This window comes from Streptomyces lucensis JCM 4490 (assembly GCF_014650035.1).
Lineage (GTDB): Bacteria > Actinomycetota > Actinomycetes > Streptomycetales > Streptomycetaceae > Streptomyces > Streptomyces lucensis.
Genome location: NZ_BMUE01000023.1, coordinates 1 through 87939, shown reverse-complemented (window position 1 = coordinate 87939; position 87939 = coordinate 1). Strand labels below are relative to the sequence as shown.

Sequence of the window (87939 nt, the reverse complement as noted above, 5' to 3'; positions counted from 1 at the left end):
CCCAGCACATCCTCCCAGATCCCGACCAGCTGCGCCTCGACTTCTGTGCGCGGGGGGACGAAGTCGGTGCCCAGGGCGAGTTCCGGGCGGTCCGCGGACATCAGGGCGACGCGGTCGAGCTTGCCGTTGAGGGTCAAGGGCAGTGCGTCGACCACCACGAACGCCGAGGGCACCATGTAGGCAGGCAGTACTTGGCGCAGCTCATCGTTCCACACCGCGACCGCAGACTCCGCTGCCGCCGCCTCGGCCACGATGTAGGCCACCAATTGCCTGTCGCCGTCCCGCTCCCGCACCAGGACCGCCACGTTCCGGGCTTGTGTCACCCTCCGGACCGCGGCCTCCACCTCGCCGAGTTCGATACGGAAACCGCGTATCTTGACCTGGCTGTCACGGCGCCCCAGGTATTCGATGACCGGGCCGTCCTCCGTCTCACGCAGGACGGCGAGGTCACCCGTGCGGTAGAGGCGGTCCCCAGGACGGTCGCTCCACGGGTGCGGAATGAAGCGCTCGGCGGTCAGACCGGGCTGCGCGAGGTAGCCCCGGGCCGTCCCCACACCGCCCACGTACAGCATGCCGGGAACGCCGTACGGAACAGGCTGGAGCCCCTCATCGAGTACGTACACCTCGGTGCCCGGGAAGGGTCGGCCGATGGGCGACCGGTGACTCTCGACCGTGGTGTGCGCCGAGTGCACGCAGTAGGTGCTGTCGATCGTGTCCTCGGCGAGCCCATAGGAGTTCACCACCACCGTCTCCGGGCCCGCCACCTCCTGGATCTCCGCGAGGGTACTGCCGTACACCGTGTCCGACCCGACGATCAGGAGACGCAGCCGCCCGAGCCCCTGCCGCTCCGCCCGTGCGTGGTCCACCAGGCCCTTCAGCACCAGCGGCACGAACTCCGCGCAGTCCACCCGCTCGCCGGCCAACAGACCGAGGAGCGCGTCCGGCCGCAGCAGCAGTTCACGCGGACACATCACGAGCTTGGCACCGGTGCACAGCGCCCGTACGACGTCGCCCACGAACACGTCGAACCCGAAGTTGGCCATCTGCAGTACCGACGTGGCCCGCTCGGACAGGCGGTATGCCGCTGCCCAGCCCTGGTAGCGGGCGTGCAGCGCGCCGTGGGAGACCATGACTCCCTTCGGCCGTCCGGTGGAGCCGGAGGTGTAGACGATGTAGGAGAGACCATCGGGCAGTACGGGCACGTCGGGGCTGCTCGTCGGCTCCCGGCCCGATTCCTCGTCGTCGGTGAGGACCACCGCGAAGGGCCCGTCGGGTACCTGCGCACGCAGACGGGTCTGACTGACCACCGCGGTCACCTGCGCATCGGTCAGGACGGCCGACAGATGCTGGGCCGGATTCTCCGGCTGCAGTGCCACATGTGCCCCGCCCGCCTTCCACACCGCGAGCACGCTGACCACCAGGTCGACGCCACGGTCCAAGAGGATGCCGACTCGCTTCTCGGGGCCGACGCCGTGCCGGCGCAACCGGTGGGCCAGCGCGTTGGCGCGCTCGTCGAGCTCTCGGTAGGTGAGACGGCTGCCGGTGTCGACGACGGCCTCGGCGTCGGGCTTCAGCCGCGCCTGCCGCTCGATCAGGTCCAGCACGGTGGACGCGCGGTCATTCCGGATGCCGGTCCCGGTGGTCACTGACGGCGCCACCGCGGAGCGCAGGAGTGCGTCGCGCGCGGCACCGCGCACGAGCGGAATCTCCAGGAGTCGGCTGTTCGTGTCGTCGACGAACTCGCGCAGCAGCAACGCGAAGAGGTGAGCGTCACGCCGTACGGCTTCCTCGTCGAACAGGTCCGAGTTGTACTTGAAGATGACCGTGGACTCATCGTTCGAGAACTGCAGGTGCACCTCCAGATCGGCCGGTGTGTAACGCCGGGGAGGAATCACCAGGGCCGTCCGCAGACCGGCCAGATACAGCGTCTCGGTCTGCTGGTCGAGGTTGAAGATGGTGCTGAAGAGCTGTGCCTTGCTTGCGTCGGTGCTGGTCGGCAGCTTCCCCAGGAGCGCGGAGAACGGATAGCCGGAGTGGTCGTAGGCTTCCAGCAGCGTCCTGTGGATCGTCGACACCATTTCGGCGACCCGGGTTCCCGGCCGGACGGAACTGCGGACGGGTACGAGGTTGCTGCAGTTCCCGACCATGCGGGCGGTGTCCGCCTCGTCGCGCTGTGCTACCGGCACTCCGATCACCAGGTCGTCCTGTCCGGTGAGTCTGTGCAGCAGCGCGGCGTAGGCGGTCAGCAGGAAGGTGAACGGCGTGCTGCCGCACTCCCGGGCGGCACGGGCGACTTCCAGCCGCAGGGCCGGGTCGAGGGCGACCGTCACATTGCCGCCGTTGTACGTGACCTTCGGCGGCCGTGGACGGTCGGTCGGCAGTTGCAGCGAGGGTACGCCGTCCGAGAACCGGTCCAGCCAGTAGGCTTCGGCGGCCTGCTGAGCCGGAGTGTCCGCGCGATCGATCTGCCGGGCGACGTACTCGCGGTACTGCGGGGGCCGCGGCAGCTTCGCTGCGGGGGTCTCGGCGGTGGAGGCGTTGTAGTAGTGGCCCAGCTCCTGAAGGATGATGTCGAAGGACCAGCCGTCGATCACGACGTGGTGAGCACCCAGGTACAGCTGATGGTGATCCGGGGCCAGACGCAGCACCGCGGTGCGGACCAGCGGACCGTTCGTCAGGTCGAAGGTGTCGCGTGCTCGGGCGTCCAGCCAGTGGGCGAGCGCGTGTTCCGGGTCCGCCCCGGTCGCGGGGTCGGTGAGGTCGACCAGCGGCAGCGCGTCGTCCGGCACGTTCCGTGTGGACTGGCCGGTCCCGTCGGCCGAGATGACCGTGCGCAGGGATTCGTGCCGCAGGAACACCTGGTGCATCGCTCCGCGCAGGGCGGACACGTCGAGTGCGCCCCGTAGATCGACGACGATGCTCTCGTTGTAGGAGCGGGACTGGTCGGAGCCCATCTGGTCCAGCAGCCACAGTTCCTGCTGCACCACACTGAGCGGAAGCGCACCCTCCGCGGGATCCTGGCCGGTGTCCGGCGCGGGCTGCGGGGGAAGCGGGCGCGATCCGGGGAAGAACCCGGCCGCCCGCATGCCGTCGGCGACGGTGAGCAGCGCCGTGACCACGGCGTCCACGTCTGCGGGCGTGTGCGCCGTCGAAAGGAAGCAGTTGCGTCCCTCCCAGACGTACACGCCCTGCTCCAGCAGACTGGTGAAGAACACCTCGATGGTGTCGGACCCCGGTGGCTCGTCGAGGAAGTCCAACCGGAACAGGGATCCGAAATGGATCACTCTGATGGGGATGCCGCCGGCCTCGAAGGCCCGGTTGACGCGCTGGGCGAGATCCGCGACCGTCCGGTTCAGCGTCTCCTGGAGCTGTGGACCCCGGCGGCGCATCTCACGCAGGACGGCTCGTCCGGCAGCGAGGGCCAGCGGATGCTTGCAGAACGTACCGGTGAAGAACGTCCGGATGGAGTCGGGGTAGGGGGAGTCGCCGAACAGCCAGGCGCCGCCGTCGATGGCATCGAGGTACCGTTTGCGGCCGGCGACCACTCCGATGGGAAGACCGCCACCGACGACCTTCCCGTAGGTGGCGATGTCCGCGTCGATCCCGAACAGGGCCTGTGCGCCGCCGGGGTGCATCCGGAAGCCGGTGATGACCTCGTCGAAGACGAGAGCCACCTCGGCGGCTCGGGTCAGTTCCCTGAGCTTGCGCAGGAAGGCGACGGGCTGCAGGTCCGGATGCCGACTCTGGACAGGTTCGACGACGACCGCCGCCAGTTCGTGCAGATGTTCCTCGACGACCCGCAGCGAGTCGTCCTCCCCGTAGGGCAGGACCAGTGCTTCCCGGCCCACTCCCTCGATCACCCCCGGTGCCAGGGGCATGGAGCCGCCCGACCGGTCGTTGCCGTTCTGCCGGGCGAGCACGGGATCGGCCGAGCCGTGGTAGGAGCCCGCGAACAGGACGATCTTGCTGCGGCCGGACACCGCCCGGGCCAGCCGGATCGCCGCCATCACCGCCTCGGATCCGGTGTTGCAGAACAGCACGCGCTCCTTGCCGGTCATCTCGGCGACGAGGGAGGCGAATTCGTTGGTGAGGTCGGAGTGCGGGCCCAGTTGCATGCCCGATGCGAGCTGCCGGCTGATGGACTCGTTGATGAACGGTTCGTTGTGGCCGAAGAAGTTGACACCGAAGCCCATGGTCAGGTCGATGAACTCGTTGCCGTCGACGTCCTGGAGGCGGGAGCCCTCGGAACGAGTGACGGAGAGAGGGTAGTGGGTCTCCCGCAGGAGGAGGTCGCCGCGGAGCGTGTGGCGGACGTCCGCGTTGACCACGCGGTCCTTCAGCGCGAGGTCCTTCGACTGCTTGGTCAGATCGCAGTAGCGCCGCACGAGGTCTTCGATGTACTGCCGCTGGCTCGGGGTCGGTTCGCCGGTCCTCGCACCGCCGCGGGTCGGCCGGAAGGGCACATAGGCACGGGGAGACGCCAGCGGGATGGCCGTGGACGGGGAGGAGACGTGCTGTGCTCCGTCCGGTGGCTGTGGGACCGGGGAGACCGGGGGAGGGGCCTGGGCGGTCGCCAGCCGGTCCGTCCGTAGCAATTCGTAGGCGCGGTCCATCACCTGTGCGTGCACTGCGAGGAAGCGGGAGACGTCGCTGCCCTCGTTGCCGTCCTGGGCCACTGCTTCGGCTGCCGCGGGCGCCGCAGGCAGCGCGGCCGCCGGCGCGGCCTGCGGAAGCGCCGCACCGCCTCGGGTCTCCCGCGCGGCCGGGGTGTCGAAGGCCCGCAGTACGCCGGGCTCGGCGTGCGCCCGTATGTGAGCCGCCAGGGCGCCCAGCGTGGGTATCTCCTCGAACAGCAGCCGGACGGGCAACTCGATCCGGAAGGTCGTGCGGACCTCCTGCAGCGTCTGCATGAGCACCATCGAGTCCGCACCGAGCTGGAGGAACGGCAGGTCGGGGTCGATGGGTCCGTCGACCGCCAGCAATCTGCCCACGAGTCCGGAGATCACCTCCAGGAGAGGATCGGCATGGGATGCCTCGGTCGGCGCGGTCTGCGCGGTAGGCGCGGTCACCTTCGTCTCCTGTGGGGTCATCGGGGACAGCCAGTGGTCCTGGTGCTGGAAGGGATAGGTGGGAACCGGGGCGCGGTCGTACGGGTGATCGGAGTCGAATCCCGACCAGTCCAGGGACCGCCCGGAGACGTGCAGACGGGCCGCGCTGCCGGCCAGCACCGTCCAGTCGTCCGCGTCGCGTCGCAGGGAGGGCAGCCACACGGCGCCCTCAACGTCCTTCCGGACCGAGTTGATGAGCACCGGGTGCGGACCGACCTCCACGAACGAGGTACAGCCGAGCGCGGCCAGCCGCCGCATGCCTTGCGCGTACCTGACCGTCTTCTCCAGATGCCGTTGCCAGTAGGCGGCGTCCGGGGGGTTCGACGCGTCCATTGGGCGGCCGTCCAGGTCGCTCAGCAGCGGTATGCGCGGCAGCGACCAGTCGAGGTCCGCGAGCTCCTTCGCCAGTTCCTCGCGGGCGGGCGCCATCATCGGAGAGTGGAAAGCATGGCGTGACCTCAGCCTGCGAGTGATCACACCGCGCCCGTTCATGGTCTCCTCGTAGGCGGTGACCGCGTCCTCCGGCCCGGACACCACGGTGTTCGCGGGGCCGTTCACAGCGGCGATCGACAGTGCGTGCCGATCCCCCAGAGGCTGGGCGACTGCGCGTGCCGAGCCCTCGTCCGTCAGAACGAGGACCATGGCGCCCCGCTGCGTCCGGGACTCGACTAGGCGGCCGCGCAGGGCTGCCAGCCGCAGGCCGTCGTCCCGGGAGAAGACGCCCGCCACGCAGGCAGCGGCGAGTTGACCCACGCTGTGCCCCAGCAGGTAGTCCGGTTCGACACCCCAGGACCGCCAGAGCTGGGCCATGGCGTACTCGAAGGCGAAGAGGGCGGGCTGGGTGTTGCCGGTGCGGTCGAGCGCGTCGTCGTCGCCGGAGAACAGGATCTTCTGCAGGGGCTGGTCGAGGAGCCCGTCGAGCACCTCGGCACAGCCGTCGATCTCCGCGCGGAAGCGGGGGCTCGTCTCGTACAGTCGCTGCCCCATACCGGGGTACTGCGCGCCCTGACCGGTGAACAGGAAGGCGAGGGCACCGGCCTCGCCGTTGGACGCCTGTCCGGTGATCACACGGTCATGCGGTTCTCCCCGCTGCAGCCGCTCCAGGCCCGCGATCGCCTCCTCGGCCGTGCCGGCGGACACCACGGCGCGGTGCTGCCAGTGGGAGCGCCGGGTGTTCGCGCTGTGGCACACGTCGGCGAACCGGGCACCGGCAGGGCCGGCGAGTGTGGTGGCGTACCGGCCCGCGAGTTCGCGCAGTGCGGTCGGCGACTTGGCGCTGAGCGCGAGCAGATGCAGGGGGCGTTCCCCTTCCGGCGCGGACTCCGCCGGCGCGGGGGGAGCCTCTTCCAGTACCAGGTGGGCGTTGGTGCCGGTGAATCCGAAGGAGCTGACACCCGCCGTCCGTCGGCCCGGCACGTCCCAGGGGCCGAGAGCGGTGCGGATCTCGATGCCGTCGTCCCAGCTGATGGCGGGGTTCAGGTGCCGCAGGTGCAGGTGCGGGGGAATCTTGCGGTGCTGCAGCATCAGCACCGTCTTGATCAGGCCCGCCATTCCGGCGGCTGCCTCCGTGTGCCCGATGTTGGTCTTGACGGAGCCCAGTACGACGGGCCGGGAGCGGGGCCTGCCGCGGCCGAGTACGGCCGCCAGGGCGGCGACTTCGACGGGGTCGCCGAGCAGGGTGCCGGTCCCGTGGGCCTCGACGTAGTCCACCTCGGCCGGTGCGACGCCCGCGTCACCGAGCGCCTCCCGCACCACGTCCTCCTGGGCGCGTTTGCTGGGCGCGGTCAGCCCGTTGCTCGCGCCGTCCTGGTTCAGCGCGGAGCCTCGGAGCACGGCGAGCACCCGATCGCCGTCCCGAAGGGCGGCCGGGAGCGACTTGAGCACCACGACACCGCAGCCCTCGGAGCGTCCGTAGCCGTCGGCCGCCGCGTCGAAAGCCTTGCACCGGCCGTCCGGGGCGAGCATGCCGGCCTTCTCGAAGATTCCGGTGGGCTGGGACGTGACCAGCACGTTGACGCCCCCGACTATGGCGAGGGTCGACTCTCCGGACCGCAGGGAGCGGACCGCCTGGTGCACGGCCACCAGCGAGGAGGAGCAGGCGGTGTCCACGGCGAGGCTCGGCCCCTTGAGATCGAGCAGATAGGACACCCGGCCCGCCGCGGCGCTCAGTGCCTGCCCCGTCCCGCTGTACTCGTCGAGCAGGTCGGGGTGGGCGACCTGGTAACGGCCGTAGTCGCTGTCACTGATCCCGATGAACACGCCGGTCCGGGTTCCCGCCAGGGAACCGGGCACGATGTCGGCGAGCTCTAGGGCTTCCCAGGCGGTCTCCAGCAGGATCCGATGCTGCGGGTCAATGTATGGTGCCTCGCGTGCCGAGATGTTGAAGAAGGAAGCGTCGAAGCCTGCCACGTCCGAGAGGAGCCCGTGCGGGAACCGGTCCCCGGTGAGGCGGCCCGTGGCGGCGGTCGTGCCCACCGCGTCGCGGCCTTCCGCGAGGAGGCGCCAAAATGCGTCGATTCCGTCGGCCCCCGGGAAGCGGCAGCTCATGCCGATGACCGCGATGGCGGCCGAGGGGCCGGGAGCCGGAGTGCCCGGTGCCTCTTCGGGCGCGGACGGCCCGGGTGCCCGCTCACCGGGCACGGACGGCCCGGATGTCCGTTCACCAGGCGGGGCGAGATGACGCGCGATTGCCCGTGGTGTGGGGAATTCCCACAGCAAGGTGGGCGACAGGTCCTGACCGGTGAGGTCTTGCAGCTCGCCGAGCAGGACCACTGCCTCGCGGGACGAGAGTCCCAGCTCGGCGAGGGCGGTCCCGGGGTCGATCGCCTCGGGCGGGACGCCCGTCGTCTCGGCGAGCCGCCCGACGATCCACCGCTCGATCTGCGCCGCGTCCTGCCGGCCGGGCCGGGCACGCGCGTCGTCCTCCGGGATTCGCGGGGGCCTGTGTTCGGGCATCACTCGTCTCCAATCCTGCAAGCGTCGAATGCGGTCGCGTGCTTCGCGCCGGGGACCTCAGAGGGCCGGCGTCCCCGGACGGGGCGATCCGGACGTCGTCGCCGGCACGGGCAGCAGGCGCCGGTCCACCTTGCCGCCGGGACTGAGCGGGAGGATGTCGAGGAACACGTAGGCACGTGGCAGGAGGTAGGCGGGCAGGACCTCGCCCAGGAAGTCGCGCAGCTCGGCCGGGGTCGGCCGGTGGTCCGCGGCCGGTACGAGGTACGCCGCGAGGTACTTGTCGCCCGGACGTTCCTCACGTGCGGCGACCACCGCCTCGGCGACCGCGGGATGAGTGAGGAGCTGGGCCTCTATCTCCCCCAGCTCGATGCGGTAGCCCCGGATCTTGACCTGGTCGTCGATCCTCCCGAGGAAGTCCAGATTGCCGTCCGGCAGGAACCGGGCGCGGTCCCCGGTCCGGTAGAAGCGTGCGCCGGGCCGGGCGCTGAAGGGGTCAGGGAGGAACTTGTCCGCGGTCAGGTCGGGCCGGCCGAGATATCCGCGCGCGACGCCCTCGCCACCGATGTACAGCTCACCCGCCACTCCCACGGGCACCGGTTGCAGGTCCTGGTTCAGGACGTACATGGTCATGTTCATGATTGGGCGGCCGATCGGTACCGCCCGCGAGAGGTCCTGATCGGGTGGAACCGTGTGCACCGAGCAGCCGACCACCGTCTCCGTGGGGCCGTACTCGTTGATGATCCGGGCCCCGGGAGCGGTCCGGCGCCACTCGGCGACGGTGCTCGCCTTGACCTCGTCCGCACCGACGACATAGGTCCGCACCGAGTCCAGTCTGGTGTCCTCACGCATGTGCGTGCGCAACACGTCCAGATGAGCCGGTGTGATCTTCAGCAGGCTGAGATCGGTCCGGCTGCGCAGCAGGTCCGCCAGTGCCTCCAGGCCGCGGTCCTTGGGCAGGAGCGTGACGTCCTTGCCGGCGATGAGAGGCAGGAAGAAGTTGGGTACGGAGAGGTCGAACGCGATGGACCCCACCATGACGGCACCGTGCGTCCCGTCGACGCCGTAGCCCTCCACCGCCCACAGCAGGTAATTGTTCAGGCTCCGGTGGCTGATCAGCACGCCCTTGGGGCGGCCGCTGGAGCCCGAGGTGAACATCGCGTACACCAGGTTGTCGCTGTTCATGGGCACTTCGGGGTTGTGCCGTGGCAGGTCGGCGACGAGGTGCCGGTCGCCGTCGAGCAGGAACACCTGCCTGCCGTCCGCGGGCAGAGCGGACCGAAGATGTTCCTGGGTGAGGATCACCGAGGCCCCTGTTTCGGCCAGGACGAAGGCCAGCCGCTCGGTGGGGTGATCGGGATCGACGGGGACGTAGGCGCCGCCCGCCTTGAGGATGCCGAACATGCCGACGAACATCTCGACACTGTGGTCGACACACAGACCCACGAACGACTCGGGACGGATTCCGAGGGAGCGCAGATGCCAGGCCAGCTGGTTGGCCCGCTCGTTGAGTTCCCGGTAGGTGACACGGCGATCACCCGCCACGACGGCGACGGCGTCCGGCGTGGCCAGCACCTGGCGTTCGAAGAGTTCGTGCAGGCACGCCGAGGTGGGAAAGTCCTGCGCCGTGCTGTTCCAGCCGGTGGTCTGCTGCTGGAACTCCTCTTCGCTCAACAGGCGCAGGCGGTCCACCCGTGATCCCGGGCGCGCCGCGCCGTCCGCGAGCAGGCACACGAGGTGACGCAGCATGCGCTCCGCCGTGCTCCGGTCGAACAACTCGGTGGCATAGACGAGTTCGAGCCGCAGACCGTCCCCGTCGTCCAGGGAACGCAGGGCGAGATCGGTCCGCATTCCGGTGGGGACCGCCGGCCGCGCCCCGACGAAGGGAGCCGGCAGACCGTCCCGGACGGCGGTGAGGTCGGTGTGGTCGCAGAAGACCTGGAAACCGGCGTTGCGCGAGGGATCCCGCGACCAGCCCAGTTCGGTGATCACTTCATGCAGCGCGACCGCGCTGTGCCGCGAGACCTCACTCGTCCCGCAGACCGTGGCCCGGACCAGATCGGCGAAGGGGGAAGAGCCGGGGACATCGACGGTCAGAGGCAGGGCACTGCCCAACACCCCCAGGAGTCGTCGGCGTTCGGGCTCCGGCCGGGCGGCCGGGACGACACCGACAGTGAACCTCGTATGTCCGCTGTAACGGTGAAGCAGCGCCGAGAAGCCGGACAGGACCACCTCGGCGATCGTCGCGTCCGTCGAGCTTGCGAGTTTGTGCAGCTCCTCCCTGAGCTGCGGGCCGAGGACCTGGGAGACAGCTGCACAGTGGTGCGACATCGCCGCCGGCCGCGCCCGGTCGGTGGGGATCTCCAGTACTACGGGAGCGTCGGTCAGGACGTCCCGCCAGTACGCGACATCCCGGGCCCGGGCCCGGTCGGTGCTCCACGCGGATTGGTCCGCGTACGCCGTGTCGAGCGGTGGCAACCGATGTGGCCGGCCCTGGACGGCGGCCGCGTAGAACTCGGCGAGGTCCCTCGCGATCACCGGAGTGGAGCGGCCGTCGGAGGCGGCCGAATCCGTGGTCACGACCAGCACATGCCGGTCTTGCGGCAGAAGTGCCAGGAGCGCGGAGAGCGGTGCGTCGCTCACGCGTGAGCGGGCCTCCACGATCGCCCGGCCGCACTGCTCTTCGGCGTCGAAGTCGCCGAGGAGCCGCAGGTCGAGGCGGTGCACAGGGACAGGCCCCATGCCGGCGGCCGATCCCCTGCCGTCCTCGGAGCCGGCGGATCTCCCGTGCGGACTGCCGTGGCGGCGAGCGAGTTCCCGCAGGCTCAGCTGCAGTGCGTCGTCGTCCAAGGCGCCGCGAAGAAACAGGAGATGACGGCTAGAGCCGGTGAACAGGCCCAGTACGGACGCGTGTTGCGCTTCCGGCGGTAACAGTACGCTCCCGGAGACGCCCGCCCGGGAGGCGGGGGCGCGGTTCCGCCGCGAGGCGTCCCCTGTCGTTCGCCCCCGGCCGCGCAGCCTGGCCAGAGGCGACCCGGCCTGCCCGTTGTCATCGGCGCGAGCCGCGCTCATCGATTCTCCTTCCCCGTCGGCGGAGTCGGGCGGTCCGGCATGGAGCCGGCCCGTCCCCTCCGCTCACTCCCTGGACTCGACCTCGTCCACGGCCATCGCCAGACTCTTCGGACGCACGTCGCGCCAATGCTTGTCGATGTATTCCAAACACTCCTGCCGGCTGTCGGATTCGAGGACCGTCGCCCACCCGCCCGGCACTCCTATGGGTGCGGGCCACAGAGAGAACTGTGCCTCGTCGTTCACGAGGACGAGAAAGCCGCCCTCTTCATTCTCGAAAGGGTTCGACATCACGTCTCCAACGGAATAGGACGGCATTGCCGAGCGGCCACCTTAACTCGCCGGCGGCGTGCACCCCGGCCGGTCGATCACGCACCCGGATGTCTCGCCGGCGAGACGCACAGGCGGCTACCTTTGTCTACGGCGCAGCAGAACACCCGGACCGGCGCTGGACTACATTGCGTCGAATGTGAGCGGCATCGACCGGCGCCAGGCGGAGGATGACCGGCGGCGGGTGTGCGCCCTCCCGGCGGCATGTCCCGCCTCCCAGAGAACTCCGAACTCCTCATCCCGGAGGAAAATCCCCCATGAGCAAGGGCACGGCTCCAAGGATTCACCGCAGCGGAGTTGGGACTTCCGGTCCCGATAATCGCCCGGGGTCTCCAAACCGTCCTTCGCGTATTTGGTGGCGTCCGGCCGATGCCGCCACCGGGGATACGGAATTCCGCCTCTCGCGTCATGCCGTGAAGAGCGGAGATTTCGCGGGACGGGCGCGATGACCCGATCCTGCGTGGTCGAGGCACTGGCCGGATGGGTCCCGCCCCTGCGCGTGACGAACGACCAGCTGCCCGAGTCGTGGGGGGTGACGGACTCCTGGGTCCGCTCCCGTACCGGTATCGGCAGTCGTCACCGCGCCGGACACGGCGTAGCCACTTCCGACCTCGCCCTCGCAGCCGCAGAGAGCGTTCTCAGAGGCAACGACTCGGTCGATGCCCTCCTGCTGACGACGTCCACCCCCGACCATCCGCTGCCGGCCACCGCTCCGTCGCTGGCCGCAAGGCTGGGGCTGGGCCCGATCCCGGCGTTCGACGTCTCCGCGGTGTGCAGCGGATTCGTGTACGCGTTGGCGACGGCGGCCGGGTGGGTGGCAGCCGGCCTGGCGGAGCGCGTCCTGCTGGTCGCGGCCGATGTCTACTCCACCATGCTCGACCCCACGGACCGTGCGGCGGGCATCGTGTTCGGCGACGGCGCGGGCGCTGTGCTGCTGCGCCGGGGCGAGGATGATGAGCCCGGCGCCCTGATCGGGTTCGACCTGGGCAGCGACGGGGGGCACGCCGACCTCATCATGGTGCCCGCCGGCGGCGCCCGGCACCGGGCCACCGGTCGGTCACCGGCCGACGGGGACCACTACTTCCGCATGCATGGCTCCGAGGTCTTCAAGCACGCCATCACGCGGATGGACGGTTCAGTGTCGACGCTGCTCGAATCGCTGGGCTGGAGTGTCGACGAGGTGGACCGCCTCGTCGGCCACCAGGCCAATGCCCGCATCCTGAAAGCGGTCTGTGAACGGCTGGGTCTGCCCGCCGACCGATGCGTCGGCAACCTGGCCGAAGTCGGCAACACCGGCGCCGCATCCATACCGCTGGCCCTCGCCCAGGCGCACGCCGACGGCCGGCTCCGGCCCGGTCAGCGGGTGGTCGTCGCCGCGTTCGGCGGCGGGCTGACATGGGGGTCCGCCGCACTCGTCTGGCCGGACCTGTCGCATACCCAGGTGATACCGCACCTGTGAGTGAACCAAGGACTATAGGAAGGCCGCCTCATGCCCACCAGCCCCGAAGCCGTCTACCGTCTCGTGCACGACACTCTGACCACCAAGTTCGAGCTGCCCGCGGCGGAGATCCGGCCGGACGCGACCATCGGCGAACTCGAACTCGACTCCCTTGCCCTGGCGGAACTGGCGGTCGTGCTGAGTGAGGAACTCGGCGTCGAGGTGACCGAGGAGGGTGTCACCCGGACCACCACACTCGACGAGTTCGCCGCGGGCGTCGCGCGTGCCACGGCCCCGGCCGGCGACGCGGCCGCGCTGGACGCCCAGTGAACACCGCGTCCGCCGTCGCCGTCACCGGCCTTGGGATGATCACACCGGGCGGTGACGGTGCCGCCGCCACCTGGGACCGGGTCTGCCGGGGCGAGCCGACCGCGGCCCCGGACCCCGCCCTGCGCGGGCAGCCGGTCGACTTCTCCTGCCGGCTGCCCGAAGGCACCGATCTGAACCGTGGCGCCCTTCCGCGCTCCGCCTGGCGGATGAGTCCGGTCGCCAAGGCCGCCGTGTCGGCGAGCCACGACGCGGTCCTGGACGCGGGCCACGAGCCGAAGTCGTGGGACGGCGAACGCGTGGGCATCGTGCTGGGCTGCGGGATCGGCGACGTCGGTCTCTGGCACGACCAGGCATCGCGCCTGAGCGAGAGGGGACCAGCCGCTGTCTCACCGCTGACACTGCCGATGGCCCTGGCCAACATGCCCGTCGGCGAGGTCGCACTGGCCCTCGGGATCCGCGGCCCCAGCCTCGCCACCAACACCGCCTGCGCCTCGGGGGCCAGTGCCCTGGCGGTGGCACGAGGTCTGCTGCTGTCGGACGCGTGCGACATCGTGCTGGCGGGGGGAACGGAGATGGCCATCGACCCGCTACCCGTCGCGGCGTTCCATCGGATGGGGGCGCTGTCGACCCGCTCTCACGACGTGTCCGGCGCGTCCTGCCCCTTCTCCCCCGAGCGGGACGGATTCGTCGCGTCCGAAGGCGCGGCGGTGCTCGTGCTGGAGCGAGCCGACGACGCCGCGAGCCGCGGGGCACGGTGCCGCGCGATACTCGCCGGTTGCGGAGCGACCACGGACGCCCATCATCCCACCGCCCCGCATCCCGAGGGGCGCGGAGCGGAACAGGCGCTGCGCCGGGCCATTTCCGATGCGGAGCTCGGGCCCGGGGACATCGATCACGTCAACGCCCATGCGACCTCCACCCCGGCCGGTGACGCGGCCGAAGCGGCCGTGATCAGCAGAGTGCTGCCGCACGGGCCCACCGTCACCGCGCCGAAGGGCGTACTGGGGCACACCTTCGGCGCGGCAGGAGCGATCGAGGCCGCACTCACGGTGCTCAGCATCGAGAGCGGGCTGGTGCCTCCCATCGCGAACCTCAAGGACCCGACCGCCGGTCTCGACCTCGATTGTGTGACGGGCGCCGCCCGTCCCCAGCAGATCCGTGCTGCGGTGAGCCATTCGTTCGGCTTCGGCGGCCACAACGTCGTGCTGGTGCTGACCTCGGCCACCGCCGGCTAGCCGAGGCCGGATCCTTCCTGCCGGAGTGACACGTCCTCTACGTCGGAGACAAATATGGGACAGAAACGCGGCCCGGGCCGACGGTATCGCCGCGGCCACGCTCGGCGGAGCGAGTGGCGGTGCCCACCCCGGGGCTGCCGCCGATCGCAGAAACCCGGCACGGGCGCGTGAGGGTGAGGTAAGGGACATGACTGTCATCCCGGTACTTCCCGCTGCGGGCATCGGTGTGGCCCGGGACACGATCTCCGGCCGGTTCTCCCTCCAAGCGGCACGGCACGGGGACCGCGCGGCCATGGTGGGTCAGGGGCAGCGCGTCACCTACCGCGAGCTGGACGAGGTCTCCAACACCTTGGCCCGGCAGTTGATCCGGTGCGGAGTGCGACCAGGGGATGTCGTTCCGGTCTGCCTGCCGCGGTCGGTCTCACTGGTGGTCTGTCTCCTCGCCGTCCTCAAGGCCGGTGCGGCGTACTCGGTGCTGCCGCCGGACTGGCCTCTCGCCCGGCGTCTTGAGATCGTCTGGCAGTCCGGAGCGGCCTTGCTGGTCGCCCCGTCCGAGGACGGATGGCGGACCCCTGTGTTCAGGCCACCGGCGTGGGAGGACACGACCGGTTCGCCCGAACTGCCGGAGGCACCGCGGATCACCGGCGAAGCCGCTGCCGCGCTGTTCTTCACCTCCGGCAGCACCGGGGCCCCCAAGGCCGTGGTGTCGCCGCACCGGGGGACGGTCCGGCTGCTGGACGATCCCCTGCTCGCCTCGTTCTCGCAGGGAGTGATGCCGCTCAACGCGGCCCTCGCCTGGGACGCGTTCAGTCTCGAGCTGTGGGGGGTGCTGCTCTCCGGCGGTACGTCGGTCCTCCCGGACAGCCCCTACCTCCTCCCCGGCGAACTCCGCGCGATGATCTCTTCGCACGGCGTGAACACCCTCTGGCTGACCTCCTCGCTGTTCAACATGTTCGTCGACGAGGACCCCCTGTGCTTCGAGGGACTGACCATGCTGCTCATCGGAGGCGAGCGGCTGTCCCCCTGGCACGTGCGCGACTTCCTCGACCGCCATCCCGGGATCCGCCTGGTGAACGGCTACGGCCCGGTGGAGAGCACCGTGTTCGCCACCGTCCACGACGTCGTCCCGGCCGACTGCGACCGCGAGGCGGGGGTGCCCCTCGGCCGACCGGTCGCCCGTACCGACGTGTACGTCATGGCCGACGGCACGCCGTGCGGGGCCGGACAGCGGGGTGAGATCTGCATCGGCGGCGACGGACTGGCCCACGGTTATCTGGCCCGGCCGGAGTTGACCGCGGAGAAGTTCGTCCCCCATCGCGTCGACGGCCGTGAGATCAGGCTGTACCGGACCGGGGACATCGGGCACTGGTCGGAGGACGGACTCCTGATGTTCGACGGGCGCCAGGGACGTCAGGTCAAGCTCCGTGGCAATCGCATCGAACTCCACGAGATCGAGGCCGCGTTCAGAGTGCTGGACGGGGTCACCGGGTGCGTGGCGGTGGCGATGCGGGACGATCAAGGGCTCGTCCGTTCCATCGCACTGTTCTTCACCGCTCGCGGCAGCGCGGTCTCGGAACGAGCACTGCGGCAACAGCTGTCCGAGCGGCTTCCCGGACACCTGGTTCCCGCCCACATCGAGCGCGTGACCCGCTTTCCCCTGACGGCCAGCGGCAAGGTCGATCAGACCGCCCTCGCCGAAGCTCTCGCCGCTCGACGTGCGCCGGCCGAACAGCCGTCCACAGCCACAGCTCTGCCGAGCACGGCAGAGCTGGTCGCGCAGGTGTTTGGCGAGGTCCTCGGCAGACCGGACGTGCCGAGCGACGTCTCCTTCTTCGCGCTCGGCGGCACCTCGCTCGACGCCGGCCGGGTCTGCGTCAGGCTGTCCCGGCATCTGCACCGGACCGTACCGGTCTCACTGCTGATCGCGAACCCCACCCTGGGGACCTTTACCCCGAGTGTGATGACCGCACTGTCCCGAACTGCGCCGACCAGCGGTGATCCGGCGCGACCCGACTCCGTGCCGGACCCGTCCGTCCCGGTCCACCTCACAGGCACGGCCGCGGGGTTCGTGATGGCCCGTGAGTTCGACCCCGACGATCTCGCCGCTCTGTGCCTCCTCGTATGGAAACTGGAGGGCCCGGTAGACGTCGCAGCCATGGAGCAGGCACTGCGCGACGTCGGCCGACGCCACCAGGCGCTCCACGCACGGTACTCGGCGGTGCCGCGTCCGGTGGCCCGGCCCGGCGCCGACGACGGCCTGCCCCCAAAAGCCCTGACCGTGCTCGCTTCCGACGGTCACGAGGCGGCCGACCGGGAGCTGCTGTACGACAGACTCGTCCAGCCGCTCGCCATCGAGCGCGGCGAAGTGTGGCGCGGGGCGCTCCTGCCCTCGCGGGGGCATGCGCTCCTGGGCCTGGCCGTGCACCATGTCGCGTTCGACGGCTGGTCACAGGGCATCCTCGCCGAGGATCTGTCGTACGCCTATGAAGCGCGGAGCCGAGGAGGAGCGCCGCGGTTCCCGGTTCCCGCGCCGTCGCTGGCGGAGGTCGCCCGGCAACGAAGACTGCGCCAGGCATCCGTCGACCTCGCCGCCCAACGCAGGTTCTGGGAGGAGACCCTGGCCGGGCTGCCGGCCCTGGACTTCGGCGGCCGGGGACGCAGCGGGCTCCCGGCTCGTGCCTCGCTCGAGCCCCTGCCTGACGTCGCCCTCACGGCCGAGGAACTCGAGGCGGTGGACGCGGTGGCTGCCAGGGCGGACACGACCCGCTTCGTGGTGCTGCTGGACGTCTACGCACAGGCGCTGCGAACGGCCCTGGGCCAGGCGGAGTTCGGCATCGGCGTTCCCGTAGCCCAACGGGACTTGGCGGCCGCCGACCACGCCGTCGGCTGTCTGATCAACGTCGTGTGTGTGCCCTTCGCCGACGAAGGCGGCCAGGTGGGTCCTGCTGACGGTGCCGACCGAGCCCACGGACGCCGGGCGTTGCTGAGATCCACCCACGCCGGGGTGATGGGCGCGTTCGCCGCTCAGGACATCCCGTTCCAGGAAGTCGTACGGGCCGTCGGCCCCGCGCGCTCCGGCCGTACCCCGCTCTTTCAGACGATGTTCGCTCTCCAGGACACCGGACAACGGCCTCTCAGCCTGCCCGGGTGCCGAGCCGAGCGGCTTCACGTACCCACTCCGCGCGCCATGAACGAGCTGGTCGTTGAGGCTTGGCCGCAGCCGGCCGGCGGCCTGCGGATCGTCTTCGACTTCCAGCCGGAGAGCGTTTCCGAAGCGACGGTGGACGCCGTCCGCGACGCCTACGAGAAGACCCTCGCCGTGCTCGTCCGGGAAGCCCCCGTCCGTTCTCCGCGCGTAACGTCGCAGGAGAGGTGACCCGCATGGGAGTCAAGTTCTGGGAAGACCCCTACCCCGTCTACCGGGCGCTCCACGACAAGTCCGACGTGCTGTGGGACGGCACCCTCGAAGTCTGGATCGTCACCGGGCGAGACGCTGCCAACGCCGTTCTCCGGTCGGCGAAGTTCTCCTCGGACTGGTCGCTGCTGCGCCCCGGGACCCCGGACCCCGAGGAGTTCCCGGCCCTGCACCACGCCCTGCGGGGCTGGTTCATGTTCATGGACCAGCCGCAGCACACCCGGCTGCGGCGGGTCATGCAGAGCTGGTTCGCACGCAGCCGCGTCGAGAGTCTGAGCGAGGACATCCGGATTCTGGTGAGCGACCGAATCGACCGTGTAAGGCACTTGGACCGCGTCGACCTGATGGCGGACTTCGCCGGCCCGCTCGCCAGCGGATTGCTCGCGCGCGTGCTGCGCATACCCGAGACGGTGGTGACCGAGGCAGCCACGCAGATGAAGGTCCTGGCCGGATACCTGGCCCAGCCGCACAAGCCCGAGCACGCCAGGAGAGCCGACGCGGCTCTGACCGCACTCACCCGGCTGTACCAGGACCTCGCCCCCCAGGTGCCGCCCGACAGCGCGCTGTCCTCACTTATCGGCGAGGACCCACATCACCCGAACGCCGAATACCTCAGCACGGCACAACTGCTCTCCTTCGCCGGTCAGGAGACCACGGCGGGGCTGATCGCGGTCGGGTTGCTGCACCTGATGCGCGACCGGTCGCTCTACCGAGAGGTCTGCGACCGCCGGGTGGCACTCGACCCGGTGGTCGAGGAACTGCTCCGGTTCGACACCCCGGTGCCACAGGTGCCTCGGATCGCCGTCGACGACATGGCCGTCGGGGGCCAGAGGATCCGCACCGGAGACCGTGTCATCGTTGTCCTCGCCGCGGCCAATCGGGACTGGGCCGCGTCCGATGACCCCGACCTCCTGGACGTCGCCCGCGAGCAGCGTCATGCCGCGTTCGGCGCGGGCGTGCACTACTGCCTCGGCGCACCGATCGCCAGAGCAGGGGCGGTCGGTGCCCTGCGCTCATGGACGGCCGCGTTCCCGCAGGCGCGGATCGTCCCGGGCAGTGTCGAATGGGCACGCGGCAGTGGATACCGGGGCCTGGAACGAGCCCTGGTCCGGCTTGAGTGATCCGACGCCTGTCCATCTCCCTCGTCGTGCCGGTCACCGGCCCGAGTCATGGATGCGAAGCCCTTCCCGAGCACCACTCGCACGGCCGATGCATGCACGTACGACCTAAGGATGATCATGGAGCATTCCGACCACCGGCGAACCCGGGCCATCGTCCTGCGCGAGTTCGACGAGCCACTGGAGGTCCGGCAGCTCGACGTTCCGGCCCCCGGCCCGGGCGAACTCGTCGTCCGCGTCGACTTCGGCGGTGTCTGCGGGACCGATGTGCACCTGCACAGCGGTCGGCTCGACATCCCCACACCCCTGGTGCTGGGCCATGAGGGTCTCGGGCGCGTGGTGGAGCTCGGTCCGGGAGTGACGGACGACGCCCACGGAGACAGCCTCGCGGTCGGCGACACCGTCATGTGGGCGTCGTCCATCTCCTGCGGCACCTGTGTTCCGTGCCGCATGCAGGGCGAACCGACTCTGTGCGAACGGCGTACGACGTACGGCGTCAACCTGGCGGTGGGTTCCGGGGGACCGGCGGGCTCGTGGTCGCACTACATGTCCCTCCGCTCCGGCACCAGCGTGGTGAAGGTCCCGGACGGTGTCGACCCCGTGGCCGCCATGTCCCTGGCCTGCGCCGGCCCGACGATGATCCACGCGCTCTACGGGCGTCGGCCGGTTCGACTCGGTGAGACCGTGGTCGTCCAGGGAAGCGGTCCCGTCGGACTCGCCGCGGCGGCCATGGCTCAACTGGCCGGCGCCGCCTCCGTGATCGTGGTGGGCGGACCCGCGGCACGACTCGAACTCGCCGCCGAACTCGGCATCGGCGACGTTCACCTCGACATGATCGCGGTCGACGATCCCGGCTCTGTCATCGAGAAGGTGCGCTCGAGCTCCGGGGGGCGGGGCGCCGACCTCGTGATCGAATGCACGGGCGCACCACGCGCCGTCCCGGAAGGCATCCAGATGGCCCGACGTGGCGGTGCCTACCTGAGCGTCGGCCAGTACACGGACCAGGGCGAGATCAGCATCAACCCCCATCAGATCGTGTACCGGCAACTTGCCGTCATCGGATCCTGGGGCTTCACCGGAGCCCACCTGGCCGCGTACGTGAGCCTGCTGCCCGCCCTCGTCGAGCGCTACGACCTCCGGCGCCTCGTGACCGAATTCCCCATGGAGCAGTGCGAACAGGCGCTGCGGTCGGTGGCCGGGGGAACGCTGGTGAAGGCCGTGCTCCGGCCATGACACGGAGGCCGCCTCGTGTGTCCACCGATCCGACGACCGAGAGGAGAACCATGCCGGCGTCCGCCGACTCCGCCGGTCGTGACCAGGAACCCGGGATCACGGAGACCGTGGTCCACCGGCCCGGGGCGGATTCGCCCTTCGCCGAGAGTCCGCGCGCCATCGAGTGCATCGCCGTGGACGGCGGGAAGCAAGGGGAGAGTCACTTGAGGAACCGAGCCGGGGCACAGCGCACGGGCGCGGGGCGGTGCCGGAATGCCTAGCCTCGCGGTGGCGGATGCCACGCTTGCCTACTCGGTGCACGGCACGGGCGATCCCATCGTCATGGTCATGGGTACCGGCGGACGGGCGCACACCTGGATGGCCCACCAGGTGCCTGCCTTCGTCGCTGCCGGACACCGGGTGGTCGTCTTCGACAACCGGGGGAGCGGGCCCGGCCCGGTCGCGCCGTTCACCCTGAGCAGCATGGTCGATGACACCGCAGCCCTGGTGGAAGCCCTGGACCTGGGACCGTGCCGGATCGTCGGGGCCTCGTTGGGGGCCATCATCGCGCAGGAACTGGCGCTGGGCCGCCCCGAACTGGTGCGCCAGGCCGTGTTCATGGCCACCCGTGGCCGGACCGACATGCTGCGCCGCGCCATGGTGACCGCCGAGATCGAGCAGAGCGAAGTGGGCACCCGACAGCCCGCTGGCCGGCTCGCCCTGCGCCGGGCCCTGTACAACCTGTCCCCGCACACCCTGCGGGATGACGCGCGTGCGGACACCTGGCTCACCCTCCTGGAGGCTCCGCCCGACACCGGCGCCGGATATCGCTGCCAGCTGGCCGCCACATTGGTGCCCGACCGGCTGCGGGAGTACGCGAAGATCCGCACACCCAGCATGGTGATCACCTTCGCGGACGACATCGTCACACCCCCGTTCCTCGGCGGGGAAGTGGCCGACGCCATCGACGGGTGTCGCTATGAGGAGATCCCCCTGTGCGGGCACTACGGGTACCTCGAACGCCCCGGTGACGTGAATCGCATCATTCTCGACTTCTTCGCCGCCGCATCGTGAGCCGTCGGCCGGCGCGCTCGCCGGGGGCGGGAGACGGCGTGGGAAGCAACCCGGAACGTTGGAAAGGCCAGGAGATGGCATATCCGCTTGAGTCAGTGATCGGGGCGTTTGAAAAGGTGGTGGGCGTGACCGGACTGGACGCGGACTCGGACTTCTTCGAGATCGGCGGCCACTCGCTGCTCGTCATGGAAGTCATCGCTCTGCTGCGCGACGAGAACGGGCTGACCGTGCCTGCGCGTCAGTTCCTCCAGGACGCCCGGGCCGGCTCGATCGCGGAGGCGTGCGTGCCGGCGGCGAGTGAGGCAGAACGGTGACCGCCCAGGAGAACCACATGGACGTACCCCACCGGGTGCTGGCGCAGGCCTCGGCCCATCCGGACGCTCCGGCCGTGGTGGAGGACGGCTCCGTCACCAGCTACCGGCAGCTGGTGGAGGCGGCTGCCGGGATCGCGGGCGCGTTGCAGCGCCGTGGAATCCGCCCCGGGGGTATGGTCGCGGTTCACCTGGATCCCGGGAGCAACGCGGTGGCGGCCCAGCTCGGGGTGTGGCTGAGCGGAGCCGTCTCGCTGATGCTGCCGCCCGGTATGCCGGAAGCCCGCATGGCGGCGATCGTCGAGGACGCGGCACCCGAGGCGGTCGTCCTGGACTCCGCCAGCAGCGGAGCGAAGGGCCTACGCGAGACTCCTTCGGCCATCGACCTCGCCGGCCTCACCGGCCCCGGCATGGTGCGGAGCGCCCCCGTGGTGCCCCGGCCCCCGGACGGGGAGGGAAGCGCCTACCTCATCTACACCTCGGGATCGACCGGGGTCCCCAAGGGAGTGCTCGTCGGGCACCGTTCCTTCGCCCGCCTCATCACATGGCACGGCAGGACCTACGACGTCACTCCGGCCGACCGTGCCTCTTCGGTCGCCGCGATGTCCTTCGACGCCTACCTCTGGGAAGTCTGGCCGTACCTGTGCCATGGGGCCTCCGTCCACTTCGCCCCGCCCGAGATCAGGCTGGCGCCGTGGGAACTGGGCGACTGGTACAAGGACGAGCGGATCAGCCTGTCCTTTCTGCCGACTCCGCTCGCCGAGGCGTACCTGCGTCACGGCACCCACTTCGACGCCCTGCGCTGCCTGCTCACCGGCGGCGACCGGCTGCGGCTCACCCAGGGACATCCGGTGCGGCGCTTCGTCAATCACTACGGTCTCAGCGAGACAACCGTCGTCGCCACCAGTCACGAGATCGCAGCACACGAACAGGGTGCCATCTCGATCGGGAGGCCGATCGATTCGGCTCGCGTGCTGATATCTGACGGACGGCGCGAGGTACCTCCGGGCGAGCCGGGTGAGTTGCTTCTGGGAGGGGACTGCCCGGCCCTTCGCTACTGGCGCGACCCGGTGGCGACCGAGCGCAGCTTCGTCGGCCTGGAAGGACGTGACGGCCGTTGGTACCGGTCCGGTGACCTGGTTCGCTTGGACGACGACGGAAACCTGGTTTTCCTGGGCCGGATCGACCGGCAGATCAAGGTGCGGGGGGTGCGCGTCGAACCCGGGGAGGTGGAAGGAGTGCTGGGACGTCACCCGCAGGTCGATGACGTGGTGGTCGACTGGGACGACGAGGAGGCCCGGCTCACCGCGTACGTCGTGGGCTCCGAGGACACCGAGGTCGCACAACTGGAGGCACTAGCCCGGCGGGCGCTCCCCGGTGAGATGGTTCCCCAGCGATTCCTCCTGGTGAACCGCCTGCCCCTGACGCCGCACGGAAAGGTGGACCGACGCGAGCTACGGAGGTCATCACCGCGATCCCGATGACCTCGGCGCTGCCGGTCAGGGTGCTTACCCCCCCGTGGCCCGGTCTGCTCGTCCTCGAAGTCCGCGATCTCTCGGCGCCGTTCGGGCAACGCAGGACGCACGGTGAGGAGCGCGAAGGCCCTCCGGTTCGTCACGCGAAGCAACAGTCGTCCGGCAGCTGCCACTGCCGGCGAACGCACGAGGGCCGCACTATGTCGGGGAGTACGGCAACGACCTCTGGTTCTTTCTCAAGGGCAACAGCAGGGTGCTGCGGATCAACCACACGAACCCCGACGATTACACCCTCTATCCGGGCTTCGACGTGCCGATCTTCGTCGCCCGGCATCCCGTGACCGGGCATTTCTACGCCACACAGGACCGGGAGAACCACCTGATGTGGATCGCCCCGGAGGGAGGCACCGTCCGGCAGATCCCTGTACCGGCCCGCCACGGCACCACACCGGTCGGCATGGTCGCGGGTGACAAGGCGGTGTGGGTGACACTGCTGGGAGACCGGCGCACCGGTACCGGCGTCTTCGGGCGGATCGACCACGACGATCAGGTCACCTGGTTCAGGCTCACCGGCGAGGGACTGCAAGCCAGTCTCCTCCACCTGGCTTTGGACCCGCCGCACCGACCGGACTGCGCCTGCTGCCCGGGCAGAGCGGCGCACCAGTGATTGTGGCTTCTGAGCTCGTCCCTCCTCTGTCCAAAAGCGGACGACGCCATTTTCGAGGTCGTCATACAGGCCGACCGCATCGTCAGCCAGAAGCGCTATCTCCTTCCGACCCAGAGATGCTTGGCGCACCGCCTGCTGAGGCTGCCCGGGAGCGTACTGGCGACCCAGATGCACACGTCATCGCTCGCCCGGCTGATCGTCGAGTAAGGATCCGTGACGCTCCCAACCTCCACGACGAAGATCTCCCCGACCTGGTCGGCGAGCTGTCCACCCGCAGCGACGACTTCCGCACCCGCTGGGGCGCCACAACGTCCGCCACCACGGCACCGGCACCAATCGCTTCCACCACCACGCCGCCGGCGACCTCATCCTCGCCTACGAGGGCCTGGAGATGGCCGCCGAACCCGGCCTCATCCTCACCATCTACGCAGCCGAACCCGGCTCACCCTCCGAAGAAGGACTGCGCCTGCTCGCCGCATGGGCCGCCACTCGGGAAGCCGACCCTGACACGAACGATCTGCGCCCAGATGACGGTGAGGTGATCGGGCGCCGGGCGGCGGCCGTCACACTCCCCGCCCGGCGCAGCAGAAGACCAGGCCCATGTCGCCTTTGCCGACATCGTCGATTCCGCGGTCGAAGTTGTAGCCGCGGCGCAAGATACGGGAGTCGTCCGTGGCGGCGGTGCGTGGGTTGGCGAGGCGGATATGGGCGTCGAGGGAGATCGGGTTGCCGTACGAATCCTTGGCGTAGTTGGGGACATCGGTCTCCTCGACGCCGTCGAGCGGGGCGCCGGTGTCCTCGCGGCGGCCGAACATCTTCTCCTGCTCGGTGAGGGAGACAGGTCCCAGAACTCGACGAGCATGCGGATGATCCGTATGACGTGGTAGCTGCCGCCCCTGTCCCAGGCGGGCTCGCCGGCGCCGCCCCCTTACCATATGAGGCGGTTGCTTTCTCGGGACGAGGCGACGTCGGGGCTGGCGATGCCGTCCTTGAAGCCGAGCAGGTTGCGCTGGGCGCCGGTGGAGCCCCGGCTGCCGCAGCCGGTGAGCACTACCTCCTTGCGTGACGTCTCCCTACCAATACCGGTCAGGAGTGGACGAAAGTCAACGCTTTGTCAGCCCGCTCAGTCAGGTTGAGCATCGGTTCGTTCGAAGCCTTCCGGCAGTGATCGAGTCATGCCGCTGTACCGGGATCGATGGGACGGTTGTGCAGTGCCGTCCCGGGCGGGGGTCTGACTCGTGGGATCTATGACCGAAGTGTCCAGTCACGGACCTGTCGGCTGCCGTTGCGGGATGCTGTCTGCCACCGAGCCACAGGGCGTGTCCCTATAGGGGCCTTGCCGAGTTTCAGGCGCCATCACGGTTCAGACCGCCCGGGCAGGCCGGTGCCACCACCCTAGCCAGCACGTCACGTGGGAGGCGAACCATCATGACGACCCGACAGCGCAGTACCTCCTCCACCAGCACGGATCCGCCCGTTCGGCGCGAGGTCGTCCTGGGCGTGGACACGCACGGCGAGGTGCATGTTGCCGCCGTGATCTCCCCGCTCGGGAAGATCCTGGGGGCGGAGTCCTTTCCCGCGACAACGGCTGGCTACCGACAGTTGCTCGTGTGGGCCCGCAAGCGGGGTACGGTGCGCCGGGCCGGTGTGGAGGGCACCGGCACCTTCGGCGCGGGCCTGTCCCGCTACCTGCTGGCCCAGCAGATTAACTCGGACCCGCTCGACGCTCAGGCCGCCGCGCGGGCCGTGCTCAGTGGCCGTGCCCGGGCCCGGGCCAAGTCCGGCGACGGTCCGGTGCACAGCGCCCGGATCTTCACTCGCCAAGGAATCCGCGGTCAAGGCCCGTACCCAGGCGATCAACCAGCTCAAAGACGTCCTGGTCATCGCCGATCCCGCCCTGCGGGAACGACTGTCCAGCCTGGGCAACCGCGAGCTGTTCCGCACCTGCGCACGCCTCGGGCCAGGCGACGGCGAGGACGGCGAGTGCACGGTGGCCCAGGCCACCCATATGACTCTGAGAATGCTCGCGGAGCGTATCGAACAGCTCACCGGGCAGATCGATGAGCTGAACCAACGCCTGACCCAGCTCGTCGAACACCATGCCCCACAGCTGCTCGTACCGGTGGGCATCGGCCCGGACAGCGCAGTCACCCTGCTGATCACCATGGGAGACAACCCCGAGCGGCTGAACACCGAAGCATCCTTTGCTGCCCCTTGCGGAGTCAGCCCAGTCGAGTATTCGTCGGGCCGGCGGAGCACGCGCCGGCTCAACTACTGCGGCGACCGCCGCCCTGCACCGCATCGTGTTCACCCGCCTGCGCCACGATCCGCGCACGCAGGCGTACTTCGAACGCCGCACCCAGGAAGGCAAGACCCGACGCGAGATCATCCGATGCCTCAAGCGATATGCCGCCCGAGAGGTCTTCAACCTGGTCAGGACGGTATCCAGCGTCCCCCTGTTATAGGGGCGTCCGTGAGACGTGAGAGGGTCTGGGGCGTGAGTGAGACACCCCCGAACACCCTGCAATACCGCTTTGACGGGCCAGAAGACGCCCGGTCCTGATCCTGGGTCCCTCACTGGGTACCACATGGCACATGTCGTAGAAACCGTCCACGGGCGTCCAGTTGGGCCAGGGCGAGCGTGTAAGTCCATGTCAGGGCCTTGTGACGCGACAGCGTCTGGGGGGTTGGTGACACGCCTGTGATCGCTCGTGACACCTGAGGACCTCCCGTCGGCTTGCTCCGGAGGGGGCCCTGCGTAGACGCGGACCTGATACGACCACGCCCCGCCGGCTTGCTGCGGCGGGGCGTGGTCGTGCAGTTGGTCATGACAGATTGGGGCTTGTACTGGAGGCTCCGTTGTACTCCGGCTCGTCGCTCTCGAGTACGCGGAGGAGCGAGGCGGTGACGACGCGGGCGGTGCGGCCTATTGGTAGCACGCGACATGGGAATTCTCCGCGGCGAACGAGGTCGTAGCTCTTCGATCTCGAGAAGCCGAACGCCTCGGCGGCGTCCTTGACGCTCGCCGTTCCACTCCACGTCGGGCCCCGCCGGACGAACTGCCTCAGACGGGTTCCGTCATCTCCTCCATGAGCTCGGGCAGTCTGCGCAGCCTGGATAGCGTCTGGTTGAGGAGGCGCACGGTTCTATCGGCCTGGTGTCGGCCGATGGGTTGGGCGACAGACGCCGCCCGGCTCTGGTCCGCGAGGTGGCCGAGGAGTTCGCCGACTTCGGCGGAGGCCGCGTGCAGGCCACGGATCCGTTCCTCGACCCGGGTCACCAGTGTCTCTAGGGTTAGCGGTTCCTCAGGGGAGGGCATGGAGCTATCGGCTTCGTCAGTCTCATCGGTGGCGGGCGCTTCGGACTGGGCCGAGACTGCAGGGGCGGGCGGCGCCGCGGTGGGTTGTACAGGGGCTGATGTCACGAGTGAGGGCGTTGGTGTCATGGGTGAGAGCGTGGGCAGTGTAGGCGAAGGCAGGGGGGTGGGCGCCGTCGCCGTGGTGAGCAATGGTGGTGCAGGATTTACTGTCTTGCGGGGCCGGGTACCGGTGTCCTTGGGGAATTCGCTGTCGAACCAGAGCGGTGTCATCTCCCGCCCCACCATCTCCTTGCCGGAGCTGCTGACGCGCCAGGGCCGCCGGTCTCCGTCGTCCATGGCTGCGGCCAGCGACTTCAGTACGCCGACTGCCATCATCCGGCTCTTTTCGTGCCGCAGGGCCTGCAGGCAGTTCATGACGGTCCTGCGAGATCGGCGAATCCGTTCCCCTGCGTCGCCGATCGCCTCCTGGCCGTCGAGTGAGCCTCGGTCGGCCTCGATGATGCCGAAGGAGGCCAGCCAGTGCGCCGCCCGATAGGACACAAGTTCGTCGAATGCGTCGTCATCGGTGTCCGCGGCGGCGAGCAGATCTGGCAGCCTGCGTCCGGAGAGGACGATTCCCTCCCGGGCCCGGGTCGAGAAGACCTGGCCCACGCGTGGGTTCCATGGTGCCGGGTAGCTCTCGGAAGTCAGTGCGGACCACGTGCGCGCCCGCTGGTTGATTTCCCCCGACTTGAGCTGAGATGGTGGGTTTTCGCTGAGTGCGCGCCGCAGTAGATGACGCTTGCGCGGATCCACCGGAAACAGTTCCTGCAACAACCTCATGGAGCGCAGGTCTCGCAGCTCGGAGACCGTCATGTCCGCCGACACGCCCGCGAGTTCACGGATCGGCGCGAGCCCGGAAAGGACCTCTGCCGTTTTTTCGTCCATAGCCTGTTGCGCCACGTACATCCCGAGAACGCTCCGCCCCAGCGCGCGCGAGCGGTCGAGGGCGTCGAACTCCAGCGGCGGGTGGACGTGATCGCGCCGGTTGTTCATCTGCACGATGCGGTAGAGCCGCTGCGGAGTGGGGGTGCCGATCACCAGATGCGCGTCCACCACGGCGATGGCCGCGGCACGTCGCGCCCGTGAGCCGTTTGTCGGATCCAGTTCGCCGTCGCCCGTCTCCGCGAACTCCCTGTTGAGTACGGCGGAGAATTCAGGGAGCCAGTCACGAGGGTCGCAGATGATCTCGTCCCCCTCTCGCTCCAGTTTCTCCGCCGGGACACCGGCCAGCACTTCACTGGATGTCAAACGGAAGATCGACTGCCGCTTCTGTGTGCGATTATTGCCTCGAACTGCCATCCACCCCCAGTAGGCGTCCGGGTAAAGAGGGTTGCCGTCAGAGTCTCTCTCCGGGTTGTCCTCGATCCTCACCTGCTGGGGAACGTACATCCCGGGGTCTTGTTGCCCGTTGAGGACGAGGTCTTCCTCAAGGTCGTAAGGGCGGACGCGGTCTCGCCTCTTCAGTTCGTCCGCCGCGTCCTCGGCGTTCATGATCAACATGCGCCGGTTGGCCACGACGCTTTCGAGTGCGGCGAAACACTTCTTGCGTCCATCGTCGTCGACACCCATCCATGGCCGGACCGAAGCCAAGGTCCTCTCGGTCTCCCGGCCGACCGTCGGATCCGCGACGGAGCGCCAGATTGAGCTGATCCGTTCGTTGTGTCCCCACTGCACACCGCCGACGCCATGCATCCGGACGACTGCGACGACCATGTCACCGGCGTCTGTGCGGATACGCCGAACCGCGCTCGCCTTGAGCGTGCGCACACCGTGGGCGTCGGGTTCACTCAGCGTGTCATCGGGATCAACGATGAAGGGGGCGACGTTTTTCAGTGCACCACGGGGCAGATTCACCCCCTCGGTCGCCAGCACGGCCCTGATCCATGCCTCTTGATCCTCCCGGGATACCGGAATCGGAAACGGTCCATCGACATTGACCTCGCTCATGCTCTACCTCACATCACTCGGAGTCCCGGAAACGTTCCATGGCCCACTGGGCGCAGCTGGCCGCCCACCGGTAAGTCGGGTTGCCTGTCACGAGCGCGACCAGCGAGAAGAACACCTGCAGGATTCGCAGTCGGTTCACAATTCGATCTCGGCGCGCCAACTTGACCTCAGCTTCGGCCAGTTCCCGCTCCTTTCGTCGAGTCTCCTCGGTGGATTCGTCGAGAGGACGGTCGGATTCCGGGGATGAAGGCATGGCTGACGCCCTTCGGGAGTCGCGGCCGTACGTCGACCCATCGGCCAACAGACGTCCCGCATTGGCACGTTAGGAACAGGAAGCATCCTGACATCAAGAAGCTGAGGAGCGACATGCTTATCCGGTAGATACTCGCTTCGAGTGAAGAGACGTACTTTTGTTCCTATTGAGGGGCGGCGGGCTCACGCTCTAATGGTGCGGTTAGTAAAAACAAGTTGCCGGTCGGCATGTCCCGCGCGGAGGTGCCGAACTCGCGAATGATGGGCTTCGAACAAATAAGCTGGATTGACGAATTGGCGAGTTGGTGCTAAGGATCCCGGTGTGCCAGCTGAGTCGCTTAGCGCAGGTGAATCTGATGGCGACGAGCATGACCAGTACGCCCCCTCCCCGAGTGCTCGTCGGCTCCGGCCGACGGGGGAAGTGGTTCTTGGTGTGGACCCGCATCGGGATGCGCATGCGGGCTGTGCTCTCCTTGGTGGGGTGAGTGATCGGCATCGAGGTGTTCCCGGCTACCGCGGCCGGATGTCCCGAACCTGGACTGGGCAAAAGGGTTGGGCCGCCGCGGGCCGGAGTGGAGGAGACCGGCCCCTTCGGAGTGGCCCCTGTCCCGGCCTGCGTGGAGCTCGCCAACGACAACAAGAACCGCGAAGACGGTGAAAATAGGTGCTGCAGGCCACTCGCATCACCCTGGTGCCTGCTCTGGGCCCAGCGAATCGAACGACTCACCGAACAGATTCAGGACCTGGAAGACTGCCTGGCAGAGACGTGATCCAGTGGAAAGGCGCGCGATCGACGAAGTGTCTGTGAACTCAGTCAATGATTGGCCTGATGGGGGCGGCTGAGCTACGGTGTCGGCATCCTGTGTCAGACCCGTCCGAAAGTCGCCGTCCTGCTCGGAGAACCACATGTCATCATCCAACGATGCGCCCGTCACTTTGGCGGGAATCGCGCGCATCGCGGGCGTTGGTCGAGCGGCTGTAAGTAACTGGCGACGGCGCCATGTCTCGTTCCCGATGCCGGTCGGCGGTACAGACACCAGCCCGCAGTTCTCCCTTTCGGAGATCGAACGGTGGCTGTACGCCCACGGGAAGATCGAGCGGATCGGGTTGCGCGAGCGGCTGTGGCCGCACTACGAGGCCCTGGGGGATCGTGCGGTGATGGGCACGGCGCTCGCCGAAGCCGGCCGCCGCCTGCTTGCCGCGACAGGCGTGGATCAGGCCGCACCCGAGCATTCCTTGCTTCCGGACGAGGCCGCTCGCGTGATGAACGAGACGGTCGACGTCGCACGATACGAAGGCGAGCGGGAGACATTCACCTTCCTGCTCACACGCTGGCTTGACGCCCATGTACGGCAGGTCGGCACCACCCCGGCCCCACTGGCCCGACTGATGGCAGACGTTGCTCTAGCCGTCAGAGCGGAGGAGGACCGGGGCGCGGATGGGCGGATCACCGTTCTCGACCCCGCCTGCGGTGTCGGCGGGTTGCTCCTGGCCGTCGGTGAGGGCATGGCGGAGCGAAGCGCCGACGCCGATCCCGGGACTACGGCGCTCATCGGTACCGAACTCGACTCGGTACTTGCCGCGCTGGCGGAAGTGCGGCTGGGCTTCGCCGACGCGGAGGGGGGAAGCGGCGTTGTGAGGATCAAGGCAGGTGACTCGCTCCGCGCGGACCCAAACGACGGTGTCCGGGCCGACATCGTCCTGTGCAACCCCCCGTTCAATGCGCGCGACTGGGGTCATGAGGAACTGGCTATTGACCCCCGCTGGGTCTACGGCCTGCCACCGAGGACCGAGCCCGAACTCGCCTGGATTGAGCACGCGCTGGCGCGACTGGCGCCAGGCGGCGTGGCTGTACTCCTGCTGCCGCCAGCGGTGGCCTCTCGGCGCGCAGGTAGGCGCATCCGTGGGGCGCTACTGCGGACGGGCGCTCTGCAGGGAGTCGTCGCACTTCCGGCCGGGGCTGCCCAACCACACAGCGTTTCACTCCAGTTGTGGATTCTCCGGATGCCCAAGTCCGAGGGCAGCGCTGCTTCCGGCGAACGCATGTTTCTGCTCGACGCAGCCACATCGCATGGGGCGACGAGAGGAGCTCAGGGCATCGATTGGCCGCAGTTGACCAGCCGCGTACTCGATGCGGTACGTGCTTATGACTGGTCTGGAGAAAGGAAGGCAGGAGCAGGGAAGCAATTGCCTGAGGGGAGTGTCACCGTTCCCGTGGTGGACCTGCTCAATGAACAGACAGATCTCACGCCGGCCCGCCACGTACCGGAGACGGCCGTAGAGGCCCAGGCCAAGCTCCATGAGTCCTGGGGGCGCCTGGGTGGCCTGCTCGACGAAGTGCGCGATCACTCCCAGTCTCTGGCGGCAATCGACCTGTCGGCGGGCAGTGAGGCGCTGTCCACGATCACGGTCTCGGACCTGCACCGTGCTCATGCTCTCAAGCTGCAACAGGGGCAGACGCTCCCCAGCGAACTACTGCACGGCGACGCGCTGCCAGATGGCGCAGTACCGGCCTTGAGCGTTCCCGACCTGGTCCTGGGAGGACAGCCGGGGGGCTGGCTCGCCCGGGCCGAGGCAGAGCGGGGCGCCAGAACGGGTTCGTTCACCGTGGCCGAGCCGGGGGATGTCGTCGTGGCGGGTGTCGAGAGGGCGTATCGCGTCTGGGTCCAAGAGGATACGCCCTTGGTGCTCGGACCCCAGCTTTACGCGCTGCGCCCGGACCCCGAAGTCCTCGACCCCTGGTTCCTCGCAGGCTGCCTGCGTGCGTCCGCGAACGCGCGGCAAGCGGGTTCCCACACTTCCAGCTCTGCCCGCATCGACGTACGCAAGCTACAGGTGCTCCAGCTCGCACTTGTTGAACAGCGACCGTATGCGGCGGCCTTCAGAGAACTCCTGGCACTTGAGGAGTCGCTCCGCTCGGTCGCATCGGTGGGCGAGGCTCTCGTGCGGAGCCTCGGGGACGGGCTCGCAGCGGGAAAGCTCCACTCTTTGCGTCCGTGAGCAAGCCGCCGATCGCTTGCGGTACACCCGCCGGACCTCCCTGTACGTGACTTGCCCGCCGAACATGGATGTTGGCCCACAGGCGCTGGGGAACGATCACTGATGAGCTTGGACCGGAAAGGATCTCCGAAGACGCGAGAAGTACGCCACCGCCCAGGCACACTCACCCAACGACCTGTCCGGCCAGCCAGAGCGCAACTTACTTATGCAAGATCGCCTAGATGCCGAAGCCCAGCTCCTCGAGCTCGATGCCGACCTCTCGGCATCGCTCAGCAAGCACTTGGGCGCGCGGGCCCGTGACGTGGGCCATCCGTTCGAGCACCATGGCCCGCGCCGCCGCGGCCGGAAGCAAGTCACCGAAGGGGATACGGCACTCCGCCGCACCCAGAGTGCCCTCCAGGTAGTCGGCCAGCTCATCCGGGCTCGCCTTGCCCTCAGCCCGCAGGGTCAGAGCCTCAAAGAGGGCGATCGCCTCCTTGCAGCGCCCGGCCACACGCATGCCGTTCGCGGCCACGCGCAAGGCCGTCCGGACGCCGGGGTCGAAGGCGCCCCAATCCCGGCGGGCGGCGGGCAGCAGCTCCAGCAGCTTGTCTACCGCACTCGCCGGCTCACCGGATTCGACCTCCGCTTCGGCCTCGGTAGTGACTTCCTGAAACATCCGGCGGCTGAGGAACCCGGAACCGCGTCGCCTCCTGCCGGAATTGGACTTAGCCATCGGTGTCGCGGGCGCGATCGGCAGGTCGTACTCGTCGGGCAAGCGCAACGGACGCGTCGGGTCCGGCTCTAGCCGAGGGGACGGGGCAGCGTCACCCGGACGCGGCGCGTACTTCCGCAGCACCTCTGCGACCATGCGGGCGTCCGTCGGCCGGTCCTCCGGCCCCTTCGCCAGCAACTTCAGTACCAGCCTCTCGAGCTCTGCCGGGATGTGCCCGACATGACAGGTCGGCGGGATCGGCGAGGCATGCACATGTTGGTCCTTCAGCCCGTCCCCGGAGAACGGCGGATGGCCGGTCAGCAGGTGGTAGAGGACGCAGCCCAGCGCATACAGGTCGGTCTTCGGGGTGATCTGGCGTTCCAGGATCTGCTCCGGGGCCTCGTACCCTCTGCTGCCGACGGTGGATCCGTGCTGGGTGTAGTCGGTGACGCCGGGCCAGAGCGGCTTGGCGATGCCGAAGTCGATGAGGACGACCACGCCGTTCTCATCGATGATCAAGTTGTACGGCTTGAGGTCGCGGTGCACCACCGGCAGGTCATGGGCGCAGGTCAGTGCCTCGGCGATCTGAACCCCGATGGCCGCGCTGACCTCGATGGTGGGGGTGTACTGCTCCAAAAATCGGTGCAGGGGCTTGCCAGCGACGTAGCGCATGACGAGGTAGGGCTCGGCGTGGTGAGTGCCCTGGTCATAGAGCTGGGGAATGCTCCTGTTATGCAGCCGTCCCAGAAGGGTGCCCTCGCGCCGGAACCGGCCACGCACGCGCCGAAGTTCGTCGTGCGCCTCGTCTTCGTCGAGCGCGTCCAGGAGCTCGTTCTGTGTGCGCAGGCATTTGACGGCCACGAGCCTGTCGTCCCGCAGGTCCCTCGCCAGCCAGACCACGGCCATGCCGCCGCTGCCCAGGTGCTTGAGCAGTTTGTACCGGCTGCCCAGCACCGCGTCCTTCTTCATGCCGCCCCTTGCCTGTGAAGCGTCCCGCCTCTGGTACGCAGAAGAGGCGCGACGGTGGCGAGTTCCCGGTTCCACCAGACCGTTGCGTGGCGGATGTGCCCAGTGTAAAGCGATCGAAGACTAAGTCGTGCATGGACTGAGTTCACAGCTGTTTTGTGTCATGCTGGATATGCCGGAACCTGGTGCGCCCACTCGGTGGTGCCGTATCGGGCTGTCCTGTCCGAACTGCTTGGAGGAGACCGTGAGCAGTGGGCCGCGCCCTGCCGGGACCAGCGGTGACATCAGGCTGGTACGCACGAACCTCGCTGCGGCGCGCCTCGACCCCCGGGACTGCCCCACGAAGCGGGCCAGCGACGCCAGGCCGATGCTGATTGCAGATCCCGGACCCCCTCAACTTGCCGAAAAATTACAAGACTTCACACTCAAGGTCTTCATGGATGCACTCGACCTGATTGAACACGAGCGCAAGGACCCGGAGTGGGTGATCGGGGAACTTCGGCGCACAAACGGGACCTTCGGGCTCTACCGGCGCAGTGAAGCGCACCCCTTGCTGATGTCCTGGTCAGCCGAGGCGGTCCGTCGCTATCTGGCGGCCAGAGCCGCAGACCAGCACGCCCGCGAGGCCGCCGACCTGCCGCTCACGGTTCCGGTCCGTGACACCTGGGTGGTCGGCACGGACCCGGGCCCGGTCGACTCCCGGGGCGCGGACACCTATGAAATGACCGCTTGGGGACGCCGCTACGCGGCCCTCGACGGCTCCACGAGAGAACTGTGGCTGCTCACCTTCGGCACCGCCAAGGATGACCGACCCGAAGCGGAGAAGGCCGTAGCCGCATACGTGGTGGCGCGAGGGCGCCCCGCGGTCGCAGGATGGCGCAAGCGGCACACCCCGGTCCCCTTCGGTGAACTTCCCCAGCACCGAGCCGCCCTGCCCGAGCGCGTCCGGGTCATCGAATTCGGTTGTGGAGACGGCAAGCGGAACGAGCTGCTCGACTGGAACAGACAAGAAGCGCGTCTGCACTTCACGGCGGCGGGGTGGCCTTCGTTACTCCAGGCCATCGACGGTAGCGGGACCAGCCCCGGCACCGGCTGCATCGACTGCAAGGCACTGGCCGGCTGCCAGGCCCTCCCGCGCAGCCCGGAGATTCTGAGCATTACGCCGCCGAAGCGCCGACGTCCCCGCCGCAGCGTCTCGGTCACTGATCTGCGCGCCTATCGGGACTGTCCGGCGAAGTATCACGCGACCCGGCAGCTCAAGCTGCGCTCCTCGACGCCCGAGAGCCCAGAAGTCCGGCGCGGCCGTGTGGTCGATGCCATTCTGAACCAGCGGCACGCCGGCACGCCCTACCGAAGCTGCGAGACCTTTCCCGGCCCGGCGGACCCGGCGTCCTGGGGTGCCGGCGGTCTGCACCTGACCGGTCAAGAGGCACTCGACGGTGCCGCCATGCTCGAACAGCATAACTTCTACTGCCCCTTGGACGGCCTCGCCGCAGAAGAAGAGGTGCGGGTGCAGTACCAGGCGGTCTGCTACGACGCCGGACTCGGCCTTGTGCTGATAGCCACCCCCGATCTGCTCCACACCCGCCGCGGGGGCTGGATCTGGCGGGAGACCAAGACCGCGAGCAGATATCTCTATGAGGGCGAGCCGCTGCTGAAGCTCTACCCTCAGCTGGCGCTCGGCGTCCTGATGCTGGCCGCCGGCGTCCTGGGCGGAGACACGGCGCGCTCCCGGGTGGAGCTCGAACTGCTGCACACCGACGACGTGACCTTTGAGGAACTCGACCCCTCACACCCGGGGACCGTCGATGAAGCGCGAGAGGTGATCGCGCAACTCGCCCAGCCCTGGTCCCGAGACCAGGACTATCCGACCGCTCCAGGTCGGCATTGCGACGGCTGCGAAGCCCTCGAATGGTGCCGCGCGGGCATCGAACACCTCGCTCCGACAAGGCAGGATTCCTGATGGCCACCGTCTTTGACGCCCACGCAGCCCAGTGGGGTGACTGGCTCGACTTCCCCGACGTGCGGCTCGTCCGCACGCTGGCCGGCGCCGTCATCCAGCTCGCCGACTTCGGCTCGCTCTCCTCCTTCAAACTGCCCTACCCGGCGGAAGCCCAGCGAGCGCTCGACCGGACCGTCCTGGCCTGCCTCCTCAGGGGCGTCGAGGAGATCCCGAAAAGCCTGCCGGAACTGCTCTTTTGGTGCCACAGCCGCCCCCTGGAGGACTGGCCCTTGGACCTGCCGCCGGATGCTTTCGGACCGGACGACTACCTGGTGGACCCCGAGGCACGGGTTCCCACCCAGCTGTGCCACGAGTGGTGGATCAGAGGTAAGGATGCCGGCGCCGCGCAATTCGACCGGGAGGTCGTTCACACGGCCATGCGCCTTTGCCGCAAGGCGTCATCACCCGAGTCCTACGTCGCCTTCCGCAGGCTCCTGGTCGAACGACCGGTACTCACCGGAGTGGAACGGTTCGAGACCGAGACCGACCTGTCCCTCGCCCCCGTACAAGAACTACTGGACCAGTGCTACGCCCCGGTCCCGGCCTCCTACGAATTCCAGGGCGGCTACGTCACCTGCGGTCGCTGCCTGACCTTGCTCACGCCGCTCGCCGACGGCGCGTGGTGGTGCGAGAGAGACCGGTGCCGACGCCGGGGCGCACCGCCGCACGGACGGACCCTGACCGGAGCCGAAGTGGCCGGACTGCTGCAACTCGTGCGACCGCTAAGGCAGTTCGTCACCGGACCGGGACGTGCCGAGGTCGAACTGGAAGCCCGACTGCGCACGCTGGGGCTCGAGGTCCAGCTCTGGCCCGGCTTCGACGCCTACGACTTGCGTGTGACCTTCCCCGACGGGCATATCTGGTCCATCGACGTCAAGGACTGGAAGCATCCCGGGCTGCTTGGCCGGTCCGCGAAACCCGTTCGCCCAGAGCCGCCCTACGACGAAGCGTGCTGGGTGGTTCCCCGCGAACAGGCCGAAGCCCACCGCGATTACCTCGGCACGTACCGCCGCAACCGTCCCGCCTCCGCCGCGGGCCTGTCCCTGCTCACTGACGACCGGCTCGTCGCCCTCGCGACAGCCCGCCTCCGCGGGGCCGACGGCCCCCACCTGACGGACTCCGCACCGACGAACGGATCCCCGAGTGCGTAACAGCAGCGAGTGGTACCAGAAATTGGCCAAAGCCCTGGAGCCTGTCTGGCCCCAAGAACACCAGGACGTAAACCCCTCGCTGCTCTGCCAGGTAGAACTTGGCCTCTACCTCATGGAGGGTCTCGACCCGTCCGGCGACGCCCACGGCGTCTACACCCTCCTGGGCGGCTACCCCTTTGCCGCGGCCGCGGGCATCGCCACCAGACCGGCACAGAGCGCCCGGCTGGATGTGGCACGCCACCTGTTGTGGAAGCTGCGTCGCCGCCGCATGTGGCACCAGTGCCTGGAGACGTACGTCCAGCTGCCCGAACGGCTCCGCGGCTACCGGCTGCCCGAGGGAGGAGGACCGGCGTGGCGCGTCGAACCCACCATCGCTGCGGACCGCTTCGACAGGTTCGAGCATGCGCTGTCCCGGCTTCCGGACTTCGACCAACGGCAACTGCCGCCTGCGCCGGCGGGCCAGTCCCGGTTCACCGAGCGGCACCGGCCCGCCTCCGTGACCATCCCCGAACAGCTGTGTTTCCCGCCGGCGACCGGCCACGACCTGAGCCGTGTCCCGCACGCCGCAGGCCGTCCCCTGGAGATCCCGCTGGCCGAACTCGCCGAGACCGCCCGCTGGATGGAGGAAACCGAGACGGCCCGCGGCTTCACCTCCAGCCATTGGGTGCGACGGCTCAAGGACCTGCAACTCGATACTCGGTCTGCCGACGGGCAGCGCTTTGAGAAGACCACAGTTCTCCGCATGGACCGCCTGCTCCATCTGGTCGGCATGGTGGGCGCGGGCAAGAGCACTCTGATGCACCTCATCGCCGTCTGGGGCGCACGCAAAGGGCTCCGCATCACTCTGGTCGTCGGTGACGTCGCCGAACAGCTCACCGTGGTCGGCCAGTTCCGCGACCTGGACCTGCAGGCCGCTCCCGTCATCGGCGGCACCACCCGCGACCAGCATGCATCCCGGCTGCACCGCCGCCTCGCCGCGCGCGGCCAAGCCTCCCTCCTCCAGCAGGATGATCCAGCCTTCGACGACCTGAGCTCGGTGTGCATCCTCGACGCACAGCGCGGATTGGAAGCAGCCGAACCCCTGCGCTACGTCGACGCCCCCTGCACGGAACTGCGCCCGGTCAAGAAGCCTGGTCCCACCGCTGTCGGGGAGATCCCGATGCCCGTGTACCGGCACGACCTGTCCGAGGCGCCCGCGGAAAGCGAGATGTCGCGGTCCGATCACGGCTGTCCGGTGTGGAGCGTCTGCCCTCGCCATGCCCCAGACCGGGAGCTGGTCGATGCCCTGATCTGGGTGGCCAACCCGGCCAGCCTCCTGCAGAGCGCTGTCCCCAACCATCTTAATGCCGAACGCCTCAGGCACCTTGAACTGGCCTGTCTGCGCAGCGACATCATCATCGTCGACGAGGCGGACCGCGTACAGATGCAGCTCGACACCGCCTTCGCCCCGTCCGCGACGCTGATCGTGCGCGGCCCGGATTCCTGGCTCGACCGCCTCGGCATCCACAAGATCGATGAACTGGCCCGGCAAGGCCGTCTGCCCCTCTCGGCACGCGATGTCGAACGCTGGTCGGCCTCCCTGGACCTGGTCCACGTCGCCGCCAACCGTCTCTACCGCCGACTGATCACCGACCACGACCTTCGCCGCTGGGCGGACATCGAGTACTTCAGCGCCTGGACGCTCCAGGAGAAGCTCGTCAACGAGTGGTACCCCCGTCCGCGCGTCACCGGTCTCCTCCCTAACGAGACCTCCTCCGACGCCGAGGTGTACGACTCCAACGACGAAGCCGACGGCGACGCACCCGTGCCGCGGACCCCGGACACCGAGCCCTGGGATATCCGGCGCAACGAAGTCACCAAGGCGTTCGACGCCTTCCGCGACGACCCGCTCGGCGATCGCGGCTCGCACAGCGACCTCACCGACGCCCTGGTCCGGAGTGCCGGAGCTCTCCTGCACCACCTCGACCAGACAGCGACCAGCCAACGTGTCCGATCCGTGCTCGACACCCTGCTCACCGGGTCCCCGCTGCTGGACGGTTCGCTGCGCCAGGAGCCGCCCGGCCCGGGGAAACCCGCCCGGGATCCCGTAGACACTTGGGGGAGTGAACCCTGGCTGGAACGAGAAGCCCGACGCCTTGAGTTCACCCTGGTACTGGCCGCCCTGCATCAGCGCCTGGAACGCGTCACCTTCCTGTGGCCGCAGGCCGAGGCGGCTCTGCATCTGGACACCGCCGACAACGAACTCTCCCGCAGACCGCCCCTCGACTATGCGCCGGTGGTGCCGGAAGCCCCGATGGGTAACGTCCTTGGATTCCAGTACCTGCCCGAAGATCCGGAGCGCGGCCCGGACGGCGACGAACACCGAAGCGGTACCCTGCGCTTCTTCCGCTGTGCCGGCGTCGGCCGCGAGCTCTTGCTTCACCTTCCCGAGCTGGGAGCCGACCCCGCAGCGGGCCGTCCGGGACCGCACGTCCTGCTCATGTCCGGCACCAGTTGGGCCGGGACATCGACCCGCGCACACGTCATGGCGCCGGTCCAAGCGATCCTCAAACCCCACCAGGCCGCCGTCGACTCCATCCGGAAAACCCTGTTCACCACGCTGTTCCTCTACGACGGCGAAGGAACCCCGCTTACCCTCTCCGGAGCCCGACTCGATACCCGTGACCGGGTCCTGGCCCAGATGGTCACCCAGCTCGGCAAGTCGGCCCCGGGCAGCACCTCGCTCCTCGACCAGGAACTACGGCAGATCGAGGACGGAGAACGCCGACGTGCCCTCCTCCTGGTCGGAAGCTACCAGGACGCCAGGATCGCCGCCGACCTCCTGGAACGCATGCCGCGCTGGCGCGGAAAGGTCCGCGTCCTCGCCTCCGACAAGGCAGAGCTCGACCACGCCGGCCCCGGAGACACTGCCACGGGAGACTTCACCGGCGCCTGCGCCGTACGCCGCGGCGACCTCGCCGCCTTCGCCAAGGACGAAGACGCCGAAGTCCTGGTCGCCCCCCTGATGGCAATCGAGCGCGGCCACAACATCCTCAACCAGAGCCACAAAGCCGCCTTCGGAACCGTCCTCTTCCTCGCCCGTCCCCACCCGCGCCCCGACGACCTCTCGCTGGCCGTCTTCGCCATCAACGACTGGGTCACCAGGTTCGTCCGGAACCAGCCGGATGCCGAGGCGGGAACCTTCGGCAAACTTGTGGCCGACGCAGCGGACATGGACACCGCCGGGCTCGCCTTCCGCCTCGCGGCTCGCAAGGAGTGGCGCCGCCTGCTGTCCCGACGCTACATCTACTCCCAGCTCAACGACGCGGAGAAGACCTCCTTCGCCTGGGATCAGCTGGTCACCATCTGGCAGGTCATCGGCCGCCTGGTGCGCGGCGGAGTGCCCGCGCGGGTGGTGTTCGTCGACGCGGCCTTCGCCCCCGCACTCGCCGAGGCCGGGGCCCCGCCCGCCGCGGCGACCCGCAGCGGACGCCGACGCAACGACCAGGGCCTGCTCATCAAGCTCCGCGATGTCCTCGCGCCCTACTTCGCTGACGAAACCACACCCGAATTGTTTGCCGACCCCGCCGACCCTGCCTTGGTCCGCACGCTCTACCACCCCCTCTACGACGCCCTGTGCGGCCTGAGCGCCCGAACTGATCGCTGAGCCACAGCAAGGAGACAGCAAAGACCATGGCTGCCAAGTACCGCGACACCAGCCGGGCCGCCTACCTTTTGAAGCCCAACACCGCGCCCTGGACCGCCCGTTACCGGGCACTACCCTTTGCGGAGCAGTGGCACGAGAGCGTTCTGGAGCTTTGCAACCTAGGCCGTCCCCCCGAGGCCGAGCCCTACCGCGCTGCGCCCGTCGCCAGCTTCAACGGAGTTCTGCAGAGCCTCGCACCCGATCTGGTAGTCCGCGGCCGTCCCCGCGACCCGCAGCAACTGGCCGAGGACTTCTGGCTCTACACCCCCTCCGACTCCCCCCACCCGCTTCCCGGCGACACCCTGGACCGGCTGAGCGGGGCCTGGCTTCAAGACCTCCGCCCCGATCCCGCACATCACCGGGCAGTCCTGGACACCCATACGGCGCTGCGCTCCTGTCCGCCGCAGTGGCAGGACGTCACTGTCGACCTCCTCGGCTGCCCCACGACCGACGGCGGGACCGCGGCTCCGCGCGATCGGCAATACCAACTCGCAACCGATGCCCTGGCCCGGCGCATCCTCGCCCTGGGACCCTATGAACACAGCGCCGGCAGCCTGCACTTCCGGGCCGTGCCGCGAGGCCCGCGCCAGCAGGGAGCGGAACTCCTCTCGCAGCCTCTCTCGCACGTGGTCAAGGGGCGCGAGTGGTGGTTCTCCATCGTGATCAACATTTCGCTACACACTGTCCCCTTCGACCCTCGACCCCGTCTCCACCTGCACACGGGAGTACGCCGCTGGGCAACTCGCCTCGACGCGAGGAAGCAACGCCTGCGGCTGCCGTATGGCCGCGATACCTCGGTCTACCTGTTGCCCGGCATCCCCTGGCTCCCCGGAGCACCCACCAGCGAGCGGTACGCCGTGGCCCGGCTGACCTGGGACCGCGGCACCGAGGGCTATGCCTGGAAGAACAACGGCCCTGCCCAGATCCTGGGCAGGCTGGCGCTCAACCGCCCCTTCCCCGACCCCGTCAGCCTGCTTGCCACACCCGAGGAGTGGATCGGCGACGGGGACGGCACCCGCGCCGCTGTAGTTCACAGCACACACATGGGTGCTCACGGCATCGGTGCCGGGCTTATGTCACACCAGCGTTCACAGATCGTTCAGTGGGCCGAACAGGCGCTGCCCGAGCAGCTACGCCGGGTCCCCTCCCTCAGCCGGGCGAGCGCCGGCAGCAGCGCCCCCGCTAATGCCCGGCCCAAGCCCAAGGCGGCGGAGAAGGAAGCGGAGGCGCAACGCGAAGCCCGCGCTCGCCGGACCGCACTCGCGGTGGCAGCCAGGATCAACCAGGGGCAGGACCCCGCCGAGGCGATCAAGGGGACGGGGGCCGGGTGCCTCGTCGAAGCCAGACTGCTGTGGCAGAGCCCATCGTTCCGGGATGCAGCCATTGAGGCCCTAGCCGACGTTCTCGGGCTGGACGGCGACGGAAGCCGCCCGGAGCCAGCCACTGCCGAGGACGCGTACGAGCGGGCCGTACCCGGAAGCCCCGTCACTCTCGAATGGAAAGCACCGGAACTCATCCTTCGTCTCCGCTGTCTGCGCACCACCGGGGGAATCACCGACACTCTGGGCATCGACCCCGCAGCGCGGCCCAGGGGCAAAGCCCTGGAGGCCGGTATCAACGCCCGGCGGAAGACTGCCGCCGCGTTCTTGGCCGACGACGGAGCTGACCCGCTTCACCCCAGCTTCGCCCTTGTGGAGATCGATCGCCGCCAGGACTTCGCCCACCGTCTGGATGACCCCAAGTACGCGCTCCGGCTGGGCTGCGCGGACGCGGGCGTCCTGACGCAATTCGCGGTCGTCCCCAAGAAGGCCAAGGGCTACAACAGCGAGAAGAACCTCTCCCACCGGGTCCATTCGGGCTGGGAGGACGCTCTGCGCCAGTACGGTGTCCGTGTCCTGCCCGAACACACGCTCGGCGAAGCAATCCCCAAGGACCTGCGCTACGTCGCCACGTACATGGTTAAGCGGCGCAAGGACGGCCCCACGCGACTGCCCCGCCACACCCCGGTGGCCGTCATGGTCACACCGCTGGCACCGGGCAGCGGCCTGGCGGCTGTCACTGGCTGGGACGAGCGGACGGGACGCTGGATTCCCTACCCCCAGTTCCTGCTCGGCCTGGTCAAGACAGCCGAAATCCCGGAGGTCAGCGAACCCACCGAGACCGAGATCGCGACGCCCACGGACACCGAAGCCGCCTTCGTACCGCAGCAGCGTTCGAAGTACCGTGTCTGGCAGCAGAACATGGATGAACAGCGCAGGGCGACCGCCCGATATCTCCAGAAGATGGTCCGCTCTCTTCGCGGCCGACCCACCGCCCTGCTGACCCATTCGCAGAACAGTCGGCTGCACTGGCCCTGGCTCCAGGACGGCCGAACCGAACGGGATCTGATCAAGACCGGCCACGCGCAGCCGGTGGGACTCGACCCCGATCTCCGGTTGATTCGCGTACGTACGGCAGCAGGGCGGGAGACCCCGCAATGGTGGGGCAACGCCTCTCCCGGCGAAGTCAACGGCCTGCCCCAGGGGCTGTGGGTGGAGGACGAAGACGCCGCACGCTCCTCCGGCCGGGTCTTCTACAGCACCACGCCTAAAGCGAGCACCTTCCGAGACTCCGCCGTCGAGGCCGACAAAATCGCGCCCCGGCCGCTGCGCCAGGGACCCAACAAGGGCAAACCCACCATCGATACACACATCCCGGCCTGGAACCCCGGGCTGGTGGAGATCACAGTCCTGGGCTGCCACGAGGATGCCGGCGACTCAGCCGAAGCACTCGCTCTGGCTGTGCACCAGCTGCGCCAAGCCCCCGACTACCTGGACGCACTCTCCCTCCCCCTGCCCCTGCACCTGGCCAGCCTCGCCCAGCACTACGTACTGCCGACGATCGCCGAGGCAGAGGCGGGTGAGGCTGAGGAATACCCCCTTGAGGAGCTGGCCACCGCCGAGGTGGCGGGCAACGTCAGTGGGCAGTGCGTAGCGGCGGCGCTGGGCGTGATCGAGGAAGGCGCGGACACCGAGCCGGCAGACTTGGACCCGGAATACGCAGAGGATCCCGGCCTCGCGCAAGCACCGGAGGACGAACAGCTCGCCTTGTTCCCCTGAGGGGTGAGGGGGCGCTGGCACCCCCAACCGGCTCTGCCGTAGTTCCGCGGGGCCGCATTCCATGAATGGCGATCATGCTTCCCTGCGCCCGTGATGGACGGCCGGTCTCCTCCGAGGAGGCACCGTCGGTATCGGCGGGCTCGATCTCCGGCTTGAAGGCGGGAAGCCGGGGATCGGGCGTCGGCAAGCGCCGTGATGCCGATGACTTCATGGGCAGCGGATCGGACGATATACCGCTCTTGCTGCGGCGGTGGCCTCCGCCTCGCAGGGCAGCGTCCTGGAGCGTTGCCTCCGGGACGGGGCCGGTGAAGGTGACATGCTCGGGGCTGTCGGCTGGACGGAGCAACTCCCGGCCATGTCGGTGAGTTGACGGGGTATCACCCGACCCTGATCCACGACCTGATGATCTTTGAAGGAGGACCCTGGCCTTCCGTCGGCACGAGGTCTGCAAGGAGGGGCAGATGCTCCGGCACCACACCGGCGATTTCCTCAGGTACCTGCTCCCACGGGACGCAGCACAGCGCCTCGACCAGCATGAGGCGCCCCTGCGGGCAGGGGCCGAGGGACTGGGCGATCGCTGCGAGCGCCTTGCCGCGGTGATCGGGCATGGTGAGGGCGTCGGCCAGGGCACGGGCCGCCGCGCGGGCGCCCACCCGGCTGAGCGCCTTGACGACGGCCGGCGTGGCCGCCTCGCGCAGGACAGGGGTGCTGATCTCCTCCAGCAGCGCGGCGGCACGGGCGACGTCCCCCGCGGCTGCGGCGCCCGCTGCGAGGTAGCCGAGGGCGTGCTCGTCTCCTTGACAGTCGGTGATCCGCTCTGCTGCGGCCAGATCACCGGCGTCCACGAGTTTTTTCACGACACCGGTGAGGATCTCGTCGACCGCGCCATCCGGCAGACCGCCCTCCAGCCTGAGCACCGCGTCGATCTCGCCCGTCGCGAGGAGCGCACCGGCGGCGGCGTACGTGTCCCAGCGTCGGCGGGATGGGCTGTCGGCGGTGCCTGCCAGGCCCAGGAGCTCCTGAGCCAGGTCTGCCGCTCCGTCCGGTTTCCCGATGCGGCCGAATACCTCGGCCACTCGTCGCAGGCCCTCGGCGTGCTCGGCACGATCCGTCAGGGTCCGGCTCTCGTGGATTAGGCGGCGCAGGAGTTCGTCCGCCTCCGCGGGGCGACCTGTGTGGTGCAGGCCCTCGGCTACCTCCGCGAGGTTGAGAACGCGTGCGTAATCGGCGGATGCGTTAGCAGCCTGTTCGGCGCGGTGGATGAGGCGGGCCGCGTCGTCCCGGTGCCCCGACCGGTGAGCCGCGACGGCCAGCTTGATGAGGGTGTACACCCTGGGCACTCGGCCCCTCCGCGCCATGTTCGTCGCCCGCTTGACCACGGCGTGGGCGCGTTCCTCCTGGCCCGCCCGCAGCAGGAAGTCGGCGGTGTCGGCCGACAGCGTCACCCGCCAGTGGAGGTAGGGCACCTCGTCGGTGGCGTCGCGGGCTTGCTGGGCCAGGCGCAGCGTCCGCGCCGGGTCACGGGATCCTGCCGTCATCCTGCCGGCGGCGTTGAGGACGCGCGCCCGATAGATGGGTTCCGTGATCCGCTCGGCCAGCTTCAGGGCTCGGTCGAGGTCACCGGCTTCCGCGACCGCGATGCCGATCTCGACCAGGCCGTCCTCCGGATCGTTCAGGAAACGGCTGCCCAGGTCGATCGCCTGCTGGTGGTGCCCGGTCGCCTCCAGGCCCGCAGCAACGTGGGGGTAGACCAAGTCCACGCCGTCGGGGTCGTCGATGTCCGCCGCCAGCCGGGCCGACGCCATGGCGAACTTGGCGGCCTGCGCGGCGAGCCCCGGCGCCGTGGACATCCCCCGGGCGAACAGGGCGAGGTACTGCGCACGCCGGACCGCGTCACCGGAGTCGGCCGAACTGGCCACGACACGCTCCGCCAGCGCCAGCGCTCGGCGATCCTCGCCGAGCCGGGAGAGCGCGGCGGCCAGCGAGGCGCCCAGGGCACTGCGGGAGACGGTGTTGGGCACCGCCATGACCGCGTCGACGGCTTCCAGCGCCCAAGAAACCGCATCGGTGCCCCGTGCCCCGGCCTCCTCCTGGGCCGCCGCGGCGCTCCTCGCCGCCCCGGCCAGGGCCCCGACGCCGGCGACGAGAGCTTCCGCCCTGCACTCCGGGTCGCTTATGTGGCGGGCCGTTTGTAGGGCCTCGGCGGGCCGGCCGGAGCCCGCGAGGCCCTTGGCGATCGCCGCCAGGAAGCGGTCCCGATCTTTGGTGCTGTCCGCTCCGTCGAGCAGAGCGGCCGCCTGATCCGGGCGCGCGGTGGCCAAGGCGCCAGCGATGGCGCTCAGGGCGGCCACCCGGTCCCACGCGTCGCGCTGCGACTCGGCCAGATGAACGGCGCGCGCCGGGTGCCCGCACCGGGCCCACAGGGCGATCAGGTCGGAGGAGAGAGGCGCCGTCCGATCGTGCAGCCCGTCCCGCGCGGCGGCGAGCCGCAAGGCCACGGACACGTCCTGATCGCCGCGGCGCCCGCCGTCCGCCAGCACCAGATCGAACGCGGCCGACACCGCGCTGAGCGCCTCCAGGTCCGCCCCGGACGCCCGCCACAGCCGCTCCTGCCACCGGGTATCGCAGGCCAGCGCCACCAGCCTGGAAGTATCCCCCTGTTCGCGCAGCAATTGGGTGTAGCCGCGCAGCAGGTACTCGGGTGTCCCCTCCGGCCACCCCGCGCGCCGGTAGGAGTCCGCCCACCAGTGCAGACGGCTGCGGTGGGCCGCCAGCTCCTGGTCCGTGACCAGCTCAGCCGCGCCGCGCCGGATCTCCTCGTGCGCGAAGAGAAAGACGTGCGGACCGGCGGACGTCCACTGCCCGGAGCGCTGGCGGAAGCTACGGCCGTTCACCGCGGACAGCTCGCGCTCGACCAGCCGCGCCAGGCTACCGGTCAGCTCCGCGAAGTCAGGCGCGCTCAGCCCACCTCCGGCTGCGACGGTCAGAGCGACCAAGTCCCAGCCCAGCCCGCCGCCGTCTCGCAGTCGCAGCAAATCGTCCTCCGCGTCCCAGCGCGCCGTGCGGGCGTGCGGGGACGGCTCCAGCCGGTGGTCGATCCGCGTGGTCCGCAGGGGATGGTCCGCAGGCACATCCCCCGGTACCGGCGGATGCGGACGGCCAGCGACGACGATTCGCATGCCGTGCGTCGGAACGCGGGGCAATAGCGCCGCGATGCTGTGGCCGTCGGCACCGGCGATCACGCCGCGGTCCTCGTCCAACCCGTCTACCACGAGCACGAGCCGTCGGCCGCGCGCCGCGCACCCCTGTGCGGCGCGGTGCAGCGCGAGCAGCATCTGCTCGTTGCGCGTGGCGGGGCTACTCAGCGGCTCCTCCTCGCCCAGCAAGGCGTACACCTGCCGCTGGACGACCTCGCAGAACGCCGCGGCGTCGTTCTGCGCGGCCATGCGGGAGGTGATGAAGAACGACACGACATCGACGCCGGGTGGAGGATGCAGGACGAAGTGCGCCAGCAGGGCCGACTTTCCTGCCCACGCCGGGGCCACCCAGCGCCAGTAGCTGGCGCCGTGACGGTCTGCGGGCACATCGTGCGCGCAGAAGGCGGCGAGTTGGGCGAGTTCGCTCTCGCGCCCCTGGAAGTCGGCGGCCGCGAGTGCCTGTTCCACCTGCAGGAGATAGCCGGAGACGGCGGCGCGCCCCGCGAACACCTGCACGGAGCTGTCAATCATCACGCCGCTGTTGGCAAAGGCCCCGGCTCCCTCGGCGGAGGATCCGCCCGACTTGCGCACCGCGGCGCGGCTGCGGAAGAACATCGGATGCGCCGCTACTCCTGCCGCCGGTAACCGGTGTTTGCGCTGCCGCCGTCCGCCCGTGCGTCACCGGTCTCCCCGACGGAGACCGCACCGGCGGACGAGGAGGCGACGGCACCCGTGTTGGCGTCCCCGCCGCCGGTGGCCGTGGCACGCCCGGTCCTGCACACCTGTACGGACGTGCTCCCGGACGGGGCCAGCAGCGCGCAGACGCCGACCCCCAGGGCGGCCACGCCAACCACCGCCGAGACCACGCCGGCCACCTGGTTCGCTCGGTCCCAGCTCAGCACCGACAGCGCACCGGCGAAGACCGCGAGGACCAGCACCGTCGTGACCAGGACGGCGCGCCGGTCACCACCCCGCACAGGCACCCTCTCATCCACCCCCTCCCCCCCGTCGAGCGGCGGAACCGCACCGAGCCCGGTACGAGCCCCGCCGCATGCCGAGCCCCACCATACGGCCAGGCCCGCGTCGCCGTGGGGAAAGCCTTGAGGGAGAGCCATGGGGAAAGGGCGCCCCGGAACCACTAACACCGACCGGAGTGGGAATTGCTGGCTCCGCTGATAGCGTGGGCCGTCCCCGGGCGGCAGACAGCCAGGTCAACACTGACCGCTGCTGAACGTCGCCTCCAACAATCGGGCGTGAGTGGCTGGCGTACATCCGCCCTGTGAGCACGGCGGCCACCGCGGCGGCTACCTGATCGCTTGGCTGATCAGCTTGCCGATGTCGGTGCCGGTGTCACCTTTCTCTGCGGCCACTCTGAGCACGCTCGGGGAACAACAACAAGGGGATCTCCTCGCGGGGTGGGTGCAGGAGGACCCGGCGCGGTTCGGGACATGCGGAAGGCCACGACTCTGGGAGCTGGGGCATTCGGGGTGTGGATCAGGCGTCTTCCTCGTCCAGCGCCTTCAGCACTACAGGAGGAAGCGTCGGCCCGTGCGATACGGACACCGTGGTCATCATCGGCGGAGTGTTGGCCTTCCGCAGGGCGGCCATCTCATCCGGCCCACTCGCTTCGAAGTTGCACAGGTAGCAGCCGAAGCCGTTCGCGGAGTAGTGCGTGTTCGTGGCCGTCCGGCTGACCGGCTCGAACGTGAGGAGTCCCTGACCGCCGCAAGCCGGGCATGCGCCACCCAAGGTCTTCAGGACAACGATGCCGTCCTTCAGGTACTCCGTCGGCCGGACGAACCACTCCTCGTTGCGGGGCTGGGGCGCCTTCAGAGCGCCCTCCTTGGCCTCCGCCGGAAGGCCGACGAACCGGTCTTCGAAGGCGGGTCGAGCCTGGGTGATCCGGAGCTGGACGTCGCGGAAGACCTGGTCCTCCTGCTCGTTGACGGCGGCCTTGACCGCGTCCGTCCACCGTTCCCAGAAGGCGTCCAGCGGCTTGCCGAGATCACCAAGCAGTGCCGCGACCGTCCGCGCGAGGGGAGAGATCATCCCCTTGGCCAGGGTGCTGTCAGGAGCGGTGTGAGCTGCTCCGTTGCGCATCTCGATCAGCAGGTCGAGCTGGGGGTCCGGCTGCAGCATGTTGATCTTCCGGAGCCGCTTGATGGCCTCCATGGCCCCGACCGTGCGGATCTTCTCTTCGTCCACCTGGAGGTGCCCTCCGAGGTACAGCACCATGTCTGCCCTGTTGTTGCGGATCTCCGCAATGTAGACCGGGTTCTTCGAGACGAGGACCGCCTTGGCCAGCTTCTCGACGGCGACGCCGGCGTGGAGCGCGAACTCGTCGTGCTCTGGGCGGCCATGGTCGTCCATGGCTTTGTGAGCGGCCTCCTTGGCGCCGTGGAAGAGGCTCTCGGAAGAGAGCGAATCGTTCATGACCAGGACATTATTAGTCCAGTACTGGGGAGTGCTTCTTGGCGTCGGCGAGTTCCTTCTCGGTGGCGACGTGCTCGGTCCGGTCCTGTTCCTGGAGGACGAGGAATCCCACGGTCTGGCCCTGTGCGGTGATGGTGAAGTGGGGAGACGCTCTGCGGCGGCGATGAGACGGGGGCGCGAAGCCGGTCGCTCCCGCCGAACAGGAGTGTCCAGCGGGCTCAGCAGCGGTGATCAGCGCCTGGATGAGCCGGAGAGCACGTCCTTGGACGGGCCTGGTCAGGCCCAGCGGCTGCTGTTCGCTCTGCATGGCTCGGACCACGGTGTGCGGGCGGGTGAGCCGGGCGGGCACGGGGACGGGTTCGAGGACGGCAAGACGCCAGGCGGGGATGTCGACGAGCTTGATCTCGTACCCGCCACGGCACCAACCCCCGTACAGCTCCTTCGTCTCCGGAATCCTTCCGGACCTGCGGGCAGCGGCGATACGGGACGGCCAGTTTACGGAATCCGGCCCGCTTCCGTTCTTGACGATCCGGCCGCCCGCCTCCGCGAGCTCTTGCAGCAGCTGCTCCGTGAACGTCACGCGAGGCTGCGGGGGAGAGCTTTGCCTTCGCCCGGAGGCCGGAGTTTCCTGCGCGCGGTTAGACGGGGATTGCGGAGTGGCGGCCTGGGCCTTCCGCGAGCGTGAACCGCGGGGAGGGTACGTGCCGTGCGCCAGATAGTGCCGGCCGATGCTTGTCAGGGCGACACTCCACTGCCCGCCCTTCCGGGAGATCGTGACCAGGCTCCGGTTCTGCAGTGCCTGGCAAGTGGTCTTGTAGGAGCTGGTCTCCCAGACGCCGGCAGGGCACCCGGCTCCCACCCACTTCAGCACCGAGAGCTGCCGCTCATTGACCTGCCGTTCCAATGGCCCGCCTTCGAATCGAGGTTGACGTACGAGGACGGCACGGTGTCAGTTCCGATTGTCAGTGGCGGGTGATTCGAAACAATTCGCTCAAACGAGCGAAGGCTGACGTGGATTGTGTCTGCGCGGCGATGGCGCGTATCGCCGACCGGTGCGCGGCCGGGCCTTCGCCGAAGAAGCGATGAGCTGCCATTGCGCGGGCGAACTGGGTGTCGGTGCGGCGGCGATCTTCGCCGTTGCCGTCAGCTCGGCCGCCGTGAGCTGCTGGCGAGTCAGCCCGGTGGCTGCGGTCGCGGCTTTCAGCCACTGAGCTTCGCGCGCAAGCGTTCGTTCTCCTTCTCCAGGGTCTTAACGCGTCGTTCGAGGTCGGCTCGTGTCGGCTTCTTCGGGGGCGGTGGAGGTGGAGGTTCTGTTGCTTCCGGTGGCTCGCAACGCAGTCCGATGGGTTCGAAGGCCACGATTGTTTGTCGGTCTTCCCCGCACTCAGTGCATCGCCTGCCGTTAGCCCCGGCGGAGAGGGGGTCGGTGTACGTGTAGTGAGCCTCCGTCTCGATGATGTGGCCGCAGTACAACCGGACACGCCACCGCATGATTTCGTGGTCTGCCTTCTTGAAGGACTGCATCAGCTTCGCGACATTCTCGAACGCCTGGCGGCGACGCTCCGCCCTCGCCGGATCTGCCCGTCATTTGGCGTTGTCCTCCTCGACCTGACGCCGAACCGACTCGCTGATCTCCTCGCTCTGCTTCTGCCGGCGGCGGTCCCCGCGGGTGAGTTCATACTCCTCCAACGGAACGCCACTGCTCCGGTATTCGACTTCGCGCATGAAGGCCAGCGTAGAAGCGGCATACACGCGGCCATGGAGAAGAACGGTCTTGTCAACCAACTTGCGGATTCTGCCCACGAGTGACCGCAGGGGTGCGTACTGACCCAGGGCTGGCCTCCATAAAGTCGTGGTTGGTTGATCGGATTCGTGTAAGCGACTGGAGGCGGCGTCACACAGACTTTCCGGATCCTGTTGGTGGCATGGATGCCAGCCCGAAGGCGTCGGACTGGGGCAGCCAGCGCTACCGGCTGCCGGGCGCGTGGTTCGCGGCGAAGCGCACCACAGCTGAGTACCGCGACTCATGCCCCGGCCGCGCCATGCCTCGACGGGCTGGATGGCGGGGCGTGGGCGAGGGGCCGGGTGGGCCGACCACAGCGACTTCGATCGCCGGCCCCGGGGTGGCTTGCCTCGGGGACATCACCGGACCTCTGCCGGCCATCGCCGAGGCCCCGGCCCCTCGGAAACGGTACCGGCAAGATCGTCGGCTCCGCCGCCTACCTGGCCCCGGAGCGCGGGCTGGGCCATCCCGCCCAGCCTGCCTCCGACGTCTACTCCCTCGGCTGCGTGTTGTACGACCGCTCCGCTCGGAGCACCTGGCCAGGACGGAAGGGCTGCTATCGAGCGTTCCTAGGGACGCCGGCAGTTCCGTCGCCTCAACCGCGGTGGCGACCGGCAGGCCAACGCCGCGCTCCACCGCATCGTGTTCGCCCGCCTGCGGGTCGATCGCTCGAACGAGCGGGCTGACGTGGCTGGAGGCCGGTTGGGCCGAGAACCGTAGGTGGGTGCCTGTCCTACGGCGGGGTCTGACTCCTGAGATCTCTGACCGAGGTGTCCTGATCACACTGTGTCGACCGCCGGCCAGGGGACAGCGCACTGTTGGTCTCGGGCTGATGGACGTGTCTCGATAGGGGCTTGCCGGAAAGGCGCCATCACGATTCTGACCGTCCGTACGGCCCGCTACCGGCTACGCGATAAGCCGTCGGCCTGAAAGGGAACGAGCATGACCGGCACGTCCACCGCTTCGCGTCCTCGTCGGCGTCGGCCGGCGAGGGAGGTGGTCCTGGGAGTGGACACGCACCGGGATGCCCATGTGGCCGCCGTGATCTCCCTGGTGGGGGAAGTGATCGGCACCCAGGAGTTCCCGGCCAGCGCGGCTGGCTACCGCAACCTGCTGGGGTGGGCCAGGGCGTCGGGTACGGTGCGGCGGGCCGGAGTGGAAGGGACCGGTTCCTTCGGGGCGGCCCTGTCCCGCTACCTGCTGGCCCAGGGTGTGGACGTTTTCGATGTCAATCGGTTCGACCGGGCCGACCGCCGGCGGCGCGGCAAGTCGGACCCGCTCGATGCCGAGAACGCGGCTCGGGCGGTGCTCAGCGGGTGGGCGCGCGCCCAGGCCAAGACGGGCGACGGGCCAGTGGAGATCGCCCGCATGTACAAGCTGGCCAAGGACTCGGCGGTCAAGGCCCGCACCCAGGCGATCAACCAACTCAAGGCTGTCCTCATCCGTGCCGATCCGCAGCTGAGAGAGGAACTTGCCGGGCTGGGCAACGCAGAACTTTTCCGCACCTGCGCCGGGCTCGTCGACGACAGCCTGAACCACGAGATCGGCGGGGGAGCGGTGCTTCACGCTGCCCACGTCACCCTGGGACACCTGGCCCGGCGCATCAGGCAGCTCAGCGAAGAAGTCCGGGAGCTGGAAGGCCGCCTGACCCGGCTGGTGGAGCGCCACGCTCCGCAGCTGCTTGAGGTAGTGGGCATCGGTCCGGACACAGCCGTCACTCTGCTGATCACCATCGGGGACAACCCGGAACGCCTGGGCAGTGAGGCGTCTTTCGCGGCGCTGTGCGGGGTCAGCCCGGTCGAGCGTTCGTCGGGCAGTCGGCAGTACCGTCGCCTCAACCGCGGCGGCGACCGGCAAGCCAACGCGGCCCTGCACCGGATCGTGCAGACCCGCCTGCGCGTCGACCCGCGCACCCAGGAGTACTACGAGCGCCGCAGCAAGGAGGGCAAGACCCGGCGCGAGATAGTCCGAAGCCTCAAGCGCTACGCGGCCCGGGAGGTCTTCCACCTGGTCAGACCTGTGCAGCCGCAACCCACGTCATAGGGGCAGTCGTGAGACGTGAGAGGGTCTGGGGCGTGAGTGAGACACCACCGAACACCCTGCAATACCGCTTTGACGGGCCAGAAGACGCCCCGGTCCTGATCCTGGGTCCCTCACTGGGTACCACATGGCACATGTGGGACCGCCAGGTCCCCGAACTGCTGGGGCAGTGGCGGGTCTTCCGGTTCGACCTGCCGGGCCACGGGGGCGCCCCCGCCCACCCGGCCGGCTCGGTCGCCGAGCTGACCGCCCGGCTGCTGGCCACGCTGGACACGCTCGGCGTGCAGCGCTTCGGGTACGCCGGCTGCGCGCTCGGCGGCGCGATCGGCATCGAGCTGGCCCTGCGCCGCCCCGAACGGCTCACCTCGCTCGCGCTGGTCGCGGCCTCGCCCCGCTTCGGAACCGCCGACGAGTTCCGGCAGCGCGGTGTCATCGTCCGCACCAACGGCCTCGACCCGATCGCCCGGACCGCGCCCGAGCGCTGGTTCACCGGCGGGTTCTCCGCCGCCCAGCCCGCCATCACCGAGTGGGCGGTGCAGATGGTGCGCACCACCGACCCGGGCTGCTACATCGCCGCCTGTGAAGCCCTCGCCACCTTCGACGTGCGGCCCGAGCTGGGCCGGGTGGGCGTGCCGACGCTGGTGCTGGTCGGCAGCGACGACCAGGTCACCGGGCCCGCCGAGGCCCGCACCCTGGTGGCCGGCATCCCCGACGCCCGGCTCGCGGTCGTCCCGGGCGCCTCCCACCTGGTGCCGGTCGAGCAGCCCGCCGCCGTCACCGACCTGCTGGCGCACCACTTCTCCACCGCCTGGCAGCAGTCCTTCGACACGGGCCAGACGGCCCTGCCGGGCGGGGCCCCTGCGGTCCGGGCCCCCCAGGCCCCGCCGCAGGCCGTGCCGGTCGCGGAGATCGCCCCGGCCGCCGTGCCGGCGCAGCCCGCCGGCCCGCCCGACCGGTACGAGACCGGGCTGAAGACCCGCCGGGAGGTGCTGGGCGACGCGCACGTCGACCACGCGCTGGCGCAGGCCGGGGAGTTCTCCGGGGACTTCCAGGAGTTCGTCACCCGCTACGCTTGGGGCGAGATCTGGGACCGGCCGGGCCTGGACCGCCGTACCCGCAGCTGCGTCACGCTGACCGCGCTGGTCGCGGGCGGCCACCTGGAGGAGCTGGCCGCCCACACCCGGGCGGCCCTGCGCAACGGCCTCACCCCGGACGAGATCAAGGAGGTGCTGCTCCAGGCGGCCGTGTACTGCGGCGTGCCGGCGGCGAGCGGCGCGTTCCGGGTGGCCCAGCAGGTCATCCGCGAGGAGACCACGCCCGCCGGGTGACCACCGCGCGGCGTCCCGCGCGGCAGGATGGGGAGGCATGAAGCTCACGAAGAAGTCCCACGCCTGCGTCCGCCTGGAGAAGGACGGGCGGACGCTCGTCATCGATCCCGGCGGGTTCAGCGAGCAGGACGCGGCGGTCGGCGCGGACGCGATCCTCGTCACCCACGAGCATCCCGACCACTTCGACGAGGGCCGGCTGCGGGCCGCCCTGGAGACGGACCCGGCGGCCGAGATCTGGACGCTCAGGTCCGTCGCCGACCGGATCGCCGCGGCCTTCCCGGGCCGCGTGCACACCGTCGGCCACGGCGACACGTTCACCGCCGCCGGCTTCGACGTGCAGGTCCATGGCGAGCTGCACGCGGTCATCCACCCGGACATCCCCCGCGTCACCAACGTCGGCTACCTGATCGACGACGGCAGGGTGTTCCACCCCGGCGACGCCCTCACCGTCCCCGGCCGGCCGGTGCAGACGCTGATGCTGCCGGTCATGGCCCCCTGGAACAAGATCGCGGAGGTGATCGACTACGTCCGCGAGGTCAAGCCGCAGCGCGCCTACGACGTCCACGACGCCCTGCTCACCGACCTCGCCCGCCCGATCTACGACCGCCAGATCGGAGCGCTGGCCGGCGCGGAGCACCTGCGGCTGGCCCCCGGGGCGTCGGCGGGGGTCTGAGCGCGCTCGCCGGCGTTGTCACACCCGCCGGGTAGGTTGGGGGACATGCGCATCGCCACCTGGAACGTGAACTCGATCACCGCCCGCCTCCCGAGGCTGCTGGCCTGGCTGGAGAGCAGCGGCACCGACGTGCTCTGCCTCCAGGAGGCCAAGGTCGCCGAGGAGCAGTTCCCGTTCGAGCAGCTGCGCGAGCTGGGCTACGAGGCGGCGGTGCACGCCTCCGGCCGGTGGAACGGCGTGGCGGTGCTCTCCCGCGTCGGCATCGACGACGTGGTCAGGGGCCTGCCCGGCGACCCCGGCTACGACGGCGTGACCGAGCCGCGCGCCGTCGCCGCGACCTGCGGCCCGGTCCGCGTCTGGTCGGTGTACGTGCCCAACGGCCGAGAGGTAGGCCATCCGCACTACGCCTACAAGCTCCAGTGGTTCGAGGCACTGAAGGCCGCCGTGCACGGCGACGCGCAGGGCGGCCGCCCGTTCGCCGTGCTCGGCGACTACAACGTGGCGCCGACCGACGACGACGTCTTCGACGCGGCCGCCTTCGAGGGCTCCACCCACGTCACCCCGGCGGAGCGCGCCGCGCTGGCCGCGCTGCGCGAGAGCGGCCTGGACGACGTCGTGCCGCGCCCCCTCAAGTACGAGCACCCCTTCACGTACTGGGACTACCGCCAGCTGTGCTTCCCGAAGAACCGCGGCATGCGCATCGACCTGGTGTACGGCAACGAGCCGTTCGCCCGGGCCGTCAAGGACGCCTACGTCGACCGCGAGGAGCGCAAGGGCAAGGGCGCCTCCGACCACGCGCCCGTGGTGGTCGACCTCGACGTGTGATGCCACCCTGGGTCCATGAACATTCCGTTCCTGGGCCACCGGCACGGCAAGGACGGCCGCACGGCGCTGCCCGCCGACCCGGAGTCGGTCGCCGCGCTGCTGTCCGAGTGCGAGCTGCTGCGCTCGCAGGCGGCCCGGGCCGGCGTCCGCCTCGACGACACCCCGGCTTCCCTGGAGGCCCTGGACCAGATGGTCCCGGGCTGGCGGGACGACGCGGAGACGCTGCCCTGGCTGGGCAATGACGCCGGGCTCTACCTGGGCACGGTCGTGGTCCGTACCGTGCCCGGCGCGGCCTGGCGGATCCGCTCCGGCGGCGAGCCCGTCGTACGGCTCCCCTCGGGCCGCGAGGTCGAGGTGGTGCCGGCCGGGCGGGACTGGGCGGCGAGCGGTGTTCCCGAGCTCTCCCAGCTGTACGCGGAGATCACCGAGACCTGACCCCGGGACGAGCCTCGGCATCCTGCTGGCGTAAATACGGCTAATGCGCGGAAAGTGCGTGTCGCCCCTCGGCCCCTCGTCCGTCTGGATAGTTTGCGGCAACCACGACACAGCTGAGAGTGGGTAGGGCTGCGAATGGCCGTCGATCCGTTGATCGAACTGCGGGGCGTCAACAAGTACTACGGGGAGCTGCATGTCCTCAGGGACATCGACCTCACCGTCGGCAGGGGAGAGGTGGTCGTGGTCATCGGCCCGTCCGGGTCGGGCAAGTCGACGCTGTGCAGGACGATCAACCGGCTGGAGACCGTGGAGTCCGGCACCATCACGCTCGACGGCCGGCCGCTGCCCCAGGAGGGCAGGGCTCTCGCCCGGCTCCGCGCCGAGGTCGGCATGGTCTTCCAGTCCTTCAACCTCTTCGCGCACAAGACGGTCCTGCAGAACGTCTCCCTCGCCCAGGTCAAGGTCCGCGGGCGCGGCAAGGACGACGCCGACCGCCGCTCCCGGGAACTGCTGGACCGGGTGGGCCTGCTGGCGCACGCCGGCAAGTACCCGGCGCAGCTCTCCGGCGGCCAGCAGCAGCGCGTCGCCATCGCCCGCGCCCTCGCCATGGAGCCAAAGGCGATGCTCTTCGACGAGCCCACCTCCGCCCTCGACCCGGAGATGATCAACGAGGTGCTCGAGGTCATGCGCGGGCTCGCCCGGGAGGGGATGACCATGGTCGTCGTCACCCATGAGATGGGCTTCGCCCGGGCCTCCGCCAACCGGGTCGTCTTCATGGCCGACGGCCGCATCGTCGAGGACCGCGACCCGGAGGGGTTCTTCACCAACCCGGGCAGCGACCGCGCCAAGGACTTCCTCTCCAAGATCCTCAAGCACTGACCGGGGGAGTGCGCCCATGTCCCGTACCACCCGTGCGCCCCGCGCCGTCGGTGCCCCCCGTGCGCCCCGCGCCCTGTGCGCCCTGGCCGGACTGCTCGCGCTGCTGGCCGCGGCCTGCGGCAAGGAGGGCAGCCCGCCCCGCAAGGGCCCCGCGGCCGACAAGCTCCCGGACTACCAGGTGGCCCAGGGCTTCAGCCTGCCCGACTCGAGGACCTGGACCCGTGCGAGGAAGCGCGGCCACCTCGTCGTCGGCGCCAAGGAGGACCAGCCCTATCTCGGCGAGAAGGACCCCGCGACCGGCACCTACTCCGGCTTCGACATCGAGATCGCCAAGATGCTGTCCGCCTCCCTGGGCTTCCCGCCCGAGAGCGTCCGCTTCCGCACCATCGCCTCCGCCAACCGCGAGACCGCCCTGCAGAACGGCCAGGTCGACTACTACGTCGGCACCTACACCATCAACCCGGGCCGCAAGAAGCTCGTCGGCTTCGCCGGCCCCTACTACCTGGCCGGCCAGTCCCTGCTGGTCCGCAAGGACGAGAAGGACATCCACGGCCCCCGCGACCTCGCCGGCAAGCGCGTCTGCTCGGCAACCGGCTCGACGCCGTACCAGCGCATCAAGGCCGACTACCCGAAGGCCGTCCTGGTCGCCTACGACACCTACTCCATCTGCGTCGACAACCTACTCACCTACCAGGTCGACGCCGTCACCACCGACGACGCCATCCTCATCGGCTACGCGGCCAAGGCCCCCGGCGAACTCAAGGTCGTCGGCAGGCCCTTCTCCAAGGAGCCGTACGGCATCGGCGTCCCGCACGGCGACAACGCCCTGCGCTTCGCCCTCGACGACGCCCTGCGGGCCCGCGAGGCCAACGGCGACTGGAAGAAGGCCTACGACGCCACGCTCGGCCTGTCCGGCGTGCCCGCACCCCACCCGCCCGCCATCGACCGCTACCCGGCGAGCTGAGCGAGGACGGCATGTACGTACTGAAGGACAACTTCTCCACCTACGTCGAGGGCTTCCTCGGCACCCTCCAACTCACCTTCTACTCCTCCCTGCTGGCGCTCGCCCTCGGCTTCCTGATGGCGTCCTTCCGGGTCGCCCCGGTCGGCTCCCTGCGGGTGTTCGGGACGGTGTGGGTCACCGTGCTGCGCAACACCCCGCTCACCCTGCTGTTCTTCGCGGTGCTGCTCGGCCTGCCCCGGTTCGGGCTCGTGCTGCCCTTCCAGGTGTTCGCGGTCCTCGCCCTCGGCTGCTACACCTCGGCGTTCATCTGCGAGGCGCTGCGCTCCGGCATCAACACCGTGCCCAGGGGACAGGGCGAGGCGGCCCGCAGCCTCGGCATGAACTTCGGGCAGACACTGCACCTGGTCGTGCTGCCGCAGGCGTTCCGGTCCGTGATCCCGCCCGTCGGCTCCACGCTCATCGCGCTCGCCAAGAACTCCGCGATCGCCGGCGCCTTCAGCGTCACCGAACTGCTCGGCACCTACAAGACCATCAACGAGCTGGGCTACAACATCGTCTGGACCTTCGTCTGGATCGCCGTGGGCTACCTGATCATCACGCTCGCCATCAGCGCCCTGTTCAACGTGCTGGAGCGCAGGTACGGGGTCGCCCGATGACCGAGGCCACCGCGCTCTACGACCTCCCCGGCCCGCGCACCCGCAGGCGGCACGCCGTCTACGCAGTGCTGTCCACCGTCGTCATCCTCGCCCTTCTCGCCTGGATCTGCTACCTCCTGTTCGATACCGGGCAGTTCGCGTACACCAAGTGGATGCCCTTCGAGTACAAGGGCATCCAGCGACTGCTGCTGCGCGGGCTCGGCAACACCCTCAGGGCGTTCGCGCTCGCCGCCGTCCTCTCCCTGGCCCTCGGCGGGCTGCTGGCCGCCGGGCGGCTGTCGGACCACCGGCCGGTGCGCTGGGCGGCCACGCTCGTCGTGGAGTTCTTCCGCGCCATGCCCGTACTGGTGATGATCTTCTTCATCTTCGTGGCGCTGAAGGCGCAGCCGCTGACCGCGCTGGTCGCCGGACTCACCCTCTACAACGGCTCGGTGCTCGCCGAGGTCTTCCGCACCGGCGTCGACGCCGTCGAACGCGGCCAGCGGGAGGCCGCGTTCGCGCTGGGCATGCGCAAGACGCAGGTGATGGCGTACGTCCTCGTCCCGCAGGCCGTACGCGCCATGCTGCCCACCATCATCAGTCAGCTGGTGGTCGCGCTGAAGGACACCAGCCTCGGCTACCTCATCACCTACGAGGAGTTCCTCCACGCCGGGAAACTCATCGCGTCGAACCTCGACTACGATTTGCCGTTCATCCCCGTGGTGATGGTGATCTCGCCGATCTACATCGGGATGTGCATGCTGCTCTCGTGGTTCGCCCGCTGGGTGTCCCGCCGGGAGCAGCGCAGTCCCAAGACCGAGGCCGTGGCAGTCACCACGGCCGAGTACGGGACACTGCTGCCGGGTGGGGAGCCCCCCACGGCCCCGCGACCGTAGGGGGACGGCAGTTGACACGGGCCATGCTCGTCCGGCGGCAGCCGGAGATCACTGCTCGCGCAACGGGACGGACACGTACGACGGGTCGTCCGAGGGCGAGGAGAAGGTCAGCTGCGCGCCGGACGGGTTGTGCTCGGCGTACAGCGGGTCGACGGTGTCGACCACGAGCGCCAGGCGGTGGCCGGCGGGAACGTCGTAGGCCGTGGAGAACAGGTCCAGGTCGACGCCGAACGGCTCGCCCGGCGTCCGTCCGTGCCAGCTGTAGGGCGCGTGGGTGACCAGTCTGCCGATTCCGAGCGGGCCCACGTCGTACAGGTAGGCGACCAGGGTGCCGCTCTCGTCGGTCGGGGTCAGCGTGGTGTGCAGGCTCGCCGTGCCGCGCACGTGCTGGGCCGTGCCGTACCGCTCCGACTGCCACACCGCCGCCCAGCGGCGCGGCAGCAGCGGCATCGAGGCGATCGGCGGCAGCTGGGCGACCTGGTCCAGGATGCTGGACAGGAAGACGATGCCGCCGTCCGCGCCGGAGTCGACGTTCGCGTGGATGGTGGTGGAGCCCGCGAGCGCGACCTTCCGCCGGGTCGCGGCGACCGACTTCCAGTCCGGATAGCCCTCGTACCCCTCCGCGCTACGGGACTTCAGCCGGACCGGCTGCTCCTTGTCGACGCCGTTGTCGGCGCCCTTCAGGTAGTGGTCGAACCAGCGCTCGGTGTCCGTCCACACGTCGTTGGGCAGCCCGAACAGGCCGGTCAGCTCGGCGGTGGCGTGGTCGCCGGGGCGCAGCTGGAGCCGCTTGGGGCCGGTCAGCTTCTCGTAGAAGCCGGCGTACTGGTTCGCCGGGAAGACGGTGTCGCCCCAGGCGTTGGCCAGCATCACGGCGGCGCCGTTGCTGTTGAGCTGGTCGAGATAGGTGGCGACGGAGCGTTTCTTCCCCCAGTCGATCATCTCCTGTTCCTTGCTGAGGTTCGAGGAGTAGAGGTTGTCGAAGATGGCGCGCAGCTCGTCGCTCTCGCGGCCGGTGAGGGTCGCCGCGCCGTCCAGTACGGCTGCCGCCTGGAGGTGCTGGGTGCGGCCCGAGTAGATCGAGTCGATCAGGTCGGCCCATCCGCTGAGCGCGGCCACGGCCTTGATGCGCTTGTCGTGGGCCGCGGCGAGCAGGCTGATCCCGGCGCCGTACGACACGCCTGCCATGCCGATGTGCCGCGGGTCGGCGGGGGTGTGCTCGAGGGCCCAGTCGATGACCTTGGAGGCGTCCGCTGTGTCGGGCGGACCGGCCACTTCTATCCGGCCCCCGGACTGCCAGAAGCCGCGCACGTTGTAGGTGAGCACCACATAGCCGCGGTCGGCGAGCTTCCGGGCCTGCGCGAGGTACTCGGCCTGAGGCAGGGCCCAGCTCGTGGGCAGCACGATGAGCGGGTAGTCGTGCGAGCCGTCGGCGCCCGCGGGGGTGAGGACGTTCGCCTTCAGTACGGTGCCGCCGTCGCCCGTGATGTCCACGAAGCGGATCGACGGTGCGGCCTGTGCGGCCGGCGCGAGGCCGGCCACGGTGCCGGCGACGAGGGCCGCCGAGAGGGCCGCGGCGGCCGGGGTGCGCAGGGTGCTGCGACCATGTCCCATGGGGTCACTCCTTCACATGTGCGTGCAAAGTGACCCGACAGTAACCCTGAGCCCTTACCGCAAGTAACCCGTCGGTAAGTTACGTGCGGGTAAAGGTTGTTGAGAACAGGGACTGTTGAAGGCTAAGCGGCGGCGGTCTCCGGCAGGGGGGTGCGCGCCGCCCGGGTCACGTCCGCCACCAGCTCGACCACGTCGGGGCCGTACGCCTCGGAGTTGACCACCTTCAGCAGCAGGACGAAGGAGCCGTCGCCGTGCTTGCGGGCGAGCCGCTCGTGGTTGCGCGCGAGGTAGCGGGTGGCGGCCTGGTTGGTGATCGCGCGCTGGCCGCAGAACAGGAACACCGGGCGGCTGTCGGCCCGGCCGCCCGTGGTCAGCCGGGCCAGCAGCGCGTACTCGCTGCGGCCGCCGTCCACGCGGTAGTCCTCCCCGCCGATCCGGAAGGCCCCGGCCTGCGGACCCGTCTCCGCCTCGACGTCGACGTGCACGCCCGGCAGCAGGGAGGTCAGGTGCGCGGCCATCCGGCGGTTGGAGACGGGACCCCCCAGGCAGAACTCCGTGCGCTCGCCGATCCCCTGCTGGGCCGCGTCGTGCGCCACGACCCGCGCGTGCGCGTTGCAGTCCTTGATGAGCGCCGAGAGCTCCAGCAGGGCGAACACGTCGTGCCGCATCACCGACAGCTCCGGCCCGCCCGCGTTGCGGTTGACCACCAGCAGCGACTCCGCATGGTCCGGCAGCCCGAAGAACCGCTGCTGGCGCCGCAGTTTGCGCCGCCACAGGTAGGTGCGGGCGACCCAGCCCAGCGCGGCCGAGACGCCTGCCGCTATGACGCCCAGGACGATGTTGCGCACGTCGTCGTTCATGGCCGCGCATGCTAGCGGGCCCGGACGGCGGCCTGGCACCCCAGTTCGATGTGTGACGGTCGTGTGGCGGACGGCCGAGGCGTACTGTCGGTACTACGGCAATCTGGTTACGCTGCGCGGACTGTCCCGGCGGGAGGTTCGGATGGGTCGTCCAGGTACGCGGAGACTGGCGGTGCTGGCGGTGTCGGCCGCCGTGGTGTCGGTGGGGGCGGCGGCGCCACCCGCCGCGACAACGGGCGGGGCCGGCCCCAAGGTTCCCGTGGCCGTCGGCTACGGCGGCGCCGTGGCCAGTGTCGACGCGGACGCCTCCGCCGCCGGCATCGAGGTGCTCCGCCACGGCGGCAACGCGGTCGACGCGGCCGTCGCCACGGCCGCCGCGCTCGGCGTCACCGAGCCCTACTCCGCCGGCATCGGCGGTGGCGGCTACTTCGTGTACTACGACGCCCGGTCCCGTACGGTGCACACCATCGACGGCCGCGAGACCGCGCCGCTGTCCGCCGACGCCGACCTGTTCACGGAGAACGGCAAGCCGCTCGCCTTCGCCGACGCCGTCAGCAGCGGACTGGGCGTCGGCACCCCGGGCACACCCGCCACCTGGCAGAAGGCACTGGAGGAGTGGGGCAGCAGGAAACTCGGCGCGGTCCTCCGGCCCGCCGAGCGGATCGCCCGCGACGGCTTCACCGTGGACGACACCTTCCGCTCGCAGACCGCCTCCAACGAGACCCGGTTCCGCTACTTCCCGGACACCGCGAAGCTGTTCCTGCCGGGCGGGCGGCTCCCGGTCGTCGGCTCGACGTTCAGGAACCCCGAACTCGCACGCACCTACGAGGAGCTGGGCAGCAAGGGCATCGGCGCCGTCTACCGCGGCGACATCGGCGACGACATCGTCAAGACGGTCGAGCACCCGCCCGTGGACCCCGCCTCCGGCTGGAACGCCCGCCCCGGCAAGCTGGCCGAGAAGGACCTCGCGGTCTACCGCGCCAAGCTCCAGGCGCCCACCAGGGCCTCCTACCGCGGCCTGAACGTGTACTCCATCGCCCCCTCCTCCTCAGGCGGCACGACGGTCGGCGAGGCCCTCAACATCCTGGAGGGGACCGACCTCTCCAAGGCGAGCGAGGCGCAGTACCTGCACCACTTCATCGAGGCGAGCCGGATCGCGTTCGCCGACCGCGGGCGCTGGGTCGGCGACCCCGCCTTCGAGGACGTGCCGACGAAGCAGCTGCTGTCGCAGCGGTTCGCCGACTCGCGCGCCTGCCTGATCAAGGACGACACGGTGCTCACCAGCCCGGTCGCGCCCGGCGACCCGCGGCACCCCGCCGCCTGCGGCAAGGGCGCGGCGGCGGCTCCGACGACGTACGAGGGCGAGAACACCACCCACCTGACCGTGGCCGACAAGTGGGGCAACGTCGTCTCCTACACGCTCACCATCGAGCAGACCGGCGGCAGCGGCATCACCGTGCCCGGCCGGGGCTTCCTGCTCAACAACGAGCTGACCGACTTCTCCTTCGTCCCGGCCAACCCGGCCGTGCACGACCCGAACCTGCCGGGCCCGGGCAAGCGGCCGCGCTCGTCGATCTCGCCGACGATCGTCCTGGACCGGCACAACCGGCCCGTGGTGGCGCTCGGTTCGCCCGGCGGCGCGACCATCATCACCACGGTGCTGCAGACCCTCACCGGGTTCCTGGACCGGCGCCTTCCGCTGGTCGACGCGATCGCCGCACCCCGCGCCAGCCAGCGCAACGCGGCCCAGACCGAACTCGAACCCGCCCTGTACGACTCCGACCTGAGGAAACAGCTGGAAGCGCTCGGGCACGGCTTCAAGCAGAACCCGGAGATCGGCGCGGCGACCGGCGTGCAACGGCTGCCCGGCGGCAAGTGGCTGGCCGCCGCCGAGAAGGTCAGGCGCGGCGGCGGCTCGGCGATGGTGGTGGACCCGGCGCCGTAGGCACGCGCGAAGCCCCCCGGCGCATCCGTGCCGGGGGGCTTCGGCGCATCCGTGCCGGGGGACCGCCGCTCACAACTCGGGCGCGGGCGGAGGGCTTTCCTCCGTGCGGAAGTCCAGCCGCCCGTCCTTGACGTCCACGGTGACCCGGCCGCCCTCGGCGATCGCGCCGCCCAGCAGCAGCCGGGAGAGCTGGTTGTCCACCTCCCGCTGGATGGTGCGGCGCAGCGGCCGGGCGCCGTACTCCGGCTGGTAGCCGCGCTCGGCGAGCCAGTCCACGGCCGCGGTCGTGAACTCGACCCGGACGCCCTGCCCGTTCAGCATCCGCCGGGTGCCCTCCAGCAGCAGGTCCGTTATCCGCCGCAGCTGGTCGCTCGTCAGCTGCCGGAAGACCACGATCTCGTCGATGCGGTTGAGGAACTCCGGACGGAAGTGCTCGCGCAGCGGCCGCAGGATCCGCTCGCGGCGCGCCTCCTCGTCGGCGTCCGCGCCCCCCGGCCCGAACCCGATCCCGGCGCCGCGCCGGGTGATCGCCTCCGAGCCGAGATTGCTCGTCATGACGATGACCGTGTTCGTGAAGTCCACGGTCCGGCCCTGGGAGTCGGTCAGCCGGCCGTCGTCCAGCACCTGCAGCAGGATGTTGAACACGTCCGGGTGCGCCTTCTCCACCTCGTCCAGCAGGAGCAGCGAGTACGGGTGCCTGCGCACCACCTCGGTGAGCTGCCCGGCCTCCTCGTGGCCGACGTACCCGGGCGGGGCGCCCACCAGCCGGGACACGGTGTGCCGCTCCTGGTACTCGCTCATGTCCAGCCGGACCATGCGGTCCTCGCTGCCGAACAGGGCCTCGGCCAGCGCCCGGGCCAGCTCGGTCTTGCCGACGCCGGTCGGACCGAGGAAGAGGAAGCTGCCGATCGGACGGCGGGGGCTGGCGAGCCCCGCGCGGGAGCGCAGCACGGCCTCGGCGACCACGCCGACGGCCTCATCCTGGCCGACCACCCGCTGGTGCAGGTGCTCCTCCAGCCCGAGCAGCCGCTCCTTCTCCTCCTGGGTCAGCCGGCTGACCGGGATGCCGGTCTGCCGGGACACCACCTCGGCGATGGCCTCGGCCGTCACCTCCAGGTCCAGCCCCTCGTCGGCCTTCTCGTCGCCGCTCGCCTCGGTGATCCGCTGCCTCAGCTCGCCGATGCGGTCGCGCAGCTGCTTGGCCTGCTCGTAGTCCTCGTCCGCGACCGCCTGGTCCTTGTCCCGGGCCAGCTGTTCGGCCTCGCGCTCCATCGCGCGCACGTCCGTGCCCTTCGTACGGGCGCCGAGCCGGACCCGCGCGCCCGCCTGGTCGATCAGGTCGATCGCCTTGTCCGGCAGCCGCCGGTCGGTGAGGTACCGGTCCGACAGCTCCACGGCTGCGACCAGCGCCTCGTCGGAGTAGCGGACCTGGTGGTGCGCCTCGTACCGGTCGCGCAGACCGCGCAGGATCTCGATGGTGTCCTCGACGGTCGGCTCGGGCACCAGGACCGGCTGGAACCGGCGGGCCAGCGCCGCGTCCTTCTCGATCCGGCGGAACTCCTCCAGCGTGGTCGCGCCCACGATGTGCAGCTCGCCGCGGGCGAGGGCCGGCTTGAGGATGTTGCCGGCGTCCATCGCGCCGCCCTCGCCGCCGGAGCCCGCGCCCACCACGGTGTGCAGCTCGTCGATGAACACGATCAGCCGGTCGGAGTGGGCGCGGATCTCCTCCACGATGTTGTTCAGGCGCTCCTCGAAGTCGCCCCGGTAGCGGGTGCCGGCCACGACCCCGGTGAGGTCCAGCGCGACCACCCGGCGTCCGGCCAGCACGTCCGGCACGTCGTCGTCGGCGATCCGCTGCGCGAGGCCCTCCACGATGGCGGTCTTGCCGACGCCCGCGTCACCGATGAGCACGGGGTTGTTCTTGCCGCGCCGCGACAGCACCTCGATGGTCTGCTCGATCTCCGAGTCCCGGCCGATGACCGGGTCGATGCCGCCCTGCCGGGCCAGGTCGGTCAGATCGCGGCCGTACTTGTCCAGCGTGGGCGTGGAGGTGGGCCGCTGGCGCTCCGGCCGGGCCGGCGCGGTCTCGGCGGCCTCCGGCGGCAGGGCGCCCGCCGAGTAGCGGGCCGCGTGGAGGATGTGCCCGGCGGCCGAGTCCGGGTTCGCGGCCAGCGCGCTCAGCACGTGCTCCGGGCCGATGTACCCGGCGCCGCTCGACCGCGCCATGTCGTGCGCGTCCAGCAGGGCCCGCTTGACGGCGGGGGTCAGTGACAGCGACGTCGGCGGCGGCACCTCGCCCGGCGGATGCTGGACGGGGCCGGCCCGGTCGTCGATCTCCGTCGCGAGCGAGTCCGGGTCCGCTCCCGCCCGGCTCAGCAGACTGCGGGTGGGCTCTGTGGAGAGCGCCGCGCGCAGCAGGTGCTGGGTGTCCAGGTCCCTGCTGCCGTGCTCGGCGGCGTACTGGGCGGCCCCTCGGACCAGCTCCCGGGCCGGTTGGCTGAGCAGGCGGCCGATGTCGATGTGGCGGGGACGGCCGGGCCCGCCGACGGCTCCGGCGAAGAAGCGGGCCAGGAAATCACCGAAGGGGTCAGGAGGGTAGCCGTTGGTCATGGCGTTCCGTTCCTTCGCTGGCGACGTACGGAGCGGCCGGGTAACCCGGGGCGTGAGGCCCATGCCCACGATGACACGATCCGCCGGTGCGGGCATGTCCGCGGCGACGGATCGCCGGTGCGGGCATGTCCGCGGCGACGGTCAGCCCGTGCGGGCATGCCCGCCGACGCCGGGAGCCGTCAGGCCGGCTCCCGGGCCGTGAGGATCCGGGGACCGTCGTCCGTGATCGCCACCGTGTGCTCCACGTGGGCCGCCCGCGAGCCGTCGGAGGCGCGCAGGGTCCAGCCGTCGGGCGCCTCGTGGTAGGCGTCGGCGCCGCTCGCGATCAGCATGGGCTCGATGGCGATGACCATGCCGGGGCGCAGGGGGAGACCGCGACCGGGGCGGCCCTCGTTCGGGATGCCGGGGTCCTCGTGCATGCGGCGGCCGATCCCGTGGCCGCCGAAGCCCTGCGGGATGCCGTAGCCGGCCGTCCGGCACACCCGGCCGACCGCGTGCGCGATGTCGCCGACGCGGTTGCCGGCGACGGCCGCCCCGATGCCCGCCGCGAGCGCCCGCTCGGCCGTGCCGATCAGCCGGAGGTCCGCCGGGCGCGCGCGGCCCACCGTGAAGCTGATCGCCGAGTCGCCGGCCCAGCCGTCCAGTACGGCGCCGCAGTCGACGGAGACCAGGTCCGCGTCGCGCAGCCGGTATCCGGTCGGGATGCCGTGGACGATCGCGTCGTTGACCGAGGCGCAGATCACCGCCGGGAAGGGCGTCGCCGCGAAGGAGGGACGGTAGCCGAGGAACGGCGAGGACGCCCCTGCCTCGCGCAGCACCTCCCGCGCCACCTCGTCCAGCTCCAGCAGGGAGACGCCGACCCGTGCGGCCTCCCGGACGGCCGTCAGGGCCCGCCCGACGACCTGGCCCGCCGCGTGCATCGCGTCGATCGACGCGTCCGTCTTCAGTTCCACCATGCCAATTACTATACCGGTATTTGAATAGGGGGCGGCGGCGTGGGGCGGTATTAGAATGGGCGGCATGGTGCGCACCCCCCTCACCCCCGAAGAGCGCGAACGCGGCGAGCGGCTCGGGCTGTTGCTGCGCGAGGCGCGCGGCGGCCGGAGCATGGCCCAGGTCGCCGCCGAGGCGGGCGTCTCGGCGGAGACGCTCCGCAAGATCGAGACCGGGCGGGCGCCGACCCCGGCGTTCTTCACGGTGGCCGCGCTGGCCGCGGTGCTCGGCCTGTCCATGGACGAGCTGGCCGCGATGTGCGTGCCGGTGGCCGCCTGACCCGTGCTCGCGGTGGCCGCCCTCCCGTGCTGAGCCGCTCGCGCACTGCCGGAAAACTCTGCGTAGCAGGCCCGTAACACGACTGGTGTTGCCTACCGACCGGAATGCTGGCGGTCGGGCGGGAGCTGGGCGATGGCGGTGGATCAACTCCCCGCGGAGGTAAGGCTGTTCGCGGGCTACCTGGACGGCCTCGTGGCGCGTCTCGACCCGGGTGCGGGCTGGTGCGGGGTCTTCTGGCGACGCGACCCCGAGGGCATGCGGGCCTGCCTGGACGGGTACGAGGTGCCGCCGTGGGACGTCGTGGAAGCCCTGTTGCGGGACCTCGGGGCGGCGTACGGCCCCGCGGCGGCGGCCGCCGAGGGGGAACGGGCCCGCACGCTGCACGCCGCCGCCCTCGCCGCGCACGACGCCCGGCCCGGCGCCGGGGACGTCCTGGCCGACCGCCTCGACGTCATGCTCCGCGAACAGCGGTACGCCGCCGAACGCCGCGCCGGACTCGAGCACCGGCTGTCGGCACCGGCCTCCCCGGAGGAGGTGGAGTCCCTGCGCACCGACCTCGCCTGGGTCCAGGACGACCATGAACGCGCCACCGCCCGCTGCGCCGAACTACGGGCGCGGCTGGCCGGGTTGCGGCACGCAGCGACCCCCGAGCCTCGCGCCGCGCCGGCCGGCCGGCACCCGCGGGCAGCCCCGGCCCAGCAGACGGCCCCCGCCCGCGAGCCGGGCCGCCGGTACCGGGCCGGGCCCGTGGACGAGGTGTCGCATCCGCACGGGACGGACCCGGCCGGCCATGTTCTTCCCGGGAACGGGGTGAGCGGTGACCCGGGCGTCGCGCCGGACGGCGGGTTTCCGCGATCCGTCCCGGGCCGGCGGGCGGCTGCGGCCGGTGAGCCGGGTGGTGCCTACCGGGCCGGGCCCGTGGACGAGGTGTCGCATCCGCACGGGACGGACCCGGCCGGACAGGTTCCTTCCGGGCGCGGGGCGAGCCCGACCGTCCCGTCCGACCGCGTCGGCACCCCCGCCGGTCCAGCCGTCCCGGCCGCTGTCGCCGCACCCGGCGGTTCCGGCAGCCGAACATCCCCCGCGCCCACCGCGGAAGCGGCCCCCGCCCCCGCGAAACCCCGCAAGCGCCGTCGCGGAAGTGCCCGGTTCGCCGGGATGGCCGAGGACGGGGCCGCTCCCGTGGCCGTCCCGGAGGCGTCCGGGACCGTGGCGGCGGAGGAGGATGCCGGCGGGAGCCGTACGCCGCGCGGGGCGCGGTTCGCCGGAGCGGCGCCGGCGGCCGAGGCGGCGCCGGCCCCCGTCGCCGCGGACGCCGGCGCGGGCGCGGCCGTCGACGGGGCCGTGGCGCGGCTGGCGCGGCTGAGGGCCGAGGGGCGCAGCGGGGAGGCGCACGTGCTGCTGGTGGAGGCCACGGGATGGCCCGCCGCCCGCCTCCCGCTGCTCGCGGACGCCCTGCACCGGGCCGGGCTCGGCGCCGACTGGGCCACCCTGCTGTGGGAGGCCGCCGCACTGCCCGCCGAACGGCTGGTCGCCGCCGCCGACGCACTGGCCGCGGCCGGGCGGGACACCGACGGGCGGCAGATGCTGCGGCAGGGCGTGGCACGGCCCGCCGAGCAGATCGGCGCCGCGGTGCTGCGGCTGGACGGCGAGGGCCGCCGGCGCGAGGTGCGGGTCCTGCTGGACGCCTACGTGCGCGTCCGCGCCCCCGAGGAGGCCGCCCGGAGCGCGGCCGCCGACCCGGGGCGCCTCGTGCCCCTCCTGCTGGAGGCCGCGCACACCGTCTCCGACGAACGGCACTGGGATCTCGTGCACGCCCTGCGGGTCGCCGGGCACACCCCATGAACGGCGCGGCCGGCCCTCTCGGGGGCGCGGGGAACCGCGCGACGGGCACCACGACCCGCACCCGGCATCGGCCCCCACCACAGCCATCGGGCTCCCACCGCCCCCGGCATCGGGCTCCCACCGCCCCCGGCATCGGGCCCCCACCGCCCCCGGCATCGGGCTCCCACCGCCCCCGGCATCGGGCCCCCACTGCACCCGGCAGACGAAGCCGGCCGCCCTCCGCAGAGAGCCGCGCCGCCCCCGTCCGTCCCGTGCGCCACCGGCTACCGTTGCCCTCGTCCCGGTATGCCCCGGTCCACCCCGTCACCGGCCTCCCGGCTCACCCACAGGAGTGTGAAACATGATCGACTCCGCGGCTTGACGACGATGGTCTTGGCAAGGGCCCCGCGGAGGCTTACTTTCGTGCCTCTACGGCCTGCTCTACGGGCGTAGAGGCTCTGACGTCGCGTCGAAGGAGCACCTCATGGCCAACGTCGTCCGCGCCGCTCTGGTCCAGGCCACCTGGACCGGCGACACCGAGTCCATGGTGGCGAAGCACGAGGAGCACGCCCGCGAGGCGGCCCGCCGGGGCGCGAGGATCATCGGGTTCCAGGAAGTCTTCAACGCCCCCTACTTCTGCCAGGTCCAGGAGCCGGAGCACTACCGCTGGGCCGAACCGGTGCCCGACGGCCCGACCGTCAGCCGGATGCGGGCGCTAGCGCGCGAGACCGGCATGGTGATCGTCGTCCCCGTCTTCGAGGTCGAGCAGTCCGGCTTCTACTACAACACCGCCGCCGTCATCGACGCCGACGGCACCTGCCTCGGCAAGTACCGCAAGCACCACATCCCGCAGGTGAAGGGCTTCTGGGAGAAGTACTACTTCAAACCCGGCAACCTGGGCTGGCCCGTCTTCGACACCGCCGTCGGCAAGGTGGGCGTCTACATCTGCTACGACCGGCACTTCCCCGAGGGCTGGCGGCAACTGGGACTCAACGGAGCCCAGTTGGTCTACAACCCCTCCGCCACCCACCGTGGCCTGTCCGCCTACCTCTGGCAGCTGGAGCAGCCCGCCGCGGCCGTCGCCAACGAGTACTTCGTCGCCGCCATCAACCGGGTGGGACAGGAGGAGTACGGCGACAACGACTTCTACGGCACCAGCTACTTCGTCGACCCGCGCGGCCGGTTCGTCGGCGACGTCGCGAGCGACAGGACGGAGGAACTCCTCGTCCGCGACCTCGACTTCGACCTCGTCGAGGAAGTACGGCAGCAGTGGGCCTTCTACCGCGACCGCCGCCCCGACGCCTACGAAGGACTGGTGCAGCCGTGAACGACCTGTACGCCCGCCACCGCAACGTCCTGCCCGACTGGCTCGCCCTCTACTACGACGAGCCCCTGGAGATCAGCCACGGGGAAGGCCGGCACGTCTGGGACTCCGCCGGCAACAAGTACCTGGACTTCTTCGGCGGCATCCTGACGACGATGACCGCGCACGCCCTGCCCGAGGTGACCAAGGCGGTCGGCGAGCAGGCCGGCCGCATCATCCACTCCTCGACCCTCTACCTCAACCGGCCCATGGTCGAACTCGCCGAGCGCATCGCCAAGGTGAGCGGCATCCCGGACGCCCGCGTGTTCTTCACCACCTCCGGCACCGAGGCCAACGACACCGCCCTGCTGCTCGCCACCACCCACCGGCGCAGCAACACCGTCCTGGCCATGCGCAACAGCTACCACGGCCGGTCCTTCAGCACGGTCGGCGTCACCGGCAACCGCGGCTGGTCCCCGACCTCGCTGTCCCCGCTGCAGACCCTGTACGTCCACGGCGGCGTCCGCACCCGGGGCCCGTACGCCCACCTCGACGACCGCGCCTTCATCGACGCCTGCGTCGCCGACCTGAGGGACATCCTCGGCCACACCCGCCCGCCCGCCGCGCTGATCGCCGAACCCATCCAGGGCGTCGGCGGATTCACCTCCCCGCCCGACGGCCTCTACGCCGCCTTCCGCGACATCCTGACGGAGCACGGCGTCCTCTGGATCGCCGACGAGGTGCAGACCGGCTGGGGCCGCACCGGGGAGCACTTCTGGGGCTGGCAGGCGCACGCCCGCAGCGGCCCACCGGACCTCGTCACCTTCGCCAAGGGCATCGGCAACGGCATGTCGGTCGGCGGCGTCATCGCCCGCGCCGAGATCATGAACTGCCTGGACGCCAACAGCATCTCGACCTTCGGCGGCACCCAGATCACCATGGCCGCCGGTCTCGCCAACCTGGCCTACCTCCTCGAACACGACCTCCAGGGCAACGCCCGCCGGGTCGGCGGCCTGCTCATCGAGCGCCTGCGGGCCGTCGCCGCCCAACTGCCCGGCGTGCGTGAGGTGCGAGGACGCGGACTGATGATCGGCATCGAGCTGGTCCGTCCCGGCACGGACGAGGCCGACCCGCGGGCGGCCGCCGCCGTGCTGGAGGCGGCCCGCGAGGGCGGACTGCTCATCGGCAAGGGCGGCGGCCACAACACCAGCGCCCTGCGCATCGCCCCGCCGCTGTCGCTGACCGTCGCGGAGGCCGAGGAGGGCGCGGCGATCCTCGAACACGCGCTGAGGAGCACGTACTAGGGAGTGGGTTGACGGCGATGACCACCACCTCGGAGTCCCGGCACACCGGCTGGCAGCCGCCCGAACCCGCCCTCTCCGTCCGCCAGGTGCTCACCCTGGAACGGGTGCTCGCCGGAGAACCCGAGGTGGTGGCCGGGGCCGGGCAACTGGACCGGCCGGTGCGCTGGGTGCACGTCGCCGAGGCCGCCGACGTCGGTGTGATGCTCAGCGGAGGCGAGATGGTGCTCACCACCGGTGTGCTGCTCGCCGGGGACGAGGCCAAGCAGGCCGAGTACGTCCGCTCCCTGCACCGGGCCGAGGCCTCGGCCCTCGTGCTCGGCCTCGGGCGGGCCTTCCCCGCGCCGCCCGAGGTGATGCGCCGGGCCGCCGAGCGGTGCGGGCTGCCGATGGTCGTCCTGCACCGGCCCTTCCCCTTCGCCGAGCTCACGGAGGAGGTCCAGTGCAGGCTGGTGCGCCGGAAGTTCGCCGCCGTCAGCCTGTCGGAGGCCGTGCGCACCGCACTGACCGGACTGATCACGGCCGGTGCCCCGCTGCAGCGACTGCTCGACGAGGTCGCCCGGCACAGCGGCTGCCCGGTCGTCGTCACCAACCTCGCCCACCGCGTCCTCGCGACGGCGGGGGAGCGGTCCGCGGTCGACGACGTGCTGCGCGACTGGGAGCGCGTCGCCCGGCAGGCGGGCGGCGGCGCGGGCGACGGCTGGATCCGCGCCGAACTCGGCGGGCACGGGGAGCGGTGGGGCCGGCTGCTGCTGTGCGGGCACCGGGGCGATCCGGCCACCGGCCGCCTGCTCGCCGACCGGGCGGCCGAGGCGCTCGTGCTGCACCGCATGCTCGGCGGCGGCTCCGCCCGCACCTGGGAGGAACAGTCCGCGCAGAGCCTGCTGACCGACCTCGCCGAAGGCGCCGTACCCGCGCGGCAGCTGCTGCCGCGGGCGCGGGCGGCGGGGCTGCCGGTCAACCGGCGGACCTTCGTCCCGCTCGTGGTGCCGGACGCCGACCCGGCCCGGCTCGACCGCGTCCTGCGGGTGCTGGGGCTGCCCGGGCTGGTCGCCGAACTGGCCGGCCCGGTCACCGCCGTCCTGCTCAGCCTCGCCCGCGACCAGCACGCCGAGGCCCTCACCGCCCACTTCGCGGCCCGGCTGCGCACCGAGACCGGGGCGCCTGCCGCCGTGGTCGCCGCCGCCGATCCGCGCACCGACTGGGACGACGTGCCCGCCGGGCTGCGAGAGGCCCGGCACGTGGCCGACGCCGTCGCCGGCTCCTTCGCCCCCCTCGGCCCGCCGGCCGTCGTCCGCCTCCGGGACGTGCACCTGCGCGGGCTGGTCCGGCTGCTGCGCGACGACCCGCACGTGCAGTCCTTCGCCGAGCGCGAGCTGGACGGGCTGCTGGGGGAGGCCGAACCGGAGCTGCTGGACGTCCTGCGGACCTATCTCGCGACCGGTCGCAACAAGTCCCGCACCGCCCTGCTCCACCACGTCTCCCGGCCCGCCCTCTACCGGCGCCTGGAGGCCATACAGGTGCGCCTCGGCGTCGACCTGGACGACTTCGAACAGGCGGCCTCCGTGCACATCGCGCTCCTCGCGCACGACGCGCAACAGGGGTGAAACATGAGACGACCTGGGAAAACGGCGGTGAAACATGGGCCCACGCACTCGTGACACGGTGGCACGCCCGCGGCCCGCAGACGTGACACGCTGCCCGTCGAACGGCCCGTCCGGGCTTCCTACGCTCGCCGTACACCGAGCTACCGGAGGTCCCGATGAGCCGAGTGATCCGTGCCGCCCTCTTCCAGACCGCCTGGACCGGCGACAAGGAGTCGATGATCCAGGTCCACGAGCAGGCGGCCCGCGACGCGGCCGCGCAGGGCGCCCAGGTCCTGTGCTTCCAGGAGCTGTTCTACGGCCCCTACTTCTGCCAGGTGCAGGACAAGGCCTTCTACGAGTACGCCGAGCGCGTGCCGGACGGTCCCACCGTCCGGCGCTTCCAGGCCCTCGCCCGCGAACTGGGTATCGTCCTCGTCCTGCCCATGTACGAGGAGGAGCAGCCCGGCGTCCTGTACAACACGGCGGCCGTGATCGACGCGGACGGCTCCTACCTCGGCAAGTACCGCAAGACCCACATCCCCCAAGTGCAGGGCTTCTGGGAGAAGTTCTACTTCCGGCCCGGCAACAGCGGCTGGCCCGTCTTCGACACGGCCGCCGGCCGGATCGGCGTCTACATCTGCTACGACCGCCACTTCCCGGAGGGCTGGCGGGCGCTGGGCCTGGCCGGCGCCGAGATCGTCTTCAACCCCTCGGCCACCTCGCGCGGCCTGTCCCGCTACCTGTGGCAGCTGGAGCAGCCGGCGGCGGCCGTCGCCAACGAGTACTTCGTCGGGGCGATCAACCGGGTCGGCGTGGAGGACCTGGGCGACAACGACTTCTACGGCACCACCTACTTCGTGGACCCGGAGGCCCGGTTCGTCGGCGAGCCGGCGAGCGACAAGGAGACCGAACTCGTCGTCCGCGACCTCGACCTGGCGAGGCTGCGCGAGGTCCGCGACCGCTGGCAGTTCTACCGCGACCGGGCGCCGGGGGCGTACACGCCGCTGACCGCGCCCTGACAGCAGCGCCCACCCTGACAGGAGAGGGACCATGAGCAGCCGTACCGTCATCCGCGGTGGTCTCGTCATCACCGCGTCCGACGAGATCCACGCCGACGTCCTGATCGAGGACGGCCGCATCGCCGCCCTCGCCGCCTCCGGCACCCCGGCGGCCGAGGCCTTCACCGCCGGGCGCGTCATCGACGCCACCGGCAAGTACGTCATCCCGGGCGGTGTCGACGCCCACACCCACATGGAGCTGCCCTTCGGCGGCACCTTCGCCTCCGACACCTTCGAGACCGGCACCCGCGCCGCGGCCTGGGGCGGCACCACGACGATCGTCGACTTCGCGGTGCAGAGCGTCGGCCGCACCCTGCGCGAGGGCCTGGACGCCTGGCACGCCAAGGCCGAGGGCAACTGCGCGATCGACTACGGCTTCCACATGATCGTCTCCGACGTGAACCAGGAGACGCTGAAGGAGATGGACCTGCTGGTCGAGGAGGGCGTCACCTCCTTCAAGCAGTTCATGGCCTACCCGGGGGTGTTCTACTCCGACGACGGCCAGATCCTGCGCGCCATGCAGCGCTCCGCCGAGAACGGCGGCCTGATCATGATGCACGCCGAGAACGGCATCGCGATCGACGTCCTCGTCGAGCAGGCGCTGGCCCGGGGGGAGACGGACCCGCGGTACCACGGCGAGGTCCGCAAGGCCCTGCTGGAGGCCGAGGCCACCCACCGCGCGATCCGGCTCGCCCAGGTCGCCGGGGCCCCGCTGTACGTCGTCCACGTCTCGGCGACGGAGGCGGTGGCCGAGCTGGCGCGGGCCCGGGACGAGGGGCTCAACGTCTTCGGCGAGACCTGCCCGCAGTACCTGTTCCTGTCGACGGACAACCTCGCCGAGCCCGGTTTCGAGGGCGCCAAGTACGTGTGCAGCACGCCGCTCAGGCCGAAGGAGCACCAGGCCGCCCTGTGGAAGGGCCTGCGCACCAACGACCTCCAGGTGGTCTCCACCGACCACTGCCCCTTCTGCTTCACGGGCCAGAAGGAGCTGGGCCGCGGCGACTTCTCCAAGATCCCCAACGGCCTGCCGGGCGTGGAGAACCGCATGGACCTGCTCCACCAGGCCGTCGTCGACGGGCACATCTCGCGCCGCCGCTGGATCGAGATCGCCTGCGCCACGCCCGCCCGGATGTTCGGCCTGTACCCGCAGAAGGGCACGATCACCCCCGGCGCCGACGCCGACGTCGTCGTCTACGACCCGCACCCCGAGCAGGTCATGTCCGCCGCCACCCACCACATGAACGTCGACTACTCGGCCTACGAGGGCAGGCGCACCACCGGCCGGGTCGAGACCGTGCTCTCGCGCGGCGAAGTCGTCATCGACCAGCGGGAGTACACCGGACGCGCCGGTCACGGCGTCTTCACCCCCCGCTCCACCTGTCAGTACCTCAACTAGGAGCGGAGCCCATGGACTTCGGACTCGTCCTGCAGACAGATCCGCCGGCCTCCCGCGTCGTCAGCCTGATGAAGCGCGCCGAGCGCAACGGATTCACCCACGGCTGGACCTTCGACTCCGCCGTGCTGTGGCAGGAACCGTTCGTGATCTACAGCCAGATCCTGGCGAACACCACCAGGCTGAAGGTCGGCCCGATGGTCACCAACCCCGGCACGCGCACCTGGGAGGTCACCGCCTCCACCTTCGCCACCCTCAACGACATGTTCGGCAACCGCACGGTGTGCGGGATCGGCCGCGGCGACTCCGCGATGCGCGTCGCGGGCCGCAGACCCAACACCCTCGCCCGCATCAGCGAGGCCATGAAGGTCATCCGCGCCCTCGGCCGCGGCGAGGAGGCCGACCTCGGCGGCACGAAGATCAGGTTCCCCTGGGTCGGGCCGGGCGCCGAAGTGCCGGTGTGGATGGCGGCGTACGGCCCCAAGGCGCTGAAGATGACCGGCGAGGAGGCCGACGGGTTCATCCTCCAGCTCTCCGACCTGTACCTGACCGAGTACATGGTGAAGGCCGTCAAGGACGCGGCCACCGCCGCCGGCCGCGACCCGTCCGAGATCACCGTCTGCGTCGCCGCCCCCGCCTACGTCACCGCCGACGACTCGCCCGAGGCCCTCGCCCACGCCCGCGAGCAGTGCCGCTGGTTCGGCGGCATGGTCGGCAACCACGTCGCCGACCTGGTCTCCAGGTACGGCGAGCACTCCTCCCAGGTCCCCGGCGAACTCACCGAGTACATCAAGTCCCGGCAGGGCTACGACTACGCCCACCACGGGCGCAGCGGCAACCCCGACACCCGGTTCGTGCCCGACGAGATCGTCGACCGCTTCTGCGTGATCGGGCCGGCCGAGAAGCACGTCGAGAAGCTGACCGCGCTCCGCGCCCTGGGGGTCGACCAGTTCGCCGTGTACGACATGCACGACGCGCAGGAGGCCACGATCGACGCCTACGGCCGTCAGGTCATCCCCGCGGTCAACTCCTGACGCCGACCCGCGAGTCGCCCCGGCTCCGAGCCCCCACACCCCCTGGTCGCCCCTCCCCGCCGTCCCGGGGAGGGGCCCGGCGCCCGCACGGCCTTACCGGATCCACCTCTCCCCGATTGGCCAGCCCATGACCGAAACCGCTCCCACGGCCATACCGAATCCCGCCCAGGTCACCCTCCCCGACGGGCGCGTGGAACTCGCCCCCGGCACCGCGCCCGCCGGCGGACCCTACGCCAACGAGGACCTGCTCCCGGTCCCGGTGGCGAAGCGCACGTGGACGACGTACAACTTCTCGGCCCTGTGGGTCGGCATGGCCCACAACACCGCGTCCTGGACGCTGGCCTCGGGGCTGATCGCGGTGGGCATGGACTGGAAGCAGGCCGTGCTCACCATCGCCCTGGCCAACCTGATCGTGCTGGTGCCGATGCTGCTGACCGGTCACGCCGGACCGAAGTACGGCATCCCCTTCCCGGTCTTCGCCCGCGCCTCCTTCGGCGTGCGCGGCGCCAACCTGCCCGCCGTGGTGCGGGCGCTGGTGGCCTGTGGCTGGTTCGGCATCCAGACCTGGATCGGCGGCGAGGCCATCTACTTCCTCGCCGGCAAGCTGATCGGCGACAGCTGGGCGAACGCCGCGCACATCGGCGGCCACGCCTGGACCATGTGGCTGTCGTTCGCCGTCTTCTGGGCCGTCCAGGTCGCCATCATCCACCGGGGCATGGAGACCATCCGCCGCTTCGAGAACTGGGCGGCGCCCTTCGTGATCGTCGGCGCCCTCGTGATGCTGTGGTGGATGAGCGGCAAGGCCGGCGGCGTCGGCCCGCTCTTCGACCAGCCGTCGAGGCTCGGCTGGGGCGGCGACTTCTGGAAGCTGTTCTGGCCCTCCCTCATGGGCATGATCGGTTTCTGGTCCACGCTGTCGCTGAACATCCCCGACTTCACCCGCTACGGCAGGAGCCAGAGGGCGCAGACCTGGGGCCAGGCCCTCGGCCTGCCGACCACGATGACCCTGTTCGCCTTCCTCTCCGTGCTCGTCACCTCCGGCTCCCAGGCGGTGTACGGCGAGCCCGTCTGGGACCCGGTCCAGCTCGCCGCCAGGACGGACAACGTGGCCGGACTGCTCTACGCCCTGGTCACCGTGCTGGTGGCGACGCTGTCGGTCAACATCGCGGCCAACCTCGTCTCCCCGGCCTTCGACTTCTCCAACGTCGCGCCCAGAAAGGTGAGCTTCCGCACCGGCGCGCTGATCACCGCGGTCCTCGCCGTGCTGATCTGCCCGTGGAAGCTCTACTCCGACCCGCAGGGCTACATCTTCACCTGGCTCGGCCTGGTCGGCGGGCTGCTCGGCACGGTCGCGGGCATCCTGGTCGCCGACTACTGGTTCCTGCGCCGCACCCGCCTGGACCTCGCCGACCTGTACCGCGCGGGCGGCCGCTACTGGTACACGCACGGCTGGAACTGGCGGGCCGTCGTGGCCTTCCTGGCGGGCGGTGTCCTCGCGGTCGGCGGCGCCGGTCTCCGGCCCCTGACCGACGGCCGCCCCATTCCCGCGCTGTCCCCGCTCGCCGACTACGGCTGGGCGGTGGGCCTCGGCACCTCCCTGGTGCTGTACCTGGCCCTCACCCTGCCGGCCGCCCGGAGGAACGCCGCGGCCTGACGCGGGCCGGACGGGGCGGTCAGCCCGACTGCCCGCCCCCCAGCGCGCCGACCGCGGACTTCGCCGCCCTGATGGCCCCCTTGTTGATCTCGTCGGTGCCGGGAGCCTTCTTCGTCTCGAAGTCGCTGCCGTTGTAGGTGACGACGACCAGGGCGTTGGAGACCCGAGCCATGACCACGCCCTCGCGGGTCTCCTGCTTGTCCTCCGTGGTGAGGTTCACGACGGAGTAACCGGCGTCCCCGAGCCCGGGAACGGCGCCGCCACCGCTCTTCTCGGCGACCCGCTGGTCGTACTCCCGCTTCGCCTCCTCCGGCGAGCCGGCGATCTCGAAGGACACGTCGAGCCAGCGGTAGTCGTAGCCCTTCAGCGCGTTCCACGAGCAGGTGCGGCGCACCTTCGTGTCCGTCGACGGGATCTCCCTGCCCGCCGTCTTCGCCCCCGGCACCAGCACCTTGACGGTGGCCGCGGGCACGCTGCCGCACGGGGCGGGCGCGGAGGAGTAGTCCCTGGACACCGCGGTGGACGAGGGGGCGGGGGAGGCGGACTCAACGGGTGTCCTCGGCGCCGAGGCCGGCTGCCCGGCGGCGGGCGGCGCGGCCGGGCCCGACGTCAGCGCCCAGCCGGCGCAGGCGAGGACCGCGACCGGCGTCAGACGCGCGGTCAGGGCGAGCGGCAGAGGCAGAGAACGCACGGCGCACTTCTCGTGGGGAGGGTGCGGAGGGGGTCCGCATGGTGGACGGGGGACGCCAGTGTCACACGACTGCCGGTGGGGCGGAAGGGCCAACGCGCTGCGTACCCGGCCGGTCACGGCACCCCGCGCCCGACGTGCTGTTTCGTCCCTTATCGGCCCCGTGTCGCCGGTCTCCGTGGCCGGCCGGCCGCTCCGTCCCGGGCGCGGCGGGGGACCGACGGGGGCCCGCCCGCGGTGTTTCCAGGCGGCGATCACCTCCGTAGCATCACCGGCAGGACACACCCCGAGGCGAGGAGAAGGCAGTTGTTCACCACCCGGCCGACACTCCAGGGCACGTTGGGCATGGTCTCCTCCACCCACTGGCTGGCCTCGCAGTCGGCCATGGCGGTGCTGGAGGCCGGCGGCAACGCATTCGACGCCGCGGTGGCCGGGGCGTTCGTGCTGCACGTGGTCGAGCCGCACCTGAACGGGCCCGCCGGCGAGGTGCCGATCCTGCTCGCCCCGGCCGGCGGCGAGGTGCGCGTGCTGTGCGGGCAGGGCGTGGCCCCGGCCGGCGCCGGGGCCGCCCACTACCGCGGGCTCGGCCTGGACCTGGTCCCCGGCACCGGACCCCTCGCGGCCGCCGTGCCGGGCGCCTTCGACGCCTGGATGCTGCTCCTGCGCGACCACGGCACCAAGTCCCTCGACGACGTCCTGAAGTACGCCATCGGCTACGCCGAGCACGGGCACGCGCCCGTGGAGAAGGTCAACGCGACCGTTGAGACGGTGCGGGAGCTGTTCGAGACCGAGTGGACCTCCTCGGCGGAGGTCTACCTGCCCGGCGGCGAAGCGCCCCGGCCCGGCCGGCTGCTGCGCAACCCCACCCTCGCCGCCACCTGGAAGCGGCTGCTCGCCGAGACCGCCGCGGCCGGCGACCGGGAGGCCCGGATCGACGCCGCGCGCACGGTGTGGCGCTCCGGCTTCATCGCCGAGGCCCTGGTACGGCAGTCCCGCCGTCCCACCATGGACACCAGCGGCGAACGGCACACCGGCACCCTCACCGAGACCGACCTCGACGGCTGGTCGGCGAGTTTCGAGAGCCCGGTGACGTACGACTGGAACGGCTGGACCGTGTGCAAGGCGGGTCCCTGGAGCCAGGGGCCCGCCTTCCTGCAGCAGCTCGCCCTGCTCCCGCCCGAGCTGCCCGCCTACGGCTCCGCCGACTACGTCCACCTGCTGATCGAGGGCTGCAAACTCGCCATGGCCGACCGCGAGGCCTGGTACGGCGACGCCGCCGAGGTGCCGCTCGCGGAACTGCTGTCGGAGGACTACAACGCCGCGCGCCGGGCTCTCGTCGACGCGAAGGCCTCCTACGAGCTGCGCCCCGGCAGCCCCGGCGGACGCAGCCCGTACCTGCCCGCACAGGCGTACGCGCGCGTGGAGACCGGCGACGAGCCCGTCTTCAACCCCATGGGCGCCGGCGAACCGACGGTCGCCCCGGTCCCCGGCGAGCCGCACGTGGCCGTCGACGGCACCACCCGGGGTGACACCTGCCACCTCGACGTCGTCGACCGCTGGGGCAACATGATCTCGGCCACGCCCAGCGGCGGCTGGCTGCAGTCCAACCCCGTCGTCCCGGAGCTGGGCTTCCCGCTCGGCTCGCGTCTGCAGATGACCTGGCTGGAGGAGGGCCTGCCGAACACCCTCACCCCGGGCCGCCGCCCGCGCACCACCCTCACCCCGTCGCTGGCGCTGCGCGACGGGGTGCCGGTCCTGGCGTTCGGCACCCCCGGCGGCGACCAGCAGGACCAGTGGCAGGTGCACTTCTTCCTCGCCGCCGCACTGCGCGCCCCCGTCCGCGGCGGACTGGACCTGCAGGGCGCCATCGACGCCCCCAACTGGCACAACGACAGCTTCCCGAGCTCCTTCTACCCGCGCGGCCGGCGCCCCGGCAGCGTGACCGTGGAGTCCGGCATGGACGCCGGTGTGGTCGAGGAACTGCGGCGGCGCGGCCACGACGTCACCGTCGGGCCGGCCTGGTCCGAGGGCCGCCTGTGCGCGGTCGCCCGGGACCCGGAGACCGGCGTCCTGTCGGCGGCGGCGAACCCGCGCGGGATGCAGGGGTACGCGGTGGGCCGCTGACGGCCCCGACGGCCGCGTCGGCCCCGCTGTTCACGCCGATTCCACCCGGTGTGCACCGGCCGGGCGGGGATTGTCAGCGGGCCGTGCTCTCATGGAGGCATGATCGAAGAGACCGAAACCATCGAGGAGTTTCTCACCCGCCGCTCGGCCGACGTGGAGGAAGCGGTCCGCAAGGCGGCCGCGGCCGAGATCCTGCCCCGCTTCCGCCGCCTCGCCGACCACGAGGTTGACGAGAAGAGCGGCCCCCACGACCTGGTCACGGACGCCGACCGCCTCGCCGAGCTGCACCTCACCGAGGCACTCGGCGCCCTGCTGCCCGGCTCGGTGGTGGTCGGCGAGGAGGCGGTGCACGCCGACCCCGCGACGTACGACGCGCTCCAGGGCGACGCACCGGTCTGGATCGTCGACCCGGTCGACGGCACCCGCCAGTTCGTGCACGGCGACGACGGCTTCTGCACCCTGGTCGCGTTCGCCCACCGGGGCACCGTCCTCGCCTCCTGGACCTACGCGGCGGCACGCGACCAGTTCGCGACCGCGATCCGGGGCCGCGGCGCCTTCCTCGACGGCGAGCGGCTTTTCGCGGGTCCGCCCGCACCCGGCCGGGACCTCGTCGTCGCCACCTCCCACCCCGACTACATCACCGACGAGCAGATTCGCGTGCTCCGCACCCTGCGGACCGACGGCTTCGCACCGCGCGACTGCGGCTCCGCGGGTCTGGAGTACCTGGCCGTCGCCCGGGGCGAGTTGGACGCCGTCGCGTTCTCCTGGGAGGCCGCCTGGGACCACGCGGCCGGCCTGCTGCTGGTCGAGGAGGCGGGCGGCGCGCACCTCACCCTCACCGGCGAGCCGTTCCGGGTGACCGGCGGCAACGCGCTGCCCTTCACCGCCGCCCGCGACACCGCCACCGCCCGCCGCGTGGCCGGCGTGCTCCGCACCGCGGCCTGACGGCTCGGGCACGCACCCCGCGCGGAACCCGGCCCCGGGTCCCGGCGCCCCGCCCGGCCCCCGCGCCGGGCCGCCGGGCGGCCGAGGGGACCACCCGGGCCGGGGAGCCCCGGTCCACCGGCATATCCTGATCCCGAGTGGCCATCGGCTGACGAAGGGGTCCGAAGGTGCCGTCGATGCTCGATGCGGTCGTGGTGGGTGCGGGGCCGAACGGGCTGACCGCTGCCGTGGAGCTGGCACGGCGCGGCTTCTCCGTCGCCCTGTTCGAGGCGAAACCCACCGTCGGCGGCGGCGCCCGCACCGAGGAACTGACCCTCCCCGGCTTCCGTCACGACCCGTGCTCGGCCGCCCACCCGCTCGGCATCAACTCGCCCGCGTTCCGCGCCATGCCCCTCGACCGCTACGGCCTCGAATGGCTCCACGCCGACCTGCCCATGGCGCATCCCTTCCCCGACGGCACCGCGGCCGTGCTGTCCCGTTCGGTGGCCCAGACCGCGGCCTCCTTCGGGCCCCGCGACGCGGGCGCGTACCGCAGACTGGTCGAGCCGTTCCTCGCGCACTGGGACACCCTCGTACGCGACTTCATGTCCCTGCCGCTGACCGCGCTCCCGCGCGACCCCGTCACCCTCGCCCGCTTCGGCCTCGCCGGGCTGCCCCCGTCCACCTGGCTGATGCGGCGCTTCAAGGACGAGCGGGTCAAGGCCCTTTTCTCGGGCCTGGTCGCGCACGTGATCGCCCCCCTCGGCGGACCGGCCACCAGCGCCATCGGACTGGTCTTCGCCCTGGCCGCGCACGCCCGCGGCTGGCCGGTGCCGCGCGGCGGCTCCCAGGCCGTCTCCGACGCCCTCGCCGCGTACCTGACCGACCTCGGAGGCGCGGTGCACACCGACTACGAGGTCAAGCGCCTGGACGACCTGCCGCCCGCGCGCGCGTACGTCTTCGACACCTCGCCCACCGCGCTCGCCCGCATCGCCGGCCTCGGCCGGTACTGCGCGAACTACCGCTACGGCCCGAGCGTCTTCAAGATCGACTACGCGCTGGACGGGCCGGTGCCCTGGACCGCGCCCGAGGCCCGGACCGCCGGAACCGTCCAGATCGGCGCCGACCAGGCCGAGATCGGCACCGCCCTGCGCGCCGTCTCCCGCGAGGGCCGCGCCCCCGACAGACCCTTCCTGATCACCGTCCAGCCCAGCGTGGCCGACCCGACCCGCGCCCCCGAGGGCAAACACGTCTTCTGGGCCTACGGCCATGTGCCCAACGGCTGGTCCGGCGACCTCACCGACGCCCTGGAGCGCCAGCTGGAGCGCTTCGCCCCCGGCTTCCGCGACCGCGTCCTCGCCCGCGCCACCGCCGGCCCCGCCGAGATGGCCGCCCACAACGCCAACTACGTCGGCGGCGACATCGCCTGCGGCGCGGCCGGCGGACTCCAGCTGCTGCTGCGCCCCAGGCCGTCCCTGTTCCCGTACCACACGCCCCATCCGGCCGTGTTCCTCTGCTCCTCGGCGACCCCACCGGGACCGGGCGTGCACGGCATGTCCGGGCACAACGCGGCCAAGGCGGTATGGCGGAGGCTGAGACAGACATGACCACCATCACCCTCGTCCAGGGCGACATCACCCGGCAGCACGCCGACGCGATCGTCAACGCGGCCAACTCCTCCCTCCTGGGCGGCGGGGGCGTGGACGGGGCGATCCACCGCCGCGGCGGCCCCGCCATCCTGGCCCAGTGCCGCGAGCTGCGCGCCGCACGGTACGGCAGGGGGCTGCCCACCGGACAGGCGGTCGCCACCACGGCGGGAGAACTGGCCGCCCGCTGGGTGATCCACACGGTGGGCCCGGTGTACCGGGCCACGGGCGGCGACCCCGCGCTGCTCGCCTCCTGCTACCGGGAGTCCCTCCGCGTGGCCGACGAGCTGGGCGCCCGGACGGTCGCGTTCCCGGCGATCTCCACCGGCGTGTACCGGTGGCCCATGGACGACGCGGCCCGTATCGCGGTCGAGACGGTGAGGAACACGCCGACCGCCGTGGAAGAGGTGCGCTTCGTCCTCTTCGACGACCGTGCGTACGAGGCGTTCGCCCGGCACGCCGGCTGAGAAAGCCCGCCGTGGCAGCTATCTGACGCGTGGCCACATCCCGCTTGACGTCGGCCATGGTGGCGTGGATATGGTTTCGAGGAAATAGCGTTCGTGAACGGTGTGCTGTGCACGGGCATGTACACGGACCTGTACTCGTATGTGTACCCGACCTGTACACGTGCCTGTGCACGGCCACCGGCGGATGAACGGGGGAGAAGTCGATGGATGCGCTCGAAACCGATGCGCGGACGGGCGGCGAAGCGAGTGCGCTGGTCGTCGGAATGGCATACGGGTATATGGCGGCGCAGGCTTTACGCGCCGCCGCGCGCATCGCCGTGGCGGATCTGCTGAGGGACGAGCCCCTCACGTCGGCGGAATTCGCGCTGAGGCAGGGAACCGACCCGCAGGCCACCCACCGGCTGTGCCGTACGCTGGTCGCGCTGGGCCTCCTCGCGCAGGACGGGTCCGGGCGCTTCTCGCTGACGGAGGCGGGAGCCCTGCTGCGGACGGACCGGCCCGATTCGCTGCACGCACTGGTGTGCATGCTCACCGACCCCACCACCGTGGGTGCCTGGCAGGGACTCGAGGAGAGCGTCCGGACGGGCGAGCCGCAGTTCGCCAAGGAATTCGGCCAGGAATTCTTCGACTATCTCGCCGCACAGCCGCACCTGTCCGAGCAGTTCAACACGGCCATGAGCCAGAACACCCGCAAAATCGCGGGACTGGTCGCCCGCCACTACGACTTCGGCAAGCACACGACCGTTCTCGACATAGGAGGCGGAGACGGCACTCTGCTGGCCGAGATACTGCGTGCGCACCCCTCGGTCAAAGGCGTTCTCCTGGACCTTCCCGAAGCGCTGACCACCGCCGCCGAAACGTTCGCGGCCGCAGACGTCCTCACCCGTGGATCCCTGGAGCAAGGGGACTTCTTCACCGCCGTTCCGCCCGGCGGGGACCTGCACGTGCTCAAGAGTGTGCTCCACGACTGGAACGACGAGCAGTGCCTCACCATCCTCCGCCGCTGCCGGGAGGCGCTGCCCGACGACGGACGGCTGCTGATCGTGGAACGGGTACTCCCGGACCGGCCCACCGAGGGCTCGGACGGGCTCATGTTCCTCAGCGACCTCAACATGATGGTCAAGATCGGTGGCAGGGAGCGGACACGCGCCGACTTCGCGGCGCTGCTGAGGGAGGCGGGGTTCCGGCTGAGCGCCGTCAACCCGCTGCCGCCGCCCCACCAGTTCTCGCTCATCGAGGCGGAGGCCGTGCCGCCGGGCCGCGAACTGCCGGAAGCCCGCAGCGGGACCGAAGAGCCGGACCGAGCACGATCCGGCATCCGGGGTCAGTACACATGACGCCTCCCATGACGCGTCCACGCGTCGGACACATCGGCTTCCTGAACTGCGCCCCCCTGTACTGGGGTCTCGCCCGCACGGGGGCGTTGGTCAACATGGAGATCACGCGGGACACTCCCGAGCGGCTGAGCGACCTGCTGGTCGAGGGCCGGCTCGACATCGGCCCGCTCTCCCTCGTGGAGTTCCTGCACAACGCCGACGACCTGGTGGTGCTCCCCGACGTCGCCATCGGCTGCGACGGGCAGGTGATGTCCTGCGAGATCGTCACCCGCGAGCCGCTTGAGGCCCTGAGCGGGCGGAGTGTCGCGCTGGGCTCCACCTCGCGCACGTCGGTGCGGCTGGCACGCCTGCTCCTCGGCCGGCGGTACGGCGTCCGTCCCGACTACTACGGCTGCCCACCGGACCTCGAGCGGATGTTCAAGGAAGCGGACGCCGCGGTCGTCATCGGCGACGTCGGTCTGCAGGCCTTCGCGGGCCGCCTCCCGGAGGAGGGCCTGGAGGTCCACGACCTGGGCCAGTTGTGGAAGGAGTGGACGGGGCTGCCGTTCGTCTTCGCCGTGTGGGCCGCGCGCCGGGACTTCTACGAGCGCTCCCCCGAACTGGTGCACGAGGTGCACCGGTCCCTGGTCGAGGCACGGGACCTGGCCCTGGGACATCTCGGCGACGTCGCCGCACAGATGTCCCAGTGGGCCCCCTTCGAACCCGCCTTCCTGGAGCAGTACTTCCGGACGCTGAACTACGGGTTCGAGCGCCGGCACCTCGCCGGGATGACCAGATTCGCCGAACTCGTCGGGGCGGCCACCGCATACCGGTGGCTGACGGTTCCCGGCTGACGGAACCGGACCCCAGGGACGGGAGGCGGCGCGTGAGCACGCCCCGGCCCCTGCAGGAACCTGCCATTTTCCAAGCTGAGTGAACGGTGCCTTCGTGCACGTGAAAGAGGAGGTCGTCGGGCATGGACTCAGGACGCAAGCGCGAGCTGGAGGAGAAGGTCCGTTCGGGTGAGCGGCTGACCCGTGAGGACGGCATCGCGCTGTACGAGTCGGACGACCTGGCGTGGCTCGGGGGTCTGGCGCACGAGGTGCGGACCCGTAAGAACGGTGACGTGGTGCACTTCAACGTCAACCGGCACCTGAACATGACGAACGTGTGCACGGCTTCCTGTGCGTACTGCTCCTTCCAGCGCAAGCCGGGGGAGAAGGACGCGTACACGATGCGGATCGAGGAGGCGGTGAAGCTCGCGAAGGCGATGGAGTCGGAGAACCTGACCGAGCTGCACATCGTCAACGGGCTGCATCCAAACCTGCCGTGGCGGTACTAC

Annotated in this window: 58 protein-coding genes and 3 pseudogenes; 43 read left to right on the top strand and 18 right to left on the bottom strand. The window is 70.4% G+C overall.

The genetic code is table 11. From position 1 onward, the window contains the following. The 3 genes from IE177_RS32795 to IE177_RS32785 form a co-directional block, all read right to left on the bottom strand. On the bottom strand, nt 1–8063 hold an 8063-nt coding region (locus tag IE177_RS32795; RefSeq protein WP_190019116.1), incomplete at its 3' end, for a non-ribosomal peptide synthetase/type I polyketide synthase. 57 nt (nt 8064–8120) lie between these two features. Next, a complete protein-coding gene (locus IE177_RS32790; protein ID WP_229816369.1) occupies nt 8121–11132 on the bottom strand; it encodes a non-ribosomal peptide synthetase in 3012 nt (1003 codons plus the stop codon). 63 nt (nt 11133–11195) lie between these two features. Continuing rightward, nucleotides 11196–11447: an MbtH family protein gene (locus tag IE177_RS32785; protein ID WP_373305223.1), complete on the bottom strand. Its 252-nt coding sequence runs from the start codon at nt 11445–11447 to the stop codon at nt 11196–11198. Between the two features lie 457 nt (nt 11448–11904). On the opposite strand from IE177_RS32785, the gene IE177_RS32780 reads away from it, so the two are divergent. From IE177_RS32780 to IE177_RS32730, 11 genes and pseudogenes are all read left to right on the top strand, one after another. After that, nucleotides 11905–12918, top strand: a complete 1014-nt coding sequence (locus IE177_RS32780) for a beta-ketoacyl-ACP synthase III (RefSeq protein WP_190019114.1) — start codon at nt 11905–11907, stop codon at nt 12916–12918. 30 nt (nt 12919–12948) lie between these two features. Next, entirely contained in the window at nt 12949–13227 is a 279-nt protein-coding gene (locus IE177_RS32775) for an acyl carrier protein (RefSeq protein WP_190019113.1), read from the top strand. A 35-nt stretch (nt 13228–13262) separates the two neighbouring features. Next, a complete protein-coding gene (locus IE177_RS32770) occupies nt 13263–14462 on the top strand; it encodes a beta-ketoacyl-[acyl-carrier-protein] synthase family protein (RefSeq protein ID WP_190019119.1) in 1200 nt (399 codons plus the stop codon). A 187-nt stretch (nt 14463–14649) separates the two neighbouring features. Continuing rightward, nucleotides 14650–17838, top strand: a complete 3189-nt coding sequence (locus IE177_RS32765) for a non-ribosomal peptide synthetase (RefSeq protein WP_190019112.1) — start codon at nt 14650–14652, stop codon at nt 17836–17838. Between the two features lie 5 nt (nt 17839–17843). Next, nucleotides 17844–18998 (top strand): cytochrome P450, encoded by a 1155-nt coding sequence (locus tag IE177_RS32760; RefSeq protein ID WP_190019111.1) that lies wholly within the window; start codon nt 17844–17846, stop codon nt 18996–18998. A gap of 117 nt (nt 18999–19115) precedes the next feature. Beyond that, nucleotides 19116–20228, top strand: a complete 1113-nt coding sequence (locus IE177_RS32755; protein ID WP_190019110.1) for a zinc-binding dehydrogenase — start codon at nt 19116–19118, stop codon at nt 20226–20228. A 267-nt stretch (nt 20229–20495) separates the two neighbouring features. Next, the gene (locus IE177_RS32750; protein WP_308431606.1) at nt 20496–21281 is read left to right on the top strand and encodes an alpha/beta fold hydrolase; all 786 of its coding nucleotides are present in this window, start codon (nt 20496–20498) and stop codon (nt 21279–21281) included. Nucleotides 21282–21319: 38 nt separating this feature from the next. After that, the gene (locus tag IE177_RS32745; protein ID WP_229816368.1) at nt 21320–21595 is read left to right on the top strand and encodes an acyl carrier protein; all 276 of its coding nucleotides are present in this window, start codon (nt 21320–21322) and stop codon (nt 21593–21595) included. A gap of 17 nt (nt 21596–21612) precedes the next feature. Then, the gene (locus IE177_RS32740) at nt 21613–23076 is read left to right on the top strand and encodes an amino acid adenylation domain-containing protein (RefSeq protein WP_190019107.1); all 1464 of its coding nucleotides are present in this window, start codon (nt 21613–21615) and stop codon (nt 23074–23076) included. Nucleotides 23077–23320: 244 nt separating this feature from the next. Further along, nucleotides 23321–23734 (top strand): NHL repeat-containing protein, encoded by a 414-nt coding sequence (locus IE177_RS32735; protein ID WP_190019106.1) that lies wholly within the window; start codon nt 23321–23323, stop codon nt 23732–23734. 224 nt (nt 23735–23958) lie between these two features. Further along, nucleotides 23959–24236: pseudogene (locus IE177_RS32730) on the top strand (MmyB family transcriptional regulator); the annotation flags it as partial. Nucleotides 24237–24315: 79 nt separating this feature from the next. Here IE177_RS32730 and IE177_RS32725 read toward each other — a convergent pair. Next, nucleotides 24316–24755 (bottom strand): annotated as a pseudogene (locus tag IE177_RS32725) (Dyp-type peroxidase); the annotation flags it as partial. Nucleotides 24756–25162: 407 nt separating this feature from the next. Here IE177_RS32725 and IE177_RS35910 point away from each other — a divergent pair. Continuing rightward, nucleotides 25163–26199 (top strand): annotated as a pseudogene (locus IE177_RS35910) (IS110 family transposase). A gap of 360 nt (nt 26200–26559) precedes the next feature. Here the strand turns inward: IE177_RS35910 and IE177_RS35930 are convergent. From IE177_RS35930 to IE177_RS35525, 3 genes are read right to left on the bottom strand one after another with little or no spacing between them, the layout of a single operon-like run. Beyond that, the gene (locus tag IE177_RS35930; protein WP_190019118.1) at nt 26560–26802 is read right to left on the bottom strand and encodes a helix-turn-helix transcriptional regulator; all 243 of its coding nucleotides are present in this window, start codon (nt 26800–26802) and stop codon (nt 26560–26562) included. After that, entirely contained in the window at nt 26799–29042 is a 2244-nt protein-coding gene (locus tag IE177_RS32710; RefSeq protein WP_190019105.1) for a hypothetical protein, read from the bottom strand. Before IE177_RS32710 ends, IE177_RS35930 begins: the two co-directional genes overlap by 4 nt. A gap of 13 nt (nt 29043–29055) precedes the next feature. Then, complete coding sequence (locus tag IE177_RS35525) at nt 29056–29181, bottom strand: hypothetical protein (protein ID WP_268253196.1); 126 nt, start codon at nt 29179–29181, stop codon at nt 29056–29058. 1019 nt (nt 29182–30200) lie between these two features. Here IE177_RS35525 and IE177_RS32705 point away from each other — a divergent pair. Beyond that, nucleotides 30201–32294, top strand: a complete 2094-nt coding sequence (locus tag IE177_RS32705; RefSeq protein WP_190019104.1) for an N-6 DNA methylase — start codon at nt 30201–30203, stop codon at nt 32292–32294. A 217-nt stretch (nt 32295–32511) separates the two neighbouring features. On the opposite strand, the gene IE177_RS32700 is transcribed toward IE177_RS32705, so the two are convergent. Further along, nucleotides 32512–33957: a serine/threonine-protein kinase gene (locus IE177_RS32700; RefSeq protein ID WP_190019103.1), complete on the bottom strand. Its 1446-nt coding sequence runs from the start codon at nt 33955–33957 to the stop codon at nt 32512–32514. 364 nt (nt 33958–34321) lie between these two features. Here IE177_RS32700 and IE177_RS32695 point away from each other — a divergent pair, with 364 nt between their 5' ends. The 4 genes from IE177_RS32695 to IE177_RS32680 are packed head-to-tail and all read left to right on the top strand — an operon-like array spanning nt 34322 to nt 43890. Next, complete coding sequence (locus tag IE177_RS32695; protein ID WP_229816367.1) at nt 34322–35917, top strand: PD-(D/E)XK nuclease family protein; 1596 nt, start codon at nt 34322–34324, stop codon at nt 35915–35917. After that, a complete protein-coding gene (locus IE177_RS32690) occupies nt 35917–37107 on the top strand; it encodes a pPIWI_RE_Y domain-containing protein (RefSeq protein WP_190019101.1) in 1191 nt (396 codons plus the stop codon). The genes IE177_RS32695 and IE177_RS32690 overlap by 1 nt, the downstream gene beginning before the upstream one ends. Continuing rightward, nucleotides 37100–40753, top strand: coding sequence for a pPIWI_RE_Z domain-containing protein (locus IE177_RS32685; protein ID WP_190019100.1), 3654 nt, complete (start codon nt 37100–37102; stop codon nt 40751–40753). Before IE177_RS32690 ends, IE177_RS32685 begins: the two co-directional genes overlap by 8 nt. Before the next feature lie 26 nt (nt 40754–40779). Continuing rightward, nucleotides 40780–43890, top strand: a complete 3111-nt coding sequence (locus tag IE177_RS32680) for a pPIWI_RE module domain-containing protein (protein WP_190019099.1) — start codon at nt 40780–40782, stop codon at nt 43888–43890. A 377-nt stretch (nt 43891–44267) separates the two neighbouring features. Here IE177_RS32680 and IE177_RS32675 read toward each other — a convergent pair whose 3' ends face one another. The 5 genes from IE177_RS32675 to IE177_RS32655 all read right to left on the bottom strand — a co-directional run bounded on the left by IE177_RS32675 (nt 44268) and on the right by IE177_RS32655 (nt 51245). Continuing rightward, nucleotides 44268–47702 carry a tetratricopeptide repeat protein gene (locus tag IE177_RS32675; protein ID WP_190019098.1) on the bottom strand — a complete coding sequence of 1145 codons (3435 nt, stop codon included), beginning with the start codon at nt 47700–47702 and terminating at the stop codon, nt 44268–44270. An 11-nt stretch (nt 47703–47713) separates the two neighbouring features. Continuing rightward, the gene (locus tag IE177_RS32670; RefSeq protein ID WP_229816365.1) at nt 47714–48064 is read right to left on the bottom strand and encodes a hypothetical protein; all 351 of its coding nucleotides are present in this window, start codon (nt 48062–48064) and stop codon (nt 47714–47716) included. Between the two features lie 517 nt (nt 48065–48581). Then, entirely contained in the window at nt 48582–49520 is a 939-nt protein-coding gene (locus IE177_RS32665) for a hypothetical protein (protein WP_190019097.1), read from the bottom strand. A 13-nt stretch (nt 49521–49533) separates the two neighbouring features. After that, complete coding sequence (locus IE177_RS35300; protein WP_229816364.1) at nt 49534–50100, bottom strand: hypothetical protein; 567 nt, start codon at nt 50098–50100, stop codon at nt 49534–49536. Between the two features lie 1004 nt (nt 50101–51104). Further along, nucleotides 51105–51245: a hypothetical protein gene (locus tag IE177_RS32655; RefSeq protein WP_190019096.1), complete on the bottom strand. Its 141-nt coding sequence runs from the start codon at nt 51243–51245 to the stop codon at nt 51105–51107. A 1000-nt stretch (nt 51246–52245) separates the two neighbouring features. On the opposite strand from IE177_RS32655, the gene IE177_RS32650 reads away from it, so the two are divergent. The 9 genes from IE177_RS32650 to IE177_RS32610 all read left to right on the top strand — a co-directional run bounded on the left by IE177_RS32650 (nt 52246) and on the right by IE177_RS32610 (nt 59978). Continuing rightward, complete coding sequence (locus IE177_RS32650) at nt 52246–53346, top strand: IS110 family RNA-guided transposase (protein ID WP_190019095.1); 1101 nt, start codon at nt 52246–52248, stop codon at nt 53344–53346. Nucleotides 53347–53378: 32 nt separating this feature from the next. Further along, entirely contained in the window at nt 53379–54671 is a 1293-nt protein-coding gene (gene pcaDC, locus IE177_RS32645; protein ID WP_190019094.1) for a bifunctional 3-oxoadipate enol-lactonase/4-carboxymuconolactone decarboxylase PcaDC, read from the top strand. A 37-nt stretch (nt 54672–54708) separates the two neighbouring features. Beyond that, entirely contained in the window at nt 54709–55344 is a 636-nt protein-coding gene (locus IE177_RS32640) for an MBL fold metallo-hydrolase (protein WP_190019093.1), read from the top strand. Nucleotides 55345–55389: 45 nt separating this feature from the next. After that, complete coding sequence (locus IE177_RS32635; protein WP_190019092.1) at nt 55390–56169, top strand: exodeoxyribonuclease III; 780 nt, start codon at nt 55390–55392, stop codon at nt 56167–56169. 15 nt (nt 56170–56184) lie between these two features. Beyond that, nucleotides 56185–56604 carry a DUF6278 family protein gene (locus tag IE177_RS32630; protein ID WP_190019091.1) on the top strand — a complete coding sequence of 140 codons (420 nt, stop codon included), beginning with the start codon at nt 56185–56187 and terminating at the stop codon, nt 56602–56604. A 135-nt stretch (nt 56605–56739) separates the two neighbouring features. Then, a complete protein-coding gene (locus IE177_RS32625; protein WP_190019090.1) occupies nt 56740–57483 on the top strand; it encodes an amino acid ABC transporter ATP-binding protein in 744 nt (247 codons plus the stop codon). 16 nt (nt 57484–57499) lie between these two features. Further along, entirely contained in the window at nt 57500–58447 is a 948-nt protein-coding gene (locus tag IE177_RS32620) for a glutamate ABC transporter substrate-binding protein (protein ID WP_190019089.1), read from the top strand. An 11-nt stretch (nt 58448–58458) separates the two neighbouring features. Next, on the top strand, nt 58459–59103 hold the full coding sequence (locus IE177_RS32615; RefSeq protein WP_190019088.1) for an amino acid ABC transporter permease: 645 nt from the start codon (nt 58459–58461) through the stop codon (nt 59101–59103). After that, entirely contained in the window at nt 59100–59978 is an 879-nt protein-coding gene (locus IE177_RS32610) for an amino acid ABC transporter permease (protein ID WP_190019087.1), read from the top strand. The genes IE177_RS32615 and IE177_RS32610 overlap by 4 nt, the downstream gene beginning before the upstream one ends. Nucleotides 59979–60026: 48 nt before the next feature. On the opposite strand, the gene IE177_RS32605 is transcribed toward IE177_RS32610, so the two are convergent. Beyond that, nucleotides 60027–61592 carry a CocE/NonD family hydrolase gene (locus IE177_RS32605; RefSeq protein ID WP_190019086.1) on the bottom strand — a complete coding sequence of 522 codons (1566 nt, stop codon included), beginning with the start codon at nt 61590–61592 and terminating at the stop codon, nt 60027–60029. 122 nt (nt 61593–61714) lie between these two features. Then, entirely contained in the window at nt 61715–62452 is a 738-nt protein-coding gene (locus IE177_RS32600) for a hypothetical protein (RefSeq protein WP_190019085.1), read from the bottom strand. A 142-nt stretch (nt 62453–62594) separates the two neighbouring features. Here IE177_RS32600 and ggt point away from each other — a divergent pair, with 142 nt between their 5' ends. Beyond that, the gene (gene ggt, locus IE177_RS32595) at nt 62595–64397 is read left to right on the top strand and encodes a gamma-glutamyltransferase (protein ID WP_190019084.1); all 1803 of its coding nucleotides are present in this window, start codon (nt 62595–62597) and stop codon (nt 64395–64397) included. A 69-nt stretch (nt 64398–64466) separates the two neighbouring features. On the opposite strand, the gene IE177_RS32590 is transcribed toward ggt, so the two are convergent. Together IE177_RS32590 and map are read right to left on the bottom strand one after the other, a co-directional pair. Then, nucleotides 64467–67007 (bottom strand): ATP-dependent Clp protease ATP-binding subunit, encoded by a 2541-nt coding sequence (locus IE177_RS32590; RefSeq protein WP_190019083.1) that lies wholly within the window; start codon nt 67005–67007, stop codon nt 64467–64469. Between the two features lie 179 nt (nt 67008–67186). Beyond that, nucleotides 67187–67963 (bottom strand): type I methionyl aminopeptidase, encoded by a 777-nt coding sequence (map, locus tag IE177_RS32585; RefSeq protein WP_190019082.1) that lies wholly within the window; start codon nt 67961–67963, stop codon nt 67187–67189. Between the two features lie 64 nt (nt 67964–68027). Here map and IE177_RS32580 point away from each other — a divergent pair, with 64 nt between their 5' ends. The 9 genes from IE177_RS32580 (at nt 68028) to IE177_RS32540 (ending at nt 79432) form a co-directional block, all read left to right on the top strand. Then, entirely contained in the window at nt 68028–68279 is a 252-nt protein-coding gene (locus tag IE177_RS32580; protein ID WP_190019081.1) for a helix-turn-helix domain-containing protein, read from the top strand. A gap of 132 nt (nt 68280–68411) precedes the next feature. Then, nucleotides 68412–70124, top strand: coding sequence for a hypothetical protein (locus IE177_RS32575; protein WP_190019080.1), 1713 nt, complete (start codon nt 68412–68414; stop codon nt 70122–70124). A gap of 463 nt (nt 70125–70587) precedes the next feature. Then, nucleotides 70588–71430: a nitrilase-related carbon-nitrogen hydrolase gene (locus IE177_RS32570; protein ID WP_190019079.1), complete on the top strand. Its 843-nt coding sequence runs from the start codon at nt 70588–70590 to the stop codon at nt 71428–71430. Beyond that, nucleotides 71427–72710 carry an aspartate aminotransferase family protein gene (locus tag IE177_RS32565; RefSeq protein ID WP_190019078.1) on the top strand — a complete coding sequence of 428 codons (1284 nt, stop codon included), beginning with the start codon at nt 71427–71429 and terminating at the stop codon, nt 72708–72710. Before IE177_RS32570 ends, IE177_RS32565 begins: the two co-directional genes overlap by 4 nt. Nucleotides 72711–72727: 17 nt before the next feature. Further along, nucleotides 72728–74314, top strand: a complete 1587-nt coding sequence (locus tag IE177_RS32560) for a PucR family transcriptional regulator (RefSeq protein WP_190019077.1) — start codon at nt 72728–72730, stop codon at nt 74312–74314. Nucleotides 74315–74469: 155 nt separating this feature from the next. Next, a complete protein-coding gene (locus tag IE177_RS32555) occupies nt 74470–75312 on the top strand; it encodes a nitrilase-related carbon-nitrogen hydrolase (protein ID WP_190019076.1) in 843 nt (280 codons plus the stop codon). Between the two features lie 31 nt (nt 75313–75343). Further along, nucleotides 75344–76747: a dihydropyrimidinase gene (gene hydA / locus IE177_RS32550; RefSeq protein ID WP_190019075.1), complete on the top strand. Its 1404-nt coding sequence runs from the start codon at nt 75344–75346 to the stop codon at nt 76745–76747. Nucleotides 76748–76758: 11 nt separating this feature from the next. Next, on the top strand, nt 76759–77778 hold the full coding sequence (locus tag IE177_RS32545; protein WP_190019074.1) for a TIGR03842 family LLM class F420-dependent oxidoreductase: 1020 nt from the start codon (nt 76759–76761) through the stop codon (nt 77776–77778). Nucleotides 77779–77905: 127 nt separating this feature from the next. After that, complete coding sequence (locus IE177_RS32540; RefSeq protein WP_190019073.1) at nt 77906–79432, top strand: NCS1 family nucleobase:cation symporter-1; 1527 nt, start codon at nt 77906–77908, stop codon at nt 79430–79432. A 19-nt stretch (nt 79433–79451) separates the two neighbouring features. Here IE177_RS32540 and IE177_RS32535 read toward each other — a convergent pair whose 3' ends face one another. Further along, nucleotides 79452–80123: a hypothetical protein gene (locus IE177_RS32535; RefSeq protein ID WP_190019072.1), complete on the bottom strand. Its 672-nt coding sequence runs from the start codon at nt 80121–80123 to the stop codon at nt 79452–79454. A gap of 303 nt (nt 80124–80426) precedes the next feature. Between IE177_RS32535 and IE177_RS32530 the strand changes: the two genes are divergently transcribed. The 7 genes from IE177_RS32530 to IE177_RS32500 all read left to right on the top strand — a co-directional run. Beyond that, the gene (locus tag IE177_RS32530) at nt 80427–82244 is read left to right on the top strand and encodes a gamma-glutamyltransferase family protein (RefSeq protein WP_190019071.1); all 1818 of its coding nucleotides are present in this window, start codon (nt 80427–80429) and stop codon (nt 82242–82244) included. Nucleotides 82245–82343: 99 nt separating this feature from the next. Further along, nucleotides 82344–83189 carry an inositol monophosphatase family protein gene (locus IE177_RS32525; RefSeq protein ID WP_190019070.1) on the top strand — a complete coding sequence of 282 codons (846 nt, stop codon included), beginning with the start codon at nt 82344–82346 and terminating at the stop codon, nt 83187–83189. Between the two features lie 167 nt (nt 83190–83356). Continuing rightward, on the top strand, nt 83357–84775 hold the full coding sequence (locus tag IE177_RS32520; protein ID WP_190019069.1) for a phytoene desaturase family protein: 1419 nt from the start codon (nt 83357–83359) through the stop codon (nt 84773–84775). Beyond that, nucleotides 84772–85281 (top strand): O-acetyl-ADP-ribose deacetylase, encoded by a 510-nt coding sequence (locus IE177_RS32515; protein ID WP_190019068.1) that lies wholly within the window; start codon nt 84772–84774, stop codon nt 85279–85281. The genes IE177_RS32520 and IE177_RS32515 overlap by 4 nt, the downstream gene beginning before the upstream one ends. Before the next feature lie 203 nt (nt 85282–85484). Beyond that, entirely contained in the window at nt 85485–86618 is a 1134-nt protein-coding gene (locus IE177_RS32510) for a methyltransferase (protein WP_190019067.1), read from the top strand. Continuing rightward, nucleotides 86615–87451 (top strand): menaquinone biosynthetic enzyme MqnA/MqnD family protein, encoded by an 837-nt coding sequence (locus IE177_RS32505; RefSeq protein ID WP_190019066.1) that lies wholly within the window; start codon nt 86615–86617, stop codon nt 87449–87451. Before IE177_RS32510 ends, IE177_RS32505 begins: the two co-directional genes overlap by 4 nt. Nucleotides 87452–87573: 122 nt before the next feature. Next, nucleotides 87574–87939: radical SAM protein (locus IE177_RS32500; protein WP_373305219.1), on the top strand; the 366-nt coding region annotated here is incomplete at its 3' end.

Excerpts from the sequence above, each read along its gene's own strand:
- IE177_RS32765 (WP_190019112.1), top strand. The coding sequence starts at position 14,650 with ATGACTGTCATCCCGGTACTTCCCGCTGCGGGCATCGGTGTGGCCCGG.
- IE177_RS32705 (WP_190019104.1), top strand. The coding sequence starts at position 30,201 with ATGTCATCATCCAACGATGCGCCCGTCACTTTGGCGGGAATCGCGCGC.
- IE177_RS32570 (WP_190019079.1), top strand. The coding sequence starts at position 70,588 with ATGGCCAACGTCGTCCGCGCCGCTCTGGTCCAGGCCACCTGGACCGGC.
- IE177_RS32580 (WP_190019081.1), top strand. The coding sequence starts at position 68,028 with ATGGTGCGCACCCCCCTCACCCCCGAAGAGCGCGAACGCGGCGAGCGG.
- IE177_RS32770 (WP_190019119.1), top strand. The coding sequence starts at position 13,263 with ATGATCACACCGGGCGGTGACGGTGCCGCCGCCACCTGGGACCGGGTC.
- IE177_RS32710 (WP_190019105.1), bottom strand. The coding sequence starts at position 29,042 with ATGAGCGAGGTCAATGTCGATGGACCGTTTCCGATTCCGGTATCCCGG.
- IE177_RS32760 (WP_190019111.1), top strand. The coding sequence starts at position 17,844 with ATGGGAGTCAAGTTCTGGGAAGACCCCTACCCCGTCTACCGGGCGCTC.
- IE177_RS32700 (WP_190019103.1), bottom strand. The coding sequence starts at position 33,957 with ATGAAGAAGGACGCGGTGCTGGGCAGCCGGTACAAACTGCTCAAGCAC.
- IE177_RS32635 (WP_190019092.1), top strand. The coding sequence starts at position 55,390 with ATGCGCATCGCCACCTGGAACGTGAACTCGATCACCGCCCGCCTCCCG.
- IE177_RS32540 (WP_190019073.1), top strand. The coding sequence starts at position 77,906 with ATGACCGAAACCGCTCCCACGGCCATACCGAATCCCGCCCAGGTCACC.
- IE177_RS32615 (WP_190019088.1), top strand. The coding sequence starts at position 58,459 with ATGTACGTACTGAAGGACAACTTCTCCACCTACGTCGAGGGCTTCCTC.
- IE177_RS32695 (WP_229816367.1), top strand. The coding sequence starts at position 34,322 with ATGCTGATTGCAGATCCCGGACCCCCTCAACTTGCCGAAAAATTACAA.
- IE177_RS32690 (WP_190019101.1), top strand. The coding sequence starts at position 35,917 with ATGGCCACCGTCTTTGACGCCCACGCAGCCCAGTGGGGTGACTGGCTC.
- IE177_RS32630 (WP_190019091.1), top strand. The coding sequence starts at position 56,185 with ATGAACATTCCGTTCCTGGGCCACCGGCACGGCAAGGACGGCCGCACG.
- IE177_RS32780 (WP_190019114.1), top strand. The coding sequence starts at position 11,905 with ATGACCCGATCCTGCGTGGTCGAGGCACTGGCCGGATGGGTCCCGCCC.
- IE177_RS32505 (WP_190019066.1), top strand. The coding sequence starts at position 86,615 with ATGACGCCTCCCATGACGCGTCCACGCGTCGGACACATCGGCTTCCTG.
- IE177_RS32515 (WP_190019068.1), top strand. The coding sequence starts at position 84,772 with ATGACCACCATCACCCTCGTCCAGGGCGACATCACCCGGCAGCACGCC.
- IE177_RS32790 (WP_229816369.1), bottom strand. The coding sequence starts at position 11,132 with ATGAGCGCGGCTCGCGCCGATGACAACGGGCAGGCCGGGTCGCCTCTG.
- IE177_RS32555 (WP_190019076.1), top strand. The coding sequence starts at position 74,470 with ATGAGCCGAGTGATCCGTGCCGCCCTCTTCCAGACCGCCTGGACCGGC.
- IE177_RS32525 (WP_190019070.1), top strand. The coding sequence starts at position 82,344 with ATGATCGAAGAGACCGAAACCATCGAGGAGTTTCTCACCCGCCGCTCG.
- IE177_RS32545 (WP_190019074.1), top strand. The coding sequence starts at position 76,759 with ATGGACTTCGGACTCGTCCTGCAGACAGATCCGCCGGCCTCCCGCGTC.
- IE177_RS32650 (WP_190019095.1), top strand. The coding sequence starts at position 52,246 with ATGACCGGCACGTCCACCGCTTCGCGTCCTCGTCGGCGTCGGCCGGCG.
- IE177_RS32640 (WP_190019093.1), top strand. The coding sequence starts at position 54,709 with ATGAAGCTCACGAAGAAGTCCCACGCCTGCGTCCGCCTGGAGAAGGAC.
- hydA (WP_190019075.1), top strand. The coding sequence starts at position 75,344 with ATGAGCAGCCGTACCGTCATCCGCGGTGGTCTCGTCATCACCGCGTCC.
- IE177_RS32605 (WP_190019086.1), bottom strand. The coding sequence starts at position 61,592 with ATGGGACATGGTCGCAGCACCCTGCGCACCCCGGCCGCCGCGGCCCTC.
- IE177_RS32625 (WP_190019090.1), top strand. The coding sequence starts at position 56,740 with ATGGCCGTCGATCCGTTGATCGAACTGCGGGGCGTCAACAAGTACTAC.
- ggt (WP_190019084.1), top strand. The coding sequence starts at position 62,595 with ATGGGTCGTCCAGGTACGCGGAGACTGGCGGTGCTGGCGGTGTCGGCC.
- IE177_RS32680 (WP_190019099.1), top strand. The coding sequence starts at position 40,780 with ATGGCTGCCAAGTACCGCGACACCAGCCGGGCCGCCTACCTTTTGAAG.
- IE177_RS32755 (WP_190019110.1), top strand. The coding sequence starts at position 19,116 with ATGGAGCATTCCGACCACCGGCGAACCCGGGCCATCGTCCTGCGCGAG.
- IE177_RS32610 (WP_190019087.1), top strand. The coding sequence starts at position 59,100 with ATGACCGAGGCCACCGCGCTCTACGACCTCCCCGGCCCGCGCACCCGC.
- IE177_RS32775 (WP_190019113.1), top strand. The coding sequence starts at position 12,949 with ATGCCCACCAGCCCCGAAGCCGTCTACCGTCTCGTGCACGACACTCTG.
- IE177_RS32560 (WP_190019077.1), top strand. The coding sequence starts at position 72,728 with ATGACCACCACCTCGGAGTCCCGGCACACCGGCTGGCAGCCGCCCGAA.
- map (WP_190019082.1), bottom strand. The coding sequence starts at position 67,963 with ATGGTGGAACTGAAGACGGACGCGTCGATCGACGCGATGCACGCGGCG.
- IE177_RS32600 (WP_190019085.1), bottom strand. The coding sequence starts at position 62,452 with ATGAACGACGACGTGCGCAACATCGTCCTGGGCGTCATAGCGGCAGGC.
- IE177_RS32740 (WP_190019107.1), top strand. The coding sequence starts at position 21,613 with ATGGACGTACCCCACCGGGTGCTGGCGCAGGCCTCGGCCCATCCGGAC.
- IE177_RS32620 (WP_190019089.1), top strand. The coding sequence starts at position 57,500 with ATGTCCCGTACCACCCGTGCGCCCCGCGCCGTCGGTGCCCCCCGTGCG.
- IE177_RS32785 (WP_373305223.1), bottom strand. The coding sequence starts at position 11,447 with ATGCCGTCCTATTCCGTTGGAGACGTGATGTCGAACCCTTTCGAGAAT.
- IE177_RS32655 (WP_190019096.1), bottom strand. The coding sequence starts at position 51,245 with ATGCGCGAAGTCGAATACCGGAGCAGTGGCGTTCCGTTGGAGGAGTAT.
- IE177_RS32575 (WP_190019080.1), top strand. The coding sequence starts at position 68,412 with ATGGCGGTGGATCAACTCCCCGCGGAGGTAAGGCTGTTCGCGGGCTAC.
- IE177_RS32675 (WP_190019098.1), bottom strand. The coding sequence starts at position 47,702 with ATGTTCTTCCGCAGCCGCGCCGCGGTGCGCAAGTCGGGCGGATCCTCC.
- IE177_RS32665 (WP_190019097.1), bottom strand. The coding sequence starts at position 49,520 with ATGAACGATTCGCTCTCTTCCGAGAGCCTCTTCCACGGCGCCAAGGAG.
- IE177_RS32510 (WP_190019067.1), top strand. The coding sequence starts at position 85,485 with ATGGATGCGCTCGAAACCGATGCGCGGACGGGCGGCGAAGCGAGTGCG.
- IE177_RS32590 (WP_190019083.1), bottom strand. The coding sequence starts at position 67,007 with ATGACCAACGGCTACCCTCCTGACCCCTTCGGTGATTTCCTGGCCCGC.